The organism is Tenacibaculum sp. AHE14PA, from assembly GCF_019278465.1.
Lineage (GTDB): Bacteria > Bacteroidota > Bacteroidia > Flavobacteriales > Flavobacteriaceae > Polaribacter > Polaribacter bernardetii.
In genome coordinates this window covers 2561617-2676959 of sequence record NZ_CP058983.1, presented here as the reverse complement: position 1 = coordinate 2676959, position 115343 = coordinate 2561617, and the positions used below count along the sequence as shown (strand labels likewise).

The following is a 115343-nucleotide window of genomic DNA, read 5'->3' as shown; positions in this document are numbered from 1 at the left end:
CATTTTTATTTTTCTTCAAGCTTTTATAATAGTTAAAAAGTAATTTTATCCTTCAGTAAAACAAAAAAAGCCTAGAAGATTAAATTTTCTAGGCTTTTTTTAATATTTTTCTTAAAAGAAAAGGTTAATCTTCTAAATACAATTCGATTAATCCTTTTGGCGTTTCTACTTCAATTGTTTTATTCTCTCGATCTACTTTTTTAATAAAGTCGTCAATCATAGGTATAAAAATCTCGGTATCACCGTTTTCAATTTCAAAAAGAGGTTGCGCTGCTTTATCATTTATATATGCTAATGTACCTACCTCTCCGTAATTTTTATCAATAATCGTAAAACCTATAACTTCATGGTAATAAAATTTATTTCCAGTAAGTTTTGGCAGTAAATTTAAAGGCAAATAAATTCCTGCTCGCATAATAGCATCAGCATCTTGCTCGGTATCTACATCTTCAAATTTTACACGAAACATAGTGCTTTTACTTAACGAAGATTTTTCAATAAAAAAAGGAACCAGATTATTGCCTAAATCGACAAAAACTGATTCCAAATTTTCGTAAAGATCGGGTTCATCAGTGTCTAACTTAATAACCACTTCACCCTTAAAACTATGTTTTTTAACGATTTTGCCAAGATAAAAACACTCTTCTTTTTGCATCATCATTATAGTACAGTTTTTTATTCTTCGCTATCTGCTCCGTTATCTGCAGCTACTTCTTCACTATCCGCAACAGGTGCAGCAGGTGTATTAGCAGCAATACGTGCAGCGTTTACAGCTTTTTCAGCTTCTAAAGCTTTTGCTTTTGCATCAGCATCAGCCTTTGCTAAACCATCAACTTTACCAGCTACTAAACCAGTTTTTTCCTCTAACCAAGCTGCAAATTTAGCATCTGCTTGTTCTTGTGTTAAAGCTCCTTTTTTAACTCCACCAGCTAAATGATTCTTTAATAAAACACCTTTATAAGATAAAATGTTTCTTGCAGTATCCGTTGGTTGAGCACCTTTTTGTAACCATTCTACAGCTGTATCAACATCTAAGTCAATTACTGCTGGGTTCGTGTTAGGGTTGTACGTTCCGATTTTTTCTAAATAACGACCATCTCTTTTTGATCTTGAATCAGCAGCTACTACCCAGTAAAAAGGTTTTCCTTTTTTACCGTGTCTTTGTAATCTAATTTTTACAGGCATAATTTTTAATTTTTAAGGTACGCGACCTTGATTATTAACAAATCTTATCATCTCGTGATAAGTGTGCGCAAATGTATAGCTTTTTTTTTATTAAAAATTAAAAACGTAACATTATTGCAATAAAAAAGAGCCTGAAAAACAAGCTCTTAAGAAAATTTTGGTGAGTTTAGGTATTATAATACTCTAACGTCAACTGCGTTTAAACCTTTTTTTCCTTCTTTAAGATCATACTCTACTGTATCTCCTTCTCTAATCTCATCGATTAAACCTGATACATGTACAAAATACTCTGTGTTTGATCCTGACTCAGTAATAAATCCAAAACCTTTAGATTCATTAAAGAACTTTACTGTTCCTTCTTTCATTGTAAAAAAATATTATATTTAATAAAGTGCAAAGATACTTCTATAATTCGATTCTTAATTAATTTTATATCAATAAAACTAAAACTTAACATCTACGTAACAATAGATTATGTGTATTTATTGACTATAAAACTCAATATCACGTTACAAACTCGTTAATAACTTCTACTAAAAACAACACAAATTCTTCGTATTTTTACACTTTACTTATACCTAAACGCTTCAATAAAACACTCTAGATGTATTTAATTTTTGATACTGAAACTACCGGACTACCTAAAAGTTGGAATGCGCCTATTACTGACACTAATAATTGGCCTAGAGCTACTCAAATCGCGTGGCAATTACATGATGAATTAGGTAATTTAGTTGAGCATAACGATTTTTTAATTAAACCAGACGGATTTAATATTCCGTATGATGCAGAAAGAATTCATGGTATCTCTACCGATTTAGCGCAGGAGCAAGGAATTGAACTTTCTGAAGGTTTAGCGTTATTTAATGAAGCTTTAAGTAAAACAAAATTTATAGTTGGGCAAAATCTTGCTTTCGATATTAATATTATGGGCTGTGAATTCCATCGTTTAGGTGTTGATAACAACTTAACAAAACTACCAATATTAGATACATGTACAGAGCATACAGCAAAAATGTGTCAGATTCCTGGTGGTCGTGGTGGTAAATTTAAATTACCAACATTAACCGAATTACACCAGCATTTATTTGGAGACGGTTTTGGAGATGCGCACAACGCAACTGCCGATGTAGAAGCAACAACTAGATGTTTTTTAGAATTAATTCGTTTACGTCAGTTTACCAAAGAACAACTTCAGGTTACAGACGATTTTTTTGATCGCTACACTCAAAACAACCCAAGTGTTACTCAAATAATCGGACTAAATCACTTAAATCTTAAAAGAGAAAGTGAAAAAATTCGCGCTAGAAAAGAAAAAGCAAAAGGAGATACAACAACAATAAGTACTAATGAAGGTTTAGCTGAGTTAAAAGATAGTCAGTTCGCACACCTTCATAATCATACACAATATTCTGTTTTACAATCTACCATACAAATTGGTAATATTGTAAAAGCTGCTGCAAAAGATAACATGTCGGCAGTAGCAATGACCGATACAGGTAATATGATGGCTGCTTTTCATTTCGTACAAGCAGTTTTAAATCATAACAAAGCTGTTGATTCGGCTAATATTGAAGCTATAGAAAAAGGAGAAGAACCTACTCAAAAACCTTTAAAACCAATTGTTGGTTGTGAATTTAATATTTGTAACGATCACACTAATAAAAGTCAGAAAGACAACGGTTACCAAGTTGTTTTGTTAGCTAAAAATAAAAAAGGATATCACAACTTAGCAAAAATGTCGTCTATTGCTTTTGTTGATGGTTTTTATTACATCCCTAGAATTGATAAAAAAGTAGTAGCACAATATAAAGAAGATATTATTGTACTTACTGGTAGTTTGTACGGTGAAGTGCCAAGTAAAATATTAAATGTTGGTGAAGCGCAAGCTGAAGAAGCATTAATTTGGTGGAAAGAACAATTCGGTGATGATTTGTACATCGAATTGATGCGCCATAATCAAGAAGATGAAAAAGTTGTTAATGAAACACTCTTAAAGTTTTCTAAAAAGCATAACGTAAAAACAGTTGCATCTAACAACACATTTTATTTAATCAAAGAAGATGCCAATGCGCATGATATTTTACTTTGTGTAAAAGACGGTGAAAAACAAGCAACACCTAAAGGTAGAGGTCGTGGTTATCGTTATGGTTTACCAAACGACGAGTACTACTTTAAATCATCTGAAGAGATGAAAACTTTATTTGCAGATCTTCCTGAAGCCATCATTAATATTCAGGAAATTGTAGATAAAATAGAACCTTATACTTTAGCTCGTGATGTTTTATTACCTGCTTTTGATATTGCTGACGAATTTAAAGATGAAAAAGATAATGAAGACGGAGGTAAACGAGGTGAGAATAATTTCTTACGCCATTTAACATACGAAGGTGCAAAAAAACGATATGGCGAAATAACTGATAGTATTCGTGAACGTTTAGATTTTGAGTTGGAAGTAATTGAAAAAACTGGATATCCTGGTTACTTCTTAATTGTTGAAGATTTTATCCGCGAAGCGAGAAACATGGATGTTTCTGTAGGGCCAGGACGTGGTTCTGCCGCTGGATCTGTAGTTGCCTATTGTTTATGGATTACCAATATAGACCCTATTAAATACGATTTACTTTTTGAGCGTTTCTTAAATCCCGAACGTGTATCAATGCCCGATATCGATATTGATTTTGATGATGAAGGGCGTGGTCGTGTAATGGATTATGTAATCGATAAATACGGTGCAAATCAGGTAGCACAAATTATCACATATGGTACTATGGCTGCAAAATCTTCTATTAGAGATACTGCTCGCGTATTAGATTTACCGCTTTTTGAAGCTGATAGAATTGCCAAGTTGATTCCTGGAATGAAGCTAAAGAAAATATTCTCTTTGGATGACAAGACCTTAAAGGAAAAACTTCGTGCTGAAGAAATAGAATTAGTAAACGAACTAAAAAGACTTTCTAATGGAAATGATTTAATGGCAGAGACCATTAATAAAGCTCGGATTTTAGAAGGTTCTGTTCGTAACACTGGTATTCACGCCTGTGGTGTAATTATTACTCCAGATGATATTACCAAATTCGTACCTGTTGCACTTGCCAAAGATTCCGACATGTATGTAACTCAGTTCGACAACTCGGTTGTTGAAGATGCTGGTTTACTAAAAATGGATTTCTTGGGATTAAAAACGTTAACCTTGATTAAGGATACCGTTAAAATTGTAAAAGCACGACACGATGTTCTTTTAGACCCTGAGACCTTTCCGTTAGATGATGTAAAAACCTATGAACTTTTCCAAAGAGGAGAAACTGTTGGTATTTTTCAATATGAATCTCCAGGAATGCAAAAACACATGAGATCTTTAAAACCTACCGTTTTTGAAGATTTAATTGCCATGAATGCCTTGTATCGTCCAGGACCGATGGAATATATCCCTTCTTTTATCCGAAGAAAACACGGAGATGAAGAAATTGAGTACGATTTACCTGCCATGGAAGAATACCTAGCTGAAACCTACGGAATTACCGTATACCAAGAGCAGGTAATGTTATTATCGCAAAAATTAGCCGATTTTACCAAAGGTGAAGCCGATGTTTTACGTAAGGCAATGGGTAAAAAACAAATTGCGGTTCTTGATAAAATGAAACCAAAGTTTGTAAAACAAGCAATTGCAAATGGACATGACGAGAAAAAATTAGAAAAAATTTGGACAGACTGGGAAGCCTTTGCTTCTTATGCTTTTAACAAATCGCACTCTACTTGTTATGCTTGGATCGCTTATCAAACTGCCTATTTAAAAGCCCATTACCCAGCTGAATATATGGCTGCGGTTCTTTCTAACAATATGAACGATATCAAATCGGTTTCATTTTTTATGGAAGAATGTAAACGTGCCGGAATTACCGTTTTAGGCCCTGATGTAAATGAATCTTTTTCTAAATTCTCGGTAAATAAAGAAGGAGCAATCCGTTTTGGAATGGCTGCAATTAAAGGTGTTGGTGGTCTTGCCGTAAAGGCAATTATTAATGAACGTGAAGAGAATGGTCATTTTTCTTCTGTTTTTGATCTTGCTAAACGAGTTGATTTACGGGTGGCAAATAAAAAAGCATTTGAAGGTTTAATTTTAGCTGGCGGTTTCGATTCTTTTACAAATACACACAGAGCACAATATTTTGTGAAGGATGAAAAGAATCAAAAATTTATAGAAAAAGCATTACGTTTTGGTAATAAGTATCAAGAGAATCAGAATTCTTCTCAGGTTTCTTTATTTGGTGGAGCCTCTGAAGAAGAAATGCCCGAACCAATTATTCCTACTTGTGATACTTGGGGAACCATGGAGCTATTAGGAAGAGAGAAAGAAGTAGTAGGTATTTATATTTCTGCGCATCCGTTAGATGATTTTAAAAACGAACTGAAGTTTTGTAACGCTGCACTATCTCATTACAATGATTTACCTAAATACGAAGGCATGGCATTGTCTTTTGGTGGCATCGTAACCGATGTACAGCATCGCATATCAAAAGCAGGAAAAGGTTGGGCTACTTTTTTTATTGAGGATTATAGTGAGAATTTCGAGTTTAGAATTTTTGGTGAAGAATACCTTAGGTTTAAACACTTTTTGGTTCCTAATTCTTTCTTATTTGTAAAAACAATGGTAAAACCAGGTTGGACAAATAAAGAAGGTGTAAAAGGAGAACCAAGAGTTAGCTTTAACGAGTTTTTACTACTTCATGATATTATGGATAAAATGTGTAAAAAAATAACCATAAAGATGCCTTTACAAGATGTAAAAGAAAACAGAATTAAAGATTTACAGCATTTATTTGCAACTAATAGAGGAACTCAGAATTTACATTTTACTATTTGGGATACCGAAGAAAAAATAGAGCTGAATTTACCAAGCAGAAATACTAAAATTAAAATTTCTAATGAATTTTTAAAGTTATTGGATGAGCAACATATTAATTATAAATTGAATTAAAAATGCTTTCTAAACATCTTAACAGTGATGCTTTATTAGTAAAGGCAGTTAATGAAAAACTGTATGCAAATTTAATTACTCAGTTAAATAAAGATTTTAGCTTAGCCAATTTAGCAATTAATTTAACTAAAAACAGCACACCAACTACATTAAAGGACGAGTTAACAAAAGTAATAAAGCATTTAATTCTGGCGGATTTAAACAGCTATAAAAATCTTTTATACATTGTTGATATTCCTGAAACAATGACTTATAAAAAAGAAGCATCAAATATTGACACCTATACCGAAAGTATTGTCTTTTTAATATTAAAAAGAGTTTGGAAAAAAGTATGGTTTCGAGCTAATTATTCTAATTAGTTATTTCTCTAAGAAGTGTAAAATAATTTCACTCACTTTTTCTAATTCAGCAGATAACTGAGTTTCATTCCAAGGATGTTTTACATTAAAAACATGATCTGCTCCTTCAATAACTTGTAGTTTACTTTTAGGATTCCATTCATGCAGTTCTTTTGCTTCATTAATAGAGATTGAAGTGTCATTATCTCCATGGATAATTAAATGCGGAATCTTTAATTGTTCTTCAGCAGATTTGATATTAAGGCGTTTTTCATTATCTTTAAAATCAGTATAAAACTGATAATAATGTGGCATTTGTTGTTTCGTTCTTCCATTTACAACATATTTAACACCAGATTCTTTCCATTCTTTTAAGTTACCAACAGTAGCAGTCCGTTTGCCTAAATCACTAACACTTGCTAATGTAATAAGTTTTGTAATTCTATTATCTTCTGATGCTTTTATTATTGCAATGCCGCCGCCTCTACTATGACCTATTAAATTAATATCGCTTGTATTAAAACTTTCACTGTCTTTAAAATAAGAAGCCGCCCAATCTAACACATCATTTAAATCGTCAAGTTCTTTTGTGTAGTTATTATTCCCGAAGGCTTCTAAATCTGTAAAATCAATAGGATTTTCTATAGTTCCTCCGTTATGAGAGAAGTTAAATTTAACAAAACAAAATCCTACATTAGCTAAATATTCAGCCATTAAATTCCAACCCCCCCAATCTTTAAAACCTTTATAACCATGACAAAAAATAACAATCGGTTGATTACTCTTTTCTCTTGAAGAAAACACATCAATTAAAATAGATTTTTTATCAACTCTATCTAGAATTATGTTCTTTTTGATTCCCATAATAGGAGTTATTCTAATTAGTCAATTCTCTAAACAAGCTTTCTAAATTTTTATTTTCGGTATTTAAACCAAGAATTTTAAGTCCATTTTCTTGCGCAAAATCAAAAATTACTGGGCGCATATCTTCTGATGTTTCAAAAGTAAGTATCCAGTTATTTTCTACCGTATTTTTATAATAAACAATATTTGGTAAACGCTGTATAAATTGTTCTTCTAACTTATAATCAAACGTAACTTTAATTGTTTGTTCCTTGCTTGTTTTAAGTTCAGAAATTGGTTTATCAATAACCAGTTCCCCTTTATTTATAATAATTACACGATCGCAAACCGCCTCTACCTCTTGCATAATATGGGTAGATAATAAAACTGTTTTATTCTTACCAAGCTCTTTAATCAACTCACGAATTTCTACTAATTGATTCGGATCTAAACCTGTGGTTGGTTCATCTAAAATTAACACTGCTGGATTGTGTAAAATTGCTGCTGCCAAACCAACTCGCTGTCTATATCCTTTTGACAGTTTATTGATTTTTTTATGTGCCTCAACTGATAATCCAACTTGTTGAATAACAGTTTCTATTTCTTCTTTTTTAACTTGATGTAATGATGCTTGAAATTGTAAATACTCACGCACATACATATCTAAATACAATGGATTGTGTTCAGGTAAATAACCTATTTTTTTCTGTGCTTCAATTGGGTTTTTAACAACATTTATTCCGCTTACAAAAACAGTTCCTTCACTTGGCTGAATAAATCCGGTTAAGATTTTCATAGTGGTAGATTTTCCTGCTCCGTTTGGACCTAAAAACCCCACTATTTCTCCTTTTCTTGCTTTAAAAGAAATATCATTGACTGCTTTTTGTGTTCCGTAAATTTTGGATATAGAAGTAAGTTGTATTGACATATTTTTATCAATTGAGGTTCTGAAATAAAATCAGAATAACATAAATTATCGTGTCTCTTCGAACGCAGTCGAGAAGTATTTTATACGGTCTCGACTGCGCTCGACTTGACATTTAAGAACCGTTTATTTTCTTTTGTAAGAAACGAAACTGTAATCGTATTTATTTTTTTCATCTGCTTTGCAATCCTCTCTAGATATTTCTTCCCAAACATCTAAATCAATGGTTGGAAAAAAAACATCTGCTTCAAAATCGTGATGAACAATCGTAATATCTAATTGATCAACCAACCCTTTTTCGATGGCTTGTTTATAAACCTGGGCTCCTCCAATTATAAAAACATCCGAAGCTGATTTTGATAATTCAATAGCCTCTTCAATTGAGTTCGCGACCAAACATCCATCTTTAAAATAATCATTATTCCTAGTTATAATAACCGATGTACGATTAGGTAATGGTTTTCCAATACTTTCGAAAGTATTACGCCCCATTAAAATATAATGTCCCGAAGTAACTTTCTTAAATCGTTTTAAATCCGCAGGCAAATGCCAAATTAAATCATTATCTTTTCCTAAAGCATTGTTATTTGCTATTGCAGCAATTATTGTAATCATAGATTGTATTTAATAAATGGCTAGACACTCTTTGCCCACTCTTTAATATAACTTGTTAAATCTCTTTTACTTGTAGTAGCTCCGCCTAAAACATCTGTTTTTATATTATCAACTAAAGTTTCTATTGCTTCTAAAACCTTTTCATCATTAATATCAGCTATTTTATCATACAGAGCATCTTTTAAAACATCAACATTTGTAGTCATTTTCTATATTTTTTAGGTTCCTATTACAAAGCTACTAAAGAAATTATAAAAAATAATGTTAAATTATACTGCTACAGCACCTTTAATATGTGGATGCGGATTATAATCTACTAATTCGAAATCTTCAAAAGTAAAATCTTCAATGTTTTTGATTTCAGGATTCATTTTCATTTTTGGTAATGCCCTTGTTTCTCGAGACAATTGCAATTCTAATTGTTCGATATGATTGCTGTAGATATGTGCATCTCCAAAAGTATGAATAAACTCTCCTGCTTCATAACCACAAACCTGAGCAATCATCATTGTAAATAAAGCATATGAAGCGATATTAAACGGAACACCTAAAAATATATCAGCACTTCGTTGGTATAACTGGCAAGATAATTTTCCGTCTGCTACATAAAACTGAAAAAATGCATGACACGGTGGTAAAGCTGCTTTATCGTTAGCAACGTTTTCAGAAAATGATTTTGAAGTATCAGGCATTACAGAAGGATTCCATGCAGAAACTAACATTCTACGACTGTTCGGATTCGTTTTTAGTGTTTCAATAACATCTTTTAATTGATCAATTTCATCACTATTCCAATTACGCCATTGATGACCATAAACAGGTCCTAAATCGCCGTTTTCATCAGCCCAAGAATTCCATATTTTAACACCGTTTTCTTGTAGATACTTAATATTTGTATCACCTTTTATAAACCAAAGCAACTCATATATAATCGATTTTAAGTGCAACTTCTTTGTAGTTACCATCGGAAAACCTTCACTTAAATCAAAACGCATTTGATAACCAAAAACACTTTTTGTTCCTGTTCCTGTTCTATCACCTTTCTCGTTTCCGTTTTCTAAAACGTGTTTTACTAAATCTAGATATTGCTTCATCTTCTACTTTTGATTTCTGTAAAAATAAAAAAGCTTCAACATTTAATGCTGAAGCTTTTAAAATTATATTAATAAGTTATTAACTATTTAGTTATCTGTGGCGACTCGCCACTACCCAATAATCATACCGGCTATGGTTGCAGACATTAAAGAAGCTATTGTTCCTCCAATTAAAGCCTTAATACCAAATTCTGATAATGTTTTACGTTGCCCTGGTGCTAATGACCCAATACCACCAATTTGAATACCAATGGATGCAAAATTTGCAAATCCGCATAACATATAAGTTGCCATAATAATAGATTTATTATACGTTAAATGCGTTGCGTTTGCAATATTTTTAAGTTCTGCTAACTGAATATACCCAACAAATTCACTTGCAGCTAATTTAATACCTAACAATTGCCCCATTAAAGCCATATCTTCTTTTGCAACACCAATCAACCACATTAAAGGAGCAAAAACATATCCTAAAATTGCCTCTAAAGAAAACTTAGTATAACTTGTATTTGCCGCCATCCAAGTGTTTAGTGATGTGACATCTCCTACCCAACCTAAAACACCATTTATCATAGCTATGAAAGCAATAAAAACTAATAACATTGCTGCTACATTCATTGCTAATTGCAAACCTTCTGTTGTTCCGTTAGCAATAGCATCTAATATATTCGAACCTATTTTATCAGACGAAACCTCAACTTCTGTATTTACTTTTTCTGTTTGTGGATACAAAATTTTAGATATAATTATGGCTCCGGGTGCAGCCATTACTGACGCAGCCAACAAATGCTTTGCATACAATAATCGTAAACCTTCGTCTTCACCTCCCAAAAACCCAATATAAGCTGCTAAAACAGCTCCGGCTACTGTTGCCATACCACCGATCATTACTAATAGTATTTCTGATCGGTTCATTTTTTCTAAATATGCCTTAATCAATAAAGGAGCTTCTGTTTGACCCAAAAATATATTTCCTGCAACAGATAAACTTTCTGCACCTGATATTTTTAACACTTTAGATAAAAGCCATGCTAACGCTTTTACTACTTTTTGAATTAAGCCAAGGTAAAATAATAATGATGTTAATGCCGAAAAGAAAATAATGGTAGGTAATACTTGAAAGGCAAAAATGAATCCGTAAGAACTCATATCTGATACCAAACCACTAAATAGAAATTCACTTCCTGCTCGTGTAAAATCTAATACGCTTACAAATAAACCTCCAACTATTTCAAAAGCTGTTTGAACAAAAGGAACTCTTAAAACACCTATGGCAATAACCAACTGAAAAGCCAATCCTAAACCAACCGTTTTCCAATCAATCCCTTTTCTATTGGCACTAAATAAAAATGCGATAATTAATAAAGAAACCATTCCTAAAACACCACGCCATAAACTCTGTGTAGAAAATCCACTACTTGGTATAATAGCTTCTGACATCTCTGTTTTTTCTTTACCTTGATTTGCTATAAACACTGCGTTATTGCTAGATGTAAAACTATATAACACATCTTTTTCTGCTAATACTAATGCTTCTTCTGTTAATTCAACTACATTATAATAACGAACTGTATCATTAGGTTGTTTGTGATTAAGAATTAATAAATTATTCTGATGAATATAATTTCCTGCTGCTTGTAAACTGTCTTTAGCGAGTATAGAATAATTAAAATCACCTCTAGTTAAGTTTAAAACATCTGATGGATTTACGGCAACTACCGAATTACCATCAGTAGTAGTAATCGATGAAAAACTCCACTTTTTCTCTATGCTCTGACCAAAAGTTAGTATTGATGCACAAAGCATTATGAGAGTAAATAATTTCTTCATTTTATATATTTTATTAAGAACGTTTGCTTATTTCGTCGCGAAGTTCTGCTGCTAACTCATAATCTTCGTTAACTACAGCTTCATTAAGTTGTTCGTGTAATTCTTGTAATGATAAATGCGTATATCCCTTTTCCTCTTCAAACTCATCTTCTAAAGAGAATTCTATCTCGTCAGATTCTAGATCTTCTTCTATAATTAACTCTTCGTCTAGCTTTAAGTAAACACCTGCTTTATCTAAAATATTTTCATAAGTAAAAATAGGTGCTTGAAAACGAACTGCCAGTGCAATTGCATCAGAAGTACGAGTATCAATAACTTCTTCAACTCCTTCTCGCTCGCAAATTAAACTAGAGTAAAAAACACCATCAACAAGTTTATGAATAATAACCTGAGTTACTTTGATAGAGAATTTATCAGAAAATGTTTTAAATAAATCGTGTGTAAGTGGTCTTGGTGGTCGAATTTCTTTCTCTAAAGCGATTGCTATAGATTGTGCTTCGAATGCTCCAATAATAATAGGGAGTGTTCTTGTACCGTCCATTTCACTTAGCACTAATGCATAAGCTCCACTTTGAGTTTGGCTATACGAAATCCCTTTAATAGTTAGTTTTATTAAACTCATGTACAATTATAAAATAACAAAAAGCTGTCTAATTTTAGGCTCTACGCTTCAAATTTAGACAGCCTTCTTAAGTGGGCACAATTTACTAAAAATTATGAGTTGAACTCTAATTTCTATAAAAAGAAAATTTACCCACTAAAATTATGCTTGTTTAAAAGCTTTTAATTTTTCTATTAACTGCGGTACAACTTCAAAAGCATCACCAACAATTCCGTAATCTGCAGCTTTAAAGAAAGGAGCTTCTGGATCTGTATTGATAACCACTTTTACTTTTGATGCATTAATACCAGCTAAGTGCTGAATTGCACCCGAAATACCAATGGCAATATATAAATTTGAAGCTACTGGCTTACCAGTTTGCCCTACGTGTTCACTATGAGGACGCCATCCTAAATCAGAAACTGGTTTAGAACATGCTGTTGCAGCTCCTAAAACAGTTGCTAACTCTTCAATCATTCCCCAGTTCTCAGGCCCTTTCATTCCACGACCTGCAGAAACCACGATATCAGCATCAGCAATAGTTACTGTACCACTAGCTTTATTAATACTTTCTGATTTTACTCCTAGCTCTGGCAAAGTTGCATCAAAACTCTCTGTCGATCCGCTTACCGAATTTTCGTGAGCTCCGTATGAATTCTTTGCTACTCCTACTACTTTTTTCTCTGTTGAGATTTCAGTATTGTTAAATCCTTTATTTGAAAAAGCTTTTCTTCTTACAACAAACGGACTAACACTTGCTGGCAAAGCAACAACATTAGATGCATATCCTGCCTCTAAACCTACAGCAACTAAAGGAGCTACCGTAAAACCATTAATACTAGAATCTATGATTACTGTATTTGCTGATTTTGATTCTGCTACTTGCTTAATAATAGAAGCGTATGCTTTTGCATTAAAAGATGCTACGTCATTTTTTACTTCAATTACTTTTTCTGCTCCGTATGCATATAATTCAGAAGCATCTCCACCGTTGATAGTTAATACCAACATGTCGCTTCCTAATTGTTCTGCTACTTTTTTTCCGTATGAAACTACTTCAAAAGCAGTTTTTTTAAATTTTCCTTCCGATGCATCGGCAAAAACTAATACAGACATATTTTTATGTTTTTTTATGTTATCGCGAGAAAAATAATTTTTAAAACAAATTACCTCACTTTATTCGCAACAACGTGGTTTTAAATCTTACTTTTAAATTGCTTTCGCTTCGTTGTGTAACAAGTCGATTAATTCATCAACAGTATCAACTAACTTTACAGCTCCTTTTTCAGCAGGCTTCTCAAAATTTTGAGTAGCAGTACTTGCAGCAACACCTGTTGGTTCTACTACAGCTAAAGGTTTTTTACGAGCCATCATAATTCCACGCATATTTGGTATACGTAAATCTTTTTCTTCTACTAACCCTTTTTGCCCCGCAATTACCATTGGTAAAGTTGAAGAAACTTTCTCTTCTCCTCCATCAATCTCTCTTCTTAAAGAAACATTTGCCCCATCTATTTCTGCACCTACACAAGCATTTACAAAATTAAAATCAACTAAAGAAGCTAACATCCCTGGTACCATTTGACCGTTATAATCTGCTGATTCTTTACCTGCTAAAACTAAATCGTAACCACCGCTTTTAACAACAGCTGCTAATTCTTTAGCAACCATAAAACCATCGGTAGGTTCTGCGTTTATACGAATTGCATCATCTGCACCAATAGCTAAAGCTTTACGTAAAGTTGGTTCTGTTGAAGCACCTCCTACATTTACAACTGTTACACTAGCACCTTGCTTTTCTTTAAACCACATAGCACGAGTTAAACTAAACTCGTCATAAGGATTTATAACATATTGAACTCCGTTAGTATCAAACTTTGTATTGTTATCTGTAAAGTTAATTTTCGAAGTAGTATCAGGTACATGACTGATACAAACTAATATTTTCATATATCGTTGTTTTTAAGAAACTTAATTTTTGAGCTACGAAGTTACGGTTTTTTTTTAATTTACTATGCATGCATAGTATTTTTTTTAACTTCCTAATTATTTAATAACAGAAGGTTACAAAGGTAAGTAACGATTTGTTTAAGTTAAAAACCTATTTCTTATTTCTATTTTTGTTATTTTTGCAATCTTGATAAACAACTACTAATATAACGTATGAAAACAATACAATTTAGAGAGGCTATTTGCGAAGCTATGAGTGAAGAAATGCGAAGAGACGAGAGCATTTACTTAATGGGTGAAGAAGTAGCTGAATATAACGGAGCTTATAAAGCTTCAAAAGGGATGCTAGATGAATTTGGTGAGAAAAGAGTTATTGATACTCCTATTGCTGAATTAGGTTTTGGTGGTATTGCAGTTGGATCTGCAATGAATGGAAATCGTCCTATTGTTGAATACATGACTTTTAACTTCTCTTTAGTTGGTATTGATCAAATTATTAACAATGCTGCTAAAATTCGTCAAATGAGTGGTGGACAACTAAATTGTCCTATTGTTTTTCGTGGCCCAACAGGTTCTGCCGGTCAATTAGGTGCTACACATTCACAAGCTTTTGAAAACTGGTTTGCAAACACACCAGGTTTAAAGGTTATCGTACCATCTAATCCTTATGATGCAAAAGGTCTATTAAAAGCAGCTATACGTGATGATGATCCAGTTATTTTTATGGAATCTGAACAAATGTATGGTGATAAAATGGAAGTTCCAGAAGGTGAATATATCATTCCTATTGGTGTTGCAGATATTAAAAGAGAGGGTACAGATGTAACGGTAGTTTCTTTTGGTAAAATTATTAAAGAAGCTTATAAAGCTGCGGATGAATTAGCTAAAGAAGGTATTTCTGTTGAAATTATCGACCTACGTACTGTTCGCCCAATGGATCATAATACAATTTTAAAATCTGTAAAGAAAACTAACAGATTAGTAATACTTGAAGAAGCATGGCCTTTTGGTAGTGTATCTTCAGAAATTACTTTTAGAGTACAAGATGAAGCTTTTGATTATTTAGATGCTCCTATAAAAAGAATTACAACTGCTGATACACCAGCACCATATTCACCAGTTTTATTAGCTGAGTGGCTACCAAATGCTAGTGATGTTGTTAAAGCTGTTAAAGATGTTTTATATCTTAACAAGTAATAGAGAAATAAGAAATTAAAAAGAAACAAAAATCCTTTTGACATTTGTCAAAAGGATTTTGCAGTATTAAAAAAAATGAAGAAATCACTCCTAATCCTACTTCTACTCATTACCAGTTCTTTATATTCTCAAATCACATTAAAAGGTAAAGTTGTTGATGAATTTAACAACCCTATGCCTTTTGTTACTGTATTTTTAAAAAATACAGTATTCGGAACGACCACCAACGATGATGGAACATTTTTTTTAAAAACAAAGAGATTTAGAGGTACTCTAGAAGTCTCTTTTATTGGTTTTCAAACACAAACTTTAAAAGTTAATAAAAAAACTAAATACTTAAATATTTCTCTTAGAGAAGAAGCAGATCAATTAGAAGAGGTAATAATTGTTTCGAAACCTAAAAAGCGATTAAAGAAAAAAGAGAACCCTGCATATCGTATTTTAAAAGAAATATGGAAGAGAAAACGAAAAAACGGACTTGATTTAGTTGATAATTATCAATACAAGAGGCAAAGCACTATTGAATTAGGTCTTAATAATTTAGATACTGTTTTTTTAAAAAACATTTTTAAAGATGAATATCAAAAAACAATAGATAAGGTAAAATACGATAGTGATGGTGTTAATTATTACATTCCAATTTATTTAAACGAAGAAGTAGCGAATATATATGGAGATAATAAAAACGAGAATATTAGAGAAGATATTGAAGCTGAAAAATCTGAAGGACTAGGCACGAAAGGTTTTGTTTTTGATAGAATGTCAAACACTTTTCAAGATGTTGATGTTTTTAAAAACAACATCAACTTATTAAGAAAATCTTTTATAAGCCCTTTATCTAACGATGGTTTTGCGACATACGATTATGTACTTTATGACAGCATCGTGAAAAATAACAAAAAATCATACAACATATACTTTTTTCCTATCAGAGATGGGGATCTAGCTTTTCAAGGGAACTTTTGGGTATCTGATAAAACATTTTCTATCGAAAAAATAAAAATGAAAGTCCATAAAAGCATCAACTTAAACTTTGTTAGAGGCTTATCATTTGAAAAAGAGTTTGAAGTAAGAAACGATAGTATTTACATACCTACTAAAAATGCCTATGTAGGTGATTTTACATTTCTTGACAAAAATGAAAGCAACAAAGGGTTAACAATCAAAAAAACAATTCTTTACAACGACTATATATTAGACAAACCACTTGCTAAGGATTTTTACACACAAGAAATTGTTAAAATAAGACCCAACCAATACAGAAAAGAAGACTCCTATTGGAAATCAAAACAAAAGGAAGAAAGCAACTCAACATATAATTTTATAAGTATTGTAAAAGAAAAAAAACAAATTAAAAACATAACTGGCTTAATAAATACGGTTGCTAGTGGATTTATAAATACGCCAGCCGGAATTCAGTTTGGACCATTATGGACAATCTTTGCCAACAACCAAGTAGAAGGCTTCAGAACCAAAGTTGGCTTCAGAACCTTTAAATCTAAAGATGATCGTTTTCGTTTAGGTGGTCACTTAGCCTATGGCTTTAAAGACAAGGAATTTAAATACGGTTTAGAAGGTCGCTATTTATTATCATACAAACCAAGAATAGCAGTTGGGTTGGCATATCAGAAAGATATAGAACAATTAGGAAGTGTTTTATTGAATACTACGCAACTCTTAGGTTCCTCTTTTGGTACCGACGCTTTATTTTCTAGAGGTGACAACTTCTTTTTATCTAAAGTAGAAAAAATTGCTACTAATTTCGATTATCAGATTAAAACCAATTTACACGTAGGTGTTAACTTTTCACATGCAACCATAGAATCTGCATCTCCGAAAGATTTCTCTATGGATTATCTTGATGAAAACGGAAATATTAGATCTGGAATAACAGATGTTGCTTCTGATCTTTACATTTCTTATACACCTGGTCGATTTGTATACGGACTAGGAGTTGAAAGACGTTTTGGGCGTAATATTTTTCCGACTTTAGTCTTGAATTATCGCAGAGGATACAAAGGAGTATTTAACGGATCACATACTTACGATAAATTACAGTTTAAATATAACCAACCTATTCTTTTAAGTAAATTCGGAGTTTTAGATGCTACTCTAGAAGCAGGTAAAACATTTGGTACACTACCAATAGGTTTATTAAACGTAATACCAGCAAACCAAACATTATCATTAACAAAAAACACATTTGCCTTACTAAATTACTATGATTTTGTTACCGACTCTTATTTAGCGACACATTTCGAGCAGCATTTTAATGGCTTCCTCTTAAACAGGGTTCCTTTACTAAAAAAACTTAAACTACGTAGTTTGGTTACTTTTAGAGCTGCATACGGAACCATATCTAAAGAAAACAGAGCTATTAACGATGGTCTAGTAAATAGTAGTGGCGCTGCAAATATTAACTACAACACCCCTAATAAACTCTATTATGAATACAGTGTTGGTCTTGAGAATATTGGGTATGGTAACTTACGTTTTTTACGTATAGATGCTATTTGGAGAAGCAACTACACACCTCCTGCAGGCTCATTTGCTCCACCAACTCCGAAGTTCGCAATACGAATAGGAATTAAACCAGGCTTATAATCATTAGTTTAACAATAAAATAATAGTTCTTTTTTGTTAAAAAACACTAATAAATTATTACTTTTGCAAACCGATTTTTAGAAACGAAGAAAAGCAAGATAATATGACTGCAAAAGAAAGAAAAACAGTAGATGTTTTAATTGAAATACCAAAAGGAAGTAGAAATAAATACGAATACGATTTTGACTTAGGAAAAATTCGTTTCGATAGAATGTTATTTTCATCAATGATGTACCCTGGAGATTATGGTTTCATTCCTGAAACTTTAGCTTTAGATAACGACCCATTAGATGTATTAGTTTTAGGAGCTGAACCAAATTTTCCTATGTGTGTTATGGAAGTAAAACCTATCGGTGTTTTCCATATGGCAGATGAAAAAGGACAAGATGAAAAAATTATCTGTGTTCCTGTTTCTGATCCTATCTGGAGTCAATTAAACGACTTAAAAGATATGAACCCTCACCAAGTTAAAGAAATTACTCACTTTTTTCAAGTTTATAAAGATTTAGAAAAGAAAAAAGTAGATGTTGGTGGTTGGGGAGACGCAAACGAAGCTTATGAAATCTTAGATAAGTGTATCGAGCGTTACGAAAACAGTGAGCATAAAGCAAACGGAGATTTTACTATTTAACCAGTAAAATTATATATAAATTACCAAAACCTCTCAGAACATTCTGAGAGGTTTTTTGTTTAGTCGCTGATTTCGTTATATTTACGAACATCAATTAACTAATCAAAACATAATTTATATGGAATCAATAATGATTTGGATGCCAATTGCAGCTGCTGTAATAGGATTACTTTACATGCTCGTTAAGAAAAAATGGGTAATGAAACAGAATTCTGGAGATGGGAAAATGAAAGAAATTTCTGACCATATTTACGAAGGTGCCTTAGCTTTCTTAAATGCAGAATACAAACTATTAACAGTTTTTGTAATTATCGTTAGTATATTACTGGCAATTGTAGCCTACTTCGTTCCAACAACAAGCTATTTAATCGTAATTGCATTTATATGCGGTGCTATTTTTTCTGCTTTCGCAGGAAACATGGGTATGAAAATAGCGACCAAAACAAATGTAAGAACTACGCAAGCAGCAAAAACAAGTTTACCTAATGCCCTTAAAATTTCTTTTGGAGGCGGAACCGTAATGGGACTCGGCGTTGCCGGATTAGCAGTTTTGGGATTAACTACATTCTTTATCGCTTTCTTTTACTTCTTTACGGGAGGTGTTTGGACAAACACCATGGATATGACAATTGTTCTTGAAACTTTAGCTGGATTCTCTTTAGGTGCTGAAAGTATTGCTTTATTTGCTCGTGTTGGTGGAGGGATCTATACAAAAGCTGCAGATGTTGGTGCCGATTTAGTAGGTAAAGTTGAAGCTGGTATTCCTGAAGATGACCCACGTAACCCTGCTACAATAGCAGATAATGTAGGTGATAACGTCGGTGATGTTGCCGGTATGGGCGCAGATTTATTCGGTTCGTATGTTGCAACAGTTTTAGCTGCAATGGTTTTAGGAAATTATGTTATTAAAGATATGGGAGGAAGTATTTCTGATGCCTTTGGCGGAATTGGACCTATATTATTACCAATGGCAATTGCGGGTATCGGAATTATAATTTCGATAATCGGAACCATGTTGGTGAAAATTAAAAGTAATGATGCTAAAGAGTCTCAAGTAATGGGCGCCTTAAACTTAGGTAATTGGGTTTCTATTGTTTTAGTAGCAATCGCTTGTTTTATTTTATGCAAATGGATGCTTCCAGAAAACATGCAAATGGAATTCTTTGGTGAAGGTCTACAAGATATATCTTCAATGAGAGTTTTTTACGCAACATTGGTTGGGTTGGTTGTTGGTGCTGTTATTTCTTCAGTAACTGAATATTATACTGGCTTAGGAAAATCTCCTATTTTAAAAATAGCACAACAATCTTCTACGGGGGCCGGAACAAATATTATTGCCGGTTTAGCAACAGGTATGATTTCTACATTCCCTTCTGTTTTATTATTTGCTGCCGCAATTTGGTCATCGTACGCTTTCGCTGGATTTTACGGAGTAGCACTAGCCGCGTCCGCAATGATGGCAACTACCGCTATGCAATTAGCTATTGATGCTTTCGGACCAATTGCAGATAATGCTGGTGGAATTGCAGAAATGAGCGAACAAGAACCAATCGTTAGAGAGCGTACAGATATTTTAGATGCCGTTGGTAACACAACTGCCGCAACAGGGAAAGGTTTTGCAATTGCTTCTGCCGCATTAACATCATTAGCTTTATTTGCTGCTTATGTAACATTTACGGGAATAGACGGAATTAATGTTTTTAAAGCACCTGTATTAGCAATGTTGTTTGTAGGAGGAATGGTTCCTGTAGTTTTTTCCGCTTTAGCGATGAATGCCGTTGGTAAAGCAGCCATGGAAATGGTACAAGAAGTAAGACGCCAGTTTAAAGAGATTCCAGGAATAATGGAAGGTACTGGGAAACCAGAATACGATAAATGTGTCGCAATTTCTACAGAAGCTTCTTTAAGGGAGATGATGTTACCAGGATTGTTAACAATCGGATTTCCTTTAATTATTGCTTTTGTTCCAATGTTATTCGGAATGAACAATTTAGCGATTGCCGAAATGTTAGGTGGCTATATGGCTGGTGTTACAGTTTCGGGTGTACTTTGGGCAATATTTCAGAACAATGCTGGTGGCGCATGGGATAATGCTAAAAAATCTTTTGAAGCTGGTGTAGAGATCGACGGAAAAATGACTTATAAAGGTTCAGATGCTCACAAGGCAGCGGTTACTGGTGATACGGTTGGTGATCCTTTTAAAGACACTTCTGGTCCATCAATGAATATTTTAATCAAACTTACCTGCTTAATTGGGTTGGTAATTGCTCCTATTTTAGGCGGCCATAATATTGATGCAAATTCTCATTCCGAAGATATTACCATCACAAAAAATGGTGAAACAGTTAAAGTGGAACTTAAAAATGTTACCTATACTAATGATGACGGTAAAACAAACGTAATTAAAAATGAAATCAGTAAAATTGTAAAAGTAGACATTAGTAAAAATGATGACGGAACTGCAAAAGCCATAATCACGACAGCTACAACCGAAAACGGAGAAGAGATTACAAAAGAAGAAGTTATAGAAGGAACTTTAGCCGAGGTGAAAAACAAAATAAAAGCCTTTGAAAAAAGCGGAGAGAGAATTAAAATTAACGTTACGGAATAAGATCATAAAACCGTTGTAGAAATAACGGTTGATATTGAAAAAGTAGAGTAATTTAACAACCATATTTTATAGAAACCCGATAGTTATATTCTATCGAGTTTCTTATTTTTGTAGGATGTCTAAAAGATCCCAATCTAATTTTAAAATAGAGAACGCGAAAGAGTTTAAGCAAAAATTATTTGCTTGGTCTAAGCAGTTTGAAACTGCTATTTGGTTGGATTCTAATAAGTACGAGCAAAAATATTCTTCGTTCGATTATTGTTTGGCTGCAGATGAATTTACATCGATAAAAACTGATGCTCATAATGCTTTTGATAAATTAAAAGAATATCAATCATACACCAAAGATTATCTTTTTGGCTATATTTCTTATGATGTAAAAAATGATGTTGAAAAACTACAATCCACTAATTTTGATGGGCTTCATTTTCCTGACTTATATTTTTTTCAACCTCAAAAGTTAATTTTCATTAAAGGAAATACGGTTGAGTTTCATTATTTACAAATGATAGATGATGAATTAGAAGAAGATTTTAATGACATCTTAGAAACGAATCCTACTATTATTCCTGATGAAATCGAAAAATCATCAGAAGAAGAGAAAATCAAAATAAAACTTCGTATTCACAAAGATGAGTACCATCAAAAAGTAACAAAAATTTTAAAACATATTCATAGAGGCGATATTTATGAAGCTAATTTCTGTCAAGAATTTTATGCTGAAAATACCAATATCAATCCTTATAAAATATACACGCATTTAAACGACATATCAGAACCACCTTTTGCTACTTTTTTCAGGCACGAAAACTTGTATTTATTATCAGCAACACCAGAAAGGTATTTAAGAAAAGAAGGAACAAAAATTATATCACAACCAATTAAAGGTACCGCAAAACGATTAATCGATGTTATTGAAGATGATAAAATAGCTTTCGATTTATCACGCGATGAAAAAGAACGAGCAGAAAATGTGATGATTGTAGATCTGGTTCGCAATGATTTATCAAAAACTGCAAAAAAAGGAAGTGTTATTGTTGAAGAACTTTGTAAGGTGCATTCTTTTAAACAAGTGCATCAAATGATATCAACCATAGTTTCTGAGGTAGAAAAAACCATACACCCTGTTGATGTTATTAAAGATACATTTCCGATGGGAAGTATGACGGGAGCTCCGAAAGTATCAGCTATGAAAATTATTGAAGAATTAGAGGAAACCAAACGCGGTTTGTATTCAGGAGCCATTGGTTATTTTACGCCTAATGGCGACTTTGATTTTAATGTAATTATTAGAAGTATTTTATACAATACTGACAAAAAATACGTTTCATATTCAGTTGGTGGCGCAATTACAGCCAAGTCAACTCCCGAAAAAGAATATGAAGAGTGCCTACTAAAAGCAAAAGCAATGAAATATGTGCTATTAAACTCAAAGTAGTTCACTATATTGAACCCTCAATATTTAAAAATTACATGAATTTTACCAATCCTTTAGTATATGGCGTACCTTGTTTTTTGGGTCTCATTTTATTAGAACTTACTTACAGTAAAACACACAATAAAAAAGACTTATATAACTGGAAAGATTTAGCTTCTAGCCTAACAATGGGAGTTGGATCTGTAATTTTAGCTCCTTTAATTAAAACTATTTCGGCAATTATTATCTTTAATTATGTGTATGAAATTTTTAATCCGCTAGTAAATGGTGTTCGTATGAATATTATGGGTTGGGAGTCTTTTGGATATGCTTGGTATGTTTGGATTGCTTGCCAATTGTTAGATGATTTTAGCTACTATTGGTTTCACAGACAAAATCATATGGTTCGTTTTTTATGGGCGGCACATATTGTTCATCATTCATCAAATAACTTTAATTTAGGAACCGCCGTTCGTAATGGTTGGTTTACCATTTTATACAAACCTTTTTTTTATATGTGGTTACCTGCAATTGGTTTCCCACCAGAAATGGTAGTCGTTTGTTTGGGAATTGAAGCTTTATGGCAATTTCAATTACATTCGGTTTACATATCAAAAATTAAATATATTGATGTAATTTTTAACACACATACAATGCACCAAGTACATCACGCAAAAAATATTGAATATATGGATAAAAATCATGGAGGATTTTTAAACATTTTTGATAGAATATTTGGTACGTGGAAAGAATTAGATGAAGAAATTGATATTGAATACGGTGTAACTCATGCTCCTAATTCATATAATCCCTGGGTAATTTTAACCCATGAATATAAAGATATTTTTAACGATACCAAAAAATCTAGTAATTGGATTCATAAATTTATGTATATTTTTGGCCCTCCGGGATGGAGTCATGACGGAAGTACGATTAGTGTTAAAGAGATGCGAAAACTTATCTCCCAAAAAAAATAGGAGTAATGATAATAGATCAAGAAGAAAAATTTAAAGAAGTACTTCCTAAAATAGAAGGAAGCGTAAATGAACAAAGTTTTTTTAATAAATTTTTAGAACTGTATCCTGAGGCTTGGAAACAACATAAAATTACCTTCTCTAAATTTAAGAGAGGTAAACAGTTTGGAAAAACAATTCCGTTACCAAAACCCGAAGTTTCTTTGAGAAAAGAAATAAGAATCTGGTTACAAAAACAATAAACTATGACGCATCAAGGATTCAATTTCGATTATCATAAAACTACTTTTTTTGGTCAGTTTTGGCAACCCGAAACAGTAAAAGCTGTCGTGGTTATTATTCACGGAATGGGAGAACACTCTGGTCGTTACCAACATGTTGCTAAAAAACTAACAGATAATAATTTTGGTGTTATTGCTTTTGATCATTTTGGCCATGGTAAAACTACCGGAAAAAGAGGTCATAATCCTGGTTTTGATACCGTCTTAGAAAGTATATCAAAGTTAATTACAAAAGCAAAAGAGGTTTTCGGAGCTAAACCAATCTTTTTATACGGACATTCTATGGGCGGAAACGCAGTAATTAACTACACACTTCGTAAAGAAAATGACTTAACAGGAATCATTGCCACTAGCCCAATGCTAAAATTAGCTTTTGATCCGCCAGCATGGAAACTTTCTTTAGGTAAAATGATGCAAAAAATTGCTCCGTCAATAACTTTAGGAAATGAACTAGATGCTAATGATGTTTCTCGCGACAAAACTGAAGTAGCAAAATACATTAACGATCCGTTAGTACACGATAAAATTAGTCCAAATTTTTCTTTATCATTTATTGATGCCGGAGAATGGGCTATTGAAAATGCATCAACTTTAAAAAAACCAATGTTATTATTACATGGTACAGGCGATAAAATTATCGATTATAAAGGAACCGAAGCTTTTGCCAATGCTACAGAAAAAGCAAGCTTAAAACTTTATGAAGGCGGTTACCACGAGCTACAACATGATTTATGTAAAGAAGAAATGATGCAAGACATTGTTAACTGGTTAAATAATCAACTATAAAAATATAGTTTATAAAATGTTGCAACAATTAGCGGAACATATTGATAATCATTTTTCGTTTTTAAAAGAAAAAAAACTCTTAATTGCAATCTCTGGAGGGGTTGACAGCGTTGTTTTAGCACACTTATTACATCAATTAAACTTTACTATTTCTTTAGCTCATTGTAATTTTCAACTAAGAGACAAAGAAAGTAATTTAGATGAACTGTATGTTAAAGAGCTAGCCAAAAATCTAAACATTCCTTTTTTCTCAGTACTATTTGAAACATCCAAGTATGCTGAAGAACATAAGTTATCAACCCAAATAGCTGCTAGGAAGCTTCGATACAACTGGTTTGATGAATTGATAAAAGAACATAATTTCGACTATATTTTAACTGGGCATCATGCTGATGATAATCTAGAAACTTTTATTATTAATTTAACCCGAGGAACAGGTTTAGATGGCTTAACAGGTATTCCAGCTATAAACGGAAAAATCGTTCGTCCTTTATTAATTTTCTCACGAGAACAAATAGAAACATACGCCACAGATAACAACATTCAATGGCGAGAAGATGCTAGTAATTCTGAAATAAAATATATCAGAAATAAAATAAGGCATCAAATAGTCCCTCTTTTAAAAGAGCTAAACCCTAGTTTTTCAAAAACACACCTTAAAACTACTGCCTTCCTTAAACAGTCTCAGCAAATTGTTACTGATAAAATGGAAGAAGTATCATCCAAAACACTAAGTAAAAAAGGAGCTCTATTAAAAGTAAATATTCTAGAACTACTCAAGTTATCAGATCCAAAAATTTATTTATATCAACTTTTAAAAGAGTATAAATTCACAGAATGGAATGATGTTTACAACTTAATTTATGCCCAATCAGGCAAGAAAGTCGTAACAAATTCACATACTTTATTAAAAGATAGAGATTTTTTACTACTTTTACCCACTAATGAGCAAGATACTATTGAAAATGAAGAGGTTATAATTCATAAGAATAAAATAAGAATAACAAATCCGATTAACTTGTTATTCGAAAAGGTTCTTAAAAAAACAATTATTGATACAAATTGTATTTTTGTTGATAAAATTTTGTTAAATTACCCCCTCGTCATTAGAAAACAAAAAGCTGGCGATTATTTCTACCCAACAGGTATGTTAGGTAAGAAAAAGGTTAGCAAGTATTTTAAAGATGAAAAATTATCTCTTTTTGATAAAAACAACACGTGGTTGCTTTGCTCAAATGATGATAAAATTATATGGATTATTGGAAGGCGACAAGACAAACGTTTTTTACCTTCAAATAAAACAACACAATTATTAAGAATAACTAATTAAAAACAACCCCTTATAAACTAACTCGAATGAAAAAATTCTTTACTCTATTTTTATTATTCATCGGTTTAACGGTATTTTCCCAATCTGATGACAATCCTATTGTGGTAACACCTACCGTTGAAAAAATTTCGGATACAGAATACGACTTAATTTTCGATATTGAAATTGCAGAAGACTGGCATTTATACTCACAGTACAACCCAGAAGATGCTTCTTTACCAATGTCAATTTCTCCAGCTGAAGGACAAACAGGTTACACTCTTAACGGAAAAGCAAAAGAAGGTGATACCGAAACTGAATTTAGTGAAATTTGGGGGAAAGATGAAATATTCTTCGTAGATGAAGGTAGGTTAGTACAAAGAATTACAGTTTCTGATGCTAGCTTAACACAAATAACACTTAATTTAGATGCACAAGTTTGTAAAGAATATTGTCTGCCTTTTGATGAAGATTTTACTTTTTCATTAATTGGAGAGGAAGTTGTACAAACTGTTGTTGAAGTTGATGACAAGAGTCAATCTTTAGCGCAATCTTTAAACCTAAACTTAAAAAACACTGCTTTATTAAAAAGCACAACTCAAAAATCTTCTGAAGAAGACGGAGATAGTTTACTTAACATATTCTTACTAGGATTTGTTGGAGGTTTACTTGCTTTTTTAACTCCTTGTGTTTTCCCTATGGTACCTTTAACGGTATCTTACTTTACAAAGCATAATGAGAAAAAAGGAAAAGGGATTCGTAGTGCTATTCTATATGGTTTCTTTATTGTGTTAATATACGGTTTATTAAGCTTACCTTTTCACTACTTAGATACTTTAGATCCTGAGATTTTAAATAGTATTTCAACAAATATGTGGTTGAATTTATTTTTCTTTACTGTATTAATATTCTTTGCAGGTTCATTCTTCGGGTTTTACGAATTAACATTACCTAGCTCATGGAGTAATAAAGCAGATAGCGCCTCTAGTATAGGAGGAATTATTGGTATATTCTTTATGGCTTTAACTTTAGCTATTGTTTCTTTTTCTTGTACAGGACCTATTTTAGGGTCATTATTAGCAGGCTCTTTAGGAAGTGATGGTGGTGCGATGCAATTATCAGCAGGTATGATTGGTTTTGGAGCAGCTTTAGCATTACCTTTTGCTTTATTTGCAATGTTCCCTAAATGGTTAAATTCTTTACCAAAATCAGGAGGCTGGTTAAATACTGTAAAAGTATTTTTAGGTTTCTTAGAATTAGCTTTTGCTTTTAAATTCTTATCAAACGCCGATTTAGTAGGTCACTGGGATTTATTAAAAAGAGAAGTATTTATCGGTATTTGGGCTTTTATATCATTATTAACTGCATTATATTTATTCGGTTTCATAGGTAAAAAGTACGGTAAAATTACTTTCTTTAGAGTATTATTAGGAATGGGTTCTTTAGCTTTAGCTATATACTTAGCTCCTGGTGTAATGGAAAAACCGGTATGGAATCAAAATGCTCTATTAAGTGGGTTTGCTCCACCTCAATTTCATAGTATTTACAAAAAAGACAACAAATGTCCTTTAGGATTAAATTGTTTTAAAGATTTTGAAGAAGGTATTGCTTATGCAAAATCAGTTAACAAACCAGTATTATTAGATTTTACAGGATGGGCATGTGTTAACTGTCGTAAAATGGAAGAAAATATTTGGGTTAAACCAGAAATCTATTCTTTAATTAGTGATGATTATGTTTTAATATCTTTATATGTTGATGATCACGAAAGACAATTACCTGAAGAAGAACAATTCGATTTTATTAAACCAAATGGTAAAGTAAAAAGAATTAGAACTTATGGTGATAAATGGGCTACTTTACAAGTTGCTAACTTTAAAACAGCATCTCAACCATTTTATATATTAATGAGCCCAAATTTAGAGCTTTTAAACTCACCTCAACAATATACAGATCATACATCATACTATAACTGGTTAAAAACAGGATTAGATAATTTTAACAATAACTAATCCATTACAATATATATTTAAAAAACACCTCTTTAATAAAGAGGTGTTTTTTTGTTAGACTAACTAGTAATAACATCACAATCTATAATTAAAAAAAGATAATAATTTTAGCTATCTTTAACAGAAAGAGAAAGTTATGCTAATAAAAACCTATGGATCTGCTGTTTTTGGTATTGAAGCCACAACTATAACTATAGAGGTTAATATAGATAAAGGAGTAGGTTATCATTTGGTAGGTTTACCAGACAATGCAGTTCGCGAAAGCTCATATCGTATTTCTGCAGCATTAAATAATAATGGATTTAAGCTTCCCGGAAAAAAAATAATTATAAACATGGCTCCTGCGGATATTCGTAAAGAAGGCGCCGCTTACGACTTAACCTTAGCTGTTGGTATTCTTGCAGCTTCTAATCAAATTAAAACCACAAACATTAACGAGTACATTATAATGGGAGAACTTTCTTTAGACGGAAGTCTGCAACCCATTAAAGGAGCTTTACCAATTGCTATTAAAGCTAGAGAAGAAGGTTACAAGCATTTTATACTACCAAAAGAAAACGCAAAAGAAGCTGCAATCGTTAATGATTTAAATGTACTAGCGGTTGATAATATTATGCAAGTTATTAATCACTTAGAAAATAAAGAATTAATAACGCCTACAATAGTTGATACTCGTGCAGAATTTTTCAAGCATATTGATTTTCCTGAGTTTGATTTTTCTGATGTAAAGGGACAAGAAAGTATAAAACGCTGTATGGAAATAGCTGCCTCTGGCGGACATAACATTATTTTAATTGGTCCGCCAGGAGCAGGAAAAACAATGTTAGCAAAAAGACTCCCTTCCATATTGCCACCAATGACATTGCAAGAAGCGTTAGAAACTACCAAAATACATTCTGTTGTTGGTAAAATAAAAAATTCGGGATTACAGTTTAGTCGTCCTTTTAGATCTCCACACCACAGCTGCTCGGATATCGCTTTAATTGGTGGTGGAAATAACTTACCTCAACCGGGTGAAATTTCCTTAGCTCATAATGGTGTTTTATTTTTAGATGAATTACCAGAGTTTAAACGAGGAGTTTTAGAAGTAATGCGACAACCTTTAGAAGACAGAGAAGTAACAATATCAAGAGCTAAATTCACAGTAAACTATCCAAGTAGTTTTATGTTGGTTGCTAGTATGAATCCTAGTCCATCTGGTTTTTTTAACGATCCTAGCTCACCAATGACATCTTCGCCTGCAGAAATGCAGCGCTATTTAAGTAAAATATCCGGACCCTTATTAGATCGAATTGATATACATATTGAAGTAACTCCGGTTCCGTTTGATAAATTATCAGAAGAAAGAAAAGGAGAACCTAGTGTAGAAATAAGAAAACGAGTAACAAAAACTCGTGAAATACAAACAGCACGTTTTAGTAATTCGGATACTGTACATTACAACGCCCAGATGAATGTAAAACAAATTCGTGAGTTTTGTAAACTATCCACCGAAAGTAAAAATTTACTAAAAAGGGCTATGGAAAAACTAAATTTATCTGCAAGAGCTTATGATCGAATTTTAAAAGTAGCACGTACAATTGCAGATATTGATGCATCTATAAATATAAAATCTGATCATTTAACAGAAGCAATTCAATATCGAAGTTTAGATAGAGAAGGATGGTTGGGATAAAAAGTTAAAACATCGTGTTTGTACAGAAAAATCAGTAATTTAGTAACTTATAAAAAACAATTAAATAGATCAAACCAATGAAAAAAATAGTTTATTTAATGGCAATTGCCATTGCTATAATTTCTTGTAAAAAAGAATCAAATAATTTTGTTACTTTTTCTGGAAAAATAACAAATCAAAATTCTGATTCTATCGTTATTTCTAATCCTCAATTAAAATTTAGTAGAGTAATTAAGGTTAACGAAAACGGCGCTTTTAAAGACACGATGAACCTTAAAGATGGTTTTTATCGTCTATTTGACGGACAAGAATCAACAACTTTATATTTAAAAAACGGTGCAAATGTTAACATGACAATTGACTCAAAAGAATTTGATGAAACTGTTACTTATACAGGTGAAGGTTCTGATGAAAGTAATTTCTTAGCAAAAACATCACTATTGCAAGAAAACCTTTTAAATGATAAAGATTTATTTACATTACCAAAAGATAAGTTTGATACGAAAGTAAATAATTATACTGCTGATTTTAACAAAAGAATAGCAGATACTAAATTAGATTCTACTTTTGTTGCTTCCCAAAAACAAAACATTACAGGTTTAACAAATTACTTAAACAAAACACATGCCGACAAGTTATATTTAGCTACTAAATTAGCAAAAGGAATTGAGTCGCCTAAGTTTGTTGATTACGAGAATTTTAAAGGAGGTACCACTTCTTTAGATGATTTAAAAGGTAAATATGTTTATATTGATATGTGGGCAACTTGGTGTAATCCTTGTAAACAAGAAATTCCTTTTTTACAAAAAGTAGAAAAGCAATACCATGGTAAAGACATCGAATTTGTAAGTATTTCTGTTGATAGCGAAAGAGATTACGAAACTTGGAAAAAAATGGTAGCTGACAAAAACTTAACCGGAATTCAATTGTATTCTAAAAGAGATAAAAGCTTTGCTGGTGCCTATAAAGTAAATAGCATACCGCGTTTTATCTTAATCGACCCACAAGGTAATATTGTAGATGCAAATGCACCTAGGCCTTCTAGTCCAAGGCTAATTGAATTATTTAATTCTTTAAAGATATAATTCAAGTTTAAAACTTATATAAAAAATCCTGCAACTTAGTTGTAGGATTTTTTTTTGAAGCCAATTCCCGCTTTCCGCACTCGCTCTCTGCGAGGAGCTCAAACAAATGCTTCAATCGGGGCTAGGCATTTTAATGCGTTTAATTTTAAAACAATTGGTTACTCTAGTTTATAAATAATGAGTTAACTTATTAGATGTGATTCTGAAATAAATTCTGAATGACGCTATAAAAAAACATATTTGTGTTTAAAGACAAGAACTAAAACCTTTCTCTATAATTATTAATAAAACATCATTACGAGAGAAACGAAGTAATCTTATTATTAGAGATAGATTGCCACAGTTTAAAAAAATAAACTTCGCAATGACGATTACAAAATAGCAAAATCTCTGAAAATGTAATTTTATACTAAGACTAAGTATAAAACCTATTTATACTTCTTAAACAAACGTCATTACGAGAGAAACGAAGTAATCTTATTATTAGAGATAGATTGCCACAGTTTAAAAAAATAAACTTCGCAATGACGATTACAAAATAGCAAAATCTCTGAAAATGTAATTTTATACTAAGACTAGGTATAAAACCTATTTACACTTCTTAAACAAACGTCATTACGAGAGAAACGAAGTAATCTTATTATTAGAGATAGATTGCCACAGTTTAAAAAAATAAACTTCGCAATGACGATTACAAAATAGCAAAATCTCTGAAAATGTAATTTTATACTAAGATTAGGTATAAAACCTATTTATACTTCTTAAACAAACGTCATTACGAGAGAAACGAAGTAATCTTATTATTAGAGATAGATTGCCACAGTTTAAAAAAATAAACTTCGCAATGACGATTACAAAATAGCAAAATCTCTGAAAATGTAATTTTATACTAAGACTAGGTATAAAACCTATTTATACTTCTTAAACAAACGTCATTACGAGAGAAACGAAGTAATCTTCTTCTTAAAATAGAATAGCTCCGAAATTCAACATTATTAGCTATAATACCAAAACAATTAAAACACAACCTTTCGACTGCGCTCAAGGTGACAGGAAACAAAATGGAGTTATAATAAGTTATTGTTGTGAACCTAAAGCTGCGTTAAGGATAGCAGCGACATCCTTTTTTAATGTGTGTTCGAGTGATTTTTTGAAGAATGAAAAGAATTGTATCGAGAACATATATTAGAAAAGATATAGCGGATAGCCTGTGAAAACGCCAAAGAAAAACCCTTACAAATTAATGCAAGGGTTTTAAGTTTATGTATGATAAAATTCTAAAACAACCTTTCGACTACGCTCAAGGTGACAATTTTAGAATAATAAAATTTAGTATCTGTAGTGTTCTGGCTTATAAGGCCCTTCAACAGTTACACCAATATAAGATGCTTGCTCAGAACGTAATTCTGTAAGCTCTACTCCTATTTTAGCTAAGTGTAATTTTGCTACTTTTTCATCTAAATGCTTAGGTAACATGTATACATCATTTTCGTAAGCATCTTTGTTTTTCCAAAGTTCGATTTGTGCTAAAGTTTGGTTTGTAAATGAGTTACTCATTACAAAACTTGGGTGACCAGTTGCACAACCTAAGTTTACTAAACGTCCTTCTGCTAATAAAATAATATCGTTTCCGTTGATGTTATATTTATCAACCTGAGGTTTGATAGTATCTTTTGTATTACCATGGTTTTTATTTAACCAAGCCATATCAATTTCGTTATCGAAGTGCCCAATGTTACAAACAATAACTTTGTCTTTCATTGCTTCGAAATGACGTCCTTGAATAATGTCTTTGTTACCAGTAGTTGTAATAATAATATCAGAATTACCAACAACAGTTTCTAATCTTTTAACTTCAAAACCGTCCATTGCAGCTTGTAAAGCACAAATAGGATCAATTTCTGTAACTGTAACGATAGAACCTGCACCTTTAAAAGAAGCAGCTGTACCTTTACCTACATCACCATAACCACAAACTGTAACACGTTTACCTGCTAACATAATATCAGTTGCACGACGAATTGCATCAACTGCAGATTCTTTACATCCGTATTTGTTATCAAATTTAGATTTAGTTACAGAATCGTTTACGTTAATTGCTGGCATTGGTAAAGTTCCTGCCTTTACTCTGTCATACAATCTGTGAACTCCTGTAGTAGTTTCTTCTGATAATCCGTTAATTCCCGCAGCTAATTCAGGATAACGATCTAATACCATATTTGTTAAATCTCCACCATCATCTAAAATTAAATTCAATGGTTTTTTATCTTCACCAAAGAATAAAGTTTGTTCGATACACCAGTCAAATTCTTCTTCTGTCATATCTTTCCAAGCATATACAGGTGTTCCTGTAGCAGCAATTGCAGCAGCAGCCTGATCTTGTGTAGAAAAAATATTACAAGAACTCCAAGTTACCTCAGCACCTAAAGCCTGTAAAGTTTCAATTAAAACAGCAGTTTGAATCGTCATGTGTAAACACCCTGCAATTCTAGCTCCTTTTAATGGTTGCTCATCTTTATATTCTTCACGTAAACTCATTAATCCTGGCATTTCAGCTTCTGCCAATAAAATTTCTTTCCTTCCCCAATCAGCTAAAGTGATATCTTTAACTTTAAAAGGAACGTATGTAGCGTTTTTTGTGCTCATATTTATGTATATTTATATATCTAAATTTCTAAGTCGCAAAATTACGAAATAACTTTCTAAAATATGCCTGTTCACAAAACATTAACGGTAAACGAAACCACTAAAGTATTGATTTGGAAGATTGAAGAATCTTTTGAAAATTTATCTGAAGGCATTGAACTTACTCAGAGTAGTAAAGACCGAGTTAACAACATGAAATCGGATTTACACCGTAGGGGTTTTTTAAGCGTTCGTCACTTACTAAATAAGTTTGGCTATACCGATGCAGACTTAGTATATGATGAATACGGAAAACCGCATTTAAAAGACGGTAAATTTATTTCGATCACACATTCTTTTACTTTTTCGGGTATTATAATTTCTGATGATAAACCCGTAGGTATCGATATTGAAAAACAACGAGATAAAATTTTAAAAATAGCACATAAATTTACGCCAATTGAAGAATATAAATCGATCGCAAACCATGACGCTTTAGTGAGTAAACTAACCGTTGTCTGGGGAGCCAAAGAGAGTTTGTATAAAATTTACGGAAAGAAAAAATTACTCTTTTTAGACAATATTTACATTGAAAATTTCTCTTTTGAAACAAACGAAACTTCTGGTAAAATTTTATACGAAGGTGTTACCGATGAATATAAAATTTACTTTTTAGAAACCGAAGGTTTTACTTGTGTGTATGCTAGTTAAAAGAACACCTTTAAAAGATCTCTTTCTTCAATAAAATGACAGCTACAAAGTTTGTAACTTCGCTTTTTGAAACTTTTTTTATGAAAATATCTGTAGAACTTACCTTAACGCCACTTCAAAATAAATTTGAAGAACCAATTATCAATTTTATAAAAAAACTAAGAGCTTCTGGCTTAACCGTTCTTGAAAACCCTTTAAGCACACAAGTATATGGTGATTACGATACCGTAATGCAAGTGGTTACTACAGAATTAAAAAACTCCTTCGAATTAATCGATAGCGGAATCTTATTTATGAAAATTGTAAAATCTGACCGTAGCGACTATGAACCAAGTTTTTGATTTTCTTTTTAATCAGTACACAACTTACTCGACCTTAGATATTTGCTTAGAAGTTATTGCCGTAATTTTTGGTTTTTTATCTGTTTGGTTCTCTAAACAGAATAAAATTTGGGTATTTCCTACCGGAATGATTAGCACCGCTATTTTTGTGTATCTGTTATTAAAATGGCAACTATTAGGCGATATGATGATAAATGGCTACTATTTTATCATGAGTATTTACGGTTGGTATATTTGGACTAGAAATGTAGATGCAACACATGTTACTCCTATTTCAAGAACAACTACAAAAGAAAAGAAAACTAGTGTTTTTATCTTTTTTGCAACTCTAATTTTCGTGTATGCTGTATATACTTATTTTGATAAATGGAATAATTGGACAGCCTATGTAGATACGTTTACTACCGCTATTTTCTTTGTAGGAATGTGGCTGATGGCGAAACGTAAAATTGAAAATTGGATTTATTGGATTATCGGAGATATTATCTCTGTGCCTCTTTATTTTTACAAAGGCTTTACGTTTACAAGTTTTCAATATTTAATTTTTACCTTTATTGCCGTTAGCGGTTATTTAGCATGGAAAAAAAGCTTAAACAAAAAAACAGCAACCTTGTAAAGGTTGTTTTATTCGGACCTGAAAGCACAGGTAAGACAACGCTTTCTGGGCAATTAGCACGTTATTACAGTACCGTTTGGACACCAGAATTTGCGCGCGAGTATTTGCAAGAAAAATGGAATAACGAGCGTAAAATTTGTGAACAAAAAGACATAATACCAATTGCCGAAGGACAAATAAAACTAGAAAACGATTTATCGCTAAAAGCGGATAAAGTTTTAATTTGCGACACCGACTTACTCGAAACAAAAGTATATTCAGAAGAATATTATGGTGGTTTTGTAGATCCTATACTCGATGAAGCTGCTATTGAAAACTCTTATGATATTTATTTCTTAACTTATATTGATACTCCTTGGGAAGCTGATGATTTACGTGATAAACCAGGCGAACGTTTAGAAATGTTTACTGCTTTTGAAAACACCTTAAAAAAATACAATCGACCATATATTTTATTAAAAGGAGATAAAGAAACGCGATTGAAAGAAGCAATTAAAATTATTGATGGATTACTTTCTAAAAAAGAAAATCTGTATTCTTTTTCTACCACTTTAAACAAACCTTGTTTATAATTATGAATTCGCACGAACTTATTAAAGAACTAAAATTTAAAGCCATAAGAAGTTCTGGTGCTGGCGGGCAACATGTAAATAAAGTATCGTCTAAAATAGAATTAACTTTTGATCTTGCGAACTCTAACCAATTATCAGAAAGGCAAAAAGAAATACTCTTTAAAAAACTAGCTTCTCGACTTACCAAAGAACATGTTTTAATATTATTTTCTGATGAAACTCGTTCTCAACACAGAAATAAAGACCTTGCTATAAAACGTTTTTTAGAGCTAATTACCCAAGGTTTAAAAAGACCTAAAATAAGAAGAACTACGAAACCAAGTATAGGCGCTGTTTTAAGAAAAGCTGAAAACAAAAAAAGAGCCTCTGTTAAAAAAACTTTGAGAAAGAAACCAAAACTCGATTAAACACCTCAATATTTTACAAACAAACTTAGCCCTGATTGAACGGTTTGTTTGAGCTCTTTTGAGGTACGAAAAAAGCGAGTAGTGAAAGCAGGAAATAGCTTCAAAAAAAATATTACTATACTTTTAAATACTTTATTTTGACTATTTTTTACCAACCTTAACATTACACTTAAAATTATCTATTCTTTTGTTTTCAATTATAAAATTCGGTTTACCTTTGCCGCGTTCTCGTAAAGGGGTGCCTATATCGGCTGAGATCATACCCAATGAACCTAGAACAGGTAATGCTGTTTAGGGAGGCGATAATCGCCATTTTGTAAAACAAACTGTTGTGAACCAGGTAACGTAATCTTTATGTAAAAGATATTTTCGCTACCCTCACAATAACGTAAGCAATCAATTATTCAACAATAACAAGGAATAATTACCTCTTTTTATTCGATTTTATTTTATAAAAAAATGAGACCGATGTCTTTTAGTAAACAAATGAAAGCTGTAGCTTTTTTAATCGTATTATTTACTGCCATAACAGTAAATGCACAAAACTTTATTATAACGGGTAAAGTAATTAACAATAATCAAGAAGCGCTTGTAGGTGCTACCATTGCTGTAAAAGAATTAAAAAAAGGAACCGCTACCGATTTTGACGGAAACTTTAAATTAAAACTAGAAAAAGGAACATATGGTGTTGAAATTTCTTTTGTAGGTTTTAAAACTTTAGTTAAAAACATAGCTGTTTTAAAAGATCAAAATATTACCTTTCAATTAACTTCTGATGCTACTCTTTTAGAAGAAGTATTAGTTTCTGCAGTGCGTGTACAAGCTGACGCACCAGTAACACACTCTAACTTATCTAAAAAAGAAATTGCGAAACGTAATTTAGGTCAAGATATTCCTGTTTTATTAAACTATTTACCAAACGTTATTTCTTCTTCAGATGCTGGTGCTGGTGTAGGTTATACGTATATGAGTGTTCGTGGGTCTGATGCTTCGAGAGTGAATGTTACGATAAATGGAATTCCGTATAACGATGCCGAAAGTCAAGGAACTTTTTGGGTAAATTTAGGCGATTTTGCTTCATCTACACAAAGTTTACAATTACAACGTGGTGTTGGTACCTCAACCAATGGTGCGGGTGCTTTTGGTGCAAGTTTAAATATTCTTACAGATGCTAGTGCCGAAAAAGCTGGTGGAGAAATTTCTAATTCTTTTGGTTCTTTTAACACAAGAAAGCACACAGTAAAATTTACGACAGGAAAACTAAACAAACACTTTGAATTTGCAGGACGTGTATCTAACATTTATTCTGATGGATATATAGATAGAGCTTCTACTGATTTAAAATCGTACTTTTTACAAGGTAGTTATACGGATGAAAATACGTTAATTAAAGCTTTAGCTTTTGGAGGAAAAGAAGAAACGTACCAAGCTTGGGACGGAATTTCGGCACAACAATTAAAAGAAGATAGAAGACAGAATCCGTTAACCTACGATAACGAGGTTGACAACTATCAACAAGACCATTATCAATTACATTGGAACGAGAAATTAACTAATAATTGGACAACCAATCTTGGTTTAAACTATACACGTGGTAAAGGTTATTTCGAGCAATTTAAAGACGGTAGAGATGCTGAAGATTATAATAACTTAATTGTTGACGATAGCGATGTTATTGTTCGTCGTTGGTTAGACAATCATTTTTATGTTGGTAACTTTAATGCTACTTATAAAAATGAAGGATTAGAAATTATATCGGGAGGTTCTTTTAGCAACTTTAAAAACGATCATTATGGTGAACTTATTTGGGGAAGTGATTTAGCTGCGAACACCAATATTAGAGATCGATACTATGACGGAAAATCAACTAAAAACGATTTTAGTGTTTTCTCTAAAGTGTCTTTTAATATTACCGAAAAACTTAGAACTTTTATCGATTTACAAGGACGTTTTATTTCTTATAAAACAAACGGATTAACCTCAAAAAGAAAACCTTTAAATGTTGATGAAAATTTTAAATTCTTTAATCCAAAAGTAGGTTTAACTTACAAAATAAATGACCAAAATAGTTTTTACGCATCTTTTGCAAAAGCAAATAGAGAACCAAATAGAAGCGATTTTAAATCGGGAGTAAATACTTCGGAAAGTTTAAATGACTACGAATTAGGTTGGCGTTTAAAAAATGATGTTGTTAAATTAAATACCAACGTTTACTTTATGGACTATCAGAATCAGTTAGTATTAACTGGTGAAATTGATGATACTGGAGACCCTTTACGTGGTACAAGCGGTAACAGTTATAGATTAGGTTTAGAAATTGATGCTGACATTCGTTTAACAGAGCAGTTTTCTGTTCGTCAAAACATTGCTGTAAGTAAAAACAAAAACGTGGATTTCTTTACTAATAGAGACGGATCTTTACAAGAATTAGGAAATACTACTATTGCAAATTCACCAAATATTGTTGCTGGTAACGCATTTACCTATCAACCTTCTGATAATTTTCAGGTAGCTTTTTTAACAAAATTTGTTGGAGAGCAATACTTAAGTAATACGGATACAAAAGCATCAAAATTAGATAGCTATTACACAAGTGATTTAAATGTGATGTATGAATTAAAAACAGCATCAATTTTTAAATCAATTGTATTTACAGGTTTGGTAAACAATGTTTTTAACAAAGAATATGTAGATAGAGGTTATATTTATTTAGATGATTGGTCTACTCCTGGAACTACACAAGAAGCACAAGGATATTATCCGCAGGCAACTATTAACTTTTTAGTAGGTGTTACTTTAAAGTTTTAAAAAACTTAAATTTATTGAATCACAAAAAAAACCTGAGTTATAACTCAGGTTTTTTTGATTACTAATTTCTTTTTACCATTGTTTATACTTGGGTGTAAACCTAAATAAATTACCTTATTGAGATAATCAACTAATATTTATAGATTGAGTCTGAAAAATAATTTTTATCTTAAAGATTATTAAAAATAATGACTGAACTTTGTAATAAAGTTTTGAATATCATGGACCATACACGTTTAATTGAAGTTATTAATAGCCAAAAAGCAGCTATTAAAATATCATCTACACTAAAAGCAGAGTCACAACGCTTTACACAATTAATGTTTAATACGTTTTTTGATAGTGAAACTGACACCGAAAAATCATTAATTGATTTAAAAGCGTTATTTATAAAAATAAGAGATATTGCTTGCCCAGAAATTAAAGGTAAGCCCTGTAAAACTTGGAACGATTTTATTAAAGGCATTCCAAACTTATTTTGTAATCTAAAAAAAGATGCAGAAGCTATTTTTAATAATGATCCTGCTGCTAAATCTCTTAACGAAGTATATCTAGCATATCCTGGTTTTTTTGCCATTTCAATCTTTAGAATGGCTAAAGAATTTAACCGTTTAGGCCTTCCTTTAATACCTAGGCTTATGACGGAATATGCTCATCAACTAACTGGAATTGATATTCACCCAGGTGCAACTATAGGTGAATCATTTTTTATAGATCACGGTACTGGAGTGGTTATTGGCGAAACAGTTATCATACATAATAATGTTAAAATATTTCAAGGAGTTACGCTTGGTGCACTTAAGGTAAAAAAAGGACTTATAAATAGTAAAAGACACCCAACAATTGAAGACAACGTAATTGTTTACGCAAATGCCACGATCCTAGGAGGAAATACTGTCATTGGGCAAAATAGTATTATCGGGGGTAACGCTTGGGTTACAAGTTCTGTCGCAAAAAATTCTATTGTGACACATAATCCTCTAATTGAAATAATTCCTATGAAATAATGAGTAAAACACTAATAAATCAAATTGGTAACACACCAATAGTAGAATCAATAGCTTTAAATTCTAATCCGAATGTAAAATTATATTTTAAATTAGAAGGCAACAATCCGGGGGGAAGTGTAAAAGACCGCGCTGCCTACAACATGATTAAAACAGCTTTAGATTCTAAAAAAATAAGCACCTCTACAAAATTAATAGAAGCTACTAGTGGCAACACAGGTATTGCTTTAGCTATGATTGCAGGTATATTTAACCTCGATATTGAATTGGTAATGCCCGAAACAGCTACTAAAGAGCGAGTTCAAACCATGAAAGCTTATGGTGCCAAGGTTACCTTACATCCCGATGGTATTGAAGGTGCTCGTGATTACGCAGAAAATAAGGTAAAAGATGAAGGTTTTTATTCTTTCAATCAATTTGCGAATGAAGATAACTGGAAAGCTCATTATAAAACTACTGGACCAGAGATATGGAGAGATACTAACGAAGAAGTAACTCACTTTGTCTCTTCCATGGGAACTACAGGAACTATTATGGGTACTTCTACCTATTTAAAAGAAAAAAATAAAGCTATTCAAATTGTTGGTGTGCAACCAACCGAAGGATCAAAAATTCCCGGTATACGCAAATGGCCTAAAGAATATCTACCAAAAATTTTCGATGCTTCTAAAGTCGATAGCGTTTTTGAAGTAAGTAGAGAAGAAGCAATTTTAATGTCGAGAAGATTAGCTAAAGAAGAAGGTATTTTTGCAGGTATGAGCAGCGGTGGTGCTACAACTGCAGCCCTAAGACTTGCCAGCGAACTAAAGGAAGGTGTAATTGTTACCATAATATGTGATCGTGGTGATCGTTATTTATCTTCTGAACTATTTGAATAGTAGCTACAAAATTAGAGTTCTCTAATTTTTGATAATTTATTTTTTCAATATTAGATCTATTCAGCTGTAATAATTTTATTTCATACTGATATAAGAGCTTATGTTGATATTAAATTTACCAATACAGGCCTAAACATAAGTAATTACAAGTAAACATAAAAAAATAGGGCTATTAGCATCTTAAATGAAACTAATAGCCCTATTTTTAGTATACAATACTTTTATTTAAACTTATAAAATCATCCCAAAAACTACAAAGTATACACAAACCTAAATGTTACAAATCGCGGTTGTATAAATGTTTCTGAACTAAAAACAGAAAGATTGTTAGCGCTATTTCTTACTTGAGAATCAATATTTAAAAGGTTTGTAGCTTTAATTTCATACTCCCATTTTGCATCTCTATCCTTTCTATACGATAAAGTAGCATCCCAGTTCTGAAAAGATTGCGAATTACCGTTGCCTAAATCTTGATTTGTATAGGTATAATTGGTTTTAAATGTGATTCTTTTTTTAATATAAGCATCAAATTCTATTGAAGGTGCATTGGTTGTAAATGTAGTACTTCTGCTTCCTTGGTCATTATTTGTAATACTATAACGGTATCTTAAACTTACATTTGGTGCTTCTCTATAATTAGTTCTTACACCTGGCGTATAACTTTGTGTATAACCCTTATTTAACGACTGAGTTCCCTGTATTAATTGATTTATTTTGCTGTAATTAAAACTTGCATTTAAGCTTGCTCTTATTTTACCAAAAGTTCGTTGTACGCGTCCAAATACATTAACATTTTCATCTGCAAAATTCGAATTAAAAAAAGTACTTGTTCGTATAACATTTTCAAAATTTGTTAAACTTCTTACCTGATCTATATTGCTAGAATATGCCGCTCTGGCAAAAACATTCGTATAATTAAAAAGATTAAAGCTACTGTAAAATAAACTCACATTATGCGATAATGCATTTTGCAAATCTGGCTCACCAAATTGAATACTATTATAGTTATTTAATACCAAACCTTCTGCTAATCTTGTAACATCTGTAAACTGATTTCGCATTTCATATCGCAAAGTTAAAGACTCACTTTTCTTAAACTGAATTCGAGTTTCGAAATCAGGCAAAACTCTAAAAAAGTTATCTTCATACGTTTCTCCGAACTGTACGTTTTCGTTTCCGTATGCATGCAAAGAAAAACCTGGTGTTATTGTAAATTTACCTGCTTTTAATCGATAGTGTACACCTAAATAAATATCACTAAAATTATATGTTATATCGTTAGATGCTTTTCCGTCATTAAAATTTGGCGTAGGCACAAATTTAGATCCATCGTTTAAAAACTGAAATATTGAAGAATTAAATTCCTGTTTACTTATAATTGTTCCTAATGTAAGGTTAAGGTTACTTTTTGTATTTAAAATATTAAAGTAATCTAGTTTAGCATCTAGTTGATTCGATTTTATACGCCTATTCTGTCCTAAATCATAAGTATTTAATGATGTGTCTAAACCTAAAGCATCTGCTGTTGTATCAAAAGGATCTTCTCCATTTGGGTCATTACCTAAAACAGCATTATAAAAAGGATCTTCATTCTTAATTAAATGCTGCGCCTCGAAAGCAAAAATGTTGGTTTCGTTAAGCGTATAATAATAATTTATTTTTTGATTGATGCTAAAAGGTGTTACTTCTTCTAGTTGATTTGTGTTGCCTAATACTGATGAAAAAATACGTTGATCTTGTGTGTCGCTAGATACACGAGCTATAATATCGTATTCTAATTGATTGTTCATGTTCGGCTTATAAGACGCGCTTAATTTTAACAAACCTTGATTAGAGCGCTCAGTACCATTCTGAGTGGTTTCCTCATCAGGAATACCTAAATCAGGATTTGTGTATTGCACAAAACTTGTTTCTTTAGACAGTATACGACTGCTATTGTAAATTAAAAACCCACTAAGATCTAGTGTCTTTTTTGGTGAATAGCTAAAATTTCCTGTAGCTAACTTATTATCTACTTGTAAAGTATTTGCCTGATTTGTTAAAAAATTAAGGCTGTTATCTCCTAAATTAATACTTGTTCCGCTGCTACTACTTGGCGCTCTAAAACCGCCACCAAAACCTCTAATATCTCTACGAGTTAAAGCTAGTTCACCTATATTATTAAGGTCTCCAATAAAGTTAATACTATATTCCGGATTGTAATAAAAAAGCTTAGGTTGCACTAAGTAAAGTTCTTTATCGGGTGAAGATCCGCCGCCTACAGTTACATTACCAAACCAAAAATTCTCTTTCCCTTCTTTTAACTTTATATTTAAAGCTACATTGTTCTGATTGTTACTTACGGCTCTTAATTGACCTACTTCAGAGTAATTACGTAAAACCTCAATCTTATCTACAGCCTTAGATGGTATATTTTTGGTTGCTAGCTTTGTATCGCCATCAAAAAAATCCTTACCATTTACCATTAATTTATTTACAACCTTACCTTCTACTTCTATTTGCCCATTTTCATTAATCTCTACACCTGGTAATTTTTCGAGTACATCTTCTAACTTTCGTTCTGTTCCGTTTTTAAAAGAATCTGCATTATAAATTAAAGTATCACCTTTTACTGTAACAGGCATTTCGTAGGTAATTTCTACTTCATCTAGCGTATTATCTGATAAGAGTATAAAATCTCTATTTAAATCATCTTCTTTAGTTGATATAACCTCTTCAAAGGTTTTCATACCTATATAACTAATTTGAATCTTATAGGTTCCGTTTTTACCTAAACTTAACTTATATTTTCCTTTCTCATCTGTAATACCGTATGCTTCTAAAACACTTGTTTCTTCATTTATAGCAATCACATTGGCTAAATCTAAAGACACGTTTAAACTATCTTTAACAACACCTTCGAGTTTAATTTGCGAAAATGAAATACTAACTAAAAAAAACAAGGCAACAGAAAGTGCTTTTTTCATGATTATATGGTATTGGTTATATTTAATTAAGATATTTTTCTAAAGGATATTAATTTCTTCTTCTTCCTCGATTGTTACGCATCTCAATCATTTTACCTTTAATTGTTGCCTGATAATCATTTTTAGTTATTTCTTTTCCTTTACTAGGCGCTTCTATTTCTATTTTATCTTGTGGATTCATTACAATTTTTGAACACAATAATGTTGTATTACCTGCGCTTACTTCTAAAATAAGACCCGGTAAACCCCAGTATTCTCCCGGACCATGACTTACTGGTATTTTTGGAGTATACCAAGCTTCAACAGCTGTCATTTCTATTGCTGGCTCTGCTGATTTAACGTCTAAAGAATCTGTCTTTTTAGTAGAAGAAGATCTTAAATCTGCCCATGAAAAATTAAACCAAGTAAGTTCTTTGGTTGGTATTAAGGCTGTAGCTTTAAAACATAAATACTGTCCTATTTGCTTTGACTCCTTACCCATTTTCCATTTTATAACTTGTAACTGATCTTTTACTAAAAATTGCTTTCCATAAAACTCTTGACTTTGCACTAAAGCATTTTCCTTTATGTTTTTATATTGATCTCCTTGCGTAAAGTTCTTACCCCAAGAATCTGTTGCTCCAGAAATTGCATCTAACTTATCTTCCTCTAAAAATATCGATTTCTCTTTATTAAAATTAAGCACATATCTTTTCTCTAACCGATTCTTTAATCGTGCTTGTATTTGTTTCTTTTGAGCTTCACTCATTCCAGCTCCCCAACTACCAAGTTCCATTTTAGATTTAGAAAAATAAAAGGCTTGTCCTTGAAACTCTTGACTATTTGGCGTAAAAGACACTAATAAGACAGACGTTAACAAGATTAATTTTAAGAAAAGTGGTTTCATAATTTATTTTTTTTGTTTAACAAATATAAGAAAAGACTAAACACAAAATTTTGTTTGTGATAAATTTAACAGTAATGCTGTTTTACTTAAAGCAATATACTCGAAACTTTTAACTTATTTAATAGTTATAAAAACCAAAAAACGAGCTAGAAGCTCGTTTTTGATATACTTTTTATAAGTACTATGAAATTATTATTTTTTAACTATTTCTTTTTCCCATGCTTTATAACCGCCTAAAACATTATATGGTTGAAATCCTTTTTTTAATAATAACTCTGATGCTATTTTAGATCTACCTCCTGATCGGCAATAGATATATACTGGTTTTGTTTTATCTAATTTAGCCAATGCCTTTTTTTCAAAATCACTACCTGTTACATTTATTTCTATCGCATCTTTAATAGTCCCTTCTACCCATTCTTCTGGCGAACGAACATCTACTAGCTGAACATTTTCATTGTTCTTTAATACAACTTGTAAATCGTTAATAGTAATATCTTTCACTCCATCTTCTTTTGAAGCACAAGACATTATTATCGTTAAAATTAATCCTAAATAAAGAATATTTTTTTTCATGTCGTTTTATTTTAATGTTGACGGACAAACATTGGCCGTTCTATTGATTGTTGTTTTTTTGATGGCTCCATAACCACCTGCTACATCAATTACATTATGATATCCTCTAGACTTTAAAATAGACGCTGCTATTACCGAACGATAACCACCGGCACAATGAATATAAAAATTTTCCTTTTTTGGAAATTCAGATATATGGTCATTTAAAAAATCTAATGGCGTACTTGGCACATCGATAATATGTTCGTTTGCATATTCCCCTGGTTTTCGGGCATCAAAAACTTTTGCTTTGTTGTTTATCGCTTCCTCTAGATCATTTGCCGATACAGAACGTAAAGTATCTATTTCTTTTCCTGATTTTTGCCAAGTCTCAAAACCACCTTCTAAATACCCTAATACATTATCAAAACCTACGCGAGATAAACGTGTAATTGCTGTTTTTTCTTCTCCTAAAGGCGTTATTAATAAAATTGGCTGAGTTACATCTTTAATTAAAGCACCAACCCAAGGAGCAAACGTTCCTCCTAAACCAATAAAAATTGATTGCGGTATAAATCCTTTTACAAAATCGAATTGATGGCGTACATCTAAAATGATGGCATCTGTTGAATTACTTACTTTTTCAAAATCTTCAGCAGATAATGCTATCGCTCCTTTTTTAATAACTTCATCTATTGATTCATATCCTTCTTTATTCATCTTTACATTTAAAGGAAAATAAGCCGGTGGTGGTGCTAAACCATCCGTTACTTCTTTTATGAATTCTGCCTTAGTCATATCTGCTCTTAAAGCATAATTGGTTTTCTTTTGATCACCAATAGATCCTACCGTTTCTTTACTTAAGTTTTTTCCACAAGCAGAACCTGCTCCGTGTGCAGGATATACAATAACGTCATCCTCTAAAGTCATTATTTTTGTGCGTAAGCTGTCATATAAAAGTCCCGCTAAATCATCTTGAGTAAGTGTTCCTTTCTGCGCTAAATCTGGACGCCCAACATCACCTAAAAATAAGGTGTCTCCACTAAAAACTGCGTGGTTTTTCCCGTTTTCATCTTTCAATAAATACGAAGTACTTTCCATCGTATGCCCTGGTGTGTGCATTGCTGTAATGGTAATATTACCTACTTTAAAAACTTCCCCATCGGTTGCTATATGAGATTTGTAATTTGTTTTAGCCGTTGGACCGTATACAATTGTTGCTCCTGTTTTTTCTGCTAAGGTTACGTGGCCACTTACAAAATCTGCATGAAAATGAGTTTCAAAAATATATTTAATATTCCCGTTAGCTTCTGCTGCTTTTTTTATGTAAGGTGCTACTTCGCGTAACGGATCTATAATTGCTATTTCTCCATTACTTTCTATATAATATGCTCCTTGTGCTAAACAACCTGTATAAATTTGCTCTATATTCATAATCTTATTTATTCGTACGCTTGATGTATATACTGTGCGTATTTTTTTTGATTTTTATTATCTCCTGTTTTAAAAAAATTTACTGCGCCATTGGCACGCATAAAAAAGTGATCTATACTTGCCACTTCTAAAAGACCTCCTCTAAAAAAAGCGTCTCTAACGGGTCCTTTTACTCCTGCAAAATAAAATGCAATGTTTCTTTTATTGTAATATTTTATACGCTCTTTAAGCATTTCTACTCCGGTACTATCAACTCTATTAATACTTTCGGCATCTAAGACAATTAATTTTAATAATTTTCCTTTTTCCCCGACCATTTCATCTAGTTTTTCATGAAAATAATTTGAGTTGGCATAAAACAATTGTGCATCAAAACGAAATACTAAAATTTTATCATCAATAATTACATCTTTAAATCTGTTTTTATTTCTGTAAAAATCAGAGTTTGGCACCTTTCCTAATTCTATTACATAAGGTCGTGATGTTCTAAAAATTAAGATTACTAAAGACAAGCTTACACCTATTAAAATACCGTATTCAATACCAAAAAAGATAGTCGCTAAAAATGTTGCTATCAACAACCAAAAATCTAAATTATTAGCTGTCCAAAGTCGTTTAGCTTCTTTTATATTTATTAAATTAAATACAGCTACTATGATAATAGCGGCCAATATTGTTTTTGGTAAATGATAAAATACTGGTGTCAAGAAAAGCAATGTGAGTACAACTATTAGTACCGATACAATTGCTGATATACCTGTTTTACCACCTGCTTCTTCATTAATTGCCGAACGAGAAAAGCTTGATGTTGATGGATAGGATTGAAATAACGAACCTACAACATTGCTTAAACCTAAAGCTATAAGTTCTTGATTTGGTCTTATTCTATATTCATCTTGCTTTGCTTCTAATGTTTTACCTATCGATATAATCTCTAAATACCCAACCATAACTAAGGTTATTGCTATTGGTAATAATTCTCTTATTAATGCGATATCTATAACCGGAATACTAAAACCTGGTAATCCAGATGGAATCCCTTTTACAATTGCTACATCTATAAAATAATCTTTAGAAAAACGAATTACCAATATCCCTATTACTACAACTATTAAAGCATTGGGTATTTTTTTATTGATTTTTCTAAAAATCATAATTATAATACATGCAATAATTCCGATTACGGCAGTGTTGGTATTAAAATATGAAACTCTTTTAAAGATATCTTCAATAAGAATATGTACCTGATCGCTCTGTAAAAAATCTACTCCTAATAAGTTTCTAAATTGATTTAACCCTATAATTAATGCTACCGCAGATGTAAATCCTACTATTACAGGTCTTGATAAAAAATTAACAATAAAACCTAAACGAAAAAGCCCCATTAAAAGCTGAATACCACCCACCATTAATGCTAATAAAATAGCAATAGCAATATAACTTTCTGATCCCATTAAGGCTAATGTTGAAACTCCTGTAGCCACAATTAAAGAATCCATTGCTACTGGACCAATTGCTACTTGGCGAGACGAACCAAAAATTGCATACATTAATTGCGGTACCAAAGCAGCATATAAACCATAAATAGGTGGTAAACCTGCAATTAATGCATAAGCAATTCCTTGCGGAATTAAAACCGTTGCTACAGTTATACCTGCTACAACATCACCTCTAAGTTGAGATTTTTTGTAGTTTGGTAACCACTCTAAAATTGGTATGAATTTTTTTAATAATTTCATTAAAATATCAACTTTACTTTTTTTAAAAAATGAGATTAGTTGTTTGTTACTTTGTAAAACTTAATTTTCCATTTCAAGGTTTCCGAATTTTTAAGCTCTTTCCTTACTTTAATAGTATGTATTCCTTTTTTTAAGTTCGAAATATCTAAATAAGAAATAATTCCTGCTTGTTTAGTTCTAGAATGTCCATGTTGCCGCAGAAAATCTGCTGTAATTTTTTCATTATCTATATAAATATGATAATACTCTTTATAACAATTTAAAGTAAAGGCATCCATTTCTTCTCTTGCCAACTCAAATGATTTATCATCCTCTTTTTCTAAAGTACCACACAGTTGAGTTCTTACGTTTTTTTCATAACTAAAAACAGGGATAAAAATCTTTAAAACATCCGAAGTTACTTTGTCTGATTCTATTTCTGGTGTTAATAAAAACGTATTTGTTTTATTTTCGTCTTTATAAAAACTTGCATAAACCTTCGTTGTATTAAAATATTTTTGATGAGATACTAAATAAAATATATTTGTTTTTATTATTTGATTCATTGTTAAAAATAAACCTACAAAAACAAATGATAAAACTAGATATACCAACGATTTCTTCTTTTTAAAATTAGAACCGAAAATCATTGTTATTTGTAAAATTGATTTATATAATGGTCCGAAAGTTAACATTGAAACAAACTTATTTATTTTAAAAGTGATTGTTTGTATTTTCTCTTTTTCTTTATTTACTTTTAAATTAGAAATAAGTGTTATGATCATTTGCAGGAATAAGCAAAACGTAAAAAAGCCTGCAGGGATTAATAAAATATATGAAGCTATATATTTTGATAAAAGGTTATATACAAACAAATAAACACTTGCAAAAAGAGACATATATGCGTACATAAACAACAATGTAAATGCTGCTGAAAAAATTACGCTACATAGCTCATCTGTTTTTTGTATTGATTCTTTTAACTTTGGTAAGACTTCTAATATTTTTTTTGTGTAAATTTTAGAATACACACTATCCTCAATACTGTAATCAGGGAAAACAGAATTCAACCCTACCAAACCTATCCAATAAGCTCGTAAAACAAAGTGTATTACAAACATTGCTGCTAACATACTTACCGCCAAAAGACCAAAAGTTACAATGAAATAAGCTATAAAATATTGATTAGGATTTAACACATCAATAAAAAAATTGGTTGCCCAACTAACAATATCAAAAAGCTTAAAAGTTCCGAAAATAGCGATAGCAGAAACCAGTAATTCAGCTTCCCAACTCTCTTCTTTTAACCTTTGTATCCATCCGTTAGATGGCTCTTTAGATATATTTTTATTAATATTTTCTTTTTCCATTTAGAAGTTTAATAATTACTTAAAATAATTCACCTTGATTCTTCCCTTTAATTCGCCCTAAATGTTGGTAAGCCAAATCAGTTACTTCTCTACCTCTTGGAGTACGCATTATAAAACCTTGTTGAATTAAAAACGGTTCATATACTTCTTCAATGGTTTCTGTATTCTCACTAACTGCTGTTGCAATTGTACTAATTCCTACAGGTCCTCCTTTAAATTTATCAATTATAGTTACTAAAATCTTATTATCCATTTCATCCAATCCATGAGCATCTACATTCAATGCTTTTAAAGCATAAACTGCTATTTCTATAGTAATACTTCCATTACCTTTTATTTGTGCAAAATCTCTAACTCTTCGTAATAATGCGTTTGCTATTCTTGGTGTTCCTCTACTTCTACCAGCAATTTCTATAGCTGCTTCCATAGAAATTGGTACGCCTAATATTTGCGAACTTCTTTGAATAATAGTAGTAAGTAATTCTGTTGAATAATAATGCAAACGACTACTGATTCCAAAACGAGCTCTCATTGGTGCTGTTAACAATCCAGATCGAGTCGTAGCTCCTACTAATGTAAACGGTTCTAAATTTATTTGAACCGTACGTGCGTTGGGTCCAGATTCAATCATAATATCGATTTTATAGTCTTCCATTGCAGAATATAAGTATTCTTCTACAATCGGACTTAATCGATGAATTTCATCTATAAATAACACATCTCGTTCATCAAGATTTGTTAACAATCCTGCCAAATCTCCTGGCTTATCTAAAACAGGTCCTGAGGTAACTTTAATACCCACACCTAACTCATTGGCTAAAATATGTGCCAAGGTTGTTTTACCCAATCCCGGAGGACCGTGAAACAAAGTATGATCTAAAGCTTCATCTCGTTGATTGGCTGCTTCAACAAATATTTTTAAATTATCAATTGCTTGATCTTGTCCTGAAAAGTCATCAAAAGAAAGCGGACGTAGTTTTTTTTCTACATCTAAATCGTCATTTGATAGATTCGTATTTTCAGGATTTAAGTTTTCGTTCATATAGGTACAAATATACTTGAAATATAATTTTTGCTTTGTAATAATTGTTACGCAACAACATTACCAATGCTAAGGTACATAATAGCATTTAGAATTGTAAAACAAAAAAGCCTTCCAATATTGGAAGGCTTTTCATAAATTCTTTTATTTATTAAGATGGTTCTTCTCCATCTAACAATGGTGTAATTTGTAATACGAAATCTTTTCCGTGCACATACTCTCCAAATCTAGGATCATTTTCATCATCCCATACTTTACTATAATCATACGCCCATCTGTGAACTTCTGGAATAGCACCTGGCCAGTTTCCGTGAATATGTTCAACAGGTGTAGTCCACTCTAAAGTATTCGATTTCCAAGGATTCTGTTCTGCTTTATTACCTCTATACATTGAGATAAAGAAGTTTGCTAAAAATATTAACTGAGCAGCACCTCCTAAAAATGCCATTAAAGTCATAAATACGTTGATTTCAATTAAATCATCAAACATTGGAAAGTTTGAGTTTGTATAATAACGACGAGGTAAACCAGCGAGTCCAACAAAGTGCATCGGGAAAAATACTCCGTAAGCAGAGATAATTGTTAACCAAAAGTGCCAGTAACCTAATGTTTTATTCATCATTCTACCATACATTTTAGGGAACCAGTGATACACACCAGCAAACATTCCTAATAAAGCAGATACACCCATTACTAAGTGGAAATGCGCTACTACGAAATAAGTATCGTGTACGTTAATATCTAATGCAGAATCTCCTAAAACTAATCCTGTTAAACCACCTGTTACGAATGTAGAAACTAATCCGATAGAGAATAACATGGCTGGATTTAATTGTAAGTTACCTTTCCATAATGTTGTAACATAATTAAATGCTTTTACTGCAGATGGAATTGCAATTAATACCGTTGTAAATGTAAATACAGATCCTAAGAAAGGATTCATTCCTGTAACAAACATGTGGTGCCCCCATACAATTGTTGATAAGAAAGCAATCGCGATGATTGACCCAATCATTGCACGGTATCCAAAAATTGGCTTACGAGCATTTGTTGATATTACTTCTGAAGTAAGACCTAATGCTGGTAATAAAATAATATATACTTCTGGGTGCCCTAAGAACCAAAATAAGTGTTCAAATAATACAGGTGATCCTCCTTGGTAATGTAATACTTCTCCTGAGATAAAAATATCTGACAAGAAAAATGAGGTTCCGAAACTTCTATCAAAAATTAATAATAAAGCAGCAGATAACAATACTGGGAACGAAATAACACCAATAATAGCTGTAACAAAGAATGCCCACATTGTTAATGGCAATCTTGTCATTTTCATTCCTTTTGTACGTAAGTTTAAAATTGTTACGATGTAGTTTAACGATCCTATTAATGATGACGCAACGAAAATTGCCATAGATACTAACCATAATGTCATACCTGTACCTGAACCAGGAATTGCTTGTGGCAAGGCTGATAAAGGTGGATAAATTGTCCATCCAGCTGATGCAGGTCCTGCCTCAACAAATAATGAAATTATCATTATTACCGATGATAAGAAAAACAACCAGTAAGATACCATGTTTAAGAAACCAGAAGCCATATCACGTGCCCCGATTTGCAATGGAATTAATAAGTTTGAAAACGTACCACTTAAACCGGCAGTTAATACAAAAAATACCATTATTGTACCGTGAATTGTAACCAATGCTAAGTACATATCAGGATTCATAATTCCATCTGTTTGATGGTTACCTAAGAATGCTTCAATAATTGAAAATGATGTTTCTGGCCATGCAATTTGCAAACGAAATAACATAGACATAAAACCTCCTATAACACCCATAAATATACCCGTAACAAGAAATTGTTTCGAGATCATTTTATGATCTTGACTGAAGATGTATTTGGTTACAAATGTTTCTTTGTGATGATGATCTGACATAATCTATATATACTTTTAAAAAATATCTTATTTAATAACTTGAGCTAATGTTTTTTGTTCTGATAACCACTTGTTGTATTCAGCTTCTTCAACAACAGTAATTTTCATTTGCATATTGTAGTGAGATGCACCACAAATTTTATTACACAATAACAAATAATCAAATTCGTAAAGGTCTTCACCTTTTGCTTTTCTAATTTTATTAATTCCATCTGTTTTAGCAATTACCTCAGAGCTTTTACGCATCTCTTCAGTAGTAAACTTAGGTGTAAATGCAAATTGAGTAACCATACCTGGTACACAGTTCATTTGCGCTCTAAAGTGAGGCATATAAGCTGAGTGTAATACATCTTGAGAACGGAACTTAAATAAAATCTTTTTCCCTTTTGGTAAAACTAGTTCTGTTACTTTTTTATCATCCTGAGAATTTGGATCAGACATATCAACTCCCATTGAGTTAATTCCTTTTATAAAGTTAACATTTCCTAAACCTAATTCATTATCTACTCCTGCGTAACGTGCTTGCCAATCGAATTGTCTAGAATATACTTCAATTTCGATAGGGTTTTCGTCATCACCAACATACATAATATTATTCCAAGCCCATAAACCATAACCAATTAAGATTACAATTGTTACTGCAGGAATAGTAGTCCATATTAATTCTAATTTATGACTATCTGCATAAAACAATGCTTTGTTTCCTTTTTTACCTCTATACTTATATGTAAAAAAGAAAATTAAGAATTGCATTGCAAACTGAACAACACCAATTAACCAAAATGTAATGTTAAATAAGTTATCATCATGTTCTCCTTCAATAGAAGCAGACTCTGGTAACATTACTACATTCATTGCTATTAAACAATAAACCATCATTGCATAAAGGGCTACTAAAAACCCTATAGCTAATTTACCTTGTGTTTCATTGTCTTTGTCTGTAGCTATTACAGAGCGAAAATTCATTATACGAGTAATTTGCCAGAAACTAACTCCTATTGCAATTGCTATGAAAATATAAAATAAAGCGAGCATATTATCTAAACTATTTGTTTATTAATTATAATTATTAATGGTCATTACTATCTTCACCACTGTGTTCGATATTGTAGTAATGATAAGTTTCACTTTCGTGTAAGAATGGGTTTCCTTTTGCCAATGTATTTGCTTTTGCAAACGCGCTAAAGGTAGCATAAATAAATAAGCCTAAGAAGAATAAAATCCCGCTTATTTCACCAATCCCAAATCCGTATTGAGCACCAACAGTTCCTGGCATGATCATTACAAATAAGTCTAAATAATGACCTGCTAATATTACAACTCCTCCTATTGTTACAAACCAAGGAACGCTTTTAAAGTCGCTATTGATTAATAATAATATTGGAAAGATAAAGTTCATAACTACCATTGCTAAAAATGGAACTTTATATTCATTGAAACGCAATAAGAAATAAGTTGTTTCTTCTGGAATATCTGCATACCAAATTAACATAAACTGAGCAAACCATAAGTAGGTCCAGAATACTGAAAAACCAAACATATACTTCGCTAAATCATGAATATGACTATCATTTACAAAAGGTAAATGACCTTGCGCTCTTAAATATATTGTTACAAAAGCTATTACTGTTAAAGCAGATACTAAGAAAGTAGCTAAAACATACCAACCAAATAATGTAGAGAACCAGTGAGGGTCTATACCCATAATCCAATCCCAAGACATCATAGATTCTGTAATCATAAATAAGAATAAGAAAACTACAGAAATATTATAATTTCTCTTATGTAATTTTAAGTCACCATTATCTTGAGCTATAGAGCCTTTTCTAATAAAGAAACGATATACATTCCAAACAGTTAAATAAAAGATACTTCTCATTAACCAACCTGGCGTATTTAAAAACCATTTTTTTCCGTCTACAACAGCATCGTAGTTTGGACTTTGAGGGTCAAAAACACCTTCAGCCATCCAAGGGAATAAATGATTCATATGCATAAAAGTAGCGATTAAAAACACTAACATTATAGCACTTACATAGTGTAAATTTGCTGTAATAGCTTCCATTACTCTAAATAATACGATAGACCAACCTGCTTGTGCTACTCTTTGTATTGCATAAAAAGCTAATACTAATAATGTAACTCCTAAAAAGAACATTAAAGCAACAAAAAAAGCTGCCCAAGGTCGGTTTTGCATTTGATGAAAAGCATGTTCGGCATGTTCATCTTCATGGTTTTCTCCGTGTGCCTGTGTAGCATCTGTATGTTTTACAACTGCATCAGCATGCTGTTCTTTTACTTCTTCTTTATGTTCTGCATTAGTTGAATCTGCTACATGTGCAACTTCAGCACTTTCTGTATGAACAGCTATACTATCAGAAACATGATTTTCTTCCTCATGTATTTCTGTTGTAGCCTGTGCTTCTTCTTTAGCGTTTTCAACGTGAGTTGTTGCTTTATGAGAATCAGCAGTAGCATTATCTCCATGATGAGCACCGTGCTGATTTGCTAAAATTTCCTTTGCTTCTTCTAATGTTTTAGGTGCACTATAAAAACTATAAACAGTTCCTATAAGTCCTACAGCCATTAAAATAATAGCAAGCATTTTTAATTTTCCTGAAAACTTGTACATATCTTAACTATCTATTATATACTTATTTTAATTCGCTTCTTAATTTCTCTACATACTGTACAACTTGCCAACGCTCTTTGTACTGTAACTGACTTGAATGGGAACCCATTAAGTTTTTACCATACATAAGTACATGATAAATATTACCTGGAGTTAGGTCTCTATCTTTGTAGTTAGGTATACCATTAAACTTATCTCTTTGAGATAAAACTCCGTTACCATCACCTTTTTTACCATGGCATGTAGCACAATAGATTGTATACAATTCTTTACCCTTTGCCAAGTTCTTTTCAGAAGCTTCGAAAGGATTCTTTAATTCAGCTTTAGCTTTCTCGTATCCTTCATTTGTATCGGGAATATCATAAGCTACTATACCGTTTCTACTTACGGTACCTGCAACAGGCAATCTGTCTGATGTACTGTTAGAAACACCTGTATCCCCATTCGCATCGTAAGGAATAGATACATACATATCAGGCATATACTGTAATTGAGGTGTACGTTTATCTCCGCATGAAATAACACTTGTTATTACAACTAAAGCGACGATTATTTTTACAAAACTTTTCATATCTCTTTATTAGTGCTTTTCTACTATGTTAATTTCTACAGCCCCAGTTGATTCAACCAATGCTTTTAACTCGTCTTCATTACCATGAACAGGAATCTCCATTAAGAAGTGATCATCGGTAGTTCTTGGATCTGGATTTTCTGCTTCTTTAAATGGCCATATTCTACTTCTCATATAAAAAGTAATTACCATTAAGTGGGCCGCAAAAAATACTGTTAATTCAAACATAATTGGTACAAACGCTGGCATATTTGTAAACCAACTAAAGTTAGGCTTACCACCAATATCTTGTGGCCAATCTTGAATCATCATATAATTAGTCATCCAAATAGCAAAGCATAAACCTGTAATTCCGTAAAAGAATGCAGTGATTGCTAAACGCGTTGGTGCTAATCCTAATGCTTTGTCTAGTCCATGAACGGGAAAAGGACAAAATACTTCTTCGATGTGGTGATGTTCTCCTTTGATTTTCTTAACGGCATCCATTAAGATATCATCATCATTATAAAATGCGTGAATTACTTTATTAGTGCTCATTGTTCTCCTCTCTTAATTTTTTATAATTCTCTCCTGAAGATTTCAAGATTGTCTTAACTTCTGCTTGTGCTATTACTGGGAATGTTCTTGCATATAATAAGAATAATACAAAGAAAAACCCGATAGTTCCTACAAAAATACCTACATCAACAAATGTTGGCTCAAAACGCCACCATGTTGATGGTAAGTGTCCTTTACTTAATACAATTGCGATAATATCAAAACGCTCAAACCACATACCAATATTAATTATGATTGAAATGATAAAAGAAAAGATAAAGCTTCTTCTTAATTTCTTAATCCATAAAAACTGTGGTAAGATAATATTACACCATAATAGTGACCAAAATGCCCACCCGTAAGGTCCTGCTTCAGCTCCAAATGATAAGTAAGTATAGTTTTCATAAGGTGATCCTGTATACCATGCGATAAAGAATTCTGTTGCATACGCTACAGCTACAATACCACCTGTTAAAAGGATTACGATATTCATATATTCAACGTGTAAACGTGTAATATAAGCTTCCATATTAGTAACCTTACGCATAATACCTAATAAGGTTTGTACCATTGCAAATCCTGAAAAGATTGCTCCAGCTACGAAGTAAGGTGGAAATATAGTAGAGTGCCATCCTGGGTTAATAGAAGTAGCAAAATCCATAGATACAATTGTGTGTACAGAAAGTACTAATGGTGTTGCTAAACCTGCTAATACTAAAGATACTTCTTCAAAACGTTGCCAGTCTTTTGCTCTACCAGACCATCCGAAAGATAATAAAGCATATATTTTCTTCTGAAAAGGCTTTACTGCTCTATCACGAATCATTGCAAAATCTGGTAATAAACCTGTCCACCAGAAAACTAATGATACAGATAAATAGGTTGATATTGCAAATACATCCCATAGTAATGGCGAGTTAAAGTTTACCCATAACGAACCAAATTGGTTTGGCATTGGTAACACCCAATATCCATTCCATGGACGACCCATGTGAATAATAGGAAACAACCCTGCTTGAAAAACCGCAAAGATTGTCATCGCTTCTGCCGAACGGTTAATTGCCATTCTCCATTTTTGACGGAATAGTAATAATACCGCTGAAATCAATGTTCCTGCGTGACCAATACCTACCCACCATACGAAGTTGGTAATATCCCAAGCCCAACCGATGTTTTTGTTTAATCCCCACACACCGATACCTGTACCGACCGTGTAGAAAATACATCCAAATCCCCATAGCATTGCTGCCAAAGAAATATAAAATGCGATATACCAATTTTGATTTGCCTTACCTTCGATAGGTTTTGCAATGTCTTCAGTGATATCATGGTAACTTTTGTTACCCAACACTAAAGGTTCTCTATAAGATGATTCGTAATGAGACGACATAAATCTATATACTTATTAATTATATTATTAAGCTTCGTTTGTATTTCTAACTTTTACTTGGTAAACTACATTTGGTTTTGTACCAATATAATCTAACACGTGGAAAGCTCTATTATCTTCTTTTAATGCTGTTATAGCATCTTCAGAATTGTTTACATCTCCAAACACCATTGCTCCTGTAGAACAAGCTGATGAACATGCTGTTTCAAATTCGTCTTTATTTACAGCTCTACCTTCTTTTTTAGCTTTTAAGATAGTTGCTTGAGTCATTTGAATACACATAGAACATTTTTCCATAACTCCACGAGAACGAACTACTACATCTGGGTTTAACACCATTTTACCGTATTCGTTATTCATATTGAAATCGAATTCGTTGTTTTCAGCATAGTTGAACCAGTTAAAACGACGAACTCTATATGGACAGTTGTTTGCACAATACCTTGTACCTACACATCTGTTATATGCCATTTGATTTTGACCTTGACGGCCATGAGATGTTGCTGCAACCGGACAAACTGTTTCACATGGTGCGTGATTACAGTGCTGACACATCATTGGTTGGAAAGCTACTTCTGGATTTTCAGCAGAATTTTCTAAAGCGTCAAATAAATCACCTTTACTTAATTCTAAAACTCTTTCTGTATACTTTCTTTCAACGTCTTTGTTCGCTAAATTAGGGTTCTCTGCTTTGAATTCTTCAATAGTCATTGAAGCTTCATGTTGTTTATCTGCAACAGTAGAAGAATAGTAACGATCGATACGCAACCAGTGCATATCTCTACCTACACGTACTTCATCTTTACCTACAACAGGCACATTGTTTTCTGCATGACATGCTACTACACACGCCCCACAACCTGTACAAGATGTTAAATCGATAGATAGGTTAAAGTGATGACCTATTTCACGATTATGTTCATCCCATAAATCTATTTTACTAGCCGCTGTTTCTTGGTGATCATAAGAAACCATTGCTGGTTTATTCCAAGTATGTTTTGGATCTAAATTTTTGTTATTTACTTGTTGTAATGTAGCTTCCTTTAAAATATCATGACGACCCGCTAGTGTACTTTGTACCTGAGTACAAGCAAACTTATGCCATCCTGAAGTTTTCTCGACAGCAACATTGTATTGTACATTGTTACCATCTTTTAAGAAAGGATACGCGTTGATACCAACTTGCATCTCTTCTTTTAAACCTTCAGTCCTACCGTAACCTAATGCTAAACCAACTGATCCTTTTGCTTGACCTGGTTGAATCATCACAGGAACATTCTTAATTGTTACTCCATTTACTGTTACGCTAGCGTAGTTACCATTAATTGCTCCGTTATCTTTTACTGGGTTTTCAAAACCTAATTCTCTAGCATCAGCCATAGAAACGGTTAAGTAGTTATCCCATGATGCACGAGTAATAGGATCTGGTAATTCTTGTAACCAAGGGTTGTTCGCTTGTTTACCATCACCTAATGCAGTTGACGAATACAAGTTTAATTCGAAACCTGAAGATGCGCTTGCTGCTTTAACTAATTCAGCTACTGAAGCAGCTATAGCTACTGAAGTTTCAAAAGCTTCTTCTTCTAACATCATTTCTGACTTAAAGAAACCATCATGTAATGCTTGATTCCATGATGCACCTGCTAAAACAGTAGTACTCCAAAATTCTTTTAAAGTATCATAATAGTTTACAGAACTACCTGACCATTTTAATAACACATCTTGTAACTGACGTGTATTAAATAACGGAGAAATAGTAGGCTGCATTAAACTATAAGTACCTGCTGTTACCGTAACATCTCCCCAACTTTCTAAGTTATGAGGTGCTGGTAATGTATATTGTGTTGCCTTAGCTGTTACATCATTCTGAGTAGCTATTGCAACAGATAGTTTTAACTTTTTAATTCCTTCTGCTAATTCAGATGCATTTGCTAATGTATATAAAGGGTTTGTGTTATAAGTAACTAAACCTTTAACCTTACCATTTTTAATATCTGCAACTAATTCAGCTACCTGAGTATCGTTACCTTGACGCGTTAAATTAACTGCTTTAGCATCGAAAATCTCACTATTTAATTTCTCATTAATTGCAAAAGCAATTAACTGAGCGTTTTTATCATTTAAACCTGTAACTACAACTCCTTTTGAACCTGCTTTCTTTAAATCGCTAGCTAGCTTTTTAATTTCTGCATCAAATTTAGTTGCTTTAGATGGAAGTGATTCTCCTGCTACAGCATTATATAAATTAACCAAAGCATATACTTGATCAGAAGGCTTTACAACAATTCTTTTATCAGCATTTGCTCCTGCTAAAGACATGTTACTTTCTATTTGAACATGATAAGACATTTTACCAGAATCAGCTCTACGCCCATCTGCATAAGACTTTTCATATCCACCTTGCCAGTCACCAATAAAATCAGCCCCAACAGAAACAATAACCTCTGCCTTGCTAAAATCGTAGTTAGGCACAGCGCGTTTACCGTACATTGCTTCAAAAGCATCGGCAGTTGCACTTTCTGAAATTGCATCATAAACAACGTGCTTAACGTTTGGATATGCTGCAGTAAAATCAGCAATTACTTTTTCAGTAGAAGGACTCGCTAAAGTACCTGTTAATAAAACTACTGATTCGTTTGCTTCTTTTAATTGATTAAGTTTAGCTACAATTTCTTTATCGGCATCTGCCCAAGAAATTTCAGCTTCTCCTTTTTTAGGTTCTTTTAAGCGTAATTCGCTATCATATAATGATAAAACAGATGCTTGAGTACGTGCATTTGTTTCTCCTCCCGCTTGCTTATTAGGCATTACAAGAATAGGACGACCTTCGCGTGTTTTTACTAATACGTTTGCAAAATCAAAACCATCAGCAATTGTAGTTGCATACCAATCAGCAACACCTACAACGATATCATTTGGTTGCACTACATAAGGGATTGATTTTCTTACGGGACCTTCACAAGCAGCTAATGATGCAGCTGCCGTTGTAAATCCAACGTATTTTAAGAAATCTCTACGTGATGTAGATGATGTTTCTAATGTTTCTTTATCACCTAAAAACTCATCTGTAGGAATATCTTGTACAAACTCATTATTACGCAGCGTTTCAACAACAGAACTACCTTTAAGTTCTTCAACACTTTGCCAGTATTTTTTGTTTGAAGCCATTTATATACGTGTTTTTCTACTTTCTAATTGATTAATAGTGGCACTTACCACACTCTTTTCCTCCTAGTTGAGCAATTGTAACTTGATCAACACCATACTTTGCCGCTAATTCTTTATGAATTTTAGCATAATACTCATTACCCTTTAAATCAACCTTGGTTGCTTTATGACAATCTATACACCAACCCATTGTTAATGAAGAGTATTGGTATACTTCTTCCATTTCCTCAACAGGACCGTGACATTTCTGACAAGCTACTCCTCCTACAGTTACGTGTTGTGAGTGATTAAAGTATGCAAAATCTGGTAAATTATGTACTCTAACCCATTTTACAGGCTTAGTGTTACCAGTATATTCTAAGTTTTCAGCATCCCAACCAGCTGCTTCATATATCTTAGCTATCTCTTTATCTAAATCTGACTTCACTAGAGTATGATCATCCATCACCACTTTAGTATCATCTGCTACTTCAGAAATATTTTTATGACAATTCATACAAACATTTACAGACGGTATACCTGAATGCTTACTATGTTTTGCTGATGAGTGACAGTATTGACAATCTATCTTATTATCACCTGCGTGAATTTTATGAGAGAATGCTATAGGCTGTATTGGTTGATAACCTTCATCAACACCTACTTGGAACAAGGTTCCGAATAAGATATAAATCCCAATTAAAGCCCCAAATAGAACAGCTGAAACATGTAAAAAAGTATTCTTTTTAATACCTGCCCATAACTCAGCCGACTGACCAAGCATACCAGGTGTTTTAGGAGCTCCTTTTAACTCACTAATTGTTTTTAATAAATTAGCAATAATTAAGAAAGCTACAATAATAGCTGCTGCTAAAACATACAACAACCATCTTGGCGAATCTCCTTTTTCAGTATCACCAGCAGCCACTGCTACTTGACCTGGTTTAGCAATCTCACCAACAGTTGTGTAATAAAGAATATCATCGATATTCTGATCTGTTAACTGAGGAAAAGCGGTCATATTAGAACCTTTATACTCTTCAAAAATTGCAATTGCGTCTTTATCTCCAGAAGCTCTTAACGCGGCATTGTCTTTAATCCAAGACTTTAACCAATCGTTCTCTCTTCTCTCTTCAATCCCACCTAATTTAGGACCCACAAGTTTCTTGTCTAACTTGTGACATGAGGCACATAAAGACTTAAATAATTTCTTCCCTTCTTTCTGGCGAGCTTCGTCAACATCTTGAGAAAACGCTGAAAAGCTTATAAATAAAACTAAAAAGAAAGCTAAACTCTTTACGAGTTTTTGGGTTAATTTACTGTGATGTTTCACACTTTTCATACTGTTAAATATAAGTTTTGTAACTGTTTTGGCACATTTTTTTCTATAACGCTATTCTAAAAACAGCAAATAGAAAGTCAGACAAAAGTACTACTTCTCTCTAAATTGTGAAATGTTAAGAGATTGCTAATTTATAATTTATATTTATTCTAAATAACTTAAGCAGACAATCTATTAAATTGCAAGTCGTTACTTTTGTGAAAAGTTTTAATAAAATGAAAAAAAGAAGCATTATACTAAGTTTAATTTTAGGTATTATTATTGGCGCTTTTAATAGCAATGCTCAAGATAATATTACTGAAAATAAAGATATTACTGCACTAATCAATAAAAAAAGACAATACAACAAACATAACGGAACGGGCTACCGAATTCAGTTATATAACGGATTGGAAAGAAAAGCAAAAAGCTTGCGAAGCAGATTTCAGGTTGAATATCCAGGTGTTTATAGTAAGTTAGTTTACAAATCTCCTGAATGGAAAGTACAAGTTGGCAACTACAAAACAAGATTAGAAGCAGACAGATCTTTAAATGAAATTAGAGAACAATTTAACGGAGCGATTGTTATTCCATTATAAATTTAAAATAGTAAAACATAAAAAAAAGCGAAATCAATTGATTTCGCTTTTTTTTGTGTTTTTAATTTAAGAACTATTTTTAATAAGCTCGCTGATCACTTCCTTCATAAAAGTTAATAAAAGCTTGGTTTACCACACGATTACCACCATCTGTTGGGTAATCTCCTGTAAAATACCAATCTCCTAAATTATCTGGACATGCTTTATGCAAACCACTAACAGGTTGAAAAATAACTTCTACTTCAGACTTTATTTCAGGTGTTTTTAACATTTGTGCAATTTTAGCCGAGATTTGCTCATCTTTAAAAGGTGCATAAATTTCTTTTACATAATTTACAACATCTTTGTCTTCGCTAATCTCTTGCTTTTTACACTTAGCATATACGGTATCTATAATATGATATTGATTTGTTTCTTTCAACAATTCTAATGTTGCTTTAAAAGCTATAAAATCATTGATTTTTGCCATATCGATACCATAACAATCTGGATAACGAATTTGAGGAGCTGAAGAAACTACTACTATTTTCTTCGGATTTAAACGATCTAATATTTTTATGATACTTTTCTTTAAAGTTGTACCACGCACAATACTATCATCAATAATTACTAAATTATCAGTTTCTTTTACAACTCCATATGTTACATCGTAAACATGGGCCACCAAATCATTACGACTGCTATCATCTGTAATAAAAGTTCTAAGCTTTGCATCTTTAATAGCAATTTTTTCGAAACGTGGTCTTTTTGATAAAATATCTACAACTTCATCTTTCGTCAACTTACCATCACCTGCTAAAATAGCTGCTGTTTTTTGCTGATTTAAAACATCCTCAGCTGCTTCCATCATTCCGAAAAAAGATGTTTCGGCCGTGTTTGGTATGTATGAAAAAACGGCATTTTCTATATCGTTATCAATAGATTTCAAAACTTCTGGAAAAACATATTTTCCTAGATTTTTACGTTCTTCATAAATTGAAGCATCGCTTCCTCTAGAGAAATAAATACGTTCGAAAGAACATGATTTCTTTGGACGCTGCTCTAAAACTGGCGACATTGATGTTTCGCCATTCTTTTTAATAATTAAAGCATGCCCTCTATCGATCTCTTTAATTTTACCAATAGGCACATTAAATACTGTTTGAATTGCCGGACGTTCAGACGCTACAACAACTACTTCATCATCTTGATAATAAAAAGCGGGTCTGATTGCTGATGGATCTCTTAATACAAACGCATCTCCATGACCTAATAAACCAGCCATAGCATAACCACCATCCCAATTTTTTGCAGAACGTTGTAATATATTTTGAATATTTAAATTCTCTTCTATATAACCTGAAGCATCTTTTTTACTATAACCTTCTTCTTTGGCTTTGATATATAATTCAGAAACTTCATCCTCCAAAAAATGTCCGATTTTTTCCATAACAGTAACAGTGTCTGTAAACTCTTTTGGATGCTGACCTAAATCTACCAAATCGTTTAACAACTGTTTAGAGTTGGTCATGTTAAAATTACCTGCAACAATTAAGTTTTGATGTTTCCAATTTCTTTGACGTAAAAAAGGATGTACACTTTCTATAGAATTTTTACCAAAAGTACCATAACGAACGTGCCCTAAAAAAAGATTCCCTAAATATGGCACATTTTCTTCTTGCCACTTGATATCATTTGTTTTAGCTGGATTTTCTTCTAAAACACCTGCAATTCTTTCATTAATCTTTCCAAAAATATCCTGAATAGGTTGTGATTGGTTAGATCGTATTCTACTAATATATCTTGTCCCCGGTGCTACATTAAATTTAATACTAGCCAACCCTGCGCCATCTTGCCCACGATTGTGTTGCTTCTCCATTAACAAGTACATTTTATTTACACCATAAAATGCAGTTCCGTATTTATCTTTATAATATTGCAATGGTTTTAATAATCTAACCATGGCAATACCGCATTCGTGCTTTATAGCATCACTCATTTGAAGTATTTTTAATTGTGTTGTTGTTGTTTTGTTGTAAAAAAAAATCCGCAGCAAAAAGCGCGGATTTTTTATTTATGATAACTCTATATCAAATTGTGTTAATTCTTTAAAAGCCTGTAAACGTGTTTGCACTTCGTCTTTTGTTAGCTCTTCCATTCGTTGTGTACCGAATTTTTCTACACAAAACGAAGCTAAATTAGAACCATATATAATTCCGTTTTTCATATTCTCAAACGAAATATCTTCAGTTTTTGCTAAATATCCACAAAAACCTCCTGCAAAAGTATCTCCTGCCCCTGTTGGATCAAAAACATCTGCTAATGGCAATGCTGGTGCAAAGAACATTTTACCTTCATTAAATAATAAAGCTCCGTGTTCTCCTTTTTTAATTACTACATATTTAGGACCCATTTCATGAATTTTCTTCGCTGCATTAACCAACGAGTATTCTCCACTTAACTGACGTGCTTCTTCATCATTAATTGTAATAACATCTACACGTTTTAAAACGGTATGTAAATCAGCTAAAGCAATGTCCATCCAAAAATTCATAGTATCTAAAACTACTAACTTAGGTCTTTCGGTCATTTGATCTAAAACTGATGCTTGTGTTAATGGGTGTAAATTACCTAACATTACAATACCTGCATCTTTAAAAGCATCTGGTACAACTGGCTGAAAATGCTCCAATACATTTAACTCTGTAATTAAAGTATCGCGAGAATTCATGTCATTATGATATTTACCGCTCCAAAAGAAAGTTTTACCTTCTTTAATTACTTCAATACCATCAGTATTAATTCCTTTATTATTCATCATATCTAAATATGACTTCGGAAAATCTCCACCAACAACAGAAACAACGCCTGTTTTAACACCAAATTGAGAAGCCGCTAAACCTACAAAAGTTCCTGAACCTCCTAAAATCTTATCTGTTTTACCAAAAGGTGTTTCAATAGCATCAAAAGCTACGGTACCTACTGCTAATAATTTACTCATTTCTTATTTTTTTACTGTAATTTTGCTCTTTTAAATATAGTGTCTTTAGACACTGCAAAAATAGTTTTAAAAAATGACTATCAAAGAAATACAAGAAGAAATTATTGACGAGTTTTCTATGTTTGATGACTGGATGGGACGTTATGAATATATAATTGACTTAGGAAAATCTTTACCTTTAATAAACGAAACGTATAAATTAGATGAAAATTTAATTAAAGGTTGTCAATCTAAAGTGTGGTTATATTCTGAATTACAAGAAGACACTATTAATTTTACAGCCGATAGTGATGCTATTTTAACAAAAGGTATTGTAGCATTATTACTAAGAGTATATTCTAACCAAACTCCGCAAGCTATTATTGAAGCTAAAACCGACTTTATTGATGAAATTGGCTTAAAAGAACACTTAAGTCCAACCAGAGCAAACGGTTTAGTTTCTATGGTAAAGCAAATAAAAATGTATGCGATTGCACAGCAATCTAAACTAACAAAATAAAGAAGTAGATTATGAACGATAAAGAATTAGAAGTATTAGGAGATAAAATTGTTGGTGTTTTAAAAACAATTTACGATCCTGAAATTCCTGTAGATATATACGAGTTAGGCTTAATTTATGATGTATTTGTTTCTGAAGAATACAATGCTAAAATTTTAATGACTTTAACTTCACCTAACTGCCCAGTAGCGGAAAGTTTACCTGTTGATATTGAAGAAAAAGTAAAGTCGTTAAAAGAAATTAACGCTTGTGAAGTAGAAATTACTTTCGATCCTACATGGACTCAAGAAATGATGAGCGAAGAGGCGAAGTTAGAATTAGGAATGCTTTAAATAAATTTGTGATTACGAATAAGAACGAAACTATCTGTTAAAAGACTGCTTCGTTCTTGTTCACAATGACGTTTCAAAAAATATGGCTGAAGAAATTATAAACAAAATAGCAACCAGTAAATTAATTACTATTGACCTTGAAGATTATTATCCGAAAGGCCAACGTATTGTTTTTGATATTAAAAGTTGGTTATATGAAGAGTTAATTCTTCGTGAAAAAGATTTTAGAGAACAAGTTAAAAATCATGATTGGTCGCAATATAAAGACACTTATATTGCTTTAACATGTTCTTCGGATGCTATTATTCCCTCTTGGGCCTATTTATTATTAACAGCACATTTGTCTGGATTTGCTAAAAAAATAGTTGTTGGTAATTTAGAGTTGCTAGAAACTACTATTTACCAAGAATTAATTAATGAATTAGATAGTACACAATACCAAGACAAACCCGTAATCATTAAAGGCTGTACAAATAAACCGATACCTCCATCTGCTTATACATTTTTAATACAAAAACTACAAACTGTAGCAAAAAACATCATGTTTGGTGAAGCTTGCTCAACTGTTCCGTTATTTAGAAAAAACAAATAACCTTCTTATCCTATTTTTAATGAAAAAACTACTAATAATATTGTTAACTTGGTTCTCTTTCAATATTTTTTCACAAGAAATAAAAAAAGATAGCATACCTAAAAGACTAACCGTAACTGGTAAATACACTTTTTTATTCAATCAATCTTCTTTTTCTAATTGGGCTGCCGGAGGAAGCAATACCATCGCCGGAAATATGGGACTTGAATATGATTTTAATTATAAAAAGAATAAGTGGAACTGGGACAATAAGTTAATTACAAGTTATGGGTTAAGTCATATAAGCGAAAAAGGATTAAGAAAAACAGATGATAATTTTGAATACAATTCTCTGCTAGGGTTAAAAACGTCTAAACTTTGGTTTATCTCTTTTTTTACAAACCTAAAAACACAATACACCAGGGGATATGAATACAAGGAAGGCGTAAAAAAGCCTATCTCAGATTTTTTCTCACCTGCATATTGGAGTTTTGGCCCCGGTATGTTATGGAAAAAATCCGATGAAAGACGAATAAATATTGCTCCCGCAACGGCTCGTTTTACTTTTGTTTCTCTTCAATTTTCAGGAAAATATGGAGTTAAAAAAGGTGAAAAAATAAATTTCGGTTTAGGATTCAATTTATCTGGTTACTTTAAACATGAAGTGATGAAAGATATGACGATAGAAAACGTTCTTGCTGTGTATTCTGATTATTTAAATAAGCCTTTTAATATTGATATTAACTATCAGTTAAACTTTATTGTAAAAATAAACGACTATATATCTACAAATCTTGGCCTACACACTATTATTGATGATGATGCTTCTAGTAAAATACAATTTAAAGAGATATTTGGACTTGGAGTAAATTATATCTTCCATAAAACGTGACTTTTTTATACTAACATTGTCTAAACTAAAAATAGAGATGTAATTTTACATCTTCAAAAAAACTTTATAATGAAAAAAATATTAGCTGTAGCTATTTTATTCGGTGCATTATCAATAAATGCTCAAGAAAAGAAAAAAGAAGAAACCAAAGATGGTTGGAATAAAGAAGGTAACATCTCATTTTTATTCAATCAATCTGCATTTAATAACTGGTTAGCTGGTGGAGTAAATAATATTTCCGGAACTTTAAGTTTGAATTATGACTTCAACTATACTAAAAATGATTGGACTTGGGATAATAAATTAATTGCTTCTTACGGATTAACAAAAATAAAAAAAGAAGAGCTTCAAAAAACAGATGACCGTTTAGAGTTAAACTCTCTTGTTGGTAAAAAAGCATCTAAATACTGGTATTACTCAGCGTTTTTGAATTTTAAAACGCAAATGTCATCAACCGATGTTGACGGTATACAAACATCACATTTTTTCTCTCCAGCTTATTTCCAATTAGGTCCTGGTATGTTGTGGAAAAAATCTGACAAACTAAAAGTTAATTTCGCTCCTGCTACCTCTAAACTAATTTTAGTACATTCTCATTTAACTGATCTTGGGCCAGCCTTTGGCGTAGATCAAGGAGAAAGTTCAAGATATGAATTAGGTGCTTCTATTAGTGGATATTACAAGGCAGAAATTATGAAAAACGTTAGCATTGAAAATATTTTAAACCTATATAGTAACTATCTAGAAGATGCTCAAAATGTAGATATTGATTATACTTTAAACATAGTAATGAAAGTAAATAAATATTTATCTGCCAATCTATCTATGCAAGCTATTTATGACGACAATGCTTTTCAAGGATTTCAGACAAAAGAAGTATTCGGTTTAGGTATAAATTACGGATTCTAACAAACAATTATTCAAAAAAAAAGAAAACCTTAAAGAGTCATATCTTTAAGGTTTTCTTTTTTGCTTACTTTTGCTTAAAATTTAAAAAGAATGACTTTACTACTAATATACGCAACAGTATCAATATTTTTCTCTTTCATATGTTCCATATTAGAAGCTGTTTTACTGAGTGTAACACCAACTTTCGTTAATGTAAAAAAGAAAGAAGGTGTAGGTTTTGCTACTCAGCTAGAAGCATTAAAAAAAGATGTAGACAAGCCTTTAATTGCCATTCTAACCTTAAATACTCTTGCACATACCGTAGGAGCTATACTAGTTGGTACTGAAGCTAAAAAGATATTTAATGACGATGGTTACGGTGTATTTATTGTTTCTGCAGCAATGACTATATTAATTTTAGTTGCTTCAGAAATCATTCCGAAAACAATAGGTGCGACTTACTGGAAACAACTTGCTAGCTTTACCACAACTGCTTTAAAAGTAATGATATTCCCGTTAAAGTGGACAGGTATTTTATGGATACTACAATTAACTACAAAATTGATTGGTGGTAAAGGCGGTCACGGCGAAAGTATTTTAAGCAGGGAAGATTTCACTGCAATGACTGATATTGCTGAACAAGAAGGTGTTTTTCAACAAAATGAAAGTAATGTAATAAGGAATATGCTTAATTTTAAAGATATACAGGCAAAGCACATTATGACACCTCGCACAGTTATTAAAATTGCTGATGAAAACGAATCTATTGAATCTTTTTTTGAAAATAATAAATTATTGAATTTCTCTAGAATACCTGTTTTCTCTAAAAATCCTGATAATATAACTGGCTACATATTAAAAGATCAACTTTTATTAGCTTTAATTGATAAAAAAGGAGCCGAACCGTTAAAGTCAATTAAAAGAGATATTATTATTGCAGATAGAGATTTATCAATTCCGGGCTTATTTAAGAAGCTAATTGAACAACGAGAACACCTAGCTTTAATTGTTGATGAATATGGCTCTGTAAGCGGATTAATAACTCAAGAAGACGTAATAGAAACCTTATTAGGTTATGAAATTATGGATGAAAGTGATAATGTTGCTAACTTACAAAGCTTAGCTAGAAAAAATTGGAAAAAGAGATTAGGAATTATAAATGATTTAGAAAAGAAATAATCCTAAAAATAAGTTATGCTATAACACATACTACTATAAATAATTAAACCAGTGATATAAATCTCTGGTTTTTTATTGTGTTAAAATAAGTGCATTTTAAAAAACTGAAATGTACATATATTACATCTATGCTTCACTTACTGTGCCCTTAATTTAACCAAAACAGTTATAGTTATTGATGTCATTTATAAATTTATAACTGATTACAAGAGACGATAATCATCTCTATAACCAATAAATAAAATAACTTGAATCTATTTTCCAGTAATACTGATACTAAGTAAATAGCAAAAAAAAGGGAGTGATTTACATCACTCCCTTTTTTATATAATTGTATTTTCAATTAATCATTAATCGTCCAAGATATGTAATACATAGAACCTATTAATCCAGATCCTGGTGCAACAGCATATTCTTTTTTGGTTAAATTAGTTCCACCAACTTTAATTCTTGATTTTAAAGAAGGAATTCTATAATTAATTTGTGCATCTAATACTGTTCTACTATCAACATTTCCACTTAAGAAACCAGACTGCCATAAAAATTCATTTTGCCACCTAGCATTTACATTAAATCCAAAATTATTAAATAAATTTTCATTTCCAAACATCACCTTTACTTGATGCTCTGGTGTATTAAACCCTGGTTCGAATTCTACATCTTCTTCTTGGTCGAAAACTAGCTTACTTAAAGTATAATTGGCTCCAAAGTTAAATGTTCTAAATAATTTTGTATTTAATCCAATACCAATACCATATGATTGAACATCTGCTGTTGTATTAGAGTTTAAGGCAAATTCTGTCGCATCGACTGGACTACCAAGAGGACCTGTAAGAATAGTGTTTCCATAATTAGGAACAATTACATTCTTAGTCGCCACAAAATTTTCATATTGATTATAATAACCATTTACGTCTAACTCTAAAATATTAGTATCTGTTATATTTACTAAACTTCTATAACCTAATTCGTAAGATGATACTCTTTCTGGCTTAATAGCCGTAGGTGTTACACTTACATAAGCCCCATTATCTAATACAAATGCTTTTTCAAATACTTGCGCTCCTGTAATAGTATTTGTTGTACCATCATTGTTTAATACTTGCGCAGAAAAACGTTCGATATTATCTAAAGATGTACCTAAAAGAAATTTATTAGGACCAGATCTCAATCCGAAATACTGCTCTATTGTACTAGGTGTTCTAAATCCTGTTTGGTATGAAATTCTTAGTATTTTATTTTCTTTAATTGAGTAGTTTAATGCTACCCTTGGAGAAAAATCCCCTTCAAAATTAGATGATTTATCATAACGAACAGAACCTGTGAACTTTAAACGTTCATCTAAAAACTTCTTTTGTATCTGTGAATAAACACCATACATATCAAATTCAATAGGGCTATTCTCATCAGTAAATAAAGTACCTTGAGAGTTAATATTAAATTTACGGTATGAACCACCAATTTGTATTTCACCCCATTTAATTAAATCTCTAAAATTATAATTTGCGTCTGCATGGTAAAAACTTGTTTCATCTTTAACACCTGCTCCACCCTGTGATATAGGTGTTGTAACAGCTTCATCTAATGCTTGATTAAAAGCTGCGGTTCCTGGCTGTAACCTATTTCTATCTGCAAAAGCTCTTGCTGATGCATCATTACCAGGAGTTACTCCTGGAACACCTCCTGCAAAAGCAGTTCCATATTCACCGAACCAAGTTCTATTATCATTATATTTAGAGTTTAAAGCAAGACCTAAAAATCGAACATCATGTGTTCTGTCTCCTCCATCATTACCATTAAAATATCCACGGACAAAAAAGTTTTTACCCAATACTTCTAATTTGTGTTGCTCTACATAATAATCTTCTTGCGAAAATCTGTTTGCAGCCTGATACAAGTTATTTCCTTTTGAAAAACGAGAGTTATAAACTATTTCTAGCTTATCATTACCCATTGGTCTAAAATGTAATGATCCGTCAAATTTTAATCCGTAACCATCGTAATCGTATAAATCAGTTTCAGCATATCCTGTCCTACTTACTTTTCCAATACCAGGAAAAGTAAAAGTAGCTTCATCTCCATAAAAATTTACACCGTCATAATCGGGAGTATTATTTCTATTTCCTGCAATAATCTCACCTCCAACACCTGTTGTATTAGAATCATCATTTGCATGCCATTCTTCAGCTTTATAAACTGTTAAATTAACTTTTGCTGCGAAATAATCACTAAATTTATGAGCCATTCTAATACCTACATCATAAAACTGATCAGATCCTGATTGCTCTTGTTCAATAAAACCTGTTTTAAAATACGTACTAATTCCATCATATTTAAAAGGGTTTTTACTTCTCATTAATAAGATACCATTAAATGCATTTGCACCATATAAGGCAGAAGAAGCTCCTGGTAATATCTCAACATCTTTTACATCTAACTCAGATAAACCAACTATGTTACCTGCAGAGAAGTTAAGTGCTGGTATTGATGTTTCAACACCATCTACTAACTGTACAAATCTTGTATTATCAAAACTAGAAAAACCACGTGAGTTTACAGATTTAAATCCATAACTTGCTTCTCTAGAGGTTATCCCTTTTAAGTTAGTTACACCATCATAAAAAGAAATTGAAGTTCCTTTTTTAATATCATTAATACCTAATCTTTCAATAGTTACTGGCGATTCAATAACTCGTTCAGGAGATCTAGAGGCAGAAATTACAACTTCATCTAGACTTGTATTTTCTTTTAATATAATATTTATCTCTTGATCTTTAGAAGTTACTTCTATAACCTCTGTTTTATACCCAAAAGCTGATACTTGAATTGAAAAAGGAAAATTTGACTTTACAGACAAGGTGAAATTTCCGTCAATATCAGAAGTAGTTTTACCTTGTAAAGAATTTATTAAAGCACTAGGAAAAGGCTCTAAGTACTCATCATAAACTTTTCCTGTTATTGCAACTTGTGCTGATAATGCAATACTGCAAGTAACAAAAAAAACTAATAGTAGTTTTTTAAGCATATTATTTGGTTTTAATTGATTGTTCTTATTTGTAAAAATTACTCTTCTAAAGCAAAAGCTATAGGAAAGCCATACTTAACCGAGGTTCTACCTCCGTCTTTCTTTGCAGGAGTAAATTGAGGCAATTTAGAAACTACTCTAACCGCTTCTCTATTTAAAATTTCTCCGTTCTTTGGCCCTAAAGTTTTTATGTTCTTAACTTCCCCGTTCTTATCGATCACAAAACGAACCCATACTTCTCCTTGAATAGATTCCTTAATTGCATCACTAGGGTATCTAAAATGCTTAGATATATGATTCACCATTTGTTCATTAAAACAATCTACTTGCTCTCCTTTTTTCACATTTTTACAAGAGTTAAATAAAGGAATTTTATCGACTGTACTAAATTTAGATGCTTTTCTTAATTCCTCTGCAGACATCTTATTTTTAATATCTTCGATATTATTTTTCAACGATTCTACGGGCTTTACAACAGCTATTTGCTCTGTTGTTTTCTCAATTTCAGCAACGCTTAAAGTTCCAAGACCAGCTGCTTTTTGTTTTTTAATAGGTTCTCTTTTTTTAAGGTACCTTCTGCTTGCAGATACCTTTACTGTAATCTGTCTTGATTTTTTATTTTTCTTGTCTTTTTCTTTAATAGTACACTTAGTTATACTAATACTATTTAAATCTAATTCTGCTTCATCAGGAGTTTCACAAACCTCTTGCTGAGACATAATGCTAATAGGGAAAGCACATACCAATATTAATAATAATAATTTCTTCATCACTTTGGGGTATTACAATCTAAATCAAACACTTACAAGAAACATACTTGCAAGCTGAATTAGCCCACAAATATATTTATTTTTTTATAAAAAAATGTTAAAATGTAAAAAACAGGAAAAAACCCTATATATTTTATAGGCTATTATTATTTTAATCTAACGTAAAGTTTATAGGGAATTTATAGGAAACAGGTATTTTACGCCCTTTATGCTCTCCAGGTATAAAATTTGGCAATAATAACACTATTCTCTTTGCTTCTTTCTTTAATAGACCACTATTGTCAGCTCCCTTAACTTCAACTTTACTTACTATCCCATTTGCATTAATAATAAAACTAACCTCAAGATTACCTTCTATCTCTTTTTCTAACGCCTTTTTAGGATAAATAAAATTATCTATTAAGTGCTTTTGCATTTGATAATTAAAACAATCAACCTTATTTAAATCACTTTCTTTACAAGATATAAATAAAGGTATTGTTTCAACAACATCAAATGATACTTCTTCTACTATTGGTTCTTTAATTAAAACCGCTAATAATTTATCATCTACTTTATTTACAGCCGTTATATTTACAACTGCTTTTGATTTTAAGTTACTTGCAGAATACACCGTTTGATTTAGATACACTCGCTTTTTTAAATACCTCCTACTTGACATTTGAATGTCTTTAGTAGTTTTTACTTTCGGTTTATTTTCCGATATCTCACATTTATTGTTATCAAGAGCATTAACATCAATTAACATCTTCTCCTCAACGACGCACAATTCTTGTGAGAAAAGTTGCTGCACACATAAATTAAATAACGCTATTATAATTAATTTTTTCATTACAATTCTTTTTAAGAACCAGAGATAATAATCCTATATTTTAAAAAACAGCATATTATCAAACTGAATTAATTTAAAATATTAGATAAGAATATGTAATTGAAACTTTACTTTGAATGGTATTGTCGATAAAAAAATTTGACAACCCGAAGTGGTTGGAGTTATTATTTTTCATTTTCTGGGGGGGATAAAATGTTAAAATATTATTGTAAATTTTCGCTGAGCGAATATAAATATAAGCAAAAAAGAATAAGAACACAAAATTCTTATTCTTTTTTCATTCAAAATACAGTTTTAATTTACCCTAAATCATCCTGATACAAGAAATTATTATAAGGAAAACGTTGAATATGTATCTTTTTTACCTCTTCATAAACTTTATCTTTAAAGTCTTCTAAATTATCTTTATTCAAGGCAGATATAAAAAGACTTTCTTGACCAAGGTCATTCATCCATGTCTTTTTCCAATCGTCAAGCGTATAATGAATTTTTGATTTCTCAGTAATTAAATCATCCTCTGCAATAGTTTCATGCGTATAAGCATCAATCTTATTAAAAACCATAAGAGTAGGTTTATTTGCACTACCTATTTCATCTAAAATTTTATTTACTGATGCTATATGATCTTCAAAATTAGGATGACAAATATCTACCACATGTAATAATAAATCTGATTCACGAACCTCGTCTAAAGTAGATTTAAAAGATTCTACTAATTGCGTTGGTAATTTTCTAATGAATCCAACAGTATCTGTCATTAAAAAAGGAATATTTTTTATAACAACCTTTCTTACTGTCGTATCAAGAGTTGCAAATAGTTTATTTTCTGCAAAAACATCACTTTTACTAATTACATTCATTAAGGTTGATTTACCAACATTGGTATACCCAACTAATGATACACGTACCATTTTACCTCTGTTTTTTCTCTGAACTGCCATTTGCCTATCAATGGTAGCCAATTTTTTCTTTAACAAAGTAATCTTCTCTCTAATGATACGACGGTCTGTTTCAATTTCTGTTTCTCCAGGTCCACGCATACCAATTCCACCCTTTTGCTTATCAAGGTGTGTCCAAAGTCGTGTTAATCTTGGTAATAAATATTGGCATTGCGCCAGCTCTACCTGTGCTTTTGCAGAACTTGTTTGGGCTCTTCCTGCAAAAATATCAAGAATTAAATTTGTTCTATCTAATACTTTACAATCTAATTCGTTTTCTATATTTCTTAGCTGTGCAGGTGATAATTCATCATCGAAAATTGCTGTACCAATACCATGAGATTCTATATATGCTCTAACCTCTTCTAATTTACCTGTTCCTAAGAAGGTTTTAGGATTAGGTTTTTCCATTTTTTGCACAAAGCGCTTTACAGCAACTCCTCCTGCTGTTAAAGTTAAAAATTCTAACTCGTCTAAATATTCGTCAGACTGTTTTTCGTTTTGATGCTGGGTTATAATACCAATTAAAACCGCTTTTTCTGATATTGCTTCACGTGTTTCTACCATAGAATGCAAAAGTACAAATTTATCAACTTAAGAAATCTAAATTATCAATCTTACTTTTCTTTTTAATTATGGGGGTACATCTTTCTTAAACGATGAGTTTTTTATGAACCAAAATCTATTTCTAGTTGATGGATATAATGTGCTAAAATTAATCACGATCAATCTTTCAATATATTACTTGTTTATTTTATCATCCAAGCTTTAAAACTATAAATAAGGCATAAAAAAAACACTCGCCTTTCTTAAAGCGAGTGTTTTTCTTCAAAACTATGTTTTAATTAATGGTTAATTGCATAACCTGCACCTTTACCAAATTCGGCTAGTTGCTCTAAAATGTTTCTGAAAAAGTTTTGAATCCCCTTAAATAATTGTTTTTTCATAATTGTAGTTTTTAATTTCCCCACTACAAATATACATACTTAAACAACTAACAAAAACATAAACAGCTAACAATGTGTGAATTACATTAAATCATGTATAATTGGTTATGTATATCGTCTTTTTCTACAGAAATTAAAAATTATCCAACACAAAAAAAACATAAAAACCTTGCTAACAAACAATTACCCATTAAATATAAGGATAAAATTAAGGTTTTATGGTAGTGTTTAAATTTTAATAAAGTCGTTAAACGCTATATAATAAGGTTTATCTTTAAACACAGGTAAATCAATACTTTCTGAATTTGCAATACCAATACCCGCAAACCACACTTTTGCGTTTTGCTTTTTTGCATGTTCTTTAAATGTTTCCATCCATAAAACATCATATTCTTCTGGTGATTGAATATTATTTGTGGTTTTTACTAAAACGAAAATGGTAGGCTCACCTTTTTTAAATAAAACAAACTGCGGATGTTTTTTAAGTTCGCTATTAATAGCTACAAACTCATAACCCATTTCTTGTAGTTTTTTACCTACAATATTCATCCCTAAATTATGAAGTTCTTGCTTTGTAAGTGCCTGCATTATTTTCTCTTGCGTCGTAGGTTAAAGTTTTTATCTCCCTTTGTTTTGGGTTTCTTATATTTTTTAGCAATCTCCCTACGATAAGAACCTCCTTGGTTGGTTTTGCTGTTTTTTTCACTCTTTTCATGAAAAGCAGGACCAGGTACATACTCTAAAGAAGTTCTGTTTTTATTGCGTTCTCCTTCTTCTTTCGGCCTCTCTTCTTCTGTTAATTGCTTAGTGATTTCAACTTGTTCAGGAATTTCAGCTTTCGGGATTTCATAATTCATTAATTCCTCTATTCTAGCCTTTGCTTCTTGTTCCTTTTCGGTTGAAAAAAGAATTGTTTTACCTTCATGCTCTGCACGACCAGTACGACCAATTCTGTGCATATAATTTTCAGGAAAATGTGGTGTATTAAAGTTAATTACGTGTGTAACTTCTTCTAAATCTAATCCACGAGCAATAACATCGGTAGCTATTAAAATTCGTTTTTCACCTTTATTAAACTGCTCAATAGAACGCATACGATAGTTTTGCGTTTTATTAGAGTGAATTACACATGTCTCTGAAGGGAATTCTTCTTTCACACATTCAAATAACCTGTCAGCGTTTCTTTTATTCGGCGCAAAAACTAGCACTTTACTAAATTCTTGTTTACTACGCAGTAATTCACTTAATAAATTAACCTTTGTATAAAAGTTTGGTACATCGTAACTAATTTGTTGAATATTATCTAGTGGTGTTCCACTTACTGCTATAAAAATTTTCTTAGGTGCTGTAAAGAAGTCATCAATCAATGCTTCAACATCTTCTGTCATTGTTGCAGAAAACATGATGTTTTGACGGCGTTCTGGCAATAAATCAAAAATATTTAATAGTTGAAATCTAAATCCTAAATCTAGCATTACATCAACTTCATCAATCACTAACTTCTGAATTGACCTAAGTTTTAACATATTACTAACCGCTAAATCATACAAACGTCCTGGAGTAGCTACAATAATATCTGCACCTTGGGCAACGGCTTCTTTGTGTCTGCTTAAAGGAATACCTCCAAACACACCAACCGTATGTATGCTCATAAATTCTGTAAGCTTTTCAATTTCACTAACAACTTGCACTACTAATTCACGTGTTGGTACAACAACTAAAACTCTAGGGTGCACTTGCTTCGAAAATTTTAAATCGCGAAGTATCGGTAACATATAGGCAAACGTTTTACCTGTACCTGTTTGTGCAATACCTACAACGTCTTTACCCGATCGTATAATCGGAAAAGCTTCTTCTTGAATTGGTGTTGGGTTAACAAAACCTAATTCTTCAATTGAATTTCGTAATGGATTTGATAAATCTAAATCTTGAAAAGTAATCATTTACAGTAATTTGCCGCAAAGGTACGCTTTCTATACTCAAATACCATAAGTATATTACTTTGCCTGAATCTGTAACAGAAAGTCTTACTGTTATACAAGAATTAAGACAGTGATAATAGTTACAAAAGCAAAAAACCGATACATTTCTGTATCGGTTTTTTATATATTATAAAATAATCTATTTATTATTGAAAAGATTACTTCGTCATACTTCCTCGTAATGACATTCAGTTCTTATCCTCCAAAGTCATCAAAACGGATATTCTCGTCTGCAAGACCAAAATCTTCTCCCATTTTCTGAACTGCATTGTTCATTAATGGTGGACCACAGAAATACAATTCTAAGTCTTCTGGTGCTTCATGGTGATTTAAGTAGTTTTCTATTACACAATTGTGAATAAACCCTACAAACCCGTCTCCATCTTCATCACTAATGTCTTTTTTAACTTTCCAATTATCAGCCTCTGTTGGGTCAGATAATGCGATATAAAACTTAAAGTTTGGAAAATCTTTTTCTAATGCTCTAAAGTGTTCTATATAGAATAATTCAGCCTTAGAACGACCACCGTACCAATATGTTACTGTTCTTCCTGTTTTTAATGTTCTGAATAAATGATATAAATGTGAACGCATTGGCGCCATACCTGCTCCACCACCTACATATAACATTTCTGCTTCAGATTCATTAATAAAGAATTCACCATAAGGTCCAGAAATAGTACACTTATCACCCTTCTTTAAGTTAAAAATATAAGAAGAGGCAACTCCTGGATTTACATCCATCCATCCACCTTTTACTCTATCGAATGGTGGTGTTGCAATACGTACATTTAACATAATTTCTCTCCCTTCGGCAGGATAAGAAGCCATAGAATATGCTCTTTCTACAGTTTCAGAGTTTTTCATTACCAATGGTCTTAAACCAAATTTATCCCATTCAGCTTCAAACTTATCTGGTGTATCATGCTCTTCTGGGTGCGCAGTTATATCCATATCTGAATACTTTACTTCACAGTTTGGAATTTCAATTTGAATATACCCACCTGCTTTATAGCCCATATCTTCTGGAATTTCAACTACAAATTCCTTAATAAATGTTGCTACGTTATAGTTTCTTACAACTACTGCTTCCCATTTCTTAATTCCGAAAATTTCTTCTGGAATAGAAATATCCATGTCTTGTTTTACTTTTACCTGACAAGATAAACGTACTCCTGATGCTAACTCTTTACGAGTAAAGTGTGGTGTTTCTGTTGGTAAAGCTTCCCCACCACCAGAGTTTACATGACATTCACACTGCACACAAGATCCACCTCCACCACAAGCTGATGGTAAGAAAATCTTTTCATTTCCTAAAGTAGATAACAATGTACCTCCTGAAGCAACTTCAATTGTTTTATCTCCGTTAATTGTAATTTTTACGGGTCCTGATGGTGCTAGTTTTTGTTTTACAAATAATAACAATCCTACTAAAATTAATAAGATTATTAAAAAAGATATAACTGTTACAGCTACTGTACCTCCTGTACTTACTTCTAAAAATACCATTATTCTATAATTTTTTTAGGGTTATCAGCTAATTTTTCAGCTTCTTCTTTTTGTGCTACTTCCTTTACAGCTTCGTTCTCATTTATATTAGAAGTTACTACTGATGTTTTAGGAGCTTCTTCTTTCTTTACTTCATCATCGCCACCTGTTAACATACCTCCAAAGCTCATAAACCCTATTGCCATTAAACCTGTAATGATAAAAGTAATTCCTAATCCTCTTAAAGCTGGTGGTACAGATGAATATCTAATTTTTTCACGAATTGCTGCAATGGCAACAATTGCTAAAAACCATCCAATTCCAGAACCAATACCATAGGTTAATGATAAACCTAAAGTTGGTATTTCACGAGATTGCATAAATAAAGACCCTCCTAAAATTGCACAGTTTACTGCAATTAATGGTAAGAAAATACCTAAAGAGTTATACAATGCTGGTGCAAACTTCTCTACAATTATTTCTACTAATTGTACCATGGTTGCAATCGTTGCAATAAACATGATAAATGATAAGAAACTTAAATCGTAATCTGCATATTCTGCTCCTAACCAAGATAATGCTCCTGGTTGTAGTAAATATTGATCTAATAACCAGTTAACAGGTACTGTTACGGCTAATACAAAAATAACTGCAGCTCCTAAACCTACGGCTGTTGTTACTTTTTTAGATACTGCTAGGTAAGAGCACATTCCTAAGAAGGTTGCAAATACCATGTTATCAATAAATATCGACTTGAAAAATAATTCTATATGTTCCATTTTTCTATATTTTTAATGATTCCTAACAAGGTTAGTCTTCAATTAGTGCTTTGTTTTTACTACGCTGTATCCAAATAATAATACCTACAACAATTAATGCCATTGGTGATAATAACATGAATCCGTTGTTTTCATATCCTAAAGCATACAATCCTGTTAATTCAATTGGATCTCCTAAAACTTTAAACCCTAATAAAGTACCAGAACCTAATAATTCTCTAAAGAAACCTACTGCAATTAAAATAGCTCCGTAACCTAATGAGTTTCCAATTCCATCTAAGAAAGCCCTCCATGGCCCGTTTCCTAAAGCAAAAGCTTCAAAACGTCCCATAATAATACAGTTAGTAATAATTAACCCTACAAAAACGGATAATGTTTTACTCAATTCGTAAGCAAACGCTTTTAATACTTGATCAACAATAATTACTAAAGCAGCAACTACGATTAACTGTACTATAATTCTAATTTTTGATGGAATGATATTTCTCATTAAAGAGATTACTACGTTTCCTATACCTAATACAAATAATACAGAAACTGCCATTACTATAGAAGCTTTAAGCTCTGCTGTAATTGCTAATGCTGAACAGATACCTAATACTTGAATCGTAATTGGGTTGTTATCCAATAACGGATCTGTGATTAATACTGCGTCTTTTTTTGATAAAAGTCCCATATTTATTTCAATGTTTTAAAGTAAGGCACGTATAAACCTAATTCAGATTTAATCATTGCTGCAACACCATCACCTGTAATGGTTGCTCCTGCAATTGCATCTACCTCGTTATCATTTTTATCTTTGTTCTTCGGATCGTTGTTTGATTTAGAAACTGTAATTCCTTTAAAAGAACCATTGTTCATTAAATCTTCTCCAATAAAATCATCCATAAAATAGCGTTGCTTAATATTTGCTCCTAAACCTGGTGTTTCTCCTTTATGATCGAAAAAAGCACCCTGAACTACCATATTTTTATCCATTGCAACATATGCCCAAATAGCATCCCATAATCCTTTACCTCTAATTGGTGCGATATAAAACGCTTTACCGTCTTTTTCACCAACAAATAATGGTAATTTTCTTACTTTCCCTGCCTTTGCTGCTGTTTGTTGCTTTTTTACATCAATTAAATACGCTTCAGCATCTTCAGTAGTTTTATCACCTTCAATAACTAATTGCTTTTTGATGTATTTTGAAAACTCGTCAGCTACTTTGTCTTTAGAAACAAAAACTGCACTGCTTTCATCATTGTCATTTACACCCATAGCATACAAAATGTTTTGTTGCTTTTCGATACGTTTATTTGCATCTATCATTGGGCGAAGCGATGAAGCTGTAAAAGCTAACAACGCTCCTACTACTAATACCATACCAATGGCAAAAAGTAGCGTATATCCATTACTGTCTGTATTTTTACTCATAATTAGGCAGTTTTAACTTTAGCACGTTTTAATCTTCTCTTTACATTTCCTTGAACCACATAATGGTCAATAGTTGGAGCAAAAACGTTCATTAATAAAATAGCTAACATTACTCCTTCTGGATAGGCTGGATTGAATACACGTATCATAATCGAAATAAATCCGATTAAGAAACCGTAAATCCATTTTCCTTTATTGGTTTGTGATGCTGATACAGGATCAGTTGCCATATAAACGGCACCAAATGCAAAACCTCCAATTAGTAAATGCTTCCAAAAATCTAAGCTCATTAATCCGTAAAACTTACTTGTTTCACCAATCCATCCTAAATCAACTACTTGATTAAAAATGAATCCCATTACTAAAGCTCCGATTACTGCAGATAACATAATTCTCCAGCTTCCTATCTTCGCAAAGATTAAGAAAAGCCCTCCTAATAAAATTAATAATGTTGATGTTTCTCCTACTGATCCCGGAATAAATCCGAAGAACATATCAGAAACTGAATGTGTTAATGGTTGTGATTGCGCTAAGCTTCCTAAAACTGTCTCACCAGAAATAGCATCAGCAGTTCCTGCCAATTCTCTTGCGCCTTCTACCCATACTTTATCTCCCGACATCCAAGTTGGATATGCGAAGAATAAAAATGCACGTATAGTTAAAGCTGGGTTTAAGATATTCATCCCTGTACCACCAAACACTTCTTTACCGATAACTACACCGAAAATTACGGCTACAGCTAACATCCATAAAGGTAAATCGATTGGTACAATTAACGGTACTAACATACCTGTTACCAAATACCCCTCTTCTACTTCGTGACCTTTGATTACAGCAAAAATAAATTCTACTACTAATCCTACCACATATGATACAATTACTAATGGTAAAATTTTAACTAAACCTATTAAGAAATTATCCATATTCCAGAAATCTCCACTAAAGAAAGACATTCCTTCTGTAAATCCGTTTACAGCAGCGTTATGTTGATAACCTGCATTGAACATCCCGAAGATTAAACATGGTACTAATGCCATAATAACTATGTTCATTGTACGTTTTAAATCATCGGCCGCCTTTATATGAGTTCCTCCGTGAGTCGTCTCATTAGGTAAATATAAAAAGGTGTGGATTGCGTTAAACGCAGGTGCCATCTTAGTACCTTTATATTTTTCTTTTAAATTATGTAAGTTTTGTTTTAAGCCCATATCTTATCCTAGTTCTTCTCTCATTAAATCTAATCCTTCACGAATTATCTTCTGGTGAGGTTGTTTAGATACACAAATAAATTCTGTTAAAGCGAAATCTTCTGGTGCAACTTCGTAAGCTCCTAATCCTTCCATTTCGTCAAGATCTTTGTACATACTCGCTTTTAATAATTGCATCGGATAGATATCTAACGGAAACACTTCTTCATACGACCCTGTAACCACAAATGCTCTATGCTCACCGTTTGTATTCGTATTTAAGTCGTATTTTTTCTTTGGTGTTAACCAAGAGAACGTAAATGCTCTAGAAGTAGAAACCTTATCAAAAACTGGCTTATTCCATCCAAAAAATTCATAATCATCTCCTTCAGGAATTGCAGTTACTATATTTTCGTAGTATCCTAAATATCCTTCTTCGCCAACCTGCGTTCCACTTAACACATTACCGCTAATTACACGCGCATTATCAGCATCTAAATTTCCTTTTACCAAACCAGCAATACTTGCTCCTGCTATGGCAGTAACGTATTGTGGCTTGTTAAATTTAGCTCCTGCTAAAGCAATTGTACGCTTTGCGTTAAATTTACCTGTTAACAATAATTCACCGATTACCACTAAATCTTGCGGAGTAACTACCCACACAACTTCTCCTTTATTAATAGGATCTATTTGTGCTATTTGAGTACTTACATTACCAATAGGATGCGGGCCAGAAACTTTATGCAATTCAACTCCTTTTAGCTCTTTAAACGGAGATAAATTTGAGTCTTTTGCAACTGAAACATGTACTTTACCTGCTGTTAACTTTGTTAACGCTGTTAAAGCAGCTTGTAACTCAGCTTCTTTACCTTTTAGTGCATAATCATAATCTGCTGCTAAAGGTGCACTTGCGTATGCAGATACAAAAATTGCTTTTGGAGCTTGATTCGGATTTGCAACAACATCGTAAGGACGTTGCTTTACAAATGGCCAACAACCTGAAGCAAATAAGTGATTTTTCACTTCTTCACCAGACATTGCATCAATATCTTTTTTACCAAAATCTTTGTATTGCTGCTGTGCATCAGCAGTGATTTTAAATGCTAAAACTTTTCTTCTGTCTCCACGAACGATCTCTGTAACTTTACCACTTACCGGACTAGGAAATAAAATACGCTCATCACTTTTTGAATAAAAAAGTGCTTCACCTGCTTTTACTTCGGTACCTTCTTTTGCTAAAATTTTTGGAATAACGCCATGAAAATCGCTAGGCTTAATTGCAAATGCGCTACCCAACGAAAGTTCAGTAGTGATTTGCTCTGCGTCGCCAACGAGCTTGATGTCCAAGCCTTTCTTAATACGGATGTCTTTTGACATAGGAACTGATTAAATTGATTTTCTAAAAACAAGCAAATTTACAGATTTTCATTTTTTCGGGTAAGTATTTACATTTTTATCTTTTCGATAGCTCTTTATTTATATCTATTCTAAATAAATATTTGTCTTTGGTCTACATTTTGATACCTTTGCATTTATGATAAAACATCTTGTAATCTTCCTATTCAGTGCGTTATACATAACTGTAAATGCTCAAAATATTAAAACAATTCAACTACAACCTAAGCACAATACAAATCAGTATTCTGCAATTGTAAGATTAGGTGAGGTTTTAAAATTGTCTTTTGATGATTTAGATGCCGATAATAAAGAATACAAGTATAAAATTGAGCATATGACGCATGATTGGAAGCCAAGTAACTTAACATCCAATCAGTATATAAACGGATTTAATGAAAATGAAATCTTTAATATCACAAACTCTTTTAACACCTTACAACCTTACACGCATTACTCGGTTGAAATACCAAATCAGAATACCGTTATTACGAAAAGTGGTAACTATCTACTTTCTGTTTTAAATGATGATTACGAAATAGTATTTTCTAGACGTTGTGTTTTTTATGAAGACATTACTACAGTTGGCGTTGCAGTTTTTAGAAGTAGAGATACCAAACATAACATGCAAAAACAAACAGTTCAATTCTCTGTAAATCATCCAGAATTGGTAATTAACAATCCAAATCAAGAAATTAATATTTCGTTATTTCAAAATCATAATTGGGCAACCGTTATTAACAACATTCAACCTCAATTTATAAAACCTCAACAATTAGTATACAATCACACGCTTAAAACAGATTTTTGGGGAGGAAATGAGTTTTTAAATTTTGATAGCAAACACATACGAAGCACAAGTTTAAACATTGCAAAAACCGAAAGAAAAGACATCTATCATAGTTATTTATATACTGATGAACAAAGAGCTGATAAAATTTACACTTACAATCCTGATATTAACGGACAGTTTGTTGTTAGAACTTTAGAAGCAAATGACGCTAAGACTGAAGCCGATTACTCAATGCTTCATTTTTCTTTAGATGCTTTTGAGCCTTTTTACGACAAACAAGTATTTGTATACGGAGCTTTTAATAACTATAAATTATCAGACGAGAACGAAATGAAATACAATGCTGTTGACGAAAGATATTACACCGAAATTAAATTTAAACAAGGGTTTTACAATTATAGTTATGTTACTTTAGATAAAAATAACACGATTGATTTAAATGAGGTAGACGGCTCTTTTTATCAGACAGAAAATGAATATACTGTAATCGTTTATTATAAACCTTTTGGCGGAATTTACGACAGAGTTATAGGCGTAGGAAACGGTTATTTAAATCAAAACAGGTAATTTAATTTTAAAATAATTGACTAAAATCCCAAAAAAGTTTATATTTAGACAATGTTTCAACAAATAACTAAAGGCATAAAAATATCTGTCAAGACCACATTTAATGGTCTAATTTATCGTGGCTATCAACAATATTATTCTTTTAGCTATTATGTTTTTATTGAAAACAACTCAAAAGACACCGTAAAACTTTTAGAACGTTTTTGGGTAATTTTCGATTCTCTTAACGACACCGAATACATAGAGGGTGAAGGCATTATTGGAGAAACTCCTGTTCTTAAACCTAACGAAACCTATAATTACCGATCTAACTGTTTTTTACTCTCTACAGCAGGCGCTATGAAAGGAAATTACAAAATGATTAATCCAGATACCTTAGAAGAGTTTCTGGTAATCATACCAACATTTCAATTAACTACCACTCCTACTTTAAACTAATGGCTAAGAAAACCAAGGTTGCAATTATCAAAGAACCTAATTGCTTAAATTGCGGATATCCGTTTTCTCAAAACGAAAAATTCTGCCCAGAATGTGGTCAAAAAAATAAAGGTAAAAAAATTACATTAACTAGTTTTATTCGCGAAGTATTTGCGGGTTTCTTTTCTTGGGATGCAAGGTTTTGGAGAACATTAGTTCCACTTTTAATAAAACCCGGAAAAGTATCTAAAGATTATATCAACGGAAAAAGAGATCGCTATTCTAATCCTTTTCGATTTTACTTAACCGTTTCTATTTTGTTCTTTTTAATTATAGGAGTTACCGAAAGCTACGATAAGTTTAACGAATTACAGAGTGGTATTATCTCTAAAAACACCACATCGCAAATAAAAATTAACGAAAATGGCATAAAAGCACTAGAGGTAGATTTAGATTCGATTCAAAAAGAAATCTTTAAAGAAATAAACAAACAAGACTCTACAAAAGCTAACTTAATTAAACAAAGTATTGACTCTTTAAAAATTGACGGAAACTCTAAACAACCAATGGTAAACATTGGATTTGGAAATTCTAATCAACTATCAAAAATTATTAAATTCCAAAAAAAACACCCAAATATTCATGTTAACAATGCATTAGATAGCTTAGAAATGGACAAAACTTTTACGAATAGATTCCTCTATTCACGTACCGAAGTTTTAAATTCATTTTTATCTAAAAGAGGAGAAACCGATAAGTTTTACCGCCAGATACTATCTTACGCGTCGATAGCCTTATTTATCTTATTACCGCTTTTTACATTATTCTTAAAAATAATTTACATCCGAAGAAAATACACCTATGTAGAGCATTTAGTTTTTGTTTTTCACACCCAAACAGTCTTCTTTTTACTCTCTTCTGTGTTTTATTTAATCGGTTATTTTAAAGAAGCTGAATTTTTATTAGGTATTTTCTTATTGCTTTTTATTATTTATTTATTCATGGCTATGAAAAGGTTTTATGGGCAAGGATATTTTAAAACTTTTGTAAAATACCTTATGGCAAACTTTGTATTTACTATGCTTGCTTTAATAGGTTCTTTTATAATTTCATTTATTGCTTTTGCATTGTATTAGTTCTGTTTTCATTTATAACATCAATATAATCAACTGCAACCTTTTCTGCCGTTTTTTGCACTGAAGTAACACTTACAGTTTCTACCTGTGGCCGTTTCATTTTTAATGAAATTTCCTTATTTCCTTTTGTTTCATCTTTATGAAAAGCAATTATCTTTTCTTGTTTAAAAACAGGGTTTTCCCTTTGCCAATCTGCAAACCAATCGCGTCGTAATAGCTTCACTTCTTCGGTATATAATGTTGATGATGACCATATTTTTGGTGCACTATCTAATTCTTGAAAATGCTTTTTTACGCCATCCCAAACCAACTCATAAGCATTTAAGTTCTTTTCCCAATCAACTAAAACAATCGTAAAAGGCTCAATTCCTTCAAAATTAAAATGATTTATAATTTCCACAGGGTTATCAACCTTTAATAGTTGTTTTACAATTACACCTCTACTTAACCTATAACTATCTGCTCGTTTATGTTTTTCGAAACCACCATTTAGCAAACAAATTAATCGATTTTTATCAGATAAGCCAATCCACGTTCCGCCAGCAAGTTCATCTTTTGGATATATTAATTTTACTCCATCTTCATCATATTCTTTCGGTGCAATAGTTTTTCTTTTTGGGTCTTCATCTCTATTTGATGTTAATATAAAATCCTGACCTCCTAAAGGCAAATAAGTTACCGTACACATATTGTATTATTTTTTGATAAATGAGATATAAAAACAGCTTAGTATTTCTTAAAATAAATGCTAACTTTGTTCTATATAAAAATTATAGCTTTTTTGATTAAAGCAACAACATAATCATTGCAAATTAATGCCATTAGATTTTGTTTATTCGTTTTTAATTAAAAATATTTTTTAAACATACAAACAACATACTAAAATGACAAGAGGATTTTTTAATGTTCCAAAAGCAGTAAACGAACCTGTAAAAGGGTATGCTCCTGGATCTCCAGAAAGAGAAGAGTTATTAGCAACATACAAATCGATGTTTAACAGTAACGTTGATGTGCCTATGTACATTAACGGTGAAGAAGTTAGAACCGGTAATACAAAAAACATCACACCACCACATGATCATAAACATGTAGTTGGTCAATATCATACCGCAGATAAATCGCACGTAGATGAAGCTATTTCAACTGCATTGGCTGCAAGAGAAGCATGGTCTAACGTTAGTTGGATGGAAAGAGCTTCTATTTTCTTAAAAGCTGCTGAATTATTAGCAGGACCTTATAGAGCAAGAATGAATGCTGCAACAATGATTGCACAATCTAAAAACGTGTTTCAAGCAGAAATTGATGCTGCTTGTGAAATGATAGATTTCTTCCGTTTTAACGTAGAGTATATGACTGATATTTTTAAAGATCAGCCAACATCTTCACCAGGCGTTTGGAACAGAGTTGAATACAGACCTTTAGAAGGTTTTATCTATGCAATTTCTCCATTTAATTTTACATCTATTGCTGCAAACTTACCAGCATCAGCTGCCTTAATGGGTAACGTTGTTGTTTGGAAACCATCTGATCACCAAGCATATTCTGCACAAGTAATTGTAGATTTATTTAAAGAAGCTGGTTTACCTGATGGTGTAATTAACGTTGTATACGGAGATCCAGTTATGATTTCTGATACTGTTTTAGCGTCTCCAGATTTCTCTGGACTACACTTTACAGGATCTACACATGTTTTTAAAGAATTATGGAAACAAATTGGTAACAATATTCATACCTATAAAACATACCCAAGAATTGTTGGAGAAACTGGTGGAAAAGATTTCATTTGGGTTCACAACTCTTCTAACCCATTACAAGTTGCAACAGCAATGACAAGAGGTGCTTTCGAATACCAAGGTCAAAAATGTTCTGCTGCTTCACGTTCTTACATTCCTGCATCACTTTGGCCAGAAGTTAAAAAACATTTAACAGCACAAGTAGGTGAATTAAAAATGGGTTCTCCAGAAGACACCTCTAACTTTGTAAATGCAGTTATTCACGAAGGTTCTTTTGACAAAATTGCAAGTTATATCGATGCAGCAAAAGCTGATAGAGATGCAGAAATTATTATTGGTGGAAACCACGATAAATCTGTAGGTTATTTTATAGAGCCAACTGTAATTGTTACTACATCGCCTAAATACGCAACTATGCATACAGAGTTATTTGGCCCTGTTATGACAGTTTATGTTTATGAAGATACTGAGTGGGAAGCTTCATTAAAATTAGTTGATGAAACTTCTGAATATGCATTAACGGGTGCTATCTTTTCTACAGATAGATATATTGTTGAAAAAGCATCTAAAGCTTTAGAAAACGCTGCTGGAAACTTTTATATTAACGACAAGCCTTCTGGTGCAGTTGTTGGCCAGCAACCATTTGGTGGGGCAAGAGCTTCTGGTACAAATGACAAAGCAGGTTCTGCACAAAACTTATTACGTTGGACATCTGTTCGCTTAATAAAAGAAACATTAGTATCGCCTACAGATTATAAATACCCTTTCTTAGGATAAGAAAATAAATATATAGTTTTTTAAAACCTCATCAGCTTCTGGTGAGGTTTTTCTTTACCATAAATTCTAGCATTTATTTAACAATATTCATTTTCATTATTATGTATATTTATCAGCATCAAAAAACAACCAAAACAATGATAAAAAAAGTGCTACTATTTACAGCTGTAATATTCTTTATTGCCTGTAATACCGAACAAAAAGAGAAGAAAACTTCCTTAAATGTTCCTTTTGAAAAATTTGAATTAGAAAACGGATTACAAGTCGTTTTACATACCGATAAATCAGATCCTGTGGTTGCTGTAGAATTGATGGTTCACGTTGGTTCTGCCAGAGAAATCGAAGGAAGAACTGGTTTTGCTCATTTATTTGAACATTTATTGTTTTTAGAATCTGAAAACCTTGGTAAAGGTGGCTTAGACAAAATGAGCGCACGTATTGGTGGTTCTGGTGCAAACGGATCTACATCAAGAGACCGAACAAACTATTTACAAACCGTACCAAATGATGCTTTGGAAAAAATGATTTGGGCAGAAGCGGATAAACTAGGTTGGTTTATAAACACCGTAACTGAACCTGTTTTGGCAAAAGAAAAACAAGTTGTTAAAAACGAAAAAAGACAAAGTGTTGATAACCGTCCGTATGGATTCAATCAACAAATTATCGATCGTAATTTATACCCGAAAGATCATCCATACAATTGGCAAGTAATAGGTTCGTTAGAACATTTACAAAATGCTACTTTAAGCGATGTAAAAGCATTCTTTAAAAAATGGTATGTTCCTAACAATGCAACTTTAGTTTTATCAGGAGATTTTGATTCTGCGAAAGCAAAAGAATGGGTTCGTAAATATTTTAACGAGATTCCTAGAGGTGAAGAAATTACGCCTTTGGTTAAAAAATCAGGAAAAGTTAATGAATCGAAATCTTTGTATTTTGAAGATAACTTTGCACGATTACCAATGCTAACATTGGCATGGCCAACGGTTGAACTGTATCATAAAGATTCATATGCTTTAGATATCTTAACAGAATATTTATCACAAGGAAAAAAAGCACCTTTAAACACTGTTTTAGTTGATGATTTAAAACTTACTGCCAATACAAGTATGTGGAACTGGTCATCTGAACTAGCAGGGCAATCGCAATTAAGTATCCGAGGATTTAATAACGTTGATTTAAATGCTATTAATGACGGAATAAAAACAGCGTTTAAAAACTTTGAAGAAACAGGTATTTCTGATAAAGACTTAAACAGAATTAAAGCTGGTTTAGAAACTAGTTTTTACAATAGTTTATCTAGCGTGCTAGGAAAAGGAACAAACTTAGCTTCTTATAACACCTATGCCGGTGATCCTGGTTTTATCAACAAAGAAATTGATTTAACCTTAAATGTTACCAAAGAAGATGTAATGCGTGTTTACAACACCTACATTAAAGGTAAAAACTTTATTGCTACTAGTTTTGTTCCTAAAGGGATGAAAAACCTTGCTTTAAAAGATGCTAAAGAAGCAATCATTAAAGAAGAAAAAATTGTTATTGGAGCCGAAGAAAAATTCGATGCTAAAATTGCTGCTCAATACGAAAAAACACCTTCTACGATTGACAGAGCAACCGAACCTGTGTATGGTAAATCACCTGCTTTAAGTTTACCAAATGTATGGAATGATAAATTAGCAAACGGAATTAAAGTATTTGGTATTAAAAATAGTGAAGTTCCTTTAGTTCGTTTTAACTTGGTAATTGATGGTGGTCAGTTATTAGAAAAAATGGACAAATTAGGTGTTGCCAACTTAACTGCTCGTTTAATGAACCGCGGTACAAAAAATAAAACAGTTGCTCAATTAGAAGAAGCTATTCAAGAATTAGGCGCTTCTATTAGTGTATATTCATCTAAAGAAAACATTACCATAAGCGGTACTACCTTAGCTAAAAACTATACAGAAACCATAAACTTGGTTGAAGAAATGTTGCTAGAGCCACGTTGGGATACTACAGAGTTTGAATTGATTAAGAAATCGGTTGTAGGTAATTTACGTCAGCAAGAAGCAAATCCAACTACAGTAACACGAAATGTTTATAATGAATTAATTTACGGAAAAGATAATATCCGCTCTAAAAATACCTTAGGAACAATTGCTTCTGTAGAAAAAATTGGTTTAGACGATTTAAAAGCATACTATACTAATTACATTTCTCCTTCTGTAGCAAAAATGCATATTGTTGGTGATGTAAATCAAGAAAAAGCTTTGGCTTCTTTAACAAACTTAACTACTAAATGGGCTGCTAAAGAAGTAACGATTCCGGTTTATAAAACTCCAGAAGCTCCTACAAAACCAACTGTTTATTTTTATGACATACCAAAAGCAAAACAATCGGTAATTAGTTTTGGTGCACCAGCTTTAGCAGTAACCGATGAAGATTATTACCCTGCAACCGTAATGAATTACATTCTTGGTGGTGGTGGTTTTGCCTCTCAATTAACGCAAGAGCTAAGAGAGGGAAAAGGATATACATACGGAATTTACTCTCAGTTTTCAGGAACAAAAGCAGTGGGGCCTTTTACCATTTCTAGTAGAGTAAGAAGTAACGTTACCCTAGAGTCTGCTCAATCAGTAAAAGACATCATTACAAATTACCCAACCAACTATTCTGAAAAAGACTTGGCAACAACCAAAGGGTTTTTAATTAAAAGTAACGCACGTCGTTTTGAAACCATGGGTGCTAAATTAAACATGTTAGAAAACATTAGCGCTTACAATTTAAATGCCGACTATGTTAAAGATAGAGAGAAAATTGTAAATGAAATGACTATTGAAAAAGTACAGGAATTAGCTAAAAAATATGTAAATCCGAATAAGATGATTTGGTTATTTGTAGGAGATGCAGAAACACAATTAGACCGTTTAAATGAATTAGGCTACGGTAAACCTGTTTTACTAAACAAAACCAAAGAAGAAATTAAACTATAAAACAAGTTTTACTTATTTTATAAAAAACAACCTCAGCTGAGGTTGTTTTTTTATGAATTTAAAAGCAATTCCTATTAATTTTGTTTTTATTATTGCCTACCTAAAGTGAACTCAACAACATGAATCATCAAAAAATAATACAAGAAGTATTTTCTAAAGTTAATACGTTAGAAAGCAAAGGAAACCTTGCTTCTTATATACCAGAATTAGCCAATTTAAATCCTGATAAATTTGGTGTTCATATTTCTACCACTTCTTCCATAAAATATGGCTTAGGAGATTATAAAGAAAAGTTTTCTATTCAAAGTATTGCTAAAGTGTTATCACTTTGTTTAGCTTTTAAAACATTTGATGGTAATATATGGGAGCGCGTTGATGTTGAACCTTCTGGTACAGCATTTAATTCGCTTGTACAATTAGAAAGTGATAACGGGATACCTAGAAATCCGTTTATAAATTCTGGCGCTATGGTTATTTGTGATATTCTTATTAGCAATCTTAAAAACCCTAAAGAAGATTTACTTACCTTTATTAAAAGCCTTTCTGGTAATAACGACATTAATTATTCTGCAAAAATAGCTGCTTCAGAAAAATCTGTTGGTTACAGAAACGTTGCTCTTTGTAATTTCATTAAATCTTTTGGCAACATTAAAAATGAACCTAGTAAGGTTCTCGACTTTTATTTCGATTTATGTTCTTTAGAATTAAGCTGCGAGTATCTTTCTGACATGTTTTTGTTTTTAGCTAACAACGGTAAAACGCCTCATAATAATAAACAAATATTAACAAAAGCACAGTCTCAAAGAGTTAATGCACTAATGCAAACTTGTGGTTTTTACGACGAATCTGGCGAATTTGCTTTTAAAGTAGGCCTAGCAGGTAAAAGTGGCGTTGGCGGCGGTATTATTGCCATACTACCAAACGAATATAGTATTGTGGTTTGGAGCCCGAAATTAAATGAAAAAGGAAATTCTTATAAAGGGATGAAGTTTTTAGAGAATTTTACAACATTGACGGAGCAGTCTCTTTTTTAGTCGGGAATTATTATAACTTAACAAAAAGAGAACTATTCATTCTTGTCTTTTTACTTTTTTCTATTAACTTCGCTACCGTTGTCTAATTATTCGTAAATCCCTACTTTTCATACGAATAACTTCAAAAAAAATAAATGAAAAAAATAGAAGTTGTTGCTGCAATAATAATACATAATGACTTAATACTTTGTGCACAAAGAGGCACAAACAAATTAAGATATATCTCAAATAAATTTGAATTTCCTGGAGGAAAAATTGAAAAAAACGAAACAAAGAAACAAGCATTAAAACGAGAACTAATAGAGGAATTAAATATTCAACCAAACATTAATGACTTATACTTAACTGTTGTTCATCAATACCCCGATTTTGAATTAACAATGCATAGTTTTATTTGTGAAGCATCATCTATGAATGTATCATTAAACGAACATATTTATCATCAGTGGTTACCTAAAGAAAAACTTTCTAAATTAGATTGGGCTGCTGCTGATTTACCTATCGTTGAAAAATTAATGCACGATGAGTAATTCTTTTGAAAGTAACTTCAAAAAAAGTATAGATACAGGCTTTATAGATAAAGACATTACCTCAGAAGTACTGTATCGCCCAAAACTTTTAGTCAATAAAAAAAAACCTAAAGAAAAGGTCCTCTCTTCTATTCTACATGAATTAAATAATTGTGAAGAATTCTATATTTCAGTAGCATTTGTAACCACAAGTGGAATTGCAGTATTATTAAACACTCTAATTATTTTAGAAGAAAAAGGCATTAAAGGTAAAATATTAGTTTCTCAATATTTAAACTTTACGCAACCTGAAGCCTTAAAAAAACTTCTTTTATTCAAAAACATTGAGTTAAAAGTATCGACAAAAGATAATGCTCATTCTAAAGGGTATATTTTTAAAACAAATAAATATTATAATTTAATTGTAGGTAGTAGCAACCTTACAGCTTCTGCCTTGTCTATAAATAAAGAATGGAATTTAAAAGTTTCAGGTTTACATTCAAGTGAAATTGTCGATAATGTTTTATATGAATTTGAACAAGATTTTAATAACTCAACAATCGTTTCAAAAGAATATATTGAGCACTATGAAGTAATTTATAATAAACAAAGAATAAACAACAGGGAGTTATCTAACAGCTCTACAGAGTCAATAAATGAGATAATTACACCTAACTCAATGCAAGAAGAAGCATTGTTAAATCTAAAAAGTCTTAGAAAACAAAATAAAAATAAAGCTTTAATTATTTCGGCGACAGGTACTGGTAAAACATATTTAGCCGCATTTGATATACAATCTTTTAAGCCAAAAAAGTTATTATTTGTAGTTCATAGGTTGAATATTGCTAAAAAAGCCCTGGAAACTTTCAAAAAACTTTTCAAAGAGGAAAAAACATATGGCCTGTATTCCGGGAACAAAAAAGAATTAGATAAAGATTTTATTTTTTCTACCGTTCAAACAATTTCTCGCGAAGACCATCTAGATAGTTTTCCTAAAAGCACCTTTGACTATATTATTATTGATGAAACACATCGTTCTGGCGCAGACTCTTACCTAAGATTAATAAACCATTTTAACCCTAAATTTTTACTAGGGATGACTGCTACTCCTGAACGAACGGATGGTAATGATATATTTAGTCTATTTGACCACAATATTGCTTGTGAAATTAGGCTAAACAAAGCAATGGAAGAAGACATGTTAAGTCCTTTTCATTATTATGGAATTACTGATTTAAAAGTAAACAACGAAATTCTTGAAAACACCAAAGATTTTAATTTACTATCAACTGACGAAAGGGTTAATAAAATAATTGAAACAGCTAAGTTCTATGGTACTGATAATGGGATAACAAGAGGTTTGGTCTTTTGCTCTAGAAATGAAGAAGCAAAAAACTTGTCAATTAAATTTAATAAGAGCGGTTTTAAAACAATTGCTTTATCTGGGAATAATACTGAAAATGAAAGAGCTAATGCTATTAACCTATTAGAATCAGATAATATCAATGAAAAGATTGATTATATATTTACCGTTGACATATTTAATGAAGGAATAGATATACCTAAAATCAATCAAATTTTAATGATAAGACCTACGGATTCTGCTATTGTATTTGTTCAGCAATTAGGAAGAGGTTTACGTAAAACAGAAAATAAAGACTTTTTAACAATCATAGATTTTATTGGAAATCATAAAAACAGTTATCTAGTTCCTATCGCTCTTTATGGTGATACATCTTATAATAAAGATACATTACGAAAATTAATATCAGAAGATAGTAAAATGATACCTGGTTCTTCTACAATTAATTTTGATAAAGTTACAAAGGACAAAATTTTTACATCAATCGATAGCGCTAAAATGGACAACTTAGCGGACTTGCGCAAAGATTATGAATTATTAAAATTCAAATTAGGCAGAACACCTATGATGATGGATTTTATAAAACATGGTTCTAGAGACCCTTATTTATATGTAAATAAAGAAAAATCATATTTTAATTTTGTTAATAAAATTGAAAAAAAAACAGCACATACTCTATCCTATAAGCAAAGTAAATTATTAGAGTTATTCTCTAAAGAAATTAACAACGGAAAGAGAATTACAGAATCTGTTTTACTTAAAACATTAATTGAATATAAAAGTATTACTATATCTAATTTTAAGGCTAATATAAAAGAAATATATAAAATTGATACTTCTGAAGAAACTGTAATATCAACAATTAAAAACCTTAATTTCAATTTTATACGAGAAAAAAAGGATAAAAAATTAATTTCTGCAAAAGAAATTTATGATTTAAAAATAGTAGCAGTTAATGCTGATGAAATATATTTAGAATCTGATTTTATTGAGATGCTCAATATTGATATATTTAAAAAATACTTATTAGATTCTATAGAGTTCTCTATCTATAATTATAGTGAAAAGTTTAAGTTAGAACTTTGGCATAATGGATTTATTCTTTATCAAAAATACTCTAGAAAAGATGTTTTTAGAATATTAAATGTTGCCGAAAATCCTGTAGCTCAAAACGTAGGTGGTTATTTGGTTAGTCCAAACTATATGCATTGCCCTATTTTTGTAAACTATCATAAAGATGATGATATTTCTGAATCTACCAAATATGAAGATGAATTTGTAAATAATAAAGAATTTGATTGGATGTCTAAATCCAATAGAAAAATCACAAGCAAAGATGTTCAGTCAATTTTAGGAGCACAGGGAGATATTAGGCTACCACTTTTTATCAAAAAAAATAATGATGAAGGGTCTGAATTTTATTTTATGGGAGATATTCATCCTAATAAAGATAAAGTAGAACAAACGACCATAGAAAATGATAAAAGAAAAAAGGTTTCTGTAGTTAGAATTAGGTTTAACTTAGAACACCCAGTACCTGATAACTTATATAACTACATAACAACTCCCTTAATAAATAATCTTAACACTATTAAAAAATTAAACATAGAAAAAACCTCTTCCTCTGTTATTGAAAAACCTAATTATACTATTCCTTTGTATGATTTTTATGCTGCGGCAGGTAGTTTTAGCGAACTACAATCAGAAAAAACATTTTCTATGATTAATGCTCCTGAAAAATACACTTTAGACACAGACTACTTTGCTTGTAAAATAGTTGGAGAATCTATGAATAAAAGAATTCCTAACGGCTCAGTATGTATTTTTAAAAAATATTCAGGTGGTTCCCGCTCAGGTAAAATCTTATTAATAGAAAATCATGACATACAAGATGCTGATTTTAATTCTGCTTTCACGGTAAAAACATATGCAAGTCAGAAAAGTATAACAGATGAAGGATGGGAACATACAGAAATAGTTCTTAGACCTAACTCTTTTGATCCATCTTATAAAGACTTAATAATTAATCAAGAAAATGCAAATAACATGAGTGTTGTTGGCGAATTCATTACTATATTAAAATAACCCCAAATGTCTCAAAAAAACGACTTAAAAGAAATAGCTAAACTCTTTTTTAAATTAGGGAGCATCGCTTTTGGTGGTCCGGCAGCTCATATTGCTATGATGGAAGATGAAGTGGTGAAAAAGAGAAAATGGATGACCCAAGAGCATTTTTTAGATCTTATTGGAGCTACTAATTTAATTCCTGGGCCAAACTCTACAGAAATGACAATGCACTGCGGTCATGAAAGAGCCGGTTGGAAAGGGTTAGTCGTTGCAGGCTTCTGTTTTATTTTCCCAGCGGTAGTTATTACCTCTGTTTTTGCGTGGTTGTATCAAGAATATGGACAGCTACCAAAAGTGGCCCCTTTTATTTACGGCATAAAACCAGCAGTAATTGCTATTATTATAATGGCAGGCTACAGGCTTGGTAAAAAAGCAATTAAAAATACCGAATTGGCTGTTTTAGGAGCCATTGCATTAGTGGCTTGTTTATTAGGTGTTAATGAAATTATAACGCTTTTGGGGTGTGGTCTTTTAGGTTTAGGTTTGTATTTCTTCAAAAGAAACAAAAACAATTTACATAGTTTTGTTCCGCTATTACTATTTCAAGCAAGCGAATTTGCAAACTTAAACAACATAAAAATTCTTTTAACTTTCTTAAAAATCGGAGCGATTTTATACGGTAGTGGTTATGTACTATTTGCTTTTTTAGACTCCGAATTAGTGGCAAATGGTTGGTTAACGCGCCAGGCATTAATTGACGCTGTTGCTGTGGGGCAAATTACTCCCGGACCTGTTTTATCTACCGCTACTTTTATCGGGTGGCAACTAAACGGAATAACGGGCGCAATTGTAGCTACAATCGGTATTTTTTTGCCCTCTTTTATATTTGTGTTGGTATTGAATCCGTTAATTCCTAAAATGAGGAATTCTAAAGTTATTCGTTCGGTTTTAGATGCAGTAAATGTTGCTGCTGTAGCTTTAATTATAGCTGTTTGTATAAACATGGCAAAAGATACTTTAGTAGATTGGCGAACAATTGTTATTGCTATTGTGAGTTTAATTGTTGTTTTTGGTTTAAAAAAACTAAACAGTGCTTTTATCGTTTTAGGAGGATCTATACTGGGTTATGCATTGACTTATATTTAGATTTTTGCTCACACAATAATCGAACCTATATTGTTTGATTTAGAGTATCTTTGCAAAAAAAATAATCAATGCAATTTTCAGACTTACATCTTAATCCATCTATTTTAAAAGCATTAAGCGAAGAAAAATATCGCACAGCTACGTTAGTACAGCAAAAAGTGATTCCGTTAGTGCTAGATAAAAAAGATGTAATTGTTGGTTCGCAAACAGGATCGGGTAAAACCGCAGCTTTTGCATTGCCTATTATTCATAATTTAGCGCAAGAATTAGCTTTAGTTCCTGAAAGAGGACCTAAAAAAATAAAAGCCTTAGTTGTAAGTCCTACCAGAGAATTGGCGATACAAATTGAAGAAAGCTTTAACACTTACGCGAAACATACAAATATACTTACCGGTGTTGTATACGGAGGAATATCAACAAAAGTGCAAAAAGAAATTTTAGCAAAAGGAGTAGATGTTTTAGTAGCAACACCAGGACGTTTAATCGATTTACATGAACAAGGAAGTGTAGATTTAACGACCTTAAAAACTTTTGTTTTAGATGAAGCTGATTTAATGTTAGACATGGGTTTTATTCAAGATGTAAAAAAAATTGAAGCCTTATGTCCGCGTAAAAAACAAACGCTTTTATGCTCGGCAACCATGCCCGAAAAAGTGAGTGATTTGGCTAAAAAAATGTTATATAAGCCAGAGACAGTTAACGTGATTCCCACTAATAACACGGTTAACAAAATTGGGCAGTTATTATATTACACGCCTAAAAAACATAAAGTAGATTTATGTTTACACTTACTACGCAACACGATTCAAGGTCGTATTCTTATTTTTAGACGTACTAAATTTGGTGTTGATAAATTAGAGCAAACACTTATAAAAAACGGATACAAAGTAACCAGTGTTCACGGAGATAAAACACAAATTTTACGTAACCAAGCTATTGAAGATTTTAAAAACAATAAAGCTAATATTTTAATTGCTACAGATGTTGCTGCTCGAGGTATTGATATTCATAAAATTGATGCTGTTATTAATGTAGATATACCAAATGTACCTGAAACCTACGTTCACCGAATTGGTAGAACTGGTAGAGCAGGAAAATCGGGTATCGCATTTTCTTTTTGTAGTGCCGATGAAACTAGCTACATAAAAGGAATTCAGGAATTTTTAAAGAGACCGATAAAAATCATTGAAGATCACCCGTTTCTTTTAGTAAAACCAAAACACATAAAACAACCGAATACCATCAGTAAAAATAAAAAAGGACGAAAGTCTGACGCTTCTAAAAAGAAGAAAAAACGCTGGTATTAATATCTTAAGAGATAAAAAAAACCTTACGCTAAACAGCTATAGTTTTATATTACGATGTCTGTTCGAGCGAAGTCGAGAACTTTTCTTAGTACCGATATATTCTAAACCCTGCTCTAATTGACAAGATTAACTAAATATTTAGCAGTAATTATTTGCTAACAAATGCTGTTTATAAAGTAACAAAATGCTCCGATAACAAAATATTATCGGAGCAATTCGCTTTAAATCAATTATTAATCGTAATATTGCAATATAATAATTAAACAATGGGAGTTACCAAATCAGAAAAATTTACACCACAGCAAAACGATCTTGCTAAAATAGCTAAAGTGCTAGGTCATCCTGCTCGTATTGCTATTTTGCAACACTTATTTAAAATAAACTCGTGTGTTTGTGGCGATTTAGTAAATGAAATAGGCTTGGCGCAACCTACCATTTCTCAGCATTTAAAAGAGTTGAAAAATTTAAAATTGATAAAAGGTAACATCGAAGGAACCAGTGTTTGTTATTGTATTGATCAAGAAAATTGGACAACCATAAAATCTTTATTAAACAACTTTTTAAACCTCGACAGCGAATCGAATAATTGCTGTTGAAAAAATTTACATTAATCCATCGCAATATTACAATTAAAATAAAAAGACATGAAATTATCAGAAATTAAAAAACATTTAGCATCCTTAAAAACAATTGCTTTTCAATTACCAAATGGAGATTTAGTACCAAACCATTTTCACGTAACAGAAGTTGGTCGTGTAACTAAAAACTTTATCGATTGTGGCGGAACTGTAAGAAACGAAGAAGTAGCAAACTTTCAGTTATGGGAAGCAGATGATTATGATCACAGATTGCATCCAGAAAAATTAACAAACATTATTGAGCTATCTGAAAAAGTATTAAATATTGCCGATTTAGATATTGAAGTAGAATATCAAGGAGCTACAATTGGTAAATATGGATTAGATTTTAACGGAACAAACTTCGTATTAACAGCAACTAAAACGGATTGCTTGGCAAAAGATAATTGTGGTATTCCGCAAGAAAAACCTAAAATGAAGCTAGCGCAGATACAAACACAAAATGCTTGCTCACCAGAATCAGGTTGTTGTTAATTTTATAAATTGATAAAAATGTATCCAGCTATAAATAAAACAATATTGGATTTACCTTTTGTTTCCGAAGAAAGAAAACAAATATTAAATCCTTTACTACAATACATTCAAGAAAAAGCGACTAAAAAAGAACCTATAAATCTTAATTTTATATGTACTCATAACTCAAGGCGAAGTCATTTAGCACAAGTTTGGGCGCAAACTATGGCGCATTATTATGCGGTTTCTTTTGTAAATAGTTATTCGGGCGGTACCGAAGCTACAAGTATGAATAGTACAATTGTTGCGACATTAAGAGATAACGGATTTAAAATTGAATCATTATCAGCAAACACAAACCCAGTTTATGCTATTAAACACAGTGATAACTTGCCTGCTATAATCGGTTTTTCTAAAAAGTATGATGATGACTTTAATCCGGTCTCGGCTTTTTGTGCAATCATGACGTGTTCACAAGCAGATGATGGTTGTCCGTTTATTTCTGGAGCAGAAAAAAGGGTCCCAATTACTTTTGAGGACCCTAAAATATATGATAACACTCCGCAAGAAAAAGAAAAATATTTAGAGCGTAGTTTACAAATTGCAGCAGAAATGCATTATGTGTTTTCTACTATAAAATAATTATGCTTTAAATTTCATTCCTAAATGGACAACTTTTTTAGTTTCAAAGAATTCTTCTTCAAAGAAATCTGGTAAATCATAAATAGTTGCAGATGTATATTTCTCTAACTCTTCAGTTAAATCACCACCTTTTAAATACAGAATACCGTTTTTTAAATCGTGGTTTTGTTTTTTAGCAATTTTTCCTTTTGTCCATCCCACAAAAGTTTCCATTTGCGCTACTGCTCTACTTACAATAAAATCATACGTGTCTTTTACTTCTTCAACACGGCCATTCGTAGTTTTAACATTTTGCAAACCTAAACCTTCAGCTACTTCATTTACTACTTTTATTTTCTTACCAATAGAGTCTACTAAATGAAACTGCGTTTCAGGAAATAAAATTGCCAACGGAATACCAGGAAAACCTCCACCTGTACCAACATCCATCACTTTAGAACCTGGCTTAAACTGCATAACCTTTGCTATTCCTAATGAATGTAATACATGTCGCAAGTACAATTCATCAATATCTTTACGCGAAACCACGTTAATTTTTAAGTTCCAATCTTCGTACAATTCTTGTAGTTTAGAGAACTGTTCTAACTGTGTTTCAGTTAAATCGGTAAAGTATTTTTTTATAAGTTCCATTGATTATTTTTTTCGTTGCAAAAGTAAAAAACTAATTCGTAATAGTCATTTATCTATCAAAAGATATGTTTATTGTTAAAAATTTGCCACTAAGCAATAACCATAGGCTAAAAACGTTTATTTTTGCGATCCCTAATATACAATAAATGAAAACAATAAATTTTTCAAGAATAGATAACGCTAAGTTCTTTAGGACTCTAAACAAGCGTGTTAACTCATATTTTAAAGAAAACAACATTAAGCGTACAGGTAATTGGAAGTTATATTCTAAGGCAATTATCATGTTTGCTACCTTTTTAATCCCTTTTATTTTAATTTTAACCGTAACAATGCCACAATGGGTAATGCTATTACTTATAACAATTACCGGTATTGGTATGGCTGGTGTTGGTATGAATGTAATGCACGATGCTAATCACGAATCATTTTCGAGCAAAAAATGGTTGAATAAATTAATGGGAAGTAGTATTTACATTTTAGCAGGAAACGTATATAATTGGAAAGTACAACACAATGTATTACACCATACGTTTACCAACGTTAAAGGACATGATGAAGATATTGATGCAGGTAGAATTATTCGTTTCTCTAAGCACTCTAAATGGTTACCAATACACAAGTTTCAAAAATTTTATTCTATATTTTTATATGGATTATTAACAATTAACTGGGCTATAACTACCGATTTTAAGCAAATGAGTAGTTATTTAAAACGTAAATTATCGTACGGAAAATTTCCGAACCCTAAAGTAGAATGGACAAAGTTAGTAATCTCTAAAGTGGTATATTATTCTTTGTGGATTGTATTACCTTTAGTGGTAGTAGATATAGCTTGGTGGAAAGTTTTACTAGGTTTTTTTATTATGCATTATACAGCGGGTATGATTTTAAGTGTTGTTTTTCAATTAGCACACGTAGTACCAAATACAAAAATGCCTTTACCTGATAAAGAAGGAAACTTAGAACATACTTGGGCAGTTCACCAACTATATACAACCTCTAACTTTGCTCCTAAAAACTGGTTAGTTAACTTTTATACTGGTGGATTGAATCACCAAGTAGAGCATCATATTTTTCCACATATTTCGCATGTTCACTATAATAAATTAGCTAAAATTGTAAAAGAAACAGCACAAGAGTTTAACTTGCCATATAACGAATATAAAACAATGACAAGAGCCCTTGCCGAGCACTTTAAGCAATTAAGCTCTTTAGGTAAAGAACCTCAACTAGCATAAACAACACACAACATAACAACACAATGTCAAACGCATTATCAAACAGAATTAACAGCTTACCGATATCACAAACCTTAGCAATGGCTGCTAAAGCAAGAGAATTAAAAGCAGCTGGTAGAGATATTATTAGTTTAAGTTTAGGAGAACCTGATTTTAACACTCCTGATTTCATTAAAGATGCTGCTATTGAAGCAATTAATCAAGATTATAATTCATACACTCCAGTTGATGGATATGTAGAGTTAAAGGAAGCTATTTGCGTAAAGTTTAAACGTGATAATGATTTAACATATAATCCTAACCAGATTGTAGTATCAACAGGAGCAAAACAATCTATTGCAAATATTGCTCAGGTATTATTAAATCCTGGTGATGAGGTTTTATTACCTGCTCCTTATTGGGTAAGTTATTCTGCAATTGCTACTTTATGTGAAGCTAAATTTGTTGAAATCCCTTCTTCTATCGATAGTGATTTTAAAATTACTCCAGCGCAATTAGAAGCAGCGATTACGCCTAAAACAAAAATGATTTTCTTTAACTCACCAAACAACCCAAGTGGAACTATTTACAGTGAGGCAGAATACAGAGCGTTAGCAAAAGTATTAGAAAATCATCCGCAGATATATATATTATCTGACGAAATTTACGAACATATTAATTACGGAACAAAACCATTTAGTTTTGCGGCTATCGAAAATATGTTCGATCGTACTATTACCGTAAACGGATTGGCAAAAGCTTTTGCTATGACAGGGTGGAGAATTGGTTTTATTGGAGCTCCTGAGTGGATTGCTAAGGCATGCACTAAGATGCAAGGTCAAATTACATCAGGAACAAACTGTATCGCGCAACGTGCTGCAATTACAGCTGTTTTAGCGGAGCCTGTTAAAGTACAATATATGGTTGATGAATTTAAAACTCGTAGAGATATGATTTTAGGTTTATTAGGAGAAATAGACGGATTTAAACTAAACGTACCTGAAGGCGCTTTTTATGTTTTTCCAGATATTTCTGCTTTCTTCGGAAAAACGATTAAAGGAACTGAAATTAAAAATGCAAACGATTTTTCTATGTTATTATTAGAAGAAGCAAATGTTGCAACCGTTACTGGTGAAGCTTTTGGTGCACCAAACTGTATTCGTTTATCATATGCTGCTTCTGAATTACAATTACGCGAAGCTGTAAAAAGAATTAAAGAAGTATTATCGTAACATCATTACAAACAAAGTGACGTAATTTTTTTATAGTATGCTATAAATTTTAAAATCTCATAACATCATGTTGTGAGATTTTTTTATTTAAAAAACAATTAATATCAAAGCTACTACAAACATTGCTACTTTTAAAATAGTTCCTGTTTCACTATATAATCTTGCGCTACTTTTTCTTAATTTAGCTTTAACTCTAAATAAAGATTGTCCTTTCATAGAACAGAGACTTTGTTTAATTTCTTCTTTATATGCTGATGTTAAAATTCCTCTTTCTAATACTAAACTATTTGCTATTGATTTCATGGTTGTTGGTTTTAATTGACTACACTAGTTCGACGGCAGTCAACAAAAAATGTTACAGCCATTTTTATCGCAACACTCAATTAATCAACAATAAATCTATATAAAATTCATGCTATAATTCAGTAATAATGGTTTACTCAAATTATTTTTTAATATCAAAAAGCACTATTCAAATAATTTAATTTTAACACTTTTTAACTAATCTGTTTTAAAACGGAATCTTAAATAATTCATCTTTCTTCGCTTTCTTTAACTTCTTTAAATACAATACTTTTTTATCGTAATCAATAAAAGCTTTACCACTTTCTAAAATATCAGCACCAATAATTCCGTCTACTTTTTTGGTTTTATGTAATGTTAAGGCTTTGTTTACATGGGTTAAATCAAACAATACTAAATTACATTGATTCGTTTTCCATTTTCCTATTTTCAACGAGTTATTTTCCGATTTTCTTGTTTCCATATCGGTTGCCCCTGCTCCTGCTGCCTTCACTTCACTTTCTTCGGATATCAATTTAAAACGCTCTATTAAATCTAACCCAACACATGAATTTGAAGCTCCCGTATCTAATATAAACGTTCCTTTAACTCCATTTATTTTTGCCTTTAGCTCTAAATGATTGGTGACTATCTTTTTAAGTTTAATTTTTATGTATTTCTTTTTCTTTAATATTCTTTTCAAACTTGCCATTTCTTGTACTTTTGTAACGTAAATACAAACATACGTCATTACGAACAAAGTGAAGTAATCTCTATATTCAGATCGCTTCGTTTCTCTCGCAATGACAAATAACATAAAAATGATTACCGATACTCACACTCACTTATATTCAGAACAGTTCGACGAAGACAGAAACGAAATGATACAGCGCGCTAAAGAAGCCGGTGTTTCTCGCTTTTTTATTCCTGCCATAGATAGTTCTTATACAGAGCAAATGCTCGATTTAGAAAAAAACTACCCGAAAGACGTGTTTTTAATGATGGGCTTACACCCTACTTCTGTTAAAGAAAATTATAAAGAAGAACTGGCACATGTAAGAGAATGGATTGATAAACGTAATTTTTATGCAATTGGTGAAATCGGAATTGATTTATATTGGGATAAAACATTTTTACCCCAACAGCAAGAAGTTTTCAGGACTCAAATTCAATGGGCGAAAGAAAAAAAATTACCCATCGTAATTCATTGCCGTGATGCCTTTGATGAAATTTTTGAAGTGTTAGAAAGTGAAAAAGGAACTGATTTATTCGGAATTTTTCATTGTTTCACAGGAAATATAGAACAAGCCAAAAAAGCTATTTCTTACAACATGAAATTAGGAATTGGAGGTGTAGCAACTTTTAAAAACGGTAAAATAGATAAATTCTTAAACGAAATTGACATTAAACATATCGTTCTAGAAACTGACTCGCCATATTTAGCGCCAACTCCCTACCGAGGAAAACGCAACGAAACTTCATACATTACAAATGTAGTTGACAAGTTGGTTGATATTTACGGATTAACTTTCAATGAAATTGCTGAAATAACCACTCAGAATTCAAAAGATATTTTTGGTGTCTGATTTACAAACCACATATTATAAAACACCTATAGGAACCGCAAAAATTGTGGGAAATGAAAACGGAATTCAAAGTGTTTCAGTTTTAGATGATGCTATTGAAACCTCAACCAAAGTACCGTCTTGTTTGCAAAATTGCGTAACACAATTAGAAGAGTATTTTACAGGAACAAGAACTGAATTTAATCTAAAATTGAATCCGCAAGGCACAGCGTTTCAACAAAAGGTTTGGAATGAATTATTAAATATTCCTTTTAATAAAAGTAGTACTTACTTAAAGCAAACCAAACAAGTTGGTGACCCGAAAGCGATTAGAGCCGTAGCATCTGCCAACGGCAAAAATCCTATTTGGATAATCATTCCCTGTCACCGAGTAATTGGCTCAGATGGTTCTTTAACAGGATATGCTGGCGGAATATGGCGTAAAAAATGGTTATTAGAACATGAAAGCGGTTGCAAACAACAAACCTTGTTTTAAATTACCATCGTCATTACGAACGTAGTGAAGTAATCTGTTAATTCAAATTACGTTTTTCAACAAAAAACTTCTTTAACAACAAACCACACGCTTCTTCTAAAACACCTGTTACCACTTTCGTTTTCGGATGTAGTTTTGTTTGCAATACGCTAAAACCTAATTTTGGCTCACTAGCTCCATATACTATTTTCCCTATTTGTGTCCAATAACTTGCCCCTGCACACATCTGGCAAGGTTCTAACGTAACATATAGCACACAATCTTTTAAATATTTTCCACCTAAAAAATCAGAAGCTGCAGTAAAAGCTTGCATTTCGGCGTGCGCAGTTACATCATTTAACATTTCTGTTAAGTTATGAGCCCTTGCTATTATTTGATCTTTAAAAACCACCACTGCACCTACAGGAACTTCTCCTTTATCAAAAGCTGTTTCAGCTTCTTGCAGCGCTTTTTTCATAAAATAAGTATCGTCAAACGGATTTATTTCCATGGTATTGGTAGTGTTTTCTACAAAAGTAGCTCAAATTAGTTATTTTTACCAAAAATTACAATTTTGATTTCTATCAACACCACCAAAAATAAAAAAGTTTATTTCGCTTCTGATCAACATTTAGGCGCACCAACTGCCGAAGCTAGCTTTCCTAGAGAGCAAAAGTTTGTTCGCTGGTTAAAAGAAGTTAAAGAAGATGCTGAAGCTATTTTTTTATTAGGTGATTTATTTGATTTTTGGTTTGAATATAAAACCGTGGTTCCAAAAGGGTTTGTACGTGTTTTAGGAAAATTAGCCGAAATTAAAGATAGCGGAATTCCGATTTATTTCTTCGTGGGAAATCACGATTTATGGATGGCGGATTATTTTGAAAAGGAATTAAACATCCCTGTCTTTCATAATCCACAAGAATTTTCTATAAACGGAAAAACTCTATTAGTTGGTCATGGTGACGGCTTAGGCCCAGAAGACAAAGGTTATAAACGCATGAAAAAAGTGTTTACCTTTAAACCTTTTAAATGGTTGTTTCGCTGGTTACATCCAGATCTAGGAGTTCGCTTAGGACAATACATGTCTGTTAAAAATAAAATGATTTCTGGTGATGAAGATTTTAAATTTTTAGGAGAAGATAAAGAATGGTTAGTTCAATATTGCAAGCGCAAATTAGAAACAAAGCATTATGATTATTTTATTTTTGGTCACCGACATCTTCCTTTAGAAATACAACTACAAGAAAATAGTAGATACATAAACACGGGGGATTGGGTACAATATTTTACCTATGGTGTTTTTAACAATAATACTATTCGCTTAACTACTTATAATTAAAATTTTGTTAACTCAATACCTTTAACCAACTTTTAACATCTAAAAAAGACGTATTATTGTAGCTTTGTTTCACAAAATTATAATATACTTTAATTACTATGGATGTAGATGTAAGAGCTATTAATGAAAAGATAGAAAGAGAAAGCGCATTTGTTGACTTATTAACAAATGAAATGAGTAAAGTTATCGTTGGTCAGAAATACATGATTGAACGATTACTTATAGGACTTCTTGGTAACGGACACATTTTACTAGAAGGTGTGCCTGGTTTAGCAAAAACTCTTGCCATTAACACACTATCTAAAGCAGTACAAGGTAGTTTTAGTCGTATTCAGTTTACGCCTGATTTATTACCTGCAGATATTGTTGGAACGATGATCTATAACATGAAAGAAAATGATTTCATGATTAAAAAAGGTCCAATCTTTGCCAATTTCGTATTAGCCGATGAGATTAACCGTGCGCCTGCTAAAGTGCAATCTGCTTTATTAGAAGCAATGCAAGAGCGTCAGATTACCATTGGTGATGAAACTTTTAAGCTACAAGAACCTTTTTTAGTAATGGCAACTCAAAATCCTGTTGAACAAGAAGGAACATACCCGCTTCCTGAAGCTCAGGTTGACCGTTTTATGTTAAAAACAGTGATTGATTATCCGAAATTAGAAGATGAACAAACAATTATGCGCGCCAATCTAAGCGGAACTTTTGAAAAAGTTAATCCGGTTATCTCTGTAGATCAGATTATAAAAGCTCGTGAAGTTGTTAACGAAGTATATATGGATGAGAAAATAGAAAAATATATTCTAGACATCGTATTTGCCACTCGTTATCCTGAACGTTATAATTTAGAAAAATTAAAACCTTTAATTAGTTTTGGAGCTTCGCCTCGTGGAAGCATCAATTTAGCAAAAGCAGCAAAATGTTACGCTTTTATTAAACGAAGAGGTTATGTAATACCTGAAGATGTTCGCGCAATTGTAAACGATGTTTTACGTCACAGAATTGGAATTACCTACGAAGCTGAGGCCGAAAATATTACTTCTTTAGATATTATAAACTCAATAATTAACGAAGTACAAGTGCCATAATCAATTATCAAGAAACAACAATCAGTATTAAAAACATTGCTGATTATAAAACTTGTTAATTGACAATTGAAAAGAAATGGATACAAAAGAATTACTAAAAAAAGTTCGTAAAATAGAAATTAAGACACGTCGTTTGTCTAATCATATTTTTGGAGGAGAATACCATTCAACCTTTAAAGGACGTGGTATGACTTTTTCTGAAGTACGCCAATATCAATACGGAGACGATATTAGAGCGATTGATTGGAATGTAACTGCGCGCTATAACGAACCTTATATAAAAGTTTTTGAAGAAGAGCGTGAACTTACCATGATGTTGGTGGTGGATATTTCTGGCTCTGAATCTTTTGGTACTTCTAATCAATTTAAAAAAGATACCGTTACCGAGATTGCTGCAACACTAGCTTTTTCAGCCACACAAAATAATGATAAAGTCGGATTGATCTTGTTTTCTGATCAGGTAGAACTTTATATTCCTCCTAAAAAAGGGAAAAGTCATGTATTGCGTATTATTCGAGAATTAATCGAATTTAAACCTAAAAGCAAACAAACAGATATTAGTGAAGCTTTAAAATTTTTATCAAATGTTATGAAAAAGAAAGCCATTGTTTTTATGCTTTCTGATTTTATGGATGACGGTTATGAGCGCACACTAAAACTCGTTGGTAATAAACATGATGTTACTGGTATTAGAGTGTATGACAAACATGATGAGGAAATTCCGAATTTAGGAATGGTTCCAATGCTTGATGCCGAAACAGGAACTACACATTTAGTAAACACAAGTTTGTCATCTGTAAGAAATCAATACAAAGCAAATGCTTTAAGATTGACTGACTATTTCGAAACTACTTTTAAGAAAAGTGGTTCAGGAACTATAAATACACGCGTAGATGAAAGCTATGTAACAAAATTATTAGGCTATTTTAAACGAAAATAAAAACTACCTATTTTAATCGACAAGATAAAAATGAAGACTAAATTACTCTACATATTCTTACTTATTTATGGCGTTGGATTTTCTCAATCTAACAAAATAAAAGTTGAAATTGATACTACCAATATTAGAATTGGAGAGCAATTTCAATACAAAATTTCGGTAGATGAAACTGAAAACGTTATCCTTCCTAAATTAAATAATTTAAAAGGATTAGAGGTAATTGACACTTTAAAAATAGATACTGTTAAAAATAAACTGATTCAAAAATATATTTTAACAGGTTTTGATAGTGGTGCTTTTTACATTCCGCAGCAACAAGTTTTTATTAAAAACCAACCTTATTTAACAGATAGTTTATTAATTAATGTAGCAACAGTTGCTATTGACACCACTAAAATTAAAAAATTTCCTATTAAGGCAATCAAAGGAGAACCATATCAATTTGATGATTTTAAAAATTATTTCTGGTGGACATTAGCTATCCTTATTGTAATAGGATTGTTACTTTATTTCTTTGTTATCAAAAAGAAAAAAGAAGCCAAAGAAGAAATTATTGTTCCGTTATTACCGCCTTATGAAGAGGCGATTGAAAAACTGCAAGAGTTAGATAAAAAACTATTGTGGCAAAACAATAAAATTAAAAAATACTACAGTGAACTAACCGAAATTGTAAGAGGTTATATAGAAAGGGAATTAAACATACCTGCACTAGAAATTACTACGGATGAATTGGTAGCTATTTTAGACGATTTAAACGAAATAAAATCGATTGAAACAGATAAAGAAACGATATATAAGTTACGAAAATTATTACAAGAATCTGATTTAGTAAAGTTTGCTAAATCTAAACCGATGGCACATCAAATTGAAGGAGATCGTAAAGATGCCAAGAGTGTATTAGATAATTTGAAACCTAAAAAAGAAGTAAAAGAAGATGAAGTGGAATAATTTTGAATTTCATAATCCCGAATTTTTATGGTTGCTGATATTAATTCCGTTATTAGCTTTCTGGAATTACTATTCTAGAAAAAAAGATAGTGCACAATTAACAATATCTAGCGTTAAAGGTTTTAAAGTACAAGGTTCTATTTTATCTAAATTAAAGCCTTTATTGTACTTATTACGACTCGCTGCTTTAACATGTTTGGTTATTGCTTTAGCAAGACCAAGAAACGTAGCGGTAAGTAAAAAAACGAAAACAAATAAAGGTATTGATATTGTTATGGCAATTGATGTATCGGCAAGTATGTTGGCTAAAGATTTAAAGCCAAATCGACTAGAAGCGCTAAAAAAAGTGGCGGTTGATTTTGTAAATCGTCGACCAAATGACCGAATCGGTATTGTAGTTTATGCTGGGGAGAGTTTTACTCAAACACCAATTACAAGCGACAAATCTATCATTAAAAGAACCATTTCTGAAATTAAATGGGGACAGTTAGAAGGTGGAACAGCTATTGGTATGGGATTAGGATCTGCAGTAAACAGATTAAAGGAAAGCAAAGCGAAAAGTAAAGTTATTATTCTTTTAACAGATGGTGTAAACAACGCAGGTTTTGTAGATCCGAAAACAGCAACAGGTTTAGCAAAAGGAAACGATATTAAGGTATATACTATTGGAATAGGAACTAATGGGATGGCAGATTTTCCTTGGGCAAAAGATCCTCGAACAGGTAAAATTTCTTTTAGAAAACAACAAGTTGAAATAGATGAAGATTTATTAAAACATATTGCAAAAGAAACAGATGGTAAATATTTTAGAGCTACCGACAACTCTAAACTAAAAGCTATTTATGATGAAATTGACAAGCTTGAAAAAACAAAAATAGAAGAATTTAAATATTATAATTATACTGAAAAATACAGATTACTAGTATTTTTAGCCGGTATCTTTTTATTACTAGAATTCACATTAAAAAACACTTTATTTAAAAGCTTTATATAAACAATGTATCGTATAGAAGAACCAATATATTTTTATCTGTTTGCAATTATTCCAATAATAGTTGTTATTTTCTTGTTGGTTTTATGGTGGAAAAAACGCACTCAGAAAAAATTTGCAAGCGCAAAGTTATTAACACAAATTGCTCCGAATTCATCTACATTTAAATCGGTTGTAAAATTGATTTTCTTATTAATCGGACTCTCTTTTTTAATTATCTCCTTGGTAAACCCTAAAATGGGAACCAAGTTAAAAACAGTAAAAAGAGAAGGTGTTGATGTGGTTTTTGCTTTAGATGTTTCTAAAAGTATGTTGGCTGAAGATATTGCGCCAAATAGATTAGATAAATCAAAACAAATTATTTCTAAAATTATTGATAAGTTAGGAAGCGACAGAGTCGGAATTATAATTTATGCAGGTAATGCGTATCCGTTATTACCAATTACAACCGATCATGCTGCGGCCAAAATGTTTTTGCAAAATGCGAATCCTGATATGGTTTCGAGCCAAGGAACCGCCATAAACGAAGCTTTAAACTTAGCAAAAACCTATTATAATAATGACGAGCAAACCAATCGTTTTTTAATTATTATTTCTGATGGTGAAGATCATCAAGAGGAAACAAAACAAGTTGCTCAGAATATTGCTAACGAAGGCGTAAAAGTATACACCATTGGTGTTGGTACAGAAAAAGGAGGGCCTATTCCTATAAAATTAAACGGCGCACTTATTGGTTATAAAAAAGATCGAAAAGGAGAAACCGTAATTACCAAAAGAACAACAACTGTTTTACAAGATATTGCGGAAGCATCCGAAGGAAAATATATTGACGGTAATAGAACTGATAATCCTGTTGATATTATTGAAAACATTATTGCCAATGCTCAGAAAAGTGAGTTTGAAACAAAACAATTTTCTGATTACAAAGATCAATTTCAGTGGTTTTTAGGAATCGGATTGCTATTTTTAATTATTGATTTGTTCTTTTTCGAAAAGAAAACCAAATGGGTTAAAAAAGCAGATTTATTTAACGAAGAAGGTTCATAGAACTTATTTTATAAGAAATGAAACAACTACAAAACATACTATTATTATTTTTAATGTTGATTACTATAAATGTATCAGCACAGCTAGACACCTTAAAACTGCAGCGTGAAGCAAGAAGTTTATTACGTGAAGGTAATAAGCTATATAACAAACAAAAATTTAGTGATGCCGCTATTTCTTACCGAAAAGCACTAGGAAAAAACAGCACCTACGATAAGGCGAGTTACAATTTCGGAAATACGTTGTATCAAGAAAAAAAATATAAAGAAGCTGTTGCGCAATTTGAAGTAACCGCAAAAACATCGAAAGATAAGTTCGATAAAGCAGAAGCATATCATAATATTGGAAATGCACAAATGGAGCAAAAACAATATCAGCAAGCCGTAGATGCCTATAAAAATGCGTTAAGAAGAAATCCGAATGACGATGAAACCCGTTATAACTTGGCTGTAGCTCAAAAAGATTTAAAAAAGCAACAAGAGCAAGACAAAAAAGATAAGGACAAGGATAAAAAAGACGACAAAGACAAAAAGGATCAGAAAGACGATAAGGACAAAAAGAAAGATCAGAATAAAGATAAAAAAGGCGACGACAAAGATAAGAAGGACGATAAAAAAGATCAGGAAAATAAAGACAAACAAGATCAAAAAAAGCCTGAAAAGAAAGATCAAAAACCGCAGCCAAAACAAGCACAAATGTCTCCTGAGCAAATGAAGCAATTGTTAGAGAGTTTGAATAACGAGGAAAAGAAGACGCAAAAGAAAATGAATGTTAAAAAATCGAAAGGAAAAAAGGTGAAACAAGAAAAAGATTGGTAATCTTATCTTTTTTTACACTTAACTCTTTTTAATGTTTTTTTGAAAATGAATATGAAGTTGAAAATATATACATCATTATTACTCCTTTTTATAACCCTAAC

Annotated in this window: 101 protein-coding genes (1 of these 101 running past the window's edge); 54 read left to right on the top strand and 47 right to left on the bottom strand. The window is 31.9% G+C overall.

Going from position 1 to position 115343, the window contains the following annotated elements; genetic code table 11:
- Nucleotides 1–124: 124 nt before the first annotated feature.
- From rimM to H0I30_RS12305, 3 genes are all read right to left on the bottom strand, one after another.
- On the bottom strand, nt 125–655 hold the full coding sequence (gene rimM, locus H0I30_RS12315; RefSeq protein ID WP_218773529.1) for a ribosome maturation factor RimM: 531 nt from the start codon (nt 653–655) through the stop codon (nt 125–127).
- 20 nt (nt 656–675) lie between these two features.
- Nucleotides 676–1185 (bottom strand): 30S ribosomal protein S16, encoded by a 510-nt coding sequence (locus H0I30_RS12310; protein WP_218772156.1) that lies wholly within the window; start codon nt 1183–1185, stop codon nt 676–678.
- 173 nt (nt 1186–1358) lie between these two features.
- A complete protein-coding gene (locus H0I30_RS12305) occupies nt 1359–1550 on the bottom strand; it encodes a cold-shock protein (RefSeq protein ID WP_218772155.1) in 192 nt (63 codons plus the stop codon).
- 239 nt (nt 1551–1789) lie between these two features.
- On the opposite strand from H0I30_RS12305, the gene dnaE reads away from it, so the two are divergent.
- A complete protein-coding gene (gene dnaE / locus H0I30_RS12300) occupies nt 1790–6163 on the top strand; it encodes a DNA polymerase III subunit alpha (RefSeq protein ID WP_218772154.1) in 4374 nt (1457 codons plus the stop codon).
- A gap of 2 nt (nt 6164–6165) precedes the next feature.
- Complete coding sequence (locus H0I30_RS12295) at nt 6166–6522, top strand: hypothetical protein (protein ID WP_218772153.1); 357 nt, start codon at nt 6166–6168, stop codon at nt 6520–6522.
- Here H0I30_RS12295 and H0I30_RS12290 read toward each other — a convergent pair whose 3' ends face one another.
- The 9 genes from H0I30_RS12290 to H0I30_RS12250 all read right to left on the bottom strand — a co-directional run bounded on the left by H0I30_RS12290 (nt 6523) and on the right by H0I30_RS12250 (nt 14359).
- Nucleotides 6523–7365 carry a S9 family peptidase gene (locus tag H0I30_RS12290; RefSeq protein ID WP_218772152.1) on the bottom strand — a complete coding sequence of 281 codons (843 nt, stop codon included), beginning with the start codon at nt 7363–7365 and terminating at the stop codon, nt 6523–6525. It lies immediately after the preceding gene.
- Between the two features lie 13 nt (nt 7366–7378).
- Nucleotides 7379–8272: a gliding motility-associated ABC transporter ATP-binding subunit GldA gene (gldA, locus tag H0I30_RS12285; protein WP_218772151.1), complete on the bottom strand. Its 894-nt coding sequence runs from the start codon at nt 8270–8272 to the stop codon at nt 7379–7381.
- Nucleotides 8273–8395: 123 nt separating this feature from the next.
- Nucleotides 8396–8884, bottom strand: coding sequence for a dihydrofolate reductase (locus H0I30_RS12280; RefSeq protein WP_218772150.1), 489 nt, complete (start codon nt 8882–8884; stop codon nt 8396–8398).
- Between the two features lie 20 nt (nt 8885–8904).
- Entirely contained in the window at nt 8905–9090 is a 186-nt protein-coding gene (locus tag H0I30_RS12275; RefSeq protein WP_218772149.1) for a hypothetical protein, read from the bottom strand.
- Between the two features lie 63 nt (nt 9091–9153).
- Nucleotides 9154–9978, bottom strand: coding sequence for a thymidylate synthase (locus H0I30_RS12270; RefSeq protein WP_218772148.1), 825 nt, complete (start codon nt 9976–9978; stop codon nt 9154–9156).
- A gap of 111 nt (nt 9979–10089) precedes the next feature.
- Entirely contained in the window at nt 10090–11808 is a 1719-nt protein-coding gene (locus H0I30_RS12265) for a NupC/NupG family nucleoside CNT transporter (RefSeq protein WP_218772147.1), read from the bottom strand.
- Nucleotides 11809–11821: 13 nt separating this feature from the next.
- Nucleotides 11822–12430 carry a bifunctional nuclease family protein gene (locus H0I30_RS12260; RefSeq protein ID WP_218772146.1) on the bottom strand — a complete coding sequence of 203 codons (609 nt, stop codon included), beginning with the start codon at nt 12428–12430 and terminating at the stop codon, nt 11822–11824.
- 141 nt (nt 12431–12571) lie between these two features.
- Nucleotides 12572–13525 (bottom strand): electron transfer flavoprotein subunit alpha/FixB family protein, encoded by a 954-nt coding sequence (locus H0I30_RS12255; protein WP_218772145.1) that lies wholly within the window; start codon nt 13523–13525, stop codon nt 12572–12574.
- A gap of 93 nt (nt 13526–13618) precedes the next feature.
- The gene (locus H0I30_RS12250) at nt 13619–14359 is read right to left on the bottom strand and encodes an electron transfer flavoprotein subunit beta/FixA family protein (RefSeq protein ID WP_218772144.1); all 741 of its coding nucleotides are present in this window, start codon (nt 14357–14359) and stop codon (nt 13619–13621) included.
- A 213-nt stretch (nt 14360–14572) separates the two neighbouring features.
- On the opposite strand from H0I30_RS12250, the gene H0I30_RS12245 reads away from it, so the two are divergent.
- The 12 genes from H0I30_RS12245 to H0I30_RS12190 all read left to right on the top strand — a co-directional run bounded on the left by H0I30_RS12245 (nt 14573) and on the right by H0I30_RS12190 (nt 30941).
- Nucleotides 14573–15556 carry a pyruvate dehydrogenase complex E1 component subunit beta gene (locus H0I30_RS12245; protein WP_218772143.1) on the top strand — a complete coding sequence of 328 codons (984 nt, stop codon included), beginning with the start codon at nt 14573–14575 and terminating at the stop codon, nt 15554–15556.
- Nucleotides 15557–15631: 75 nt separating this feature from the next.
- Nucleotides 15632–18160, top strand: a complete 2529-nt coding sequence (locus H0I30_RS12240; RefSeq protein ID WP_218772142.1) for a DUF5686 and carboxypeptidase-like regulatory domain-containing protein — start codon at nt 15632–15634, stop codon at nt 18158–18160.
- Between the two features lie 103 nt (nt 18161–18263).
- Complete coding sequence (locus H0I30_RS12235; protein ID WP_218772141.1) at nt 18264–18791, top strand: inorganic diphosphatase; 528 nt, start codon at nt 18264–18266, stop codon at nt 18789–18791.
- 118 nt (nt 18792–18909) lie between these two features.
- A complete protein-coding gene (locus H0I30_RS12230) occupies nt 18910–21402 on the top strand; it encodes a sodium-translocating pyrophosphatase (protein WP_218772140.1) in 2493 nt (830 codons plus the stop codon).
- A 115-nt stretch (nt 21403–21517) separates the two neighbouring features.
- Nucleotides 21518–22840 carry an anthranilate synthase component I family protein gene (locus H0I30_RS12225; protein WP_218772139.1) on the top strand — a complete coding sequence of 441 codons (1323 nt, stop codon included), beginning with the start codon at nt 21518–21520 and terminating at the stop codon, nt 22838–22840.
- Between the two features lie 35 nt (nt 22841–22875).
- Nucleotides 22876–23796 carry a sterol desaturase family protein gene (locus tag H0I30_RS12220; RefSeq protein WP_218772138.1) on the top strand — a complete coding sequence of 307 codons (921 nt, stop codon included), beginning with the start codon at nt 22876–22878 and terminating at the stop codon, nt 23794–23796.
- A gap of 5 nt (nt 23797–23801) precedes the next feature.
- Nucleotides 23802–24035 carry a hypothetical protein gene (locus H0I30_RS12215; protein WP_218772137.1) on the top strand — a complete coding sequence of 78 codons (234 nt, stop codon included), beginning with the start codon at nt 23802–23804 and terminating at the stop codon, nt 24033–24035.
- A gap of 3 nt (nt 24036–24038) precedes the next feature.
- Nucleotides 24039–24860, top strand: coding sequence for an alpha/beta hydrolase (locus H0I30_RS12210; protein ID WP_218772136.1), 822 nt, complete (start codon nt 24039–24041; stop codon nt 24858–24860).
- Nucleotides 24861–24876: 16 nt separating this feature from the next.
- Nucleotides 24877–26190, top strand: a complete 1314-nt coding sequence (gene tilS, locus H0I30_RS12205) for a tRNA lysidine(34) synthetase TilS (RefSeq protein ID WP_218772135.1) — start codon at nt 24877–24879, stop codon at nt 26188–26190.
- A gap of 26 nt (nt 26191–26216) precedes the next feature.
- On the top strand, nt 26217–28181 hold the full coding sequence (locus H0I30_RS12200) for a cytochrome c biogenesis protein CcdA (RefSeq protein WP_218772134.1): 1965 nt from the start codon (nt 26217–26219) through the stop codon (nt 28179–28181).
- A gap of 136 nt (nt 28182–28317) precedes the next feature.
- Complete coding sequence (locus tag H0I30_RS12195; protein WP_218772133.1) at nt 28318–29856, top strand: YifB family Mg chelatase-like AAA ATPase; 1539 nt, start codon at nt 28318–28320, stop codon at nt 29854–29856.
- Between the two features lie 77 nt (nt 29857–29933).
- Nucleotides 29934–30941: a TlpA family protein disulfide reductase gene (locus tag H0I30_RS12190; protein ID WP_218772132.1), complete on the top strand. Its 1008-nt coding sequence runs from the start codon at nt 29934–29936 to the stop codon at nt 30939–30941.
- Between the two features lie 1329 nt (nt 30942–32270).
- Here H0I30_RS12190 and ahcY read toward each other — a convergent pair.
- Nucleotides 32271–33587, bottom strand: coding sequence for an adenosylhomocysteinase (gene ahcY / locus H0I30_RS12185; RefSeq protein ID WP_218772131.1), 1317 nt, complete (start codon nt 33585–33587; stop codon nt 32271–32273).
- Nucleotides 33588–33650: 63 nt separating this feature from the next.
- Here ahcY and H0I30_RS12180 point away from each other — a divergent pair, with 63 nt between their 5' ends.
- The 8 genes from H0I30_RS12180 to cysM all read left to right on the top strand — a co-directional run bounded on the left by H0I30_RS12180 (nt 33651) and on the right by cysM (nt 40906).
- Entirely contained in the window at nt 33651–34277 is a 627-nt protein-coding gene (locus tag H0I30_RS12180) for a 4'-phosphopantetheinyl transferase superfamily protein (protein ID WP_218772130.1), read from the top strand.
- Between the two features lie 80 nt (nt 34278–34357).
- Nucleotides 34358–34618, top strand: a complete 261-nt coding sequence (locus H0I30_RS12175; RefSeq protein WP_218772129.1) for a thiamine-binding protein — start codon at nt 34358–34360, stop codon at nt 34616–34618.
- On the top strand, nt 34602–35234 hold the full coding sequence (gene pnuC, locus H0I30_RS12170; protein WP_218772128.1) for a nicotinamide riboside transporter PnuC: 633 nt from the start codon (nt 34602–34604) through the stop codon (nt 35232–35234). Before H0I30_RS12175 ends, pnuC begins: the two co-directional genes overlap by 17 nt.
- Nucleotides 35195–35806, top strand: coding sequence for an AAA family ATPase (locus tag H0I30_RS12165; RefSeq protein WP_218772127.1), 612 nt, complete (start codon nt 35195–35197; stop codon nt 35804–35806). The genes pnuC and H0I30_RS12165 overlap by 40 nt, the downstream gene beginning before the upstream one ends.
- Before the next feature lie 2 nt (nt 35807–35808).
- Nucleotides 35809–36213, top strand: coding sequence for an alternative ribosome rescue aminoacyl-tRNA hydrolase ArfB (gene arfB / locus H0I30_RS12160; protein ID WP_218772126.1), 405 nt, complete (start codon nt 35809–35811; stop codon nt 36211–36213).
- A 486-nt stretch (nt 36214–36699) separates the two neighbouring features.
- Nucleotides 36700–39021 carry a TonB-dependent receptor gene (locus H0I30_RS12155; RefSeq protein ID WP_218773528.1) on the top strand — a complete coding sequence of 774 codons (2322 nt, stop codon included), beginning with the start codon at nt 36700–36702 and terminating at the stop codon, nt 39019–39021.
- A 188-nt stretch (nt 39022–39209) separates the two neighbouring features.
- Entirely contained in the window at nt 39210–40028 is an 819-nt protein-coding gene (gene epsC, locus H0I30_RS12150) for a serine O-acetyltransferase EpsC (protein WP_255554299.1), read from the top strand.
- Nucleotides 40028–40906 carry a cysteine synthase CysM gene (gene cysM, locus H0I30_RS12145; protein ID WP_218772125.1) on the top strand — a complete coding sequence of 293 codons (879 nt, stop codon included), beginning with the start codon at nt 40028–40030 and terminating at the stop codon, nt 40904–40906. The genes epsC and cysM overlap by 1 nt, the downstream gene beginning before the upstream one ends.
- Nucleotides 40907–41157: 251 nt before the next feature.
- Here cysM and H0I30_RS12140 read toward each other — a convergent pair whose 3' ends face one another.
- The 15 genes from H0I30_RS12140 to H0I30_RS12070 all read right to left on the bottom strand — a co-directional run bounded on the left by H0I30_RS12140 (nt 41158) and on the right by H0I30_RS12070 (nt 62435).
- Nucleotides 41158–43872 carry a carboxypeptidase-like regulatory domain-containing protein gene (locus H0I30_RS12140; protein ID WP_218772124.1) on the bottom strand — a complete coding sequence of 905 codons (2715 nt, stop codon included), beginning with the start codon at nt 43870–43872 and terminating at the stop codon, nt 41158–41160.
- Nucleotides 43873–43921: 49 nt separating this feature from the next.
- A complete protein-coding gene (locus H0I30_RS12135) occupies nt 43922–44758 on the bottom strand; it encodes a GLPGLI family protein (RefSeq protein ID WP_218772123.1) in 837 nt (278 codons plus the stop codon).
- 192 nt (nt 44759–44950) lie between these two features.
- Nucleotides 44951–45334: a rhodanese-like domain-containing protein gene (locus H0I30_RS12130; RefSeq protein ID WP_255554297.1), complete on the bottom strand. Its 384-nt coding sequence runs from the start codon at nt 45332–45334 to the stop codon at nt 44951–44953.
- 6 nt (nt 45335–45340) lie between these two features.
- Complete coding sequence (locus tag H0I30_RS12125; protein WP_218772122.1) at nt 45341–46747, bottom strand: rhodanese-like domain-containing protein; 1407 nt, start codon at nt 46745–46747, stop codon at nt 45341–45343.
- Between the two features lie 8 nt (nt 46748–46755).
- The gene (locus H0I30_RS12120) at nt 46756–48486 is read right to left on the bottom strand and encodes a SulP family inorganic anion transporter (protein ID WP_218772121.1); all 1731 of its coding nucleotides are present in this window, start codon (nt 48484–48486) and stop codon (nt 46756–46758) included.
- Between the two features lie 35 nt (nt 48487–48521).
- Nucleotides 48522–49835: a hypothetical protein gene (locus H0I30_RS12115; protein ID WP_218772120.1), complete on the bottom strand. Its 1314-nt coding sequence runs from the start codon at nt 49833–49835 to the stop codon at nt 48522–48524.
- A gap of 19 nt (nt 49836–49854) precedes the next feature.
- A complete protein-coding gene (gene ruvB, locus H0I30_RS12110) occupies nt 49855–50877 on the bottom strand; it encodes a Holliday junction branch migration DNA helicase RuvB (RefSeq protein ID WP_218772119.1) in 1023 nt (340 codons plus the stop codon).
- Between the two features lie 151 nt (nt 50878–51028).
- On the bottom strand, nt 51029–52816 hold the full coding sequence (locus H0I30_RS12105; protein WP_218772118.1) for a cbb3-type cytochrome c oxidase subunit I: 1788 nt from the start codon (nt 52814–52816) through the stop codon (nt 51029–51031).
- Nucleotides 52817–52843: 27 nt separating this feature from the next.
- Entirely contained in the window at nt 52844–53851 is a 1008-nt protein-coding gene (locus H0I30_RS12100; protein ID WP_218772117.1) for a cytochrome c oxidase subunit II, read from the bottom strand.
- Between the two features lie 34 nt (nt 53852–53885).
- Complete coding sequence (locus tag H0I30_RS12095) at nt 53886–55448, bottom strand: quinol:cytochrome C oxidoreductase (protein ID WP_218772116.1); 1563 nt, start codon at nt 55446–55448, stop codon at nt 53886–53888.
- Nucleotides 55449–55470: 22 nt separating this feature from the next.
- Nucleotides 55471–56019, bottom strand: a complete 549-nt coding sequence (locus H0I30_RS12090; protein WP_218772115.1) for a cytochrome c — start codon at nt 56017–56019, stop codon at nt 55471–55473.
- A gap of 9 nt (nt 56020–56028) precedes the next feature.
- Nucleotides 56029–56556, bottom strand: coding sequence for a DUF3341 domain-containing protein (locus H0I30_RS12085; protein ID WP_218772114.1), 528 nt, complete (start codon nt 56554–56556; stop codon nt 56029–56031).
- Nucleotides 56546–57946, bottom strand: a complete 1401-nt coding sequence (gene nrfD, locus H0I30_RS12080) for an NrfD/PsrC family molybdoenzyme membrane anchor subunit (protein WP_218772113.1) — start codon at nt 57944–57946, stop codon at nt 56546–56548. Before nrfD ends, H0I30_RS12085 begins: the two co-directional genes overlap by 11 nt.
- A gap of 27 nt (nt 57947–57973) precedes the next feature.
- Nucleotides 57974–61114 (bottom strand): TAT-variant-translocated molybdopterin oxidoreductase, encoded by a 3141-nt coding sequence (locus H0I30_RS12075; protein ID WP_218772112.1) that lies wholly within the window; start codon nt 61112–61114, stop codon nt 57974–57976.
- A gap of 31 nt (nt 61115–61145) precedes the next feature.
- The gene (locus tag H0I30_RS12070; RefSeq protein ID WP_218772111.1) at nt 61146–62435 is read right to left on the bottom strand and encodes a c-type cytochrome; all 1290 of its coding nucleotides are present in this window, start codon (nt 62433–62435) and stop codon (nt 61146–61148) included.
- A 215-nt stretch (nt 62436–62650) separates the two neighbouring features.
- On the opposite strand from H0I30_RS12070, the gene H0I30_RS12065 reads away from it, so the two are divergent.
- The gene (locus tag H0I30_RS12065; RefSeq protein ID WP_218772110.1) at nt 62651–63013 is read left to right on the top strand and encodes an SPOR domain-containing protein; all 363 of its coding nucleotides are present in this window, start codon (nt 62651–62653) and stop codon (nt 63011–63013) included.
- A gap of 79 nt (nt 63014–63092) precedes the next feature.
- On the opposite strand, the gene H0I30_RS12060 is transcribed toward H0I30_RS12065, so the two are convergent.
- Both H0I30_RS12060 and H0I30_RS12055 read right to left on the bottom strand, forming a co-directional pair.
- Nucleotides 63093–64991, bottom strand: coding sequence for an amidophosphoribosyltransferase (locus H0I30_RS12060; protein ID WP_218772109.1), 1899 nt, complete (start codon nt 64989–64991; stop codon nt 63093–63095).
- 75 nt (nt 64992–65066) lie between these two features.
- Complete coding sequence (locus H0I30_RS12055; protein ID WP_218772108.1) at nt 65067–65993, bottom strand: PfkB family carbohydrate kinase; 927 nt, start codon at nt 65991–65993, stop codon at nt 65067–65069.
- A 73-nt stretch (nt 65994–66066) separates the two neighbouring features.
- Between H0I30_RS12055 and H0I30_RS12050 the strand changes: the two genes are divergently transcribed.
- From H0I30_RS12050 to H0I30_RS12025, 6 genes are all read left to right on the top strand, one after another.
- Nucleotides 66067–66492, top strand: a complete 426-nt coding sequence (locus H0I30_RS12050; protein ID WP_218772107.1) for a SufE family protein — start codon at nt 66067–66069, stop codon at nt 66490–66492.
- An 11-nt stretch (nt 66493–66503) separates the two neighbouring features.
- The gene (locus H0I30_RS12045) at nt 66504–66824 is read left to right on the top strand and encodes an iron-sulfur cluster assembly protein (protein ID WP_218772106.1); all 321 of its coding nucleotides are present in this window, start codon (nt 66504–66506) and stop codon (nt 66822–66824) included.
- 82 nt (nt 66825–66906) lie between these two features.
- A complete protein-coding gene (locus H0I30_RS12040) occupies nt 66907–67416 on the top strand; it encodes a DUF2480 family protein (protein ID WP_218772105.1) in 510 nt (169 codons plus the stop codon).
- 19 nt (nt 67417–67435) lie between these two features.
- A complete protein-coding gene (locus H0I30_RS12035) occupies nt 67436–68287 on the top strand; it encodes a DUF3078 domain-containing protein (RefSeq protein ID WP_218772104.1) in 852 nt (283 codons plus the stop codon).
- Between the two features lie 69 nt (nt 68288–68356).
- Nucleotides 68357–69196 carry a DUF3078 domain-containing protein gene (locus H0I30_RS12030; protein WP_218772103.1) on the top strand — a complete coding sequence of 280 codons (840 nt, stop codon included), beginning with the start codon at nt 68357–68359 and terminating at the stop codon, nt 69194–69196.
- A 90-nt stretch (nt 69197–69286) separates the two neighbouring features.
- On the top strand, nt 69287–70354 hold the full coding sequence (locus tag H0I30_RS12025) for a CNNM domain-containing protein (protein WP_218772102.1): 1068 nt from the start codon (nt 69287–69289) through the stop codon (nt 70352–70354).
- A gap of 343 nt (nt 70355–70697) precedes the next feature.
- Here the strand turns inward: H0I30_RS12025 and H0I30_RS12020 are convergent, their stop codons facing one another.
- The 12 genes from H0I30_RS12020 to H0I30_RS11965 form a co-directional block, all read right to left on the bottom strand.
- Entirely contained in the window at nt 70698–73379 is a 2682-nt protein-coding gene (locus H0I30_RS12020) for a TonB-dependent receptor domain-containing protein (RefSeq protein ID WP_218772101.1), read from the bottom strand.
- 38 nt (nt 73380–73417) lie between these two features.
- Nucleotides 73418–74149 carry an energy transducer TonB gene (locus tag H0I30_RS12015; protein WP_218772100.1) on the bottom strand — a complete coding sequence of 244 codons (732 nt, stop codon included), beginning with the start codon at nt 74147–74149 and terminating at the stop codon, nt 73418–73420.
- A 151-nt stretch (nt 74150–74300) separates the two neighbouring features.
- Nucleotides 74301–74981: an energy transducer TonB gene (locus H0I30_RS12010; protein ID WP_218772099.1), complete on the bottom strand. Its 681-nt coding sequence runs from the start codon at nt 74979–74981 to the stop codon at nt 74301–74303.
- A 299-nt stretch (nt 74982–75280) separates the two neighbouring features.
- Complete coding sequence (gene hflX, locus H0I30_RS12005; RefSeq protein ID WP_218772098.1) at nt 75281–76486, bottom strand: GTPase HflX; 1206 nt, start codon at nt 76484–76486, stop codon at nt 75281–75283.
- Between the two features lie 608 nt (nt 76487–77094).
- Nucleotides 77095–77454 carry a Na(+)-translocating NADH-quinone reductase subunit F gene (locus H0I30_RS12000; protein ID WP_218772097.1) on the bottom strand — a complete coding sequence of 120 codons (360 nt, stop codon included), beginning with the start codon at nt 77452–77454 and terminating at the stop codon, nt 77095–77097.
- Nucleotides 77454–78809 (bottom strand): DEAD/DEAH box helicase, encoded by a 1356-nt coding sequence (locus H0I30_RS11995; RefSeq protein WP_218772096.1) that lies wholly within the window; start codon nt 78807–78809, stop codon nt 77454–77456. Before H0I30_RS11995 ends, H0I30_RS12000 begins: the two co-directional genes overlap by 1 nt.
- Nucleotides 78810–79043: 234 nt before the next feature.
- A complete protein-coding gene (nqrF, locus tag H0I30_RS11990) occupies nt 79044–80357 on the bottom strand; it encodes an NADH:ubiquinone reductase (Na(+)-transporting) subunit F (RefSeq protein WP_218772095.1) in 1314 nt (437 codons plus the stop codon).
- On the bottom strand, nt 80357–81115 hold the full coding sequence (gene nqrE / locus H0I30_RS11985) for an NADH:ubiquinone reductase (Na(+)-transporting) subunit E (protein WP_218772094.1): 759 nt from the start codon (nt 81113–81115) through the stop codon (nt 80357–80359). The genes nqrF and nqrE overlap by 1 nt, the downstream gene beginning before the upstream one ends.
- A 31-nt stretch (nt 81116–81146) precedes the next feature.
- Complete coding sequence (locus tag H0I30_RS11980; RefSeq protein WP_218772093.1) at nt 81147–81791, bottom strand: NADH:ubiquinone reductase (Na(+)-transporting) subunit D; 645 nt, start codon at nt 81789–81791, stop codon at nt 81147–81149.
- Between the two features lie 2 nt (nt 81792–81793).
- Nucleotides 81794–82534 (bottom strand): Na(+)-translocating NADH-quinone reductase subunit C, encoded by a 741-nt coding sequence (locus H0I30_RS11975; RefSeq protein ID WP_218772092.1) that lies wholly within the window; start codon nt 82532–82534, stop codon nt 81794–81796.
- A gap of 2 nt (nt 82535–82536) precedes the next feature.
- The gene (locus H0I30_RS11970; protein WP_218772091.1) at nt 82537–83742 is read right to left on the bottom strand and encodes an NADH:ubiquinone reductase (Na(+)-transporting) subunit B; all 1206 of its coding nucleotides are present in this window, start codon (nt 83740–83742) and stop codon (nt 82537–82539) included.
- A gap of 3 nt (nt 83743–83745) precedes the next feature.
- A complete protein-coding gene (locus H0I30_RS11965; RefSeq protein ID WP_218772090.1) occupies nt 83746–85098 on the bottom strand; it encodes a Na(+)-translocating NADH-quinone reductase subunit A in 1353 nt (450 codons plus the stop codon).
- Nucleotides 85099–85255: 157 nt separating this feature from the next.
- Between H0I30_RS11965 and H0I30_RS11960 the strand changes: the two genes are divergently transcribed.
- Genes H0I30_RS11960 through H0I30_RS11950 form a run of 3 tightly spaced genes read left to right on the top strand, consistent with a single transcriptional unit; the run spans nt 85256 to nt 88029 of the window.
- Nucleotides 85256–86476: a DUF5103 domain-containing protein gene (locus H0I30_RS11960; protein ID WP_218772089.1), complete on the top strand. Its 1221-nt coding sequence runs from the start codon at nt 85256–85258 to the stop codon at nt 86474–86476.
- 51 nt (nt 86477–86527) lie between these two features.
- Entirely contained in the window at nt 86528–86914 is a 387-nt protein-coding gene (apaG, locus tag H0I30_RS11955; protein WP_218772088.1) for a Co2+/Mg2+ efflux protein ApaG, read from the top strand.
- A complete protein-coding gene (locus H0I30_RS11950; RefSeq protein ID WP_218772087.1) occupies nt 86914–88029 on the top strand; it encodes a DUF3667 domain-containing protein in 1116 nt (371 codons plus the stop codon). Before apaG ends, H0I30_RS11950 begins: the two co-directional genes overlap by 1 nt.
- Here the strand turns inward: H0I30_RS11950 and H0I30_RS11945 are convergent.
- A complete protein-coding gene (locus H0I30_RS11945) occupies nt 88007–88717 on the bottom strand; it encodes an NRDE family protein (RefSeq protein WP_218772086.1) in 711 nt (236 codons plus the stop codon). The genes H0I30_RS11950 and H0I30_RS11945 overlap by 23 nt on opposite strands.
- Before the next feature lie 196 nt (nt 88718–88913).
- Here H0I30_RS11945 and pruA point away from each other — a divergent pair, with 196 nt between their 5' ends.
- The 10 genes from pruA (at nt 88914) to H0I30_RS11895 (ending at nt 102670) form a co-directional block, all read left to right on the top strand.
- Nucleotides 88914–90539 carry an L-glutamate gamma-semialdehyde dehydrogenase gene (gene pruA, locus H0I30_RS11940; protein ID WP_218772085.1) on the top strand — a complete coding sequence of 542 codons (1626 nt, stop codon included), beginning with the start codon at nt 88914–88916 and terminating at the stop codon, nt 90537–90539.
- A gap of 137 nt (nt 90540–90676) precedes the next feature.
- Nucleotides 90677–93511 (top strand): pitrilysin family protein, encoded by a 2835-nt coding sequence (locus tag H0I30_RS11935; RefSeq protein ID WP_218772084.1) that lies wholly within the window; start codon nt 90677–90679, stop codon nt 93509–93511.
- A gap of 119 nt (nt 93512–93630) precedes the next feature.
- Nucleotides 93631–94545, top strand: coding sequence for a glutaminase (locus tag H0I30_RS11930; RefSeq protein ID WP_218772083.1), 915 nt, complete (start codon nt 93631–93633; stop codon nt 94543–94545).
- 134 nt (nt 94546–94679) lie between these two features.
- Nucleotides 94680–95075 (top strand): (deoxy)nucleoside triphosphate pyrophosphohydrolase, encoded by a 396-nt coding sequence (locus H0I30_RS11925; protein WP_218772082.1) that lies wholly within the window; start codon nt 94680–94682, stop codon nt 95073–95075.
- Nucleotides 95068–98502, top strand: a complete 3435-nt coding sequence (locus H0I30_RS11920) for a DUF3427 domain-containing protein (protein WP_218772081.1) — start codon at nt 95068–95070, stop codon at nt 98500–98502. Before H0I30_RS11925 ends, H0I30_RS11920 begins: the two co-directional genes overlap by 8 nt.
- A gap of 6 nt (nt 98503–98508) precedes the next feature.
- The gene (gene chrA, locus H0I30_RS11915) at nt 98509–99630 is read left to right on the top strand and encodes a chromate efflux transporter (RefSeq protein ID WP_218772080.1); all 1122 of its coding nucleotides are present in this window, start codon (nt 98509–98511) and stop codon (nt 99628–99630) included.
- Nucleotides 99631–99698: 68 nt separating this feature from the next.
- Nucleotides 99699–100937: a DEAD/DEAH box helicase gene (locus tag H0I30_RS11910; protein WP_218772079.1), complete on the top strand. Its 1239-nt coding sequence runs from the start codon at nt 99699–99701 to the stop codon at nt 100935–100937.
- Nucleotides 100938–101203: 266 nt separating this feature from the next.
- Nucleotides 101204–101533 (top strand): helix-turn-helix transcriptional regulator, encoded by a 330-nt coding sequence (locus tag H0I30_RS11905; RefSeq protein ID WP_218772078.1) that lies wholly within the window; start codon nt 101204–101206, stop codon nt 101531–101533.
- 48 nt (nt 101534–101581) lie between these two features.
- A complete protein-coding gene (locus tag H0I30_RS11900; protein WP_218772077.1) occupies nt 101582–102049 on the top strand; it encodes a DUF6428 family protein in 468 nt (155 codons plus the stop codon).
- A gap of 18 nt (nt 102050–102067) precedes the next feature.
- Entirely contained in the window at nt 102068–102670 is a 603-nt protein-coding gene (locus tag H0I30_RS11895) for a low molecular weight phosphatase family protein (protein WP_218772076.1), read from the top strand.
- Here H0I30_RS11895 and rsmG read toward each other — a convergent pair whose 3' ends face one another.
- Nucleotides 102671–103300 carry a 16S rRNA (guanine(527)-N(7))-methyltransferase RsmG gene (rsmG, locus tag H0I30_RS11890; protein ID WP_218772075.1) on the bottom strand — a complete coding sequence of 210 codons (630 nt, stop codon included), beginning with the start codon at nt 103298–103300 and terminating at the stop codon, nt 102671–102673.
- Nucleotides 103301–103446: 146 nt separating this feature from the next.
- Between rsmG and H0I30_RS11885 the strand changes: the two genes are divergently transcribed.
- Complete coding sequence (locus H0I30_RS11885; RefSeq protein WP_218772074.1) at nt 103447–104538, top strand: acyl-CoA desaturase; 1092 nt, start codon at nt 103447–103449, stop codon at nt 104536–104538.
- A gap of 23 nt (nt 104539–104561) precedes the next feature.
- Nucleotides 104562–105749: a pyridoxal phosphate-dependent aminotransferase gene (locus H0I30_RS11880; RefSeq protein ID WP_218772073.1), complete on the top strand. Its 1188-nt coding sequence runs from the start codon at nt 104562–104564 to the stop codon at nt 105747–105749.
- Between the two features lie 87 nt (nt 105750–105836).
- Here the strand turns inward: H0I30_RS11880 and H0I30_RS11875 are convergent, their stop codons facing one another.
- Nucleotides 105837–106052, bottom strand: coding sequence for a hypothetical protein (locus tag H0I30_RS11875; RefSeq protein WP_218772072.1), 216 nt, complete (start codon nt 106050–106052; stop codon nt 105837–105839).
- A gap of 208 nt (nt 106053–106260) precedes the next feature.
- On the bottom strand, nt 106261–106743 hold the full coding sequence (locus tag H0I30_RS11870) for a retropepsin-like aspartic protease (protein ID WP_218772071.1): 483 nt from the start codon (nt 106741–106743) through the stop codon (nt 106261–106263).
- A 109-nt stretch (nt 106744–106852) separates the two neighbouring features.
- On the opposite strand from H0I30_RS11870, the gene H0I30_RS11865 reads away from it, so the two are divergent.
- Nucleotides 106853–107617: a TatD family hydrolase gene (locus H0I30_RS11865; protein ID WP_218772070.1), complete on the top strand. Its 765-nt coding sequence runs from the start codon at nt 106853–106855 to the stop codon at nt 107615–107617.
- Complete coding sequence (locus H0I30_RS11860; protein ID WP_218772069.1) at nt 107610–108092, top strand: methylated-DNA--[protein]-cysteine S-methyltransferase; 483 nt, start codon at nt 107610–107612, stop codon at nt 108090–108092. Before H0I30_RS11865 ends, H0I30_RS11860 begins: the two co-directional genes overlap by 8 nt.
- Before the next feature lie 37 nt (nt 108093–108129).
- Here the strand turns inward: H0I30_RS11860 and H0I30_RS11855 are convergent, their stop codons facing one another.
- Nucleotides 108130–108582, bottom strand: coding sequence for a nucleoside deaminase (locus tag H0I30_RS11855; RefSeq protein WP_218772068.1), 453 nt, complete (start codon nt 108580–108582; stop codon nt 108130–108132).
- A gap of 72 nt (nt 108583–108654) precedes the next feature.
- Here H0I30_RS11855 and H0I30_RS11850 point away from each other — a divergent pair, with 72 nt between their 5' ends.
- The 8 genes from H0I30_RS11850 to H0I30_RS11815 all read left to right on the top strand — a co-directional run.
- Nucleotides 108655–109410, top strand: coding sequence for a UDP-2,3-diacylglucosamine diphosphatase (locus H0I30_RS11850; protein WP_370624101.1), 756 nt, complete (start codon nt 108655–108657; stop codon nt 109408–109410).
- 98 nt (nt 109411–109508) lie between these two features.
- Nucleotides 109509–110498, top strand: a complete 990-nt coding sequence (locus H0I30_RS11845; RefSeq protein WP_218772066.1) for a MoxR family ATPase — start codon at nt 109509–109511, stop codon at nt 110496–110498.
- Between the two features lie 76 nt (nt 110499–110574).
- Nucleotides 110575–111438 (top strand): DUF58 domain-containing protein, encoded by an 864-nt coding sequence (locus tag H0I30_RS11840; RefSeq protein ID WP_218772065.1) that lies wholly within the window; start codon nt 110575–110577, stop codon nt 111436–111438.
- 30 nt (nt 111439–111468) lie between these two features.
- Entirely contained in the window at nt 111469–112386 is a 918-nt protein-coding gene (locus H0I30_RS11835; protein ID WP_218772064.1) for a hypothetical protein, read from the top strand.
- On the top strand, nt 112373–113380 hold the full coding sequence (locus tag H0I30_RS11830; RefSeq protein WP_218772063.1) for a VWA domain-containing protein: 1008 nt from the start codon (nt 112373–112375) through the stop codon (nt 113378–113380). Before H0I30_RS11835 ends, H0I30_RS11830 begins: the two co-directional genes overlap by 14 nt.
- 3 nt (nt 113381–113383) lie before the next feature.
- Nucleotides 113384–114424, top strand: coding sequence for a VWA domain-containing protein (locus H0I30_RS11825; RefSeq protein ID WP_218772062.1), 1041 nt, complete (start codon nt 113384–113386; stop codon nt 114422–114424).
- A 17-nt stretch (nt 114425–114441) separates the two neighbouring features.
- A complete protein-coding gene (locus H0I30_RS11820) occupies nt 114442–115242 on the top strand; it encodes a tetratricopeptide repeat protein (protein ID WP_255554296.1) in 801 nt (266 codons plus the stop codon).
- A gap of 51 nt (nt 115243–115293) precedes the next feature.
- On the top strand, nt 115294–115343 hold the 5' portion of the coding sequence (locus H0I30_RS11815; RefSeq protein ID WP_218772061.1) for a BatD family protein. The gene runs 1711 nt beyond the window's last position; only the first 50 of its 1761 coding nucleotides appear in the window; it begins with the start codon at nt 115294–115296; its stop codon lies beyond the right edge, outside the window.

Excerpts from the sequence above, each read along its gene's own strand:
- chrA (WP_218772080.1), top strand. The coding sequence starts at position 98,509 with ATGTCTCAAAAAAACGACTTAAAAGAAATAGCTAAACTCTTTTTTAAA.
- H0I30_RS11870 (WP_218772071.1), bottom strand. The coding sequence starts at position 106,743 with ATGGCAAGTTTGAAAAGAATATTAAAGAAAAAGAAATACATAAAAATT.
- H0I30_RS12010 (WP_218772099.1), bottom strand. The coding sequence starts at position 74,981 with ATGAAAAAATTAATTATAATAGCGTTATTTAATTTATGTGTGCAGCAA.
- H0I30_RS12140 (WP_218772124.1), bottom strand. The coding sequence starts at position 43,872 with ATGAAAAAAGCACTTTCTGTTGCCTTGTTTTTTTTAGTTAGTATTTCA.
- H0I30_RS12015 (WP_218772100.1), bottom strand. The coding sequence starts at position 74,149 with ATGAAGAAATTATTATTATTAATATTGGTATGTGCTTTCCCTATTAGC.
- H0I30_RS12100 (WP_218772117.1), bottom strand. The coding sequence starts at position 53,851 with ATGCTCGCTTTATTTTATATTTTCATAGCAATTGCAATAGGAGTTAGT.
- H0I30_RS12115 (WP_218772120.1), bottom strand. The coding sequence starts at position 49,835 with ATGGAAAAAGAAAATATTAATAAAAATATATCTAAAGAGCCATCTAAC.
- ahcY (WP_218772131.1), bottom strand. The coding sequence starts at position 33,587 with ATGAGCACAAAAAACGCTACATACGTTCCTTTTAAAGTTAAAGATATC.
- H0I30_RS11865 (WP_218772070.1), top strand. The coding sequence starts at position 106,853 with ATGATTACCGATACTCACACTCACTTATATTCAGAACAGTTCGACGAA.
- H0I30_RS12030 (WP_218772103.1), top strand. The coding sequence starts at position 68,357 with ATGAAAAAAATATTAGCTGTAGCTATTTTATTCGGTGCATTATCAATA.
- H0I30_RS11845 (WP_218772066.1), top strand. The coding sequence starts at position 109,509 with ATGGATGTAGATGTAAGAGCTATTAATGAAAAGATAGAAAGAGAAAGC.
- H0I30_RS12255 (WP_218772145.1), bottom strand. The coding sequence starts at position 13,525 with ATGTCTGTATTAGTTTTTGCCGATGCATCGGAAGGAAAATTTAAAAAA.
- H0I30_RS12125 (WP_218772122.1), bottom strand. The coding sequence starts at position 46,747 with ATGAATATAGAGCAAATTTATACAGGTTGTTTAGCACAAGGAGCATAT.
- H0I30_RS11965 (WP_218772090.1), bottom strand. The coding sequence starts at position 85,098 with ATGTCAAAAGACATCCGTATTAAGAAAGGCTTGGACATCAAGCTCGTT.
- H0I30_RS11905 (WP_218772078.1), top strand. The coding sequence starts at position 101,204 with ATGGGAGTTACCAAATCAGAAAAATTTACACCACAGCAAAACGATCTT.
- H0I30_RS11910 (WP_218772079.1), top strand. The coding sequence starts at position 99,699 with ATGCAATTTTCAGACTTACATCTTAATCCATCTATTTTAAAAGCATTA.
- ruvB (WP_218772119.1), bottom strand. The coding sequence starts at position 50,877 with ATGAACGAAAACTTAAATCCTGAAAATACGAATCTATCAAATGACGAT.
- H0I30_RS12240 (WP_218772142.1), top strand. The coding sequence starts at position 15,632 with ATGAAGAAATCACTCCTAATCCTACTTCTACTCATTACCAGTTCTTTA.
- H0I30_RS12230 (WP_218772140.1), top strand. The coding sequence starts at position 18,910 with ATGGAATCAATAATGATTTGGATGCCAATTGCAGCTGCTGTAATAGGA.
- H0I30_RS11875 (WP_218772072.1), bottom strand. The coding sequence starts at position 106,052 with ATGAAATCAATAGCAAATAGTTTAGTATTAGAAAGAGGAATTTTAACA.
- H0I30_RS12235 (WP_218772141.1), top strand. The coding sequence starts at position 18,264 with ATGACTGCAAAAGAAAGAAAAACAGTAGATGTTTTAATTGAAATACCA.
- H0I30_RS11855 (WP_218772068.1), bottom strand. The coding sequence starts at position 108,582 with ATGGAAATAAATCCGTTTGACGATACTTATTTTATGAAAAAAGCGCTG.
- pnuC (WP_218772128.1), top strand. The coding sequence starts at position 34,602 with ATGAACCAAGTTTTTGATTTTCTTTTTAATCAGTACACAACTTACTCG.
- H0I30_RS12085 (WP_218772114.1), bottom strand. The coding sequence starts at position 56,556 with ATGAGCACTAATAAAGTAATTCACGCATTTTATAATGATGATGATATC.
- H0I30_RS12055 (WP_218772108.1), bottom strand. The coding sequence starts at position 65,993 with ATGAGTAAATTATTAGCAGTAGGTACCGTAGCTTTTGATGCTATTGAA.
- nqrF (WP_218772095.1), bottom strand. The coding sequence starts at position 80,357 with ATGGTATTTTTAGAAGTAAGTACAGGAGGTACAGTAGCTGTAACAGTT.
- pruA (WP_218772085.1), top strand. The coding sequence starts at position 88,914 with ATGACAAGAGGATTTTTTAATGTTCCAAAAGCAGTAAACGAACCTGTA.
- H0I30_RS12060 (WP_218772109.1), bottom strand. The coding sequence starts at position 64,991 with ATGAGTGATGCTATAAAGCACGAATGCGGTATTGCCATGGTTAGATTA.
- rsmG (WP_218772075.1), bottom strand. The coding sequence starts at position 103,300 with ATGGAACTTATAAAAAAATACTTTACCGATTTAACTGAAACACAGTTA.
- H0I30_RS11880 (WP_218772073.1), top strand. The coding sequence starts at position 104,562 with ATGTCAAACGCATTATCAAACAGAATTAACAGCTTACCGATATCACAA.
- nrfD (WP_218772113.1), bottom strand. The coding sequence starts at position 57,946 with ATGTCGTCTCATTACGAATCATCTTATAGAGAACCTTTAGTGTTGGGT.
- H0I30_RS11945 (WP_218772086.1), bottom strand. The coding sequence starts at position 88,717 with ATGTGTACGGTAACTTATTTGCCTTTAGGAGGTCAGGATTTTATATTA.
- H0I30_RS11930 (WP_218772083.1), top strand. The coding sequence starts at position 93,631 with ATGAATCATCAAAAAATAATACAAGAAGTATTTTCTAAAGTTAATACG.
- H0I30_RS12020 (WP_218772101.1), bottom strand. The coding sequence starts at position 73,379 with ATGCTTAAAAAACTACTATTAGTTTTTTTTGTTACTTGCAGTATTGCA.
- H0I30_RS12180 (WP_218772130.1), top strand. The coding sequence starts at position 33,651 with ATGCCTGTTCACAAAACATTAACGGTAAACGAAACCACTAAAGTATTG.
- H0I30_RS12090 (WP_218772115.1), bottom strand. The coding sequence starts at position 56,019 with ATGAAAAGTTTTGTAAAAATAATCGTCGCTTTAGTTGTAATAACAAGT.
- H0I30_RS12200 (WP_218772134.1), top strand. The coding sequence starts at position 26,217 with ATGAAAAAATTCTTTACTCTATTTTTATTATTCATCGGTTTAACGGTA.
- dnaE (WP_218772154.1), top strand. The coding sequence starts at position 1,790 with ATGTATTTAATTTTTGATACTGAAACTACCGGACTACCTAAAAGTTGG.
- H0I30_RS12275 (WP_218772149.1), bottom strand. The coding sequence starts at position 9,090 with ATGACTACAAATGTTGATGTTTTAAAAGATGCTCTGTATGATAAAATA.
- H0I30_RS12305 (WP_218772155.1), bottom strand. The coding sequence starts at position 1,550 with ATGAAAGAAGGAACAGTAAAGTTCTTTAATGAATCTAAAGGTTTTGGA.
- H0I30_RS12310 (WP_218772156.1), bottom strand. The coding sequence starts at position 1,185 with ATGCCTGTAAAAATTAGATTACAAAGACACGGTAAAAAAGGAAAACCT.
- cysM (WP_218772125.1), top strand. The coding sequence starts at position 40,028 with ATGAGTAAAACACTAATAAATCAAATTGGTAACACACCAATAGTAGAA.
- nqrE (WP_218772094.1), bottom strand. The coding sequence starts at position 81,115 with ATGGAACATATAGAATTATTTTTCAAGTCGATATTTATTGATAACATG.
- H0I30_RS12035 (WP_218772104.1), top strand. The coding sequence starts at position 67,436 with ATGAAAAAACTACTAATAATATTGTTAACTTGGTTCTCTTTCAATATT.
- H0I30_RS12070 (WP_218772111.1), bottom strand. The coding sequence starts at position 62,435 with ATGAAAAGTGTGAAACATCACAGTAAATTAACCCAAAAACTCGTAAAG.
- H0I30_RS11900 (WP_218772077.1), top strand. The coding sequence starts at position 101,582 with ATGAAATTATCAGAAATTAAAAAACATTTAGCATCCTTAAAAACAATT.
- tilS (WP_218772135.1), top strand. The coding sequence starts at position 24,877 with ATGTTGCAACAATTAGCGGAACATATTGATAATCATTTTTCGTTTTTA.
- H0I30_RS11935 (WP_218772084.1), top strand. The coding sequence starts at position 90,677 with ATGATAAAAAAAGTGCTACTATTTACAGCTGTAATATTCTTTATTGCC.
- H0I30_RS12295 (WP_218772153.1), top strand. The coding sequence starts at position 6,166 with ATGCTTTCTAAACATCTTAACAGTGATGCTTTATTAGTAAAGGCAGTT.
- H0I30_RS11960 (WP_218772089.1), top strand. The coding sequence starts at position 85,256 with ATGATAAAACATCTTGTAATCTTCCTATTCAGTGCGTTATACATAACT.
- H0I30_RS12280 (WP_218772150.1), bottom strand. The coding sequence starts at position 8,884 with ATGATTACAATAATTGCTGCAATAGCAAATAACAATGCTTTAGGAAAA.
- H0I30_RS11975 (WP_218772092.1), bottom strand. The coding sequence starts at position 82,534 with ATGAGTAAAAATACAGACAGTAATGGATATACGCTACTTTTTGCCATT.
- H0I30_RS12220 (WP_218772138.1), top strand. The coding sequence starts at position 22,876 with ATGAATTTTACCAATCCTTTAGTATATGGCGTACCTTGTTTTTTGGGT.
- H0I30_RS11970 (WP_218772091.1), bottom strand. The coding sequence starts at position 83,742 with ATGGGCTTAAAACAAAACTTACATAATTTAAAAGAAAAATATAAAGGT.
- H0I30_RS11920 (WP_218772081.1), top strand. The coding sequence starts at position 95,068 with ATGAGTAATTCTTTTGAAAGTAACTTCAAAAAAAGTATAGATACAGGC.
- H0I30_RS11825 (WP_218772062.1), top strand. The coding sequence starts at position 113,384 with ATGTATCGTATAGAAGAACCAATATATTTTTATCTGTTTGCAATTATT.
- H0I30_RS12250 (WP_218772144.1), bottom strand. The coding sequence starts at position 14,359 with ATGAAAATATTAGTTTGTATCAGTCATGTACCTGATACTACTTCGAAA.
- arfB (WP_218772126.1), top strand. The coding sequence starts at position 35,809 with ATGAATTCGCACGAACTTATTAAAGAACTAAAATTTAAAGCCATAAGA.
- H0I30_RS12040 (WP_218772105.1), top strand. The coding sequence starts at position 66,907 with ATGGCTGAAGAAATTATAAACAAAATAGCAACCAGTAAATTAATTACT.
- H0I30_RS12195 (WP_218772133.1), top strand. The coding sequence starts at position 28,318 with ATGCTAATAAAAACCTATGGATCTGCTGTTTTTGGTATTGAAGCCACA.
- H0I30_RS12155 (WP_218773528.1), top strand. The coding sequence starts at position 36,700 with ATGAAAGCTGTAGCTTTTTTAATCGTATTATTTACTGCCATAACAGTA.
- H0I30_RS12210 (WP_218772136.1), top strand. The coding sequence starts at position 24,039 with ATGACGCATCAAGGATTCAATTTCGATTATCATAAAACTACTTTTTTT.
- H0I30_RS12290 (WP_218772152.1), bottom strand. The coding sequence starts at position 7,365 with ATGGGAATCAAAAAGAACATAATTCTAGATAGAGTTGATAAAAAATCT.
- H0I30_RS12175 (WP_218772129.1), top strand. The coding sequence starts at position 34,358 with ATGAAAATATCTGTAGAACTTACCTTAACGCCACTTCAAAATAAATTT.
- hflX (WP_218772098.1), bottom strand. The coding sequence starts at position 76,486 with ATGGTAGAAACACGTGAAGCAATATCAGAAAAAGCGGTTTTAATTGGT.
- H0I30_RS12270 (WP_218772148.1), bottom strand. The coding sequence starts at position 9,978 with ATGAAGCAATATCTAGATTTAGTAAAACACGTTTTAGAAAACGGAAAC.
- H0I30_RS11835 (WP_218772064.1), top strand. The coding sequence starts at position 111,469 with ATGAAGACTAAATTACTCTACATATTCTTACTTATTTATGGCGTTGGA.
- H0I30_RS12050 (WP_218772107.1), top strand. The coding sequence starts at position 66,067 with ATGACTATCAAAGAAATACAAGAAGAAATTATTGACGAGTTTTCTATG.
- H0I30_RS12245 (WP_218772143.1), top strand. The coding sequence starts at position 14,573 with ATGAAAACAATACAATTTAGAGAGGCTATTTGCGAAGCTATGAGTGAA.
- H0I30_RS12065 (WP_218772110.1), top strand. The coding sequence starts at position 62,651 with ATGAAAAAAAGAAGCATTATACTAAGTTTAATTTTAGGTATTATTATT.
- H0I30_RS11830 (WP_218772063.1), top strand. The coding sequence starts at position 112,373 with ATGAAGTGGAATAATTTTGAATTTCATAATCCCGAATTTTTATGGTTG.
- H0I30_RS12025 (WP_218772102.1), top strand. The coding sequence starts at position 69,287 with ATGACTTTACTACTAATATACGCAACAGTATCAATATTTTTCTCTTTC.
- H0I30_RS12215 (WP_218772137.1), top strand. The coding sequence starts at position 23,802 with ATGATAATAGATCAAGAAGAAAAATTTAAAGAAGTACTTCCTAAAATA.
- apaG (WP_218772088.1), top strand. The coding sequence starts at position 86,528 with ATGTTTCAACAAATAACTAAAGGCATAAAAATATCTGTCAAGACCACA.
- H0I30_RS11950 (WP_218772087.1), top strand. The coding sequence starts at position 86,914 with ATGGCTAAGAAAACCAAGGTTGCAATTATCAAAGAACCTAATTGCTTA.
- H0I30_RS12120 (WP_218772121.1), bottom strand. The coding sequence starts at position 48,486 with ATGAAATTATTAAAAAAATTCATACCAATTTTAGAGTGGTTACCAAAC.
- epsC (WP_255554299.1), top strand. The coding sequence starts at position 39,210 with ATGACTGAACTTTGTAATAAAGTTTTGAATATCATGGACCATACACGT.
- gldA (WP_218772151.1), bottom strand. The coding sequence starts at position 8,272 with ATGTCAATACAACTTACTTCTATATCCAAAATTTACGGAACACAAAAA.
- H0I30_RS12265 (WP_218772147.1), bottom strand. The coding sequence starts at position 11,808 with ATGAAGAAATTATTTACTCTCATAATGCTTTGTGCATCAATACTAACT.
- H0I30_RS12130 (WP_255554297.1), bottom strand. The coding sequence starts at position 45,334 with ATGAAAAAAAATATTCTTTATTTAGGATTAATTTTAACGATAATAATG.
- H0I30_RS12105 (WP_218772118.1), bottom strand. The coding sequence starts at position 52,816 with ATGTCAGATCATCATCACAAAGAAACATTTGTAACCAAATACATCTTC.
- H0I30_RS11820 (WP_255554296.1), top strand. The coding sequence starts at position 114,442 with ATGAAACAACTACAAAACATACTATTATTATTTTTAATGTTGATTACT.
- H0I30_RS11995 (WP_218772096.1), bottom strand. The coding sequence starts at position 78,809 with ATGATTACTTTTCAAGATTTAGATTTATCAAATCCATTACGAAATTCA.
- H0I30_RS11980 (WP_218772093.1), bottom strand. The coding sequence starts at position 81,791 with ATGGGACTTTTATCAAAAAAAGACGCAGTATTAATCACAGATCCGTTA.
- H0I30_RS11885 (WP_218772074.1), top strand. The coding sequence starts at position 103,447 with ATGAAAACAATAAATTTTTCAAGAATAGATAACGCTAAGTTCTTTAGG.
- H0I30_RS12095 (WP_218772116.1), bottom strand. The coding sequence starts at position 55,448 with ATGTACAAGTTTTCAGGAAAATTAAAAATGCTTGCTATTATTTTAATG.
- H0I30_RS12135 (WP_218772123.1), bottom strand. The coding sequence starts at position 44,758 with ATGAAACCACTTTTCTTAAAATTAATCTTGTTAACGTCTGTCTTATTA.
- H0I30_RS12000 (WP_218772097.1), bottom strand. The coding sequence starts at position 77,454 with ATGCAGGCACTTACAAAGCAAGAACTTCATAATTTAGGGATGAATATT.
- H0I30_RS11925 (WP_218772082.1), top strand. The coding sequence starts at position 94,680 with ATGAAAAAAATAGAAGTTGTTGCTGCAATAATAATACATAATGACTTA.
- H0I30_RS12045 (WP_218772106.1), top strand. The coding sequence starts at position 66,504 with ATGAACGATAAAGAATTAGAAGTATTAGGAGATAAAATTGTTGGTGTT.
- H0I30_RS12075 (WP_218772112.1), bottom strand. The coding sequence starts at position 61,114 with ATGGCTTCAAACAAAAAATACTGGCAAAGTGTTGAAGAACTTAAAGGT.
- H0I30_RS12225 (WP_218772139.1), top strand. The coding sequence starts at position 21,518 with ATGTCTAAAAGATCCCAATCTAATTTTAAAATAGAGAACGCGAAAGAG.
- H0I30_RS12190 (WP_218772132.1), top strand. The coding sequence starts at position 29,934 with ATGAAAAAAATAGTTTATTTAATGGCAATTGCCATTGCTATAATTTCT.
- rimM (WP_218773529.1), bottom strand. The coding sequence starts at position 655 with ATGCAAAAAGAAGAGTGTTTTTATCTTGGCAAAATCGTTAAAAAACAT.
- H0I30_RS11895 (WP_218772076.1), top strand. The coding sequence starts at position 102,068 with ATGTATCCAGCTATAAATAAAACAATATTGGATTTACCTTTTGTTTCC.
- H0I30_RS11840 (WP_218772065.1), top strand. The coding sequence starts at position 110,575 with ATGGATACAAAAGAATTACTAAAAAAAGTTCGTAAAATAGAAATTAAG.
- H0I30_RS12165 (WP_218772127.1), top strand. The coding sequence starts at position 35,195 with ATGGAAAAAAAGCTTAAACAAAAAAACAGCAACCTTGTAAAGGTTGTT.
- H0I30_RS12260 (WP_218772146.1), bottom strand. The coding sequence starts at position 12,430 with ATGAGTTTAATAAAACTAACTATTAAAGGGATTTCGTATAGCCAAACT.